The sequence below is a fragment of the Amycolatopsis sp. WAC 04169 genome, assembly GCF_003947535.1.
GTDB classification, from domain to species: domain Bacteria; phylum Actinomycetota; class Actinomycetes; order Mycobacteriales; family Pseudonocardiaceae; genus Amycolatopsis; species Amycolatopsis keratiniphila.
This window is the reverse complement of record NZ_QHJI01000008.1, coordinates 1-114,347: the sequence shown is the minus strand read 5'-3', so window position 1 is coordinate 114,347 and position 114,347 is coordinate 1. Positions and strand designations below refer to the sequence as shown.

Here is a 114,347-nt window from a genome sequence, read left to right as displayed (position 1 = left end):
GACCAGCTTTCTGTTCGCGATCTTGCTACTACGTGTTGTCTCCGGCCCCCGCGGTCGGGCGTGTCGGCCCGCGTCACGGTCTTGCGACCGGTAACTTCCCGTAGGGATTTTCCGTCGGATCCCGCGTGGGCGAAGCCTTCGGACCGGATGCCTGAGCACCCCGTCCGTGCCGCACGGCACACGGGACGGCCCGACGCCTGCCGGGCACGGTCTCCAAAGATACCCGGCCGCTTCCGGACCGGCCAAATCGGGGGGTCGATAACTATATCGTGCCGGGCGGCACGCCGCGGCCACCCTGATGGAACGGCGTTTCGGCCGCCTCTTATTCCTCTTCGGGCTTGGCGTGATCCGCCCGGCCCGGATGCGGGTCACGGGAAAGATCGATCAGCGGATGCACGGGAGCCCCCTCCGGCGCCGCGTGACTCCCCCGCCTGGGCTCCTCGGTGCTTTCCTGCTTCTCGGCGTCCACGACGCCCTCCCCTCGTTGGTGCTGATTCCGTACTTGTCGATCACTACTCGGCGAACCACGCTACCTATTCCCCTATCGGGTGAGCCGGATGGATCCGGGAACCACCCCGTCGCGTCGAACCGGTGAATGAGTCACGATGAGACTGGTCACAGCGCCGGCCCGGCCGTCGCACCGCACGATGGGGAGGCTCCATGTCCGCCGAGTTCGAGCAATTGGTCGCGCAATTCGACCAGTTCCAGTCGCAGCTCCGGAACGTCGACGATCGGCTCGCGAGTATCGGCGGCATGCAGGACGAGCTCAGCAGGATCGAGGCGACGGCGTCCTCTTCGGACCGTTCGGTGACCGTGGTCGCGGGGCCCGGTGGCGCGATCATGGACGTCAAGTTCACCGAAGACGCCCTTCGCCTGCGGCCGGACGCGCTTTCCGCGGCGCTGATGTCGACCATCCAGCAGGCCGTGGCCGAATCGGCCCGCAAGCAGGCGACGATCGTCGAAGAGCACATGGGCGACGACCTCAATCTGGTGGACCAGGTGCTGGAGACCCAGGCGGACCTGTTCGGCACCACCGTCGAGGAGATGCGCGCGCGGATGGACGAGGAGTCGCCGTCGCGGCCGGCCGGCGAGCAGCAGTCCGACGACTACTCCGAGCGTTCCGTCCTCAAATCCGCGGACGAGCCGCAGCGGCCGCAGCCCTCGCCGCCCCCGGCGTCGAGCGCCTCGGACGGCGACCGTTTCCTGAAGAACCTCTTCGACGACGACCACTGATCGCGTTTAGCGGGCTAAACGCGATCCGAGGCTCTGGGAACCGCAGGCGGGGCAGCCGGGTCCAAGGCGCCGATCACGACGAGCCGCATCGGAAGGTGCGCGAAGGGAGGGACCGCCGATGGCCGGAGGGCATGAGGTGGTGATCAGCGCGCTGCGCACCTACTCGGGCAAGCTCGGGCAGGACGTCCGGATCCCGAACGAGGTCGGACGGCTGACGCAGCAGTCCGACGTCGGCGACGAGTCATGGGGAGTCGTCGGCCTGTTCGTGAAGCACGAATACACGTCGATGCTCACCGATCTGCAGGATCTGCTGATCGAGATGTCCGCGGGACTGACCGCGGCCTCGGAGAAGCTCGGCAACGCCGCCACCGCCTACGAGCGGAACGAAGACGACAACGTCAAGGCGCTCAACGAAATCCTCAAGCTGCTGGAGCAGCCGGCGCAGTCGAGGACACCGAAGATGGGGCCGGCCAAGTAGCGAGGGGGACTGATCGTGGCCGATCAGAAGATCACCGGCGAACACACCAAGATCCAGATCAACGACTACAACCCGGACACCATCCGCACGGACAAGATGCTGACCTCGCTGCCCGGGCCGATCGGCAGTGGCTTCAGCACGTTCGACACCGTCAAGAAGGCGACCGCGGACGGGTTCCAGGCGAGCGACATCGGGACCATCGCGGCCAGCGGCGCCGGCTTCGTCAGCTCGTGCATGGGTGTCGCGGACATCGCCAGCGACCCGATCGGCTGGCTGGTCGGCCAGGGCCTCAGCTTCCTGATGAACGTGTGCCAGCCGATCCAGGACGCCATCCACATGGTGAGCGGCGACGGCCCGGCGCTGTCGAACGCGGCGGGCAACTTCAACAACATCGGTGTCTATCTGCAGGACTACAGCAAGAAGTTCGACGAAGACGCGAAGACGTCGCTGTCGCAGTGGACCGGTGACGCGGCGAACGCGGCGGGCGAGAAGCTGGCGAAGTTCGCGCAGGGCATCGACGGGATCGCCGCGCAGGCCGGAGACATCGCCCAGCTGCTGCAGATCTCCAGCATGGTGATGACGGTGATCGAGGAGTTCATCAAGGCGATCCTCACCGAGTTCATCACCTGGCTGATCATGATCTGGATCCCGGCGCTGGCCGCGGCCGTCCCGACCTGTGGCGGTTCGACGGCGACGGCGGGCGGGCTGACGGCCACCCGCGCGGTCTCCACCACGTCGAAGGTGCAGAAGTTCCTGAACAAGCTCCGCCAGCTGCTCGACAAGATCAAGCAGTTCCTGGGCAAGCTCAAGGAGTTCTTCGGCAAGTGGAAGGGCAACTACAAGGAGCTGATGGCCCACAACAAGTCCACCGCGCAGCTGGCGGCCGGGCCGGGCGCGTCCGCGTGGGGCAAGTTCGCCTCGAAGGACGGCGCCATGGGCGGCAGGCTCGCGGACGGTTTCGGTGAGCGGATGACGTCGGCCACGAAGAAGGCCGCGTTGAACACCGTCGGCCTCGGCAAGGCCACGAATCCGGACGGCAGCTGGAAGACGCCGGAGACGGGCCGCGAGAAGGGTGAGGTCGCGGCGGGTGTCGCCGGGAAGGCCGGCACGTACACGTCGGGCGGGATCAAGGCAGGCCAGTACGGTTCGGTGGGTGACGACGAACAGACTCCTGAGGAAGCCTCCGACAATCTGGACTTCTGAGCCGTGACCGCGTGGATCATCGCCATCGTCGCGGTGGCGTTGCCGGTCGTGCTCGCCGCCTGGTGGATCCTCGCCGGGGCGGCGAAGAAACGCGGGCTGGCCACGTTGGCGCGGGAGCGGGGCTGGGACTTCTACAGCGGTGCCCGGCTCGGTGCCGCGGGCGGGCGGCACGAGCAGCCCGTGACGGGCCGGGCGCCCGCCCCGTTGCGGCGGGCGGGCGAGTCGATCGACCAGGCGGTGGTCGGCACGCACCGGGGGAAGCCGTTCGGTGTCTACCGGTATCACCGGCCGGGTGCCGGGTTCCGCCAGGACGGCACCCGCGAGTCCGGTTCGCTGCGGACGGTCGTGCATGTCGAGACAGGCGCGGCCATGCCGGACTGCACGCTCTCGATCAGCGGATCCGAAGTGGACTGTTCGAATCCCGCGTTCGTCCCGCGTCCCGAGGTCCGTGACTGGCTGACGGCGAACGCGGGCCGGTGCCGCGAGTTCCATACGTCCGGGCGGACGGTGGCGGTGGTGCCGAAGACGCTGCCGAGCGGGAAGCAGCTGCTGCGCACCTTGGACTACCTGGCCGACGTCGCCGACCGGGCCCCGCTCACCGCCACCCCGCCGGATCGCGTTTAGCGGGCTAAACGCGATCCGGGACTTCCAGGGACTTCGCGAAGAAATGGTGGGCGAAGGGTTCGTCGTTGAAGCGCTCGACCTCTTCGTAGCCGAGGCGCGCGTATAGGGCCCTGGCCTCGACCAGGTCGCGACGGGTGTCGAGACGGATCAACGAGGCGCCGAGGCCGCGGGCGACGTCTTCGGCGGCGGCCACGAGCAGCGCGGCACCGCCCTTGCCGCGTTCGGACTTCCGCAGGAAGACGCGGGTGAGCTCGGTGATGTCGGGCGAGGCGATCCGCAGCCCGGCGCACCCGGCGAGCACCCCGTCGCGCCGCGCGAGGAGGAAGGCGCCGGTCGGCGGGGTCAGATCCCGGCTGTGGTTCTTCTCGAGCAGGTCGTCGAGCTCCTCTTCGGTGACCTGGCGCTCGTAGAAGCGGGACGCGATTTCGTCCAGGTACTCGCGCAGCAGCTGAGCGGCGTCGGGGTGATCGACGGGGGTGACTTCGAAGCTCCAGGTCATGGCTACATTCTGCCGACCCTGGCCACCGGTTTTCCCCCGCCTCCGGATCGCGATTAGGGGGCTAAACGCAGGTCAGGAGGGGGCAAGGCGGCCGGCGCAGGTGGCGACCTCGCCGGGGGCGGACTTCTCGGAGGCGACCACGGCGCCGCCCACGGCCACCCGGCATTCGACGGCACCCTCGCCCTGCCCCATCAGCTGGACGGTCGGCGGGGTGCCGGTGTTCTTCCACGTGAGCTCCTTGCGCCACGGCAGCGTCACCTGCAACTCCTGGTGCACGAGCCCCAGCCCGTTGGAGTCGTAGACCACGGTCGCGGTCCCCGTCCCGGCGAGCTCGTACGCGATCCGCCAGTCGTTCGACACCGGCTGCGGCTGCGCCTGGCTGAGCGTCCGCGTGATCGTGCGGTCCGGTCCGCGCGACGGCGCGGCCCCGGTCGGTTCGCCGACCACGGCCACGGTCTCGGCCTGCGGCTCCTCGCCGCCGTTGAGCAGCACCACACAGGTCGCGAGCGCGGCCACCACGATTCCCGCGATGGCGATGCGCCCGATCAGTTGTCTGTCGGCCATCGATCCTCCTCGCCGAAAGCGGCGGCGCGGCCCGTGAGCCGCGCCGCCACGGAAGTCAGGACGGCAGCAGCCGGCCGGGGACGCCGTTGAGCGACTGGATCAGCCCCAGCACCGGGACGCCGAGCGGCGCGAACGTCCAGATGTTGTTGAGATCGCTCGTGTCGGGCTCGTCGACGACCACGACATCGTTCGGGGCGTCCTGGGCGGCGAGCGCGGGAGCGGCCGAGCCGAGTGCGACGAGACCGGCGAGCGCGGCGCCGGTGACCGCGCGGACGAAGGTCTTCTTCATGAGATTCTCCTTTGCTGGTAACGGTTTTACGAAATGGGCGTGATGATCCCGTAGATCGGGGCGAGGACGTCGGTCGGCACGGGGACGGTCGGGCCGAGCAGACCGCCGAGGTCCAGCCCCGGGATCAGCCAGACCGCGGGGCCGCCGGTGGGCAGACCCGGCAGCGGGTCGGCCGAGGCGACGCCGCCGGCGAGTCCGGACAGGGCGCCCGCGACGGCGAGCGGCAGCAGCACACGGGCCGCGATTCGCTTCATTTCTTCTCCCATTCTTTTGGTGAAATCACCGCAGTACCGAACTGATCGGCACGATCGTTCCGTCGGGGATCCATTGCCCCGCGTAGTTCCGGTCGGCGATCATCCCGACGGCGTGCGGTTCGCCCGGGTACATCGGCATGGCGTTGACCTGTGCCGCCGCGAAGATCTGGACGTCCCCGTTGATCGACCGCCATTGGTCGCCCAGCCAGCTCCGGAACCCGCCGAGCGTGGGACTTTCGCCGCCGAAGGCGTTGCCCGCGGCGACGGCGAAGCTGACGGCGACCTGCTCACGCGGGTCGAACCTCAGCGGCACCGAAGAGCTCGCGACGGAGTTGACGATCGGCCCGTTCAGCAGCCAGGGCGCCAGGTACAGGCCGTATTGATGGGTCGGTTTGAGCCGCTGGGACTCGGCCGCGCGGGTCATCGCGGTGTAGCCGCCCGCCCAGCCGGACACGACGAGCAGCGCGGTGTTCGGCCCAGCCTCGGCCTGCACCGGCAGGCCGGATCGCGCGGCGGTCTCGCGGACCAGCTTCGCGGCGGCCACACCGCGCGGCGACGCGTCCTCGACGAGGGTGAGCGCGGAAGGCTTGCGCCCGGCGAGGAATTCGACGAGTTTGACGAGAGAACCGCTGTCCTCACCGGAAAGCGCGTCCGCGGGGCAGGACGTGAGGACTTCGCGGCGGTCGGCGATCAAGCCGCCCAGCGCGGCCGAAGCGCACTCGGGCGCGTCCGCGTCCTCGATGGCGAGGCCCGGCTCCTCCCCCGCGTCGACCTCGATCGTCGTCTTCTCCCCGCCGCGGCTGATGATCAGATCGCTGCGCCCCTTCGGCAGGTCGACCTCGGCCCAGGTGCCCTCGGCGCCGGGGCGCACGATGGCCTTGCCGAACAGGCCGCCTTCGAGCCCGGCGGACAGGCCTTCTCCCGCGCTGGCGGGGAAATGGACGAGGTTCTTGCCTGGCCGCTGCGGGCTCACCAGCACGGGGAACCGCTGCTCACCGAGGGCGGCGTCCGCGAGCAGCGCGACACCGGGAGTCGGCAGCTTAGGCGGTTCGGGAATGGCCGCGAGAGCGCTCCAGGCGACGAATCCGACCGCCACGGCCGCCGCGCCGAACCGATAGGCACGCGTGGATTCCTTGTCCGAGAAGAAGAAACCCGCGACGACGGTGGCGACGATCGGCAGCAGCGCGATCACCAGCAACGTCAGCCCGAAGAGCGTGCCGTAGATCCGGCGGTCGAACCCGAGCCCGGAGGAGAACAACTGCACCGCGCCCGCGACGACGAGAAGTCCGCCCAGTGTCAGGGAAAGCGGGCCGAGCCGGAAGTTCGTCTGGCGCCACTGCGCGGCAGGAACCCAGACGGAAAGGACGGTGACACCGAACCACAAGGCCGCGGCCGCGACGTAGACGGTGTCGATGGCGAATTCGACGCCTGTCCGCCCGAGCGACGTTTCGAGCACCACCAACGCGGCGAGCGCGAGCGAGGCCCAGCGGCCCGCCGACGGCCACCGGAGCAGGACGGGAATCGCCAGTGCGAGCACGAGATGCACGATCAGCGCGATGACGTTGACGTCGGTCGCGAAGGCGGAAACCGCGGCGAGCGCGGCGGAAATCCCGCCGAGGCCGGCGATGGTGAGACGAAGACGGCTGGGCAGTTCGCCCACCAGCGGGCGCAGGATCCCTGTGCCCGCGAGGAACGCGGTCGCCAGCAGCAGTCCGAGCCGGAGCAGGACGAGGGCGATGTCGGCTCCGGCCGAACCCGAGCTCGCCGGTATGACGTGGTGATCCATGGGGACCTTCTCCGAGCAGATCGGCGGAGCCGTGGGTGGCGGAGTGTGCCCGCCACCCACGACCTTCCGCGCCGAGCAGGGTTATTTGAGATCCGCGTCCGCCACGACGAACAGTTCGGAGTGCGGTTTGGCGTTGCCGAAGGACCCGTGCGGCCAGGTCTTCCGGTTGAAGTTGATCCCGACCTGTCCGGTGAACTCGTCCCGGAAGTTCCGGTCGACCGCGATCTTCCCGTCCTCGCCGAGGTTCAGCAGGTTGACCTTGTGGTCACCGTCCAAACCGGACCGTGCGACGAAGTAGTTCGACACCGCGAGGTGCTGCGGCTTGTCGGTTTCGTGGTAGTACCCGTCGTCACCGAGCACGAAGTTGTCGTACGCGCCCCAGTGCGGGCCGCCGCCGGGCGTGCCCGGGTTGATCGGCGCCGCGCCGACGACGGTCGGCAGATCGCCGCCACCGCCCTGCTGGGACTTCTCCTTGGTGTCGATCCGGCCCTTGATGTTCTCGACCTTGTCGCCGGCGGCGACCAGCTTCTGGATGTCGAGGACGTACACGCCACCGGTGGTGCCAGGGTCGTCCGGGCCGAGCGCGCCCTTGGAGCGTCCGGTGATCGCGCGGTAAAGGTACTTGTCGTCGGGGCTGGTCTGGATCCAGCCACCGTTCGAACCGCCGCCGTTGGAATCGTTGTTCGGGTGGATCGCCTTGTTCGCCGCGCCGTCGTCGAACACCTGGATCCAGTGCGGCTCCTTGGCGGTGATGTCCGGCGTGTAGAACACCGCGCCACCCTGCATGGTCTGGGCGAACGCGCCCTTGTGGCCGGGCAGGTTGGTCACCGTGGTCTCCATGACCGCGCGGCTTTCCGCGTGCAGCGGGTCCGCGGGATCGGCCCTCGGGCCGTCCGGCAGGTACGAGACCGCCTTGAGCTTCGGCTTGTTGCGGTCGGAGATGTCCCACGTGCGGACGGTCGGCCGCCGCAGATACGGCGACGGCTGCTTCACCGGGTCGAGGATGATGTTGCGCGGCTCGGCGTAATCGCTGGTGACCAGGGTGTTGAGGTCCTCGCGCGCCTGGATGCCGTGCGGGTTGGCGCAGGTGGGCTTGTCCAGCTGCGGGAGGTTGTCGCACAGCTTCTTGTTGTCGCCCTGCGGTGTGGCGGCCGGCGACTCGGAAAGCACCTGCGCGTTCTGGTCGAAGCGGACGACCTCACCGGGGCTGCCGGCGAAACCGTTGCCCACCACGGTGGAACCGTTGGCGTAGGTGTGCGGGCCGGGCACGACCGGCCCGCCCATGTACGTGCCGTACGCCGTGCCGTCCTTGAGCACCCAGTACGCGTCCGGCACGGAACCGCCGAGGGTCTGGGTCGGGAGGCTGACGCCCTTGAGCTTCAGCTGCGGCAACGCGGAGACGTCGAAGGCGTACGTCGCGGCGGCGAACAGCGCACCGGCGTAGATCGTGTCGCCCTTGTGCCACACGTACTGCATGTGGTGCGGCTCGTTCTCGACGAGCGGGCCGACGGTGGCGGTGTTGACGACCTTGCCGTACGTCGGCGAACCCTGCGTCGCGTCGATCACGGCGAGGAAGTCCGGACCGGGCAACGCGTTCTTGATCTTGTTCAACCCGCCGCCGAGCGAACCCGGCAGGTTCTTGATGTCCTTGACCAGGGTGTCGGCGATGTTCTCGTCACCGGCCCAGACCAGCAGCCATTTCTTGCGCTTGCCGTCCGCGCTCCGGGACGCCGCGACGTCCTTGGACACCAGATGGTTCTGGACCCAGTACTCCTTGCCGTCGGCCGCCTTCTTCGCGTCCTTGACGACCTGGACGTCGGCGTAGGCACTCGTCGAGGAGCCGGTATAGGTCACCGTGCCCGCGGCGAGCGCCGCCGCCAAGGCGCCTATCACCACTTTTCGCCACTTGGGCGAGCTGGATAGCATTCTTTCTCCCTGTTTTCGCTACCGAAGCGCCAGACAATCGGCACACCTCTCCCCTATTTCGCGCAGACGTCACCGCACGAATCGAAGGGGAAAGCAATCAACCGCCGGTTCGCACAGGGAACCGTTGCGGCACAGTGGAAAATGTCAGCGCGCGGGAACGAGCGCATCCGTTTCGGACACGCGAATCAGCCTGCGTCGCGACAAACCCGGAATAGGTCAGGAATCCATACACAGCGCGCTTGCTTGCTGCCGCAAGTCAACGTGCCGGCGCCACACCAAGGCGACTGGGGATTGCATGGGCGAAATACTCGTGTGAACCCGCCGGGGTGTCAATCTCGTGATCAAAGAATGAGACATGCCACGGCAGGGTGAATTTCCCACGATGCGGATGGCCCATTGGGCCGTACGGGTGGCGGTTTTCCGAGTAGTGGGAATTAGACCACTTGGCGGCACTACCGCAGGTCACAACGGACCAGTAGCCCGCCCGCGAACCCTCGTGGCGACGTTATGAGTTCGTTACTAATCTCGGGAACTTCGCCGCGTACCGACCTGCGCCCGCCCGCCTCGGATCGCGATTAGGGGGCTAAACGCAGGTCGGCGGCGGGGTCAGGCGGGGCCGCAGAGGGCCTGGTGCTTGAGGGCAGCCAGGGCGTCGTCGATGGGGTGCGTTCCTTCGGCGTCCGGCTTGCGCCACCGCACCAAGTTCATCCCGGCGGAGAACTGCCGTCCGCCGTCGGGGCTGGCCCAGGCCATCGTCATCGCTCCCCAGACCGTGCCGTCGTGACCCCAGAAGACGCCGTGCCCCGGTATCTCGGTCTTGTAGAGGCCGAGCCCGTAGTCGATCAGCCGCCCGTCCTGCGCGACGACCGGGACGAGGCGCTGCATCTCCGCCAGCGAGGACGGTCTGACGATCTCCCCGTCCATCAGCTTGCGGTAGAAGCGGTTGAGATCCTCGACGGTCGAGACCAGTCCGGCGCCCGCCATCACCCAGGACATGTTGTAGACGCTGTAGTCGCGCGGCGGATCGATGGCCCCGAACAGCGCCTCGTACATCCGCGAGTGCGGCTCCTCGATGTGCGGGCCGTCAGGGAAGCCGGTGTTCTTGAGGCCGGCGGGTTCGATGATGGCGCGGGCGATGTGCTCCTCCATCGGGACACCGGTCAGGTGCTCCAGCAGTTCTCCCAGGAGCAGGTAGTTCGTGTTGGAGTAGACGCCGGGAGTGCTGCCCGGCTCGCCGGTGGCGGGCGCGCCGACACCGATCGCGATCAGCTCGGCCGGGCAGAACTCCTGAAACCGGTTGTCGTCGAGGCTCTCGGGGGCGAGCTTCTGGAGCGACGGGAACGCGAAGGGCAGGTACTCGGCGAGGCCGCTGGTGTGGTTGAGCAGCATGCGGATCGTGATCGCCCGGCCCCGTTCGCCGGGGACCAGCAGCGGCAGGAAGTCGCCGATCGGCGCGTCGAGCTCGAGCCGCCCCGCCTCGACCTGCCGCAGCACCGCGGCCGAGACGAAGGTCTTGGTGATACTGCCGACGCGCTGCCGCATCCCGGCCTCGACGGGGCGGCCGGTTTCGAGGTCGGCGACCCCGGCTGCGCCGCGCCGGATCCGCTCACCCGCCCGCACCTCGGCGAACACCCCCGGCACCCCTGCCCGATGGACGTCGTCCAAGGCGGACCGCAGGTTCTTCGTGGCCGAGTTCTCTTCTGTCACAAGGGATTCCATATCGACCATCCTTTCGACCGGCGGACCCGCGATCGCCCGCCATCCGTCGCGCATCCAGGCGGATACCGCGCCGGTCGTCGGCGGCACCCCGGCCGGATCGCGATTAGGGGGCTAAACGCAGGTCGGGCCGGGCAAAGGGAAAGCCCCCGGTCTGGGATGGACCGGGGGCTTTCTCGGGGGTGGTGAGTCAGATGACGTCGGCACAGGCGCCGGCCAGCCCGAGCCGCCCTGCCCGTGCCCATTTCGGGTGACCGGAAACGGGAAGGGCCCCCGCCGGATCGGCGAGGGCCCTTCTCGTGGATTTCGCTTCGGTCAGCGGAAGTCGCGGCCGAAGTCGTAGTCGTCCAGCGGCACCGCGGCGCCCGGCGTGGAGCCGAACACGTCCGGGGTGTAGTAGCCGTCGTCGTAGGACGGGATCGCGTAAGCGGCGACCCGCGCCTCCTCGGTCGGCTGCACCTGGATGTTGCGGTACTTGTTGATCCCGGTACCGGCCGGGATCAGCTTACCGATGATCACGTTCTCCTTGAGGCCCACGAGCTTGTCCGAGCGGCCGTTGATGGCCGCGTCGGTCAGGACACGCGTGGTCTCCTGGAACGAGGCCGCCGACAGCCACGAGTCCGTGGTCAGCGAGGCCTTCGTGATCCCCATCAGCACCGGACGACCCGAGGCCGGCTCGCCGCCCTCGGCGACCGACGCGCGGTTCTTCGCCTCGAACTTGGTCCGCTCGGGCAGCTCGCCCGGCAGGAAGTCCGTGGCACCGGAGTCGATGATCGTCACGCGGCGCAGCATCTGCCGCACGATGACCTCGATGTGCTTGTCGTGGATCGACACACCCTGCGCCCGGTACACCTTCTGGACCTCGTCCACCAGGTGCATCTGCGCCTCGCGCGGCCCCATGACCCGCAGGACCTCGTGCGGGTCCGGCGTGCCTTCGAGCAGCTGCTGGCCGACCGCGACGCGGTCACCGTCGCCCAGCGGGCCGTTCGGGGTGTTCGCGAGCCGCTGACGCTTGGACAGCTTGTCGAAGACGATCTCTTCGCTGCCGTCGTCCGGGATCAGCGTGATCTTCCAGAACCGCTCGCTCTCCTCGATGCGCACGCGGCCATCGACGTCGGCGATCGGCGCCTTGCCCTTCGGGACCCGGGCCTCGAACAGCTCCTGGACACGGGGCAGACCGGTCGTGATGTCGTCACCGGCCACACCACCCTGGTGGAACGTACGCATCGTCAGCTGCGTACCCGGCTCACCGATCGACTGGGCCGCGACGATACCCACGGCCTCGCCGACGTCGACGAGCTGACCGGTCGCCATGGACCGGCCGTAGCAGGTGGCGCAGATACCGACGGCCGACTCGCAGGTCAGCACCGAACGCACCTTGACCTTGGAGATCCCGCTCGAGATGAGCTTGTCGATCGCCGGGTCACCGATGTCGTCACCGGCGTTGAGCACGACGTTGCCCTTGGCGTCGACCGCGTCGGTCGCCAGGTTCCGCGCGTACACGCTGGTCTCGACGTGCTGGTCGCGCAGGACCTTGCCGTCACCGATGTCCTCGCCGATCGGCATGTTGATACCGCGGGTGGTGCCACAGTCGATCTCGCGGACGATGACGTCCTGCGACACGTCCACCAGACGACGGGTCAGGTAACCCGAGTCGGCGGTACGGAGCGCCGTGTCCGCCAGACCCTTACGGGCACCGTGCGTCGCGATGAAGTACTCCGCCACCGACAGGCCTTCACGGAAGTTGGCCTTGATCGGACGCGGGATGTACTCACCCTTCGGGTTCGACACCAGACCACGCATACCGGCCAGCGACCGGACCTGCGTCATGTTGCCCGCCGCGCCCGACTTCACGATCATCGCGATCGGGTTGTCGTCCGGCAGCGCCGTCTCCATGATCTTGTGGACCTCTTCGGTGGCCTGCGTCCACACCTTGACGAGCTCGTTGTTGCGCTCGGCGTGCGACAGCTGACCACGCTGGTACCGCTTCTCGACCTGGTCGGCCTTGCCTTCGTACTCGTCCAGAATGGCCTTCTTGCCTGCCGGGACGAGCACGTCGGAGATGGCGACCGTGACACCCGAACGGGTCGCCCAGTAGAAACCGGCGTCCTTCAGGCGGTCCAGGGTCTGCGCGACCTGGGTCATCGAGTACCGCTCGGCGAGGTCGTTCACGATCGCGGCCTGACGCTTCTTCGGCATCGGCTCGTTGATGAACGGGTAGTCCGCCGGCAGCAGCTCGTTGAACAGCACGCGGCCCAGGGTGGTCTCGGCCAGCCACGCCTTGCCCGGCTCCCAGCCGTTCTCCGCGAGCCTCGCCTCGTCGGCCTTGGCGGGCTGACGGTCGGTGACGCGGATCTTGATCGGGGCGTGCAGGCTCAGCGCCTTGCGGTCGAACGCCATGATCGCCTCGGCGGGCGACGAGTACGCGTTGCCCGCGCCCTCGGCGTTCTCGTTCAACCGGGTCAGGTGGAACAGACCGGTCACCATGTCCAGACGCGGCATGGCGAGCGGACGGCCCGACGCCGGCGAAAGGATGTTGTTCGCCGACAGCATCAGGATGCGGGCCTCGGCCTGCGCCTCCGCGGACAGCGGGAGGTGCACGGCCATCTGGTCACCGTCGAAGTCCGCGTTGAACGCTTCACAGACCAGCGGGTGCAACTGGATGGCCTTGCCTTCGACCAGCTGCGGCTCGAAGGCCTGGATACCGAGGCGGTGCAGGGTCGGCGCACGGTTCAGCATCACCGGGTGGCCGGTGATGACCTCTTCGAGCACGTCCCACACCTGCGGACGCGACCGCTCCACCATCCGCTTGGCGGACTTGATGTTCTGCGCGTGGTTCAGGTCGACCAGCCGCTTCATGACGAACGGCTTGAACAGCTCGAGCGCCATGTCCTTCGGCAGACCGCACTGGTGCAGCTTCAGCTGCGGACCGACGATGATGACCGAACGGCCGGAGTAGTCGACACGCTTGCCGAGCAGGTTCTGACGGAACCGGCCCTGCTTGCCCTTGAGCAGGTCGGACAGCGACTTCAGCGGGCGGTTACCGGGACCGGTGACCGGGCGGCCGCGGCGGCCGTTGTCGAACAGCGCGTCGACGGCCTCCTGCAGCATCCGCTTCTCGTTGTTCACGATGATCTCGGGCGCGCCGAGGTCGATCAGCCGCTTCAACCGGTTGTTCCGGTTGATGACCCGGCGGTAGAGGTCGTTCAGGTCGGAGGTGGCGAAGCGGCCACCGTCGAGCTGGACCATCGGGCGCAGGTCCGGCGGGATCACCGGGACGGCGTCGAGCACCATGCCGCGCGGGTCGTTGCCGGTGGCCTGGAAGGCCGCGACGACCTTGAGCCGCTTCAGCGCGCGGAGCTTCTTCTGCCCCTTGCCGTTGCGGATGGTGTCGCGCAGGCTCTCGGCCTCCGCGGCGACGTCGAACTCGGTGGCCAGCTTCTGGATGGCCTCCGCGCCCATGCCGCCGGTGAAGTACTCGCCGTACCGGTCGACGAGCTCGCGGTAGAGCAGCTCGTCGGCGATCAGCTGGCGGGTGTCGAGCTTGGTGAAGGTCGTCCAGACCTCCTCGAGACGGTCCAGCTCGCGACCGGCGCGGTCACGCAGCTGACGCATCTCGCGCTCGCCGCCTTCCTTGACCTTGCGGCGGACGTCGGACTTGGCGCCCTCCGCCTCCAGCTCGGCCAGGTCGGCTTCCAGCTTCTGCGCCCGTGCCTCGATGTCCGCGTCGCGCTTGGTCTCGAGGTTCTTGCGCTCGACGCCGATCTCGTTCTCGAGGGTCGGCAGGTCGTTGTGCCGCAGCTCGGTGTTCACACCGGTGATCACGTAGGCCGCGAAGTAGATGATCTTCTCGAGGTCCTTCGGCGCCAGGTCGAGCAGGTAGCCCAGGCGGGAGGGAACACCCTTGAAGTACCAGATGTGGGTGACGGGAGCGGCCAGCTCGATGTGGCCCATCCGCTCACGGCGCACCTTGGCGCGGGTGACCTCGACGCCACAGCGCTCGCAGATGATGCCCTTGAAGCGGACCCGCTTGTACTTACCGCAGTAGCACTCCCAGTCCCGGGTCGGGCCGAAGATCTTCTCGCAGAAGAGGCCGTCCTTCTCGGGCTTGAGCGTCCGGTAGTTGATGGTCTCCGGCTTCTTCACCTCGCCGAAGGACCACTGACGAATGTCGTCGGCGGTGGCGAGGCCGATGCGGAGCTCATCGAAGAAGTTGACGTCCAGCACGTCTTTACATCCCCTTGGGGTTGATGCGACTAGAGGAGTTGGCGAGCGGAGGATGGACCACGGGAGGCGCTGTGTCTTGTGGGACACCCACACCCGGGCCCAGCCTCATCGCGGGTCAGTGCACGACGTCGTCCACCGAGGGCGACTCGTTGCGGGACAGGTTGATGCCGAGGTTGGCCGCGGCACGCTCGAGGTCCTCGTCGTCGGAGTCGCGCATCTCGATCGCGGCGCCGTCGCTGGACAGCACCTCGACGTTGAGACAGAGCGACTGGAGCTCCTTCAGGAGCACCTTGAACGACTCGGGGATACCCGGCTCGGGGATGTTCTCCCCCTTGACGATGGCCTCGTACACCTTGACGCGGCCGACCACGTCGTCCGACTTGATCGTCAGGAGCTCCTGCAGGGTGTATGCGGCGCCGTACGCCTGCATCGCCCAGCACTCCATCTCGCCGAACCGCTGGCCACCGAACTGCGCCTTACCACCCAGCGGCTGCTGCGTGATCATCGAGTACGGACCGGTGGACCGGGCGTGGATCTTGTCGTCGACCAGGTGGTGCAGCTTCAGGATGTACATGTAGCCGACGGAGACCGGGTACGGGTACGGCTCGCCGGAGCGGCCGTCCAGCAGGGTGGCCTTGCCGTTCTGCTTGACCATGCGCTCGCCGTCGCGGTTCGGCTTGGTCGCGCCGAGCAGCCCGGTGAGCTCCTCTTCCTTGGCGCCGTCGAACACCGGGGTCGCGGTGTTCGTGCCGGGGTCGACGTCGTAGAGCTCCTCGTTGAGGTTCTTCGCCCACTCCGGGTTGCCCTCGATCTTCCACCCCTGCGACGCCAGCCAGCCCAGGTGAAGCTCCAGGACCTGGCCGATGTTCATACGACGCGGGACACCGTGGGTGTTCAGGATGATGTCGACGGGCGTGCCGTCCTCCATGAACGGCATGTCCTCGGCGGGGAGGATCTTGCCGATGACACCCTTGTTCCCGTGGCGGCCGGCGAGCTTGTCGCCCGGCTGGATCTTCCGCTTCTGGGCCACGTAGACGCGGACCAGTTCGTTGACGCCCGGGGGCAGCTCGTCGTCGTCCTCGCGCGAGAACACGCGGATGCCGATGACCTTGCCGGTCTCGCCGTGCGGCACCTTCAGCGAGGTGTCGCGGACCTCGCGGGCCTTCTCACCGAAGATCGCGCGGAGCAGGCGCTCCTCCGGGGTCAGCTCGGTCTCGCCCTTGGGCGTGACCTTGCCGACCAGGATGTCGCCGTCGCGGACCTCGGCACCGATGCGGATGATGCCGCGCTCGTCGAGGTCGGCGAGGACCTCCTCGGAGACGTTCGGGATGTCCCGGGTGATCTCCTCGGCGCCCAGCTTGGTGTCGCGGGCGTCGATCTCGTGCTCCTCGATGTGGATCGACGTGAGCACGTCGTCCTGCACCAGGCGCTCGGAGAGGATGATCGCGTCCTCGTAGTTGTGGCCCTCCCACGGCATGACCGCGACGAGCAGGTTCTTGCCGAGCGCCATCTCACCGTTCTCGGTGGACGGGCCGTCGGCGATGACCTGACCCTGCTCGACCCGGTCGCCCTCGTTGACGATCGGGCGGTGGTTGAAGCAGGTGCCGTGGTTCGAGCGACGGAACTTGTACAGTCCGTAGCTCTTCCGCGTGCCGTCGTCGTGCATGATCGTGATCAGGTCGGCCGAGAGCTCCTCGACCACACCGGCCTGCTCGGCGACGAGCACGTCACCGGCGTCCACCGCGGCACGCAGCTCCACGCCGGTGCCGACCAGCGGGGCCGAGTTGCGCAGCAGCGGAACGGCCTGACGCTGCATGTTCGCGCCCATGAGCGCGCGGTTCGCGTCGTCGTGCTCGAGGAACGGGATCATCGCCGTCGCGACCGAGACCATCTGCCGCGGCGAGACGTCCATGTAGTCCACGTCCAGCGGGTCGATCAGCTCGACCTCGCCGCCCTTCTTACGGACCAGGACGCGGTCTTCGACGAAGGTGCCGTCGTCGTGGATCGGCGCGTTCGCCTGCGCCTTCACGTAACGGTCTTCCTCGTCCGCGGTGAGGTAGTCGACCTGGTCGGTGACGCGGCCCTCGACGACCTTGCGGTACGGGGTCTCGATGAAACCGAACGGGTTGACCCGCGCGTACGAGCAGAGCGAACCGATCAGGCCGATGTTCGGGCCTTCCGGCGTCTCGATCGGGCACATGCGGCCGTAGTGCGACGGGTGGACGTCCCGGACCTCCATGCCGGCGCGCTCACGCGACAGACCACCCGGGCCGAGGGCGGACAGACGACGCTTGTGCGTCAGCCCCGACAGCGGGTTGTTCTGGTCCATGAACTGCGACAGCTGCGAAGTACCGAAGAACTCCTTGATCGCCGCCACGACGGGACGGATGTTGATCAGGGTCTGCGGCGTGATCGCCTCGACGTCCTGGGTGGTCATCCGCTCGCGGACGACGCGCTCCATCCGGGACAGACCCACGCGGATCTGGTTCTGGATGAGCTCGCCGACGGTGCGGAGACGCCGGTTGCCGAAGTGGTCGATGTCGTCGGTCTCGACCGGGATGACCTGGTCGCCGACGGTCGCCTTGTCCTCGCCCGCGTGCAGGCGGACCAGGTACTCGATCGTCGAGACGATGTCCTCTTCGGTGAGCGTCCCGGTGTCGTACGGCGTGGTCAGGCCGAGCTTCTTGTTCAGCTTGTACCGGCCGACCTTGGCCAGGTCGTAGCGCTTCGGCTTGAAGAACAGGTTCTCCAGCAGCGTCTGCGCGCTCTCCTTGGTCGGCGGTTCGCCCGGGCGCAGCTTGCGGTAGATGTCGAGCAGCGCCTCGTCGGTGCCGGCGGTGTGGTCCTTCTCGAGGGTGGCGAGCAGCGTCTCGGAGAAGGAGAAACGCTCGCGGATCGCCTCGGTGGTCCAGCCGAGCGCCTTCAGCAGCACGGTGACCGGCTGGCGGCGCTTGCGGTCGATGCGGACGCCGACGGTGTCGCGCTTGTCGACGTCGAACTCCAGCCAGGCACCCCGGCTCGGGATGACGCGGACGTTGAAGACGTCCTTGTCGGTGGTCTTGTCGACGCTGGTGTCGAAGTACACACCCGGCGAACGGACCAGCTGCGACACGACGACACGCTCGGTGCCGTTGATGACGAAGGTGCCCTTGTCGGTCATCACCGGGAAGTCACCCATGAAGACCGTCTGGCTCTTGATCTCGCCGGTGTTGTTGTTCACGAACTCGGCGGTCACGAACAGCGGGGCCGCGTACGTCATGTCCTTGTCCTTGCACTCCTCGACGGAGGCCTTGACCTCGTCGAAGCGCGGGTCGGAGAAGGACAGCGACATGGATCCGGAGAAGTCTTCGATCGGCGAGATCTCGTTGAGGACCTCTTCCAGGCCGCCGACCGGGTTTTCTTCACCTTCTTCGACGCGGCGTTCGAACCACGCCTCGTCGCCGGTGAACCATTCAAAGGACCTGATCTGCACGTCGAGCAGGTTCGGGGTGCTGAGCGGCTCGCGAATCTTTGCGAAGGAGACCCGCTTGGGGGCTCCCGGGATTCCCGTGGACTCCGAGCGAGATACAGCCGAGGTGGTCGCAGCAGTGGCCTGGTTCGCGGGAGAGACTGCCAAGATGCGTCCTTCCGGGGACAATGAGCGGTGAGCAGCCGCGTCAGCAACAACTGATGCGGTCTGTCAAGGGTGCCGTGTGCCCACTATCCTAACTACCGGCTCCGGGCAGCCTGAAAGAGGGCAGCGCAAAGAAGCAGTCTAGCCCGAACGTCGCGGTCTGTCCAGGGGGCGCTCCCGATGGGGCCCAGCCTGCATCGCAACGTCTTCAGGTATGCCTCTCCTCGGCCTCCCCGGGCCGTCCCTCCCGCAAGGGCACCGCCGGTTCTCACCGTTGCCAGTAAGCGTGACCCCACAGGGGCTCTGAGTCAAGATGCCGCGCGGTGGTCCCGCCGGTTGGCGCAGCGTGGAAGTAGCCCTGCCCCTGGTGCTTCACAGGACGATCATCCTGGTTACCGCCCGGTACCCGCAGGTGACGGCGCCGGCGCACCGACCTGCGTTTAGCGGGCTAAACGCGATCCGACCGCCAGGGCTTCCCGGACGGTCACCGGGTCGGGCCAGGCGACCGGCGGGGCGCTCCGGGCGAACTCGGCCCGTGTGACCGTTGTGACCGGTGGGCCGTCTGGTGTGGCGCACAGGCACGGCGACGCACCTGCGTTTCGCGGGCTAATCGCGACGCGCGCCGGGCGGGCGCTGCCAGACTGGGGGCGTGAGCGAAACGTGGGAGCAGGACGCCGAGATGCCCCCGGTCCTCTTGCGGCCGGAAGCCGAGCTGCGGAAGGCCGCGGAGCAGAGCCCCCTTCTCGGCGAGGTCCGCGGCTACGTCGCCGGGTCGGACTCCGGCGATCCGCTGATCCCCCGGTGGGCGGAGGTGTCCGGGCTGGTCCGCGTCGTCGACGGCAAGCACGTGCCCGTCGAGGAGAACGCGACGCTCGTCGACGACGCTCTCCGGCTCTGGAAGCGGTTGTTTTCGACGCTCGGCGAGGCTGAGTCGCTCCGCCCCGGACTGGTCGCGACGATCTCACTCACGCTCTACCGGTCGGGTCCGGTCGCCGTGCCGGTCGATCTCCTTCTCGAAGCCGTCGAACTCGGGCAGGCACCGGACGAGCCGACGCGGTACGCGACAAGCGTCGCGCTGGATCTGCTGGAACGGCTCGGCGCGATCGAGAAGCGCACCGCGGACCCGGCCGGGCTCGCGCTGATCGCCGAGATCGCCGGGAAACCCGATCCCTCCCCGTTCCTCCTCAGCCTCACCCCGATCGCCGTGTGGGCGCTCAACAGGGAGCTCCGCGAGGCCGGAATGGCCGCACCGGTCATCGGCGAGGCGGCGGAAGAGAGTCTCGGCGAGCTGAGCCCGCGCCTCGCCAAGTCCGCACCGGGGATTATCGACGCGGAGCTGAAGGCCTGGGTGCGGCACCGGCCGCCTTCCGACGCGGCGGCGGAGGCGAGGGCGTTCCTTCACGCCGCGCGGCTCCCGGTGGAACGGCTTTTCGCCTTGATCGCGCTCGGGGAGATCGGCGAGATCGGCCTCGAGACCGCAGCGGGGGTCCGAGCCGAAGGCGGTCTGGCCGGCGCGGCCGCCGCGATGTGGCTGTCCGAACGGGGCGCGGTCGACCGGGAAACGATCACCCGTGACGAGGTCGTCCTCGGGATGGCCGACCATTACGCGGCGATGCACGCGCTCGGCGCGTTCGTCCATCAACTCGCCGACATGGACGACCGCTTCGACGTCGTGGACCTGCTGACGTCCTCCGGCCATCCGGACCGGCTCGAACTCCTGGACGTCGTCGGCACGGACCATCCGGACCGGAAGATGGCCAAGAAGGCGCGCACGGCGAGTTTCAAGCTCCGGTCGAGCGGCGTGCGGACGCGTCACGATTAGCCCGCTAAACGCAGGTCGGGGGCGGGAGCGCCGGGAAGCCGTGAGGGGCGCACGTCGCGGACCCAGATCGCGATTAGGGGGCTAAACGCAGGTCAGCGGGGCCGCAGGCGCGGATCGCGTTTAGCGGGCTAAACGCGATCCGGGCCGCGTCACTTCGAGGGGGCCGGGGAGGCCGGGGGTGAAGCGGGAGCCGACGAAGCGGTGGGGTTCGGCGGAGCGGCGTAGGTGTTCATCGCCGTGATCTTCCACTTGTCGCCCTGCAGCTCCGCGTTCAAGTGCAGCTGCGCGCTCCCGGCGGTGGTCTTGTTCGTGTCGGCCCGCGTCGAGCTCTGGTCGACGAACACCATCACGTCGGCCCGGTCGCCTTCCAGCCGGATGACCGCGCTCCGGGTGACCTTGCAGGTCACGACCATCTTCTGCTGCGGGGCCAGCCGCTTGACCTCGCCCATCAGCAGGTTGTACTTCGCCCGCACGTCGTCGTTGACCAGCAGATCGGCCGCCGCGGTCTCGGTCTTGGCGATGTTGTTGTAGTCGTACGAGAACAGCGCCTCGGTCGCCTTTGCGACCTGGTCCTTGACCTGCGCGGTCTTCGCCACGTCCAGCAACGCCGTGTTGTTCGTCGAGCTGGACACCTCGTCGGCCTGGATCTTGAAGAGCACCGCGGTCGCGGCCAGCAGCAGCCCGACGACCACCAGCGCGCCCGCCAGGATCAGCTGCCTGGAGCCCGCCTTCTTCTCGGGCTCCGAGGATTCGGCGACCTCGGCTTCGGCTTCGTCAAGGTCGTCTGGCTTCTCTTCGGCGGCCGCGCGGACCTTCGCACGCGGGCTCGGCTTCGCGACCACCTCCTCTTCTGACTCTTCCGAAGTTTCGGGAGCGTCAGGCTCTTCAGGAGCCTCGACCGCGGCCACCTCAGGCTCAGGCTCCTCGACGACCTCAGGCTCGGGTTCAGGCGAAGGCGCGGGACGCGGAGCCGGCCGCGGCGACGGACGGCGAACCGGCGTCGGCGTTTCGTCGACCTCGACCTCCGAGGTGGACACCTCGGGAGAAGAAGCGGGAGCGGGAGACGCACCGGGCCGTCGCAGGCCGGCCACCCGGGGGCGGCGCACCGGCGGAGTGCTGCGAGGGGGCTGGCGACGGGAGGGGGGCACTACGTGGCTCCGTTCTAGGTGACGCTCTTACTGACCGGCCGCGACGAGGGGCACGTTGTCGATCCCGGACAGCTTCCACTCATCGCCGACCCGGGTCATCGAGACCTCTAGGCGCAACGCCTTCGAGCTCGCCTTGTCGCCCTGGGTGACCTGCGTGGAGATGGCGGCGAGGAAGCTCGCCTTGCCCTCGTGGTCGTCGAGTTCCTCGACCGCGATGTCCTGGATGGTGGTCACGACCTTGGTCTTCGCGTCGCCGAGCGCCTTGCGGTAGGTCGGCTCCAGCTGGGCCAGCTGCTGGCTCATCTTCTCGTCGGAGACGGCCTTCTGCCTGTTGAAGAACTCGTCGAGGTTCTCGAAGTCGACCTCGGTGTACGCCTTGATCGCGGTGCCGCCCGCCTTGACCACCTCGTCCCGCGAGCGCGCCAGGTCGGCGTTGTCGTCCGACGCGGCCACGGCCCACATGACACCGAAGATCGCCGCGGCGAGGAAGGCGGCCAGCGCGAACGCCGCCGCCCCCAGTACCAGGGTCCGCGATCGAGAAGAACTCATGACACTCCAGAGTAGGTATACGGTCTCGGGCTCAGCCGGGCAGGCCCAGCAGCGTGCCGAGGGTGGGCAGGCTGACCCCGGGGCTCTGCAGGACGCTCGGCATGCCCTGCGCCGCGCGCAGGCTGGCCAGTTCCTCGGCCGAGCGGCCGGCGTTCGCCGCGACGTCGCCCTCCGACGGGATCTGCGGGACCCCGTTGTACGGCGCGTTCTGCGCACCGCGCACGTTGATCGGGCTGCCCTTCGGCTCGGCGCAGTACGCGTCGTCCTTCGGCGCGCGAGGCGTCGTGTCGGTGCCTTCGCGGTACTTGTCCAGGCCCATGTAGCCCTTGGTGCACGACGGCGGGTTGAACAGGTTGAGCGCGAGCCCCAAATGCGCGGTGCCGTCGTTGGCGACGGTGTTGGCGCCGGCGGCCAGCATCGGGTACGTCACCAGGCCCTGTTCGAGCCCATCGAGCCGGGTCACCAGCAGGTTCGACGTCGTGAGCAGGTTCGCCGTCAGCGCACCCAGCCCCGGCCCGGATTCGGCGAGCACCGAGCTGATCTGGTTCGCCACCTGCGGAGTGATCCCGATCAGCTTCCGGATGTCGGCGTCGGAGTTCTTCAGCGTGCCCGAGAGCTTGTTGAGGTCCGCGCTGAACGACTTCATGGAGCTCGACATCTCGTTCTGCGTTTCGAGGACCTGCCCGCCCTTTTCCAGCAGCTGGACCGTCTGCGGCAGGTACTCCTGCGCGGTCGTGGTGAAGCTCCGCGCGGTGTCGAGCAGCCGCTGCAGGTCCGGGCCGGTGCCGTTGAAGGCGTTGTACGACTCGTCGACGACCTTGCGCAGCGAGTCGGTCGGCACCGAGGCCGCGAGGCTGTCGAGGTCGCCGATGAGCTGCTCGGTCGGCACCGGCGTCTTGACCTTGTCGGCCGGGATGACCGAACCCGCGTTCAGGAACGGTCCCTTGTCGCTCTTGGGTTTCAGGTCGACGAACTGTTCGCCGACCGCCGACCGGTTCGCGACGACGGCGTCGAGATCGGCGGGCACCTGCGGGGCGTCCGGCGAGATGTTGAGGTCGGCTTCCAGCCCGGTCTTGGTCAGGCGCAGCTCGCCGACCCGCCCGATGTTGAAGCCGCGGTACGTGACCTCGGCGTTGGTGAAGATGCCGCCGGACTGCTTGAGCTGCAGCTTCACCGTGTAGCCCTCGTCGCCGAAGACCTGGCCGAGCCCGGCGAACCGGATCAGCGCGTACACGATGGCGACCACGGAGATGATCGCGAACGCGACCAGCTGGATCTTCGTCCTACGGACCAGCATCAGCCGGCACCTCCCGAAAGCACGCCGAAGATACCGGCGGGTCCGGTCTGTTGCGGCTGCCCGCCGCCCTGCGGCGCGCCGGCCTGGCTACCGGCGACACCGCCGACGCTGTCCGGGATCGGCAGCGGCGGATTCTCCCCCGGCCCCTCGGTGCCACCGGTCAGACCCGGCACCGGCACGACGTCCTTGAGCGGGTTCTCCCGGCTGCGGCCGAGGTTCTTGAGGATCTCGTTCAGGTTCAGGTCGATCTTCGCGAACAGGTTGAAGTAGTCGCCCTTGACGCCGTCGTAGGCGGCGTCGCTGAACGGGAAGGTCAACAGGATCTCCAGCGCCTTCGGCAGGTCCGCGCCCGCCTCGCCGAGTTTCTGCAGCGTCGGCTGCAGTGCCTTGAGGTCGGCGACGAGGTCTTCCTTGCTCTTGTTCACCGTGTCGACGGCGACACCGGAAAGGCGGTTGAGCGCGTTCAGCATCGTCACCAGCTGGCCGCGCTGCTGCTCCAGCACGCCGAGACCGGGGCCGAGGTTGTCGACCGCGCCGACCAGCTTGTCCTTCTGGCCGTTCAGCGTCAGCGAGAGCCGGTTCAGCCCGTCGAGCGCCCGTGTGATGTTCGCGGACTGCTTGTCGAGGTTCGTGACCAGCTCGTTGGTGTTGTTCAGCAGCGCCTTGAGCTCCGGCGAGCGGCCGGTGGTGGCGTTGTTGAGCTCCTTGGTGATGGTGTTGAGCTGTTCCACCCCGCCACCGTTGAGCAGCAGCGAAAGCGCGCCGAGCAGTTCTTCGACCTCGACGCTGCGGTTCGTGCGGGCCAGCGGGATCACCGCGTTGTCGGCCAGCTTGCCCTGTCCGTCGGGAGGGGCGGCCAGCTCGACGTACTTCTCGCCGAGGAGGCTCGACTGCTTGACGTTGGCGAGCGCGTTCGCCGGCAGCTTCACGTCGCCGTTGACCCGGAGGGTGACTTCGGCGTTCCAGCCGTCCTGGGTCAGGCCGATCGCTTCGACGCGGCCGATGGCGACCTCGTTGACCTTCACCCCGGCCTGCGGGGTCAGGTCGAGCACGTCGCGGAACTGCACCTTGACCGTGTACGGGTGGTCGCCGAGTTCGGCGCCACCGGGCAGCGGGACGTCGTAGATCCCGCTGAACCCGCAGCCGCTCAACGTCAGCGCCGTGACCGTGCCGACGGCCGCCAGAACCAAAGACTTCCTCATCACTTGGCCGCCGTTCCGTAGAGCTGCCCCGCGATCGGGAGCGGCAGCGGCGGCAGCTGGCCCGCCTGCGACGACTGGATCACCTGCGCGATCGACGGCAACGGCACCAGCCCGTCGACGAGCCCGGCGACGCCCTTGCACGCGTCGCCCAGCGCGTCTAGCGCGTCTGGGGTCTGCTTGAGCAGGTTGCATACCATCACCAGCGGCGGCTGGGTGAGCTCGTTGAGGTTGGCCCGTGCGTCGAGCGTGCCCGACGAGGCGTTGTAGGTGTTGACCAGGTTCCCGAGGCCGACCGGGGCGACGTCGAGGATCTCGGCGAGCGCGCCGCGCTGGTCGACGAGCACCTTGGTCACGCTCGCCAGCTTGTCCACATTGGACTTGAGCCGGTCGCGGTTCTTCTCGATGAACGCCTGCACCGCGGTGAGCGTGTCCGACAGCTGCTTCACCGTCGCCGAGAGGTTCTCCCGCTCCCCCGAGAGGAATCCGCTGACGTCGGCGAGCTGCCGTTCGAAGTCGCGGACCTGCTTGTCGCTGTTCACCAGCGTCTGCGAGAAGGAGCCGAGGTTCTCGACGGTCTTGAACAGGTCGTCCTTGTTGCCCGACAACGTGCCCGCGGCCTGGCCGAGTTTCGTGATCGTGTCGTGCAGCGCCTGCCCGTTGCCGTCGAAGTTCTTCGCGGCGGTGTCGAGCAGGTTCGACAGCGAACCGTTCTTGTTGGCACCGTTGGGCCCGAGCGACTTGCTGACCCGGGACAGGCTGGCGGCGAGCTCGTCGACCTCCAGCGGCACCTCGGTGCGGTCGAGCCCGATGACGGCGCCGTCGGCGATCCGCGGGCCACCCTTGTAGGCCGGGGCGAGCTGCACGTAGCGGTCGCTGACCAGCGACGGCGACACGATGATCGCCTTCGCGTCCGCGGGCACCGCCACCGAACGGTCGTATTCGAGTTCGACGCGGACCTGGTTGCCCATCGGCTGGATCTTGGTGACCGTGCCCATGTCCACGCCGAGCATGCGGACACTGTTGCCTTCGTAGAGGCCGACGGTGCCCGCGAAGTACGCGGTCACGTGGTTGCGGCCGGCGTCCTTGAGCGTCCACCACAGCGCGCCGGCGACGACCAGCGCGAGCACGATCGCGATGGTGAAGCCGCGCGCGAGGCTGGAACCGAGACGGGTACTCATTTCTCGTAGCACCCCTTGTCGTTGATCGGGCCGAACGACGGCAGGACCAGTCCGCAGATGTAGTTGTCGAACCAGCGGCCGTTGCCGATCGTGTTCGTGAACACCCGGATGAACGGCGCGAACCGCGCGATGCCCTGACCGAGGGCGTCCTGGTTGCGCTGGAGCATCGAGGTCAGCTGGTCGAGCTGGGTGAGCACCGGGTCGAGCTGCGCGTCGTTGTCGTCGACCAGGCCCTTGAGCTGGGTGGCGAGGTTGCGCGAGCCGTCCAGCAGCGCGGAGATCGCCTCCTTGCGCTTGGCCACCTCGCCGAGCAGCTTGTTGCCGTCGGCCAGCAGCTTCTGGAACTCGGCGTCGCGGTCGACGAGCGTCTGCGAGACCTGCCGCGTGTTCGCGAGCAGGCTCGCCAGCTGCGAGTCACGTTTGGCGATGGTGTCCGAGAGGCGGGAAAGGCCGGTCAGCGCGCCCTTCACGTCGGCCGGGGTGTCCGCGAAGGTCTCCGTGATGACGTCGAAGCTCTTCGCCAGCTGCGTCGTGTCGATGTCGTCGACGGTCTGCGAAAGGCCGCGGAAGGCGTCGAGGACGTCGAACGGCGACATCGTGCGCTCACGCGGGATGGTCGCGCTCGGGTCGAGCGTGCGCTGCCCCTGCGGGTCGAGCGCCAGGTACTTCTGGCCCAGCACGGTCTTGATCTTGATGGCCGCGCTGGTCTTGTCGCCCAGCCAGGCGTCCTTGACCTTGAACGAGATCCGGACCTTGTCGCCGTCGAGCTTGATCTGGGAGACCTTGCCGACCTTCACGCCGGCGACCCGGACGTCGTTGTCCTCCTGCAGGCCCGAAGCCTCGCTGAAATCGGCGGAGTACGTCGTGCCGCCGCCGATCACCGGCAGGTCTTCGGAGTTCAGCGCGGCGATGAAACCGAGCAGCAGCACCGAGATGCCGACCAGCGCGATCGGGATCGGATTGCGTTTCTGGAACGACTTCATGCCGTGCACCTCGCCCGGTTCACCGGCAGCAGCGGCAGGTTGATCGGCTCGTTGATCAGCGGAGGCAGGGCGACGGCTCCCGTCATCTCACAGGCGAAGAAGTTGAACCAGGAGCCATAGTCGGCGGTGCGGGTCAGCGCCGTCACCTTCTGCGGCAGGAACTGGATGAAGTGCTCGACGAGCGGCTGGTTGTCGTTGAGGTTCTTCGACAGCGTGCCGAGCGCGGCGATGTCCTGCTTGAGCGGCTCGCGGGCCTCGCCGAGCAGACCGGAGGTCGTCTTGGCCAGGGTGCCGAGCGAGTCGATGGCGTCGCCGATCGGCTCGCGGTCCGCGGCCAGCCCGGAGACCAGTTGCTGCAGCCTGACGATCAGGTCGTTCAGCTGCGGCGTGTGCGCGTTGACCGTGGTGAGCACCGAGTTCAGGTTGTCGATGACCTCGCCGATCACCTTGTCCTTGTCGGAGATCGTGGTGGCCAGCGACGCGGTGTGCTTCAGCAGGCTTTCGACCGTGCCGCCCTCGCCCTGCAGGACCTGGATGACCTCGTAGGACAGCTTGTTGATGTCGTCCGGGTTGAGCGCGGTGAACAGCGGCTTGAACCCGTTGAACAGCTGCGTCAGATCGAGCGCGGGCGTGGTGCGCTCCAGCGGGATGTTCCCGCCGGGCTCCAGGGTCTTGCCGGAGGAGTCGGTGCCCTGCCCGAGCGAGACGTAGCGCTGGCCGACCAGGTTCCGGAACTTGATCTGCGCGGTGACCCCGGCGGGCAGCTTGCGGCCGGCGTCCACCTCGAACTCGACCTCGGCCTGGCGCCGGTCGACGATGCGGACGTCCTTGACCTGTCCGACCCGGACACCGGCGATGCGGACGTCGTCGTTGGGCAGCAGCAGGGTGGCGTCGCTGAACCGCGCCTTGTAGGCGTTGGTGCTGGTGGTGTTCACGTTGGCGATGCTGATCCCGAGGATGGTCGTGAACAGCACGGTGACAACGATGAAGGCGCACAGCTTGAGCAGCGGAGCGAGCAATCCCCTCATTTGACGTGCACCTCCGCTCCCCGGTAGAGCGGGCCGACGAGCAGCGAGCCCCAGCCGGGCACGTCCGAGGCGGCCATGCCGACCTGCGGGGCGACCAGCTGCGCGAGGAAGTCCGATTCGGACGCGCTGTAGGAGGGGCTACCGCCGGGCGCTCCCCCGCCGTTGTAACCGCCGACGTTCGCGAAGCCGTTCGAAGGCGAAAGGCCGTCGTTCGCCGAGCGGGCCGGCGGCTTGACCGTGCTGCCGTCTTTGATCGGGCCGTCCGGCGGGTACTGCGGGAACGGGTCCGGGAACTGCTTCAGGTCGTAGCAGCGCGGGCCGCGTTTGTCCTCGAACCGCGGCTCGTCCTTGCCCGGCAGGTACGGCCCGCGGTTGACGGTGACCTCGATGGTCGCGTGCAGACCGGGCCGGTCGGTGCCCTTGCCGAGCGCCTTGTCGATCTTCGGCAGGTTGTCCGCCATCTGCCCGATCACGCAGGGGTACGACGGCGCGTACTTCGCCAGCAGCTCCGCCGTCGGGCGGGCGGTGTCGGCGAGCCGGATCAGGTTGTCGGCGTTGTTCTGGAGGAACGTCTGCAGATCGACCGAAGCCTGGGTGACGCTGCCGTAGAGGTTCGCCAGGTTCAGCTTCTGGTCCACCACGGTGCGGGTGGTGGTGCTCAGGTTGTCCAAGGTCTGCACCAGGTCCGGGGCGACGGCGTCGAGGTTGTCCGAAAACTTCGCGAGCTCTTTGAGGTTCTGCTGGAGCTTCGGCTCGTGCGGGTTCAGCTGCCCGACGTAGTCACCGAGCTGCGCGAGCGTGTCGCCGAGCTGGTCACCGCGGCCGTTGAGGGCGGTGGAGATCGCCGAAAGCGTGCTCGACAGCTTCTGCGGCTGGACGGCCTGCAAGACCGGCATCAGATGGGCGAAGGCCTGCTCCAGCTCGACCGCGCCGGACGTGCGGTCCTGGGTGATCACGTCGCCTTCCGCGATCGGCTTCTCCGACGGCGTGTCCGGGATCTCGAGGGAAACGAAACGCTCACCGAACAACGTCTTCGGCAGGAATCGCGCCGAAACGTTCTGCGGGATCAGTTTCGCCGACTCCGGATTCAGCGCGAGCGTGAGCTCGGCACCGTCCGGGGTCGCGGCGATGTCCTTGACCGAACCGACGATGAGCCCGCGGACCTTCACGTCGGACTGCTTCAGCAACTGGTTCCCGATGTTGCCCGACTGGAGCTTCACACTGACGACGGGCGTGAACGCCTTTTGGTACAGCGCGATGCTCAGCGCCACCCCGCCGATGAGCACGGCGACCAGAAGCAGGCCCAGCAGCCTGCGCCGGATTGTCGCGATCATCCTGCGATCCTCACCGTGACGTCGGTTCCCCAGATCGCGAAACCGATGAAGAAGTTCATGATGGACACCGTGACGATGCTCAGCCGGACCGCTTTACCGACGGCCACGCCGACACCGGCGGGGCCACCGGAGGCCCGGTATCCGAAATAGCAATGGGACAGGATGATCAAGACGCTGAACAACAGCACCTTGATGAACGAATACAACACATCCTGTGGTGGCAGGAACAGGTCGAAATAATGGTCGTAGGTACCCGCTGACTGGTTGTAGATGTAGATAACGACCAACCGCGACGCGAGATACGAACTCAGCAGGCCGATGACGTACAGCGGGATGACCGCGACGAAACCGGCGATGATCCGGGTGGTCACCAGGTACGGCAGGCTCGGCACGCCCATGACCTCGAGCGCGTCGATCTCCTCGGAGATCCGCATCGCGCCCAGCTGGGCGGTGAACCCGGCGCCGACGGTCGCCGAAAGCGCGAGGCCGGCGACCAGCGGGGCGATCTCGCGGGTGTTGAAGAACGCGGTCAGGAAGCCGGTGAAGGCCGAGGTGCCGATCGAGTTCAGCGCCGAGTAGCCCTGGAGACCGACGAGGACACCGGTGAACAGGGTCAGGCCGACCATCACGCCGACCGTGCCGCCGATGACGGCGAGCGAGCCGGAACCGAAGCTCACTTCGGCGAGCAGCCGCAGGACTTCTTTCATGTAGCGGCGAAGCGTCCTCGGCGTCCATAGCAACGCGCGGCCGTAGAACGACATCTGGTCACCGAGGTTGTCCAGAGTCTGCAAAGGACGGTTGGCGACCCGCTTGGCGCCCTGGAGAAAGGTCATGCGTCAGTCCAGCTTTCCGGGCACGATCTGCAGGTAGATCAGCGTGATCACGAAGTTCACCACGAACAGCATGAGGAACGTGATGACGACCGACTGGTTCACCGCGTCGCCGACGCCCTTCGGGCCGCCGGACGGGTTCAGTCCCCGGTAGGAGGCGACGACCGCGGCGATGAAGCCGAAGATCAGCGCCTTCAGCTCGCCGACCCAGAGGTCCGGCAGCTGGGCCAGCGCGGAGAAGCTCGCCAGGTACGCACCCGGCGTCCCGCCCTGGAGGACGACGTTGAAGAAGTACCCGCCGAGCACGCCGATGACGCTGACCATGCCGTTCAGCAGGAGCGCCACCAGCATCATCGCGAGCACACGCGGCACGATCAGCCGCTGCACCGCGGAGACGCCGAGCACCTCCATGGCGTCGATCTCCTCGCGGATGGTCCGCGCACCGATGTCGGCGCAGACCGCGCTACCGCCGGCGCCCGCGACCAGCAGCGCGGTGACCAGCGGGCTGGCCTGCTGCACGGTGGCCAGCACCGACCCGGCGCCCGTGTAGGACTGGGCGCCGAGCTGGCGGGCGAGTGAACCGAACTGCAGCGAGATGACCGCGCCGAACGGGATCGCGACGAGCGCGGTCGGCAGGATCGTGACGCTCGCGATGAACCAGGCCTGCTGGATGAACTCCCGCAACTGGAACGGGCGCTGGAAAATGCCACGAACGATGTCGAGGCCGAGAGCGAACAGGTTCCCGGTCTCGCGCAACATGCCGATCCCGGGGATCTTCGCCGATGAAGCGGAAGAGCTCACGCGCCACCTGACCCCGGATCTTGTGGCCGCAAGCGGTGGTTGCCGGCTCTCCCGGGGTGCGGGATGTGGGCGACCTGGTCGTCGGGCAGCTGGCCCTGGTGGTGGTTCGGGATCGAGCTCTCGGCGGGCGCCGACCGGTGGCCGGCGGTCGCGAGGCGCTGCGGGCGGACGCCGTAGCGCTGCTGCTCCTCCGGGGAGAGCGACTCGATGATGCTCTGCTGTGCCTCGGGCGGCAGGCCGTGCAGGATCTGCATGACGCGGTCCTTGCGGCGGACCGCGCCCATCCGGGTCGGCACGCCGGGCGTCGGCTGCATCTGCGGCGGCACCCCGCTGACGTCCTCGACACCGCCCGCGTGGTGACCGGCCTCGAACATCGCGCGCTCCGCGGCGAGCTGGGCCGAGTCCTTCTCCTCGCTCATGCCGATGGGGCCGTCCATCTTGCCGTTGAGGAACTGCTTGACGACCGGCTCCTCGCTGGTCAGCAACACCTCGCGCGGGCCGAACATGACCAGTTCCTTGCGGAAGAGCATGCCCAGGTTGTCCGGGACGGTGCGGGCGAGGTTGATGTTGTGCGTGACGATCAGGAACGTCGCGTCGATCTGCGCGTTGACGTCGAGGAAGAGCTGGGAGATGTAGGTGGTGCGGACCGGGTCGAGACCGGAGTCCGGCTCGTCGACCAGGATGATCTGGGGGTCCAGCACCAGGGCGCGGGCGAGACCGGCGCGTTTGCGCATACCACCGGAGATCTCGCCGGGCAGCTTCTTGTCGGCGCCGTTGAGACCGGTCATCTCGAGCTTCTCGAGCACGATCCGGCGGACCTCGGTCTCCGACTTCTTCGTGTGCTCCCGCAGGGGGAAGGCCACGTTGTCGTAGAGGTTCATCGAGCCGAACAGCGCGCCGTCCTGGAAAAGGACGCCGAAGAGCTTGCGCACCTCGTAGAGCTGGTGTTCGGAGCACGTCACGATGTCGACGCCGTTGATCATGCAGCGGCCGCGGTCCGGTTTGAGCAGACCGATCATCGACTTCAAGAAGACGGACTTACCGGTTCCGGACGGACCGAGCATCGCCGAAACCTCGCCCGGAGGCAGGGTCAGCGTGACGTCCCGCCAGATGGCCTGCTTACCGAAGGACTTGGAAAGACCTTCGATGACCACCTCGGCACCCATCGCACCTCCAGGAGCTGTTCCGCGTCGTCGCGCACTGCCTTCCCGTGCCACTGGCCCGAGAGGACGCATGCGTTCGCGCAGCGATACCCGCGTCAACCAGGTGCAACGAGCTGAGTGCGAACAGGTTACTCACCAGTTTTCTTTTCTGGCCAGACCCGCGGGTAACTTTTCGCACAGCCCGCCGCCTGCCCGTGCACCGCTTGCAGCACCGTAGTGCACGTCACTCCGGTGCGCAGATCCACGACCTGCCCCGGCCCAGGCCGGATCGCGATTAGGGGGCTAAACGCAGGTCAGCCCCCACGCCACCCTCCTCCCGCACCGGATCGCGTTTCGCGGGCTAAACGCGATCCGGCGTCCTGGACGCGCCAAAATGCTTAGCCTTGCTACGCGTCGCGATTAGGGGGCTAAACGCAGGTCGGGGCCGCGGGCTGGAGACAGCGAAGGGCGGGCACCCGTGTGGATGCCCGCCCCTTCGACGGTGCTGCGGTAGGCGCTGACGCGCCCGAGATCACTTGATGGCGATCTTGGCGCCCGCGGCCTCGAGCTTCTCCTTGGCGGCCTCAGCGGCCTCCTTGTCGACCTTCTCCAGGAGGGCCTTGGGAGCGGCCTCGACCAGCTCCTTGGCCTCCTTCAGGCCCAGACCCGAGACGACCTCACGGACGACCTTGATGACCTGGATCTTCTTGTCACCGGCGGACTCGAGGACGACGTCGAACTCGTCCTGCTCCTCGGCGGCCGCGGCCGGGGCGGCACCCGGGGCGGCGGCGACGACGGCAGCCGCGGCGGCCGCGGTCACGTCGAAGGTGGTCTCGAATTCCTTCACGAACTCGGACAGCTCAAGAAGGGTGAGCTCCTTGAAGGCGTCGATCAGCTCGGCGGTGCTCAGCTTCGCCATGGTGGCTTTCCTCTCTGAAACGAACTAAAAGTTCGGGGGTGGGGGTGTTCAGCTCTCGGCGGGTGCTTCGGCTGCTTCGGTACCGGCGTTGCGCTGCTTCTCCTCCAGCGCGGCAGCCAGGCGAGCGACCTGGGACGCCGGCGCCTGGAACAGCGCGGCGGCCTGGGACAGCTTCGCCTTGAACGCGCCCGCCGCCTTGGCGAGCAGGACCTCACGGCTGTCGAGATCGGCGATCTTGGTGATCTCGTCCACGGACAGCGTCTTGCCGTCCATGTAGCCGCCCTTGATCACAAGCGCGTTGTTGTCCTTCGCGAAGTCGCGAAGCGCCTTCGCGGCGTCAACAGCTTCACCTTCGACGAAGGCGATCGCGGTCGGGCCGACGAACAGGTCCTCGAGACCCTCGATGCCGGCGTCCGTGGCGGCACGCTTGACGAGGGTGTTCTTCGCGACCCGGTACTTGGCATTGGTGCCGAGAGCGCGGCGCAGCTGGGACAGCTGGGACACGGAGAGGCCGGTGTACTGGGTAACGACTGTGGCCGAGCTGCTGCGGAAGCTCTCCGCGATCTCGGCGACGGCCGCCTCCTTGTCGGGCTTCGCCATGGTCGCCTCCTCTCTTGGCTAGTGGTCCACTGGCCTTGAGAGCCCTGAAACGACGAAACGCCCCGGCGCAGACAGGCGCGGGGCGTCAGGGCACACGACGACGTGCGTCGTGGGCGAGCCTCGTTCCTCCTGCGCGGGTCGCCCGCCCTAGCGGGGCCTTCGTTCTCCAGGCCGTATGACCAGGAGAAGACCAGCGGTCTTCGGTAGAACCTTGACAAGAGTACGTGACCCTCTTCCGCCCTCCGCACGGCCCCCCTGTCAGATCGCGTTTAGCGGGCTAAACGCGACCGGCGGAGTGCGCCGGGGGCCTCGCGAGGCATCATGGTGACGTGGCGGAGCAGCGTGATGACGGAAAGCCGGGCAGTGAGCCCGGCACGGACATCGAGCCCAAGGCGGGAGGTCAGCCCGCGCCCCGGCTGGATGAGGAGCAACTGCGCCAGTTCCAGCAGTTTCAGCAGTTCCAGGACTATCTGAAGTTCACCGAGGCGCAGCAGCAGGGCCTCGTGCCGTCACAGACCACGCAGCCCGCGACCCAGTACTACGGAGGACAGCCGCCGGCGCCTCCGGGACCGCCGCCCGGCGAGCTCGTGCCTGCCCCTCGCCCGCGCATGCCGCGTTGGCTGCGGCGCCTGGGCGGGAAGCTCCTCGCCTGGATCATCGTGATCTTGCTGATCTGCATCGGCGCGACCATCGCCTACCGGCAGATCTTCCCCAGCGACGCCGGGGAGGACACGGCGACGTTCGTCCAGGGCGGCGGCGGCAAGCACCGCACCAACCAGGTGCTGTCGACCAACCCGTGGGAGGCCGTGCGGGCCATCTACGACACGATCGGCAAGCCGTACCCGCCCGCCACCCGCGTCGAAAAGGTCTGCCTGTCGATGAGCGAACAGGCGCAGGCCCAGTTCGCCCGCGACCTCGGCTATCCGGACTGCGCGACCGCCGTCCCGGCGCTGAACGCCAAGGTCACCGACATCACGCCGTACATCTACGCGGTTCGCCCGATGTCGAGCGTGGTCCCGCGGCAGAACCTGACGATCCACTCGTGCTGGTACAACATCCGCGGCGGCCCTCTGCTGGGCAGCTTCACCTTGCAGGAAGTCGAGATGGGTCAGTGGCTGATCACCGGGCACGCGAACTCTCCCACCCCCTGCCCTGCCCCGCCCACCGGCAACTGACCTGCGCGTCTTCACCCCCGGATCGCGATTAGGGGGCTAAACGCAGGTCGGCCGCAGATCGCGTTTAGCCCGCGAAACGCAAGTGCGCACGCCGGATCGCGATTAGCCCGCGAAACGCAGGTCGCGTCAGAGGTCGTGCGCGGTCAGGAAGCCGGTAAGGGCGGAGCCGAAGGCGGGGTGCATGACGGCGGCCATGTGATCACCGGGGACGCGGACGAGGCGGGCGCCGGCGATGGCGGCGGCAAGGCGTTCGGGTTCCGCGGCCAGCGGGTCGGTGTCCCCGGCGAGGATCAGGGTCGGCACCGCGATCGCCGTCAGGTCCAGTTTCGGATTCGCCGTACCGCGGGCGACGGCCGCCAGCGCGATCCGGTCCGCCCGCAACGCGTCGGCCAGCGCCCGGAAAGGCGCCGAAGACGGCGGGAGCGTCGAAGGGTCCGAAGCGAGCAGAGCCTCGCTGATCGCCTCAGGCGTGACGATGCGGGTGTCGACGCCGCCGAAGTCGACGATCCCCGACCCGACCCCGCCGATCGCGAGGCACCGGATCCGCGGGTCCGCGGCCACCGCCCCGAGCGCGATCATCGCGCCCATCGAGTAGCCGACCATCGACACCTCGTCGAGGTCCAGCGTGTCCAGCAGCGCCGACACGTCGCGCACCATCGCGTCGTCGCCGTAGCTCGCCTCGTCGTGCGGTTTCGCCGACCGCCCGTGGCCGCGCGCGTCCAGGCTGATCACGGTCAGCCCCGCGTCCTGGAGCGTGTCGACGACGCCGGGAGCGATCCAGTTGGCGTTCGTGTCCGCGGCGAAACCGTGCTGCAGCAGTACCGGACGCCCACCGCCTTCCCAGACGGTGTAGCTCAGCTGAAGCCCGTCGAACGACGCGAAGGTAGGCATGCCCTCCAGCAAACACGAAAAAGGGGCGGCCCCGCCGTAGCGGGACCGCCCCCTTCTCAGTGATGTCTAACTCAGACTCACGCGTCCTCGGTGAGGAGGTTGCGGGTGCGGGCCGGGTCGACCGGGACACCCGGGCCCATCGTCGTGGAGATCGTGACCTTCTTCAGGTAGCGACCCTTCGCCGACGACGGCTTGGCACGCAGGATCTCGTCCAGCGCGGCCGCGTAGTTCTCCACCAGCTTCTCGGTGTCGAACGAGGCCTTGCCGATGACGAAGTGCAGGTTGGCCTGCTTGTCCACGCGGAAGTTGATCTTACCGCCCTTGATGTCCGAGACGGCCTTCGCGACCGCGGGGGTCACGGTGCCGGTCTTCGGGTTCGGCATCAGGCCACGCGGGCCGAGGATGCGGGCGATACGGCCGACCTTCGCCATCTGGTCCGGCGTCGCGATCGCGGCGTCGAACTCGAGCCAGCCACCCTGGATGCGCTCGATCAGTTCGTCGGTGCCGACCACGTCCGCGCCGGCGGCCTCGGCCTCGGCGGCCTTGTCACCAACGGCGAAAACAATGACGCGGGCGGTCTTACCGGTGCCGTGCGGCAGGTTCACGGTGCCGCGGACCATCTGGTCGGCCTTCCGAGGGTCGACACCGAGGCGCATGGCGACCTCAACGGTGGCGTCCATCTTCTTGGAAGAGGTCTCCTTGGCCAGCTTCGCGGCCTCGAGCGGGGCGTAGAGCCGCTCGCGGTCCACCAGCTCAAGAGCCTGACGGTAGGCCTTGCTGTGCTTGGGCATTGCTTCTGTCCTTAACTCTTCAACGGATCAGTGTGGTGTTGGAGCCAGCACTGGCTCTCCCACGGTGGTGCGGGGTGGAACTCAGTCGACGACCGTGATGCCCATCGAGCGGGCGGTGCCGGCGATGATCTTCGCGGCCTGGTCGATGTCGTGCGCGTTCAGGTCGGATTCCTTGGTCTTCGCGATGTCGCGGACCTGGTCCCAGGTGACCTTGGCGACCTTGGTCTTGTGCGGCTCGCCGGAACCCTTCTCCACGCCCGCGGCCTTCAGCAGCAGCTTCGCGGCCGGCGGCGTCTTGAGCTTGAAGTCGAACGTGCGGTCTTCGTACACGGAGATCTCGACCGGGACGACGTCCCCGCGCTGCGACTCGGTCGCGGCGTTGTAGGCCTTGCAGAACTCCATGATGTTGACGCCGTGCTGACCCAGCGCGGGGCCGACCGGCGGCGCGGGGTTGGCCGCACCCGCCTTGATCTGCAGCTTGATGATCGCCGCAAGCTTCTTCTTCTTGGGTGGCATTTCGTTTGTTCCTTCTTACTGACTTGAGTCCCCCGCACACCTGCCAGTACGCGGGGACTGCCGGCCGTCTGGCGGCCGTCAGATCTTGGAGACCTGGTTGAACGACAGCTCGACCGGGGTCTCCCGGCCGAAGATCGACACCAGGACCTTCAGCTTCTGTCCGTCCACGTTGACCTCGGAGATCGTCGCGGGCAGCGTCGCGAACGGGCCGTCCATGACGGTGACCGACTCGCCGACCTCGAAGTCCACCTCGACCGCGGGGGCACCCAGCGGCGACTCGGTGGCGGCGGCCTCACCCTTGCCGGGCTTGGCGGGGGCGGCCGTCTCGACCTTGGGCGCGAGGAACTTGAGCACCTCGTCCACGGTCAGCGGCGACGGACGCGACGTGGCGCCGACGAACCCGGTGACACCCGGCGTGTTGCGCACCGCGCTCCACGAGGCGTCGTTCAGGTCCATGCGGACCAGGATGTAGCCGGGCAGCACCTTGCGCTGCACCTGCTTGCGCTGGCCGTTCTTGATCTCGGTGACCTCTTCGGTCGGGACCTCGATCTGGAAGATGTAGTCCTCGACGTCCAGCGTCTGGGTCCGGGTCTCGAGGTTGGTCTTCACCTTGTTCTCGTAACCCGCGTACGAGTGCACGACGTACCACTCACCGGGAGCGGCGTTGAGTTCCGCGCGCAGTTTGGCGACCGGGTCGACGTCCTCGTCGGCCTCGGGCTCGGCGGCGGTGTCGTCGTCCTCGGTGTCGTCGGTCTCGACGGACGCCTCGTCGGCCTCCGCGACATCTCCGGCTTCGTCGACCTCGTCGCCTGCGGCGGGCACCTCGACGGAGTCCAGGTGCTCGGACTGCTCGTCGCCGAGTGCCGCGTGCACCTGCTCGTCGGAAAGCTCGGTCAGCTCATGACCGGCTGCTGTGCCGTTCTCGGAGGTCACGTTCCGTCCTCTCAGTTGATCGGTTGCCGTGGCGCAGGCCACCGTGCGATGCCCTCAAGCACCGCGAACGGCTGCCTCAGCTGCCGAAGACGGCACCGACGACCTCTTTGAAGGCCAGGTCGAGGCCGCTCACCAGCGCCACCATGAACACCACGAAGACCAGCACCACCGCGGTGTAGGTGACCATCTGCTTGCGGTTCGGCCAGATGACCTTGCGCAGCTCGGCCCAGACCTCACGGATGAAGCGCATGAGCCGGGCGAAGATCGACGCCTGCTTCGGCTTGCGGTCGCGCTTCGGGGTCGCCGTGCCTTTGGCGTCCTTGGACTTCTCGGTCTTGTCCCCGGCCTTCGCCTTGCCGGCGGGGCGGGTCTTGTCGTCCGACTTGGCGTCGGCCTTACCGGACGGGCGCGCGGACGCACGGCGCTCACGCCGGGCAGCGGCGGTCACCGGGCGGGACTGCTCGTCGGGCTTCTGCCCGGCGCCGTCCTGCGCCTTCTCACCGCTGGCGTCGCTGTCGCTCACGACCACTCCTCCGCCTTCACCAGTTCGCTTACGCAGGGGTGACAGGACTTGAACCTGCAACCTGCGGTTTTGGAGACCGCTGCTCTGCCAATTGAGCTACACCCCTTTGGAGCCCCGATGCTCTGGAGCTCCCGAGGACGCATTCCATCGTCCCCACCGCCGTGGCGGGGATGACCGTAGTGCGTTCCGAGACCAGAAGTCTACGGCAACCCCCGAACAGCTTCGCAACCGCGCCCCTCAAAGCGGCGCGGAGCAGCCTTCCGCGGGGAAACTCCCCCACGGCCGACCCCATGATCGTGCCACGATGTCGCCATGAGCGCTCCCGCACCCTCGCCTTCGCCCGCCGCTCGCGTTTCGGCCCGCATCGGCGGCATCACGCCGTCGGCCACGCTGGCCGTCGACGCGAAGGCCCGGGAGCTCAAGGCGCAGGGTCGTCCGGTGATCGGGTTCGGCGCGGGGCAGCCGGACTTCCCCACCCCGGCCAACGTGCTCGAAGCCGCCGAAGCGGCGGTCCGCGACAAGGTCAATCACGGCTACACCGCCGCGGGCGGGCTGCCGGAGCTGCGCGAGGCGATCGCGGCGAAGACCGTCCGCGACTCCGGGTTCGAGGTCGATCCCGGGCGCGTCCTGGTGACCAACGGCGGCAAGCAGGCGGTCTACTCGGCGTTCGCGACGCTGCTCGACCCCGGCGACGAGGTGTTGCTGCCGGCGCCGTACTGGACGACGTACCCGGAGTCGATCGCCCTGGCCGGCGGCGTCCCGGTGCAGGTCACGGCGGACGAGACGACGGGCTACCTGGTCACCGTCGAGCAACTCGAAGCCGCCAGGACGCCGCGCACGAAGGTGTTGCTGTTCGTGTCGCCGTCGAACCCGACCGGCGCGGTGTACCCGCGTGAGCAGGTCGAGACGATCGGGCGCTGGGCGCACGAAAACAACCTCTGGGTGATCACCGACGAGATCTACGAGCACCTGGTCTACGAGGGCGCCGAAGCGCCCTCGATGCCGGTCTTGGTCCCGGAGCTCGCCGACCGGACCATCGTCCTCAACGGGGTCGCGAAGACGTACTCGATGACCGGCTGGCGGGTGGGCTGGCTGCTCGGTCCGCAGGACGTCGTCAAGGCGGCGACGGCGTACCAGTCCCACTTGTGCGGCAACGTTTCGAACGTCGCACAGCGCGCGGCGCTGGCGGCGGTGAGCGGACCACTCGACGCCGTTTTCGCGATGCGCGAAGCATTCGACGCACGGCGAAAGAAGGCGCTGTCGCTGCTTTCCGAGATCCCGGGAGTCGAGACTCCGGTGCCACTCGGCGCTTTCTACGTCTATCCGTCGGTGAAAGCCTTGCTGGGCAAGGAGATCCGTGGTGAACGTTCGGCGGACACGGTGGCGCTGGCGGATCTGATCCTGCGTGAGGCCGAGGTCGCCGTGGTGCCCGGCGAGGCGTTCGGGACGCCGGGGTATTTCCGGATTTCCTATGCGCTGGACGAAAACGATCTCGCCGAAGGGATCACCAGGATGGGCCGTCTGCTCGCGGAAGCACGGTGACCGTGGTGCGCTTGGGAATCGCTCTTCCGCAGTACGGTCCCCTCGCGTCGATGGACGCCGTCACCGGCTTCGCCGCGGCGGCCGAGGAGCTCGGGTACGAGTCCCTGTGGGTCGGGGATCGGGTGCTGGCGCCGGTCTCTCCGTCGGACTTCTACCCCGGCGGCACACCGGAACGGCCGTACCCGCCCGAGTTCGTCACCTTCGCCGATCCGCTGATCCTGCTGACCGTCGCCGCGAGCGTCACGAACAAGGTCCGGCTGGGCACCAGCACGCTCACCGGGACGGTGTATCCGGCCGTGGTGCTCGCCAGGATGCTCACTTCACTGGATCAGGTCAGCGGTGGCCGTCTGGACGTCGGGCTGGGCATCGGCTGGCTCCGCGACGAGTACACGGCGACGGGCACGCCCTGGAAGGGGCGCGGCGGGCAACTGGAGGAGCTTCTCGACGTCCTCCGGAAGTTCTGGACCGGCGATCCGGTCGAACACGAAGGAGAACGCTGGCGGATCCCGGCGTCGAAGGTGGGGCTGCGACCGGCGCAGAGCCCGCATCCGCCGGTGTTGCTGGGCGGACTGTCCCCGGTGGCCCTGGATCGCGTCGGCCGTCGCGCGGACGGCTGGCTTCCGGCGGGACTTCCCGCGCCGTATCTGGCGAAGCTCTGGGAGACCGTGGTGGCCGCGGCCGAGAAGGCGGGCCGCGACCCCGGCGAGCTGCGACGGGTACTGCGGATCAACCCGAAACCGGGAACTGACCTCAAGGACGTCGCGGCGCAGCTGGAGGCGGCCGCCGAAACCGGGATCGCCGAGGCCTTCGTCGACCCGCATTACCTCGCGCGGGACGTCACGCACGCCCTCGATCTCGCCGCCGAACTGCGCGACCTGCTCCCGAACGGCTGAAGGCCCTCCCCGTTCGCCGGGAAGGGCCTTCAGAAGGTCAGGATTGGCCGTCGGCGAGCTGGACGAGCGCGTGGGCCTTCGCGGCGTACTTCCAGTTGCCGAGGTCCCGGATGGTCTTGATCTTGAGCTCGGCGAGGAGTTCGTCGTGCTTCTTGGTCAGGCCTTCGAGCGCGGACGGCGGCGCGTCCAGCAGCTCGCTGATCCCCTTGTCCTCCCACGCCTTGTCCACCAGCTTGTTCAAGTTCAGGCTCACGTGATTTCGCCTTTCCTCGGGGCAGGTACGGGCACCACCCTGAACGTGATCCACGTCTCAGGCAACCGGAGATCACCCGTTCACGCGTCGTTCACCGACGACCGGACCGATGACAAACGTGACCCAGGTCGCGTACAACGAACGGGTGACGCAGCGGAGAACGGGCGGCGGCTGCCTCTTCCTGGTGATCGTGCTGTCCGTCCTGGGGATCGCCTACCACCTTTGGGATCGTGGAACGGCGGTGACACCGGCGGGCGTCACCACTTCGGACGGCACGGGCCGGTACGTGGCGCTGGGCGACTCCTACACGGCCTCGCCGGGCACCGGGCGGCCCGCGGGCGCGCCGGCGGGCTGCGATCGCTCGGACAACAACTACCCGAGCCTGCTCGCCGCGAAGCTGCGTCCGGCCGAGTTCGTCGACGTCAGCTGCGGCGGCGCCACGACCGAGCACCTCACCGGCGAGCAGAAGACCCGCGACGGCACGAACGCTCCCCAGCTCGACGCCGTCGACGGCGACACGACGCTGGTGACCGTCGGTATCGGCGGCAATGACGTGGGCTTCGCCGGCTTCGCGAGCCAGTGCGCGACGCAGGTGCAGACCGCTTCGCCCTGTAAGACCCAGCTGACCGCGGGCGGACGCGACCAGCTCGCCGAACGGATCACCGCCGCGGCGGACCGGCTCGGTGGAATCCTGGACCAGATCCGCGCGAAGGCCCCTTCGGCGCGCATCGTGGTCGTGGGGTACCCGACAGTGCTTCCGGACGACGACGGCGGTTGCTGGCCCGTCCTGCCGGTCGGTGCGGGGGACGTGGCCTACTTCCGGGACTCGCTGAAACGACTGAACACGGCATTGCAGGACACGGCGAAGGCGCACGAAGCGGGCTTCGCCGACATGTCGACCGCGAGCAAGGGGCGGGACATGTGCAGCGCAGCGAACCGGCGCTGGGTCGAAGGCCCCACTCCGTCGGTGCCCGCGGCACCGCTGCACCCGAACGCCCGGGGTGCGCAAGGGATGGCGGAGGTCCTCGAGAAGCTGCTCAAGCTCGCGTAGAGCAAGGGACCTTTGCTACCACTTACTTAGGCACGCTAAGCGAGTGGTAGCAAAGGTCCCTTGCTCCCCCGGACGTCAGTTGCGGACGACCGCCTGCGCCTTGCCCAGGACGGCCTTGCCCTCGAACTTGGCGGTGATGTCGACGCGGGCGGTGCCGTCGTCGTTGACCACGGCGACCTTCCCGGTGAACTCGATCGTCGCCGCGCCCTCGTTCGGCACGACCACGGGGCGCGTGAAGCGCGCGAAGTAGTCGACGAGGCGGCCGGGGTCGCCGAGCCAGTCGGTGACGAGCCGCGCCCCGAGCGCCATGGTCAGCATCCCGTGCGCGATGACGTCGGGAAGGCCGACCTCCTTGGCGAAGGCCTCGTTCCAGTGGATGGGGTTGAAGTCCAGCGACGCGCCGGCGTAGCGCACCAGCTGGTCACGGGTGACGTCGATGGTCAGCGGCGTCAGTTCTTCCCCGACGGTGAACGTGCTCACGCGTCCTCCCCTCGGACCACGAGCTGGGCGTTCGTGGTGGCGATCAGGCCGCCGTCGGCGCCGGAGATCTCGGCGCGCAGGTTGATGAAGTCGTTCCCGGCGCGGGCCATGATGTTGTCGATATGCGTGGTGAGCGACAGGACGTCGCCCGCGTGCACCGGCCGCGTGTAGGTGAACCGCTGATCGCCGTGGACCATCCGCGAGTAGTCGAGCCCCAGCTCGGGGTCCGAGACGATCGCGTTGATCGAGGCGAGGTTGATGATCGTCAGGAACGTCGGCGGCGCGATGACGTCGGGGTAGCCGGCCGCCTTCGCCGCTTCGGGGTAGCGGTAGAGCGGGTTCGCGTCGCCGAGCGCGTCGGCGAACTCCCGGATCTTCTCGCGACTCACTTCATAGGTACTGGTCGGCGGGTACACCCGCCCGGTGAACGACTGGTCCAAGGCCACCCGAGCAGGCTACCGAACCCGAAAAATACCCGAAGCCGCCCTGGTGACCAGGGCGGCTTCGGGTAAGACAGGTAGAACCGCTAGACGCTCAGCGGGTCTCTTTGTGAGTCCGGTGCGTACCGCAGTTCGGGCAGAACTTCTTCATCTCCAGGCGATCCGGGTTGTTGCGCCGGTTCTTCTTGGTGATGTAGTTGCGGTGCTTGCACTCCTCACACGCGAGCGTGATCTTCGGTCGCACGTCAGTGGCAGCCACAGCATTTCCTTCTCTACTAGGCCTGGGATACCCAGGATTACCGCGTAGCGGTGGCCGGACTTGAACCGGCGACACAGCGATTATGAGCCGCTTGCTCTGCCAGCTGAGCTACACCGCCTTACATGAACCTGGCCGCGACACGCTTGCGTGACGCGGCTGAGGTTCTGAGCCCCTTTACGGAATCGAACCGTAGACCTTTTCCTTACCATGGAAACGCTCTGCCGACTGAGCTAAAGGGGCCTTGCCTCTCGCGAGGACTTGGAAAGATTAGCAAGTCCTCGCGGGCGGCTGAAACAGGGGGGTACGTTACCGCAAAACCTCAGGTCAACAGGGTCAGGACGGTCTCGGAGTGGCGTCCGGGCGAACGCGCCGTCCGAGCCTGGAGCCACGCCTCGAGGCGGTCCTCGGGCAGCGGGCGCGAGATGAGGTAGCCCTGCGCGACGTCACAGCCCATCGCTTCGAGCTGATCCCGCGCGACGTCCTCCTCGACGCCCTCCGCCACGACCGTGAGGCCGAGCGAATGGCCCAGCTCGACGATGGAGCGCACGACCGCGAGGTCGCCGAGGTCGGTGCCCATGCCGAGGACGAAGCTCTTGTCGATCTTGACCTGGTCGACCGGGAGCTGCCGCAGGTACGCCAGCGACGAATAGCCGGTGCCGAAGTCGTCGACGGCGAGCACGATGCCCAGCGAGTGCAACTCCCGCAGGATCGGCAGCGCCTTCTGCGGGTCGGACATCACACCGGACTCGGTCAGCTCGAAGGTGAGCAGCTCGGGCGGGATGCCGAAACGGTCGAGTTCGCGGGCGACCTTCGTCGGGAAGTCCTCGTCGGCCAGGTTCCGCACGGACAGGTTCACCGCGGCGGAGATGCGCAGGCCCTCGTCGAGCCATTTGCGCACGCGCTTCAACGACTCTTCGAGCACGAACGACGTCAGGACGCCGATGAGGCCGGCCGCTTCGATCGCCGGGACGAACTCGTCCGGGCCCAGCCTGCCGAACTCCGGGTGCACCCAGCGGACGAGCGCCTCGACACCTTGGATCTGCCGGTTCGGCAAGGTGATCTTCGGCTGGTAGTGGACGCTCAGCTGGCCTTCTTCGAGCGACTGCCGGAACTGCGTGACCATCTGGAACCGGCGCATGAAGATCTGGCCCATGCTGGCCATGTAGCCGCGGACCTCTTCGCCGTCCTTGGTCGCGCGGACGGCGACGTCGGCGCGCTGCAGGAGCCCGTCGACGTCGACCTGGTCGTCGTCTTCCGCCGACGAAGTGGCGTAGCCGATCATCGCGTTGGCTTCGACGGAGAGCCGGTCCACCGGGTACGGGGCGACGAGTTCCGCGCGAAGCAGCTCCGCGGCGGCCTGGGCGCGTTCCGGCGCGCAGCCGACGAGGAGCGCCGCGAACGACGCGCCTTCGAGCCTGGCGAGCGGGACGTCGGGGCCGAGCGCGTCGCGGATCCGGCGGCCCGCGGCGATGACCATCCGGTCCGCCCACACGTAGCCGAGGGCGTCGCTGACGGTGGAGAAGACGTCCAGATCGACGCGGAGCACGACCGCGTCGACCTGTTCCCGCAACGGTTCCTTGGCGACCTGGCGGAAGCCCGGCCGGTTGAGCAGGCCGGTCAGCGGGTCGTGGTACGCGTCGTGGCGCAGGGTCGCGAGCAGGCGCCGGTTGTCCAGCGACGTCGCGAGGTGGCTGGCCATCGTGCCGAGCAACTGGACGTCGTACTTGCCGAACCCACGCCAGCGGCTCAGCCGGTCGTGCGCTTCGACGACGCCGAGGAGCTGGTTCGCGCTGCGCAGCGGGACGACCAGCGCCTCCTGCGCGCCGCGATCGAGCAACGCGGAGCGGACGTCGGGATTGGCTTCGGTGATCCGGAAGTGGCGGACGTGCGCGCCGGGCAGGCGCAGCAGCGGGTCGTCGGCGGCCGGGTCGACCGGCGGCAGTTCGTCGCCCGCGACGACCATCCGCATGGTGTCCTTCGGCTCCAGCCGAAGCCTCAGCACGACGCGGCCGGCGGCGAGCTGGTCCTTGATGCGTTCGGCGATGGTCGCCCATTCGCGGACGTCCACGCCGCCGACGAGTTCGTCCGCGCGCCCGGCGGGCCGTGCGGCGGCCTGCTGACCGGAGCGCGCGACCATCAGGCTGACGTCGGACAGCGCTTCCATGTCGCGCTGCTCGCGCAGTAGATCGGAGTACGCCCAGTACAGCGCGGTGAGGCCGAGGAAGACGGCGAGCACGAGCGGCCAGGCCTTCGGCGTCCCGGAAATGACCAAATATCCGGAAAGACCGACCGAAGCGTTGACGAAGCCGACGACGAGGATGCGGCCGGTCAGCCGGATCGCGGTGCTCACCCGCATGCGACGGCGCAGCACGCGGACGGCGGCGAGCGCGAGCAGCGTGCTGACCAGCGGCGCGGTCAAAGTCCCGGCCAGCGCGGCGATCCAGGTCATGTCGTGGGCACCGGAGGCCTGTTTCACCAGTCCTGCCACGGCGAACGCGCCGGTGATCTCCAGCAGGAACGCGCCGGCGTTGTAGAGCACGCGGCCGGCGACCTTGCGGGCCAGCAGTGTTCCGATCCCCGCCGCGAGATGCGCGGCGAGCACGACTTCGAAGGGAGCGACGAAGAATCCGATGACCAGCGGGATCTCGGTGAACGATATCGTCCACGAGATGCCGCTGCGGACGTCGACGTTGATGCCGAGCTGTTCGGCGAGCAGGAACGCGAGGGCGAGGATCGGCCCGATCCACAGCAGATCGTCCGAGGCCTCGAAGTCCAGCCAGAGGCTGACCGCGGCCGCGGCGGCGATGCCCATGGTGAGTACCGCGAAGGTGTAGACGCGGAACCGTCGCTCGTCGGTACGAGCCTCCGTAACGGCGCCTCCCTTGCCCGCAGCCGCCTGTGCGGCGCTCCCGGGCCTGCCGTTCGTGTCCGGCATCCGACCTTCCTTCCCGGCTGCCCAACCGGTCTTGTCCTACCGCGACCTCGGGGACGAGGGCAATACAGTACCCCGGAGGGCGTACCCAAGTCCCATTCGAGACAGTATGAGATCACCCCAGGGTTAACAATGGGCGCGTCGCGCTGACCTGCGTGGACCAAGGGGTGAAATGGGAGCGTTATTCGCGTTCCTTCCGACTACCGGAAGTCACCTGGCGCCACGCTCCGGCCAATCTCGTGAAGTTCCCGGCGGACCCGTCAGTAGGGGCTTGAATAGCCCTATGAATAGCCACGCCATCGCCGCCGGGCACGCCGAGCGGCTCGCCACCGTGGACGCCCTGCTCCCCGAAATGCCTGCACTGGAGCCTGCCGAGGGCTCCGTGTCACTCTCCGCGACGGCAGGCGACTCGGCCGCCGCCGGATTGTCGGTACGGACCGAGGCGGGTCCCGATTCTGTTGACTCTCCGTGGCGGGCCCTCGTCGAACATCGCCTCGAAGCCCGCCTCACCGGTCCCCGCCCGGAAGCGGCCCTCGACGCATTACTCACCCGATGGGATGAACATCTGAAGACCGTGGCCCCACCTGGGGATGTCGAGACGGCGGCGACCGTGGTGCGGCCGAGCCGGGACTCCCCCGGCTCGGCCGAATTGCTGCGCCGCGGCTTCGCGCCGGTGCTGGTGATCGCGGTCCGCCCGGCCGACCGGCTCGCCGTGACCGGGCCGCCCGCCACTCCCGGCGTGCACATCCGGCCCGCCGAAGCGGATGATCTCGAAACCGCCGTCGGACTCGAACTGGAATTGCAGCGTTATGACGCGCAGTTCGGTTCTGTCACTTTGCGCGAGGGCGCGGAGGAAACGATCACGGCGGACCTGTCGAAACAGTTGGGCCGGGAAAATCCGACGTTGTGGATCGCCGAGCTGTACGGCCGTCCGCTGGGCATGGTGCGGGTGCAGTTCCCCGGCGACACGGCATGGATCCGCGGCCGGGTCGCGGCCGAGAAGGTCGGCTACCTGTCTTCGTTGGCGGTGGCGGAACAGGCGCGGTCGAGCGGCGTGGGGACGGCGCTCGCCGCGCACGCCCACCAGGTCTTCGACGAATGCGGCGCCGACGCCGTGCTGCTGCACCACGCGCTGGCCAACCCGCGCTCGACGCCGTTCTGGTACGCGCAGGGCTACCGGCCGCTCTGGACGTACTGGCAGCGGCGACCGGCGGTCCCATGATCCGGATAGGCTCGGTTCCGTGACGAGGGACGATGACACGGCCCCGGTGGCACCGACCGGGGTCGACACCGAAAAGCCGTCCGCGGCGAGGATCTACGACTGGTTCCTCGGGGGGACCCACAACTGGGCGGTCGACCGCGAGTTCGCCCGCGCGCTGGAAAAGCAGTGGCGCTGGGTCAAACCGGGCGCGCGGCACAACCGCGAGTTCATGAACCGCGTCGTGCGCGCCGCGCTGGACGCGGGGATCCGGCAGTTCATCGATCTGGGTTCCGGTGTCCCGACAGCCGGGAACGTGCACGAGATCGTGCAGGAGGAACTGGAGCCGGGCGATACGGCGAAGGTCGTGTACGTCGACTACGAGCCGGTGGCGGTGGCGCACGCGGAGCTGATCCTCGAACGCCACGAGGCGACCGACTGGGCGGGGATCGTCCAGGCGGACATGCGGCGGCCGAAGGACGTCCTGCGGCATCCGGAGACGCTGCGGCTGATCGATTTCGACCGGCCGGTGTGCCTGATGATGATGGCCGTCCTGCATTTCGCCGGCCCGCACGACGATCCGCCCGCGCTGGTCGCGACGTACCGGAACGCGCTCGCGCCGGGCAGCTGGCTGGGGCTGTCGCACATGAGCTTCGGCGGCCAGACCGGCGTGGACGCCGACGGGCTGCACTGGATGGTCGAGCAGTACCGGAAGACGAGCAACCCGGTGTGGATGCGGGACCGCGAAGAGATCGAGCCGCTCTTCGGGGACTGGCCGTTGCTGGAGCCCGGCGTCGTCCACCTGCCCGACTGGCGGCCGGTGCGGGAGCTGCGGCGGGACGAGGAAGGTGCCCGGCCGTTCGCCTGGTGCGGTGTCGCCGTCCACCCGTGACATCCGACCTTTCGCCGGTTCGCGTCGCGTTTAGCGGGCTAAAGGCGACGCGTTCCGGACGAAGGTCGGAGGACTGGATGATCGCTGACGGCGAACGCGCGGAGGAAACAAACGGGTCGATCGGAGAGTTGAGCTAGGCAGACTCAACTAACCGAGGAGTGCACAGATGACCGACAACCGCCTCCTGCCCGTCCTCCCGCTCGATGACGACGTCGTGCTGCCGGGCATGATCGTCCCGCTCGACCTCGCCGACCCGGAGACGCGCGCCGCGGTGGAGTCCGCCCAGGCCAACACGCCTGCCCAGGCTTCCTTCCCGGGGATCCGGTCCAGCGCCGCCACCAAGGCCGAGGTGCTGATCGTCCCCCGTGTCCACGGCGAATACGCCGAGCTCGGCACCATCGCGACCGTCGAGCGCATCGGGCGCGTGCCCGGCGGCAAGACCGCGGTGCTGTTGCGCGGCACCCGGCGCGCCGTCGTCGGCCGCATCGCCGACGGCCCCGGCGCCGCCCGCTGGGTCCACGCCGAGGTCGCGACCGAGACCACCGACGACAACTCCGCGAAGCTCGCGTCCGAGTACAAGAGCGTCGTCCTCGCGATCCTCCAGCAACGCGGCGGCTGGCAGATGATCGACGCCGTCCAGGAGGTCGAGGACCCGTCCGCGCTCGCCGACCTCGCGGGCAACTCGTCGTACCTGAACACCGAGCAGAAACTCGAACTGCTCACCGCGCTCGACGTTTCGGCCCGGCTGGAGAAGGCCCTCGAATGGAGCCGCGAGCAGCTGGCCGAACTCGAGGTCACCGACACCATCCGCAAGGACGTCCAAGAGGGCATGGAGAAGCAGCAGAAGGAGTTCCTGCTGCGCCGCCAGCTCGAAGCGATCCGCAAGGAGCTGGGCGAGCTCGACGGCACGGCCAACGACGACGACTACCGCGCCCGCGTCGAGGCCGCCGAGCTGCCGGACGCGGTCAAGAAGGCCGCACTGTCCGAAGTGGACAAACTGGAGCGCACCTCCGACCAGTCCCCCGAGGGTGGCTGGATCCGCACCTGGCTGGACACGGTCCTCGAACTGCCGTGGAACGAGCGCACCACCGACGTCCACGACATCGCCGCGGCGCGCGACATCCTCGACGCGGACCACGCCGGCCTCGAAGACGTGAAGGAACGCATCATCGAGTACCTGGCCGTGCGCAAGCGTCGCGCGGAGTCGGGTCTCGGCCCGGTCGGCGGCCGTCGTTCGGGCGCGGTGCTGGCGCTCGCCGGTCCTCCCGGGGTCGGCAAGACGTCGCTCGGCGAGTCCGTGGCGAAGGCGATGGGCCGCAAGTTCGTCCGCGTCGCGCTCGGCGGCATCCGTGACGAGGCGGAGATCCGCGGTCACCGCCGCACCTACGTCGGCGCGCTGCCCGGCCGGATCGTCCGTGCCATCAAGGAAGCGGGCTCGATGAACCCGGTCGTGCTGCTCGACGAGATCGACAAGGTCGGCGCCGACTACCGGGGCGACCCGACGGCCGCGCTGCTGGAGGTGCTGGACCCGGAGCAGAACCACACGTTCCGCGACCACTACCTCGAGGTCGAGCTGGACCTGTCCGACGTCGTGTTCCTCGCGACGGCGAACGCGCTCGAAACCATCCCCGGCCCGCTGCTGGACCGGATGGAGCTGGTCACCCTCGACGGCTACACCGAGCACGAGAAGGTCACCATCGCCCGCGACCACCTGCTTCCCCGCGAGCTGGAGCGCGCCGGTCTCGGCAAGGACGACGTCACGCTGACCGACGGCGCCTTCAGCCGCATCGCCGCCGAGTACACGCGAGAGGCCGGGGTGCGCAACGCGAACCGGACCATCGCGAAGGTGCTGCGGAAGGTGGCGACCAAGGTCGCGCTGGACGAGGTCGCGCTGCCGCTGACGATCGACGCAGACGGGCTGGAGACCTACCTCGGCCGGCCCCGGCACCTGCCGGAGTCTTCGCTGCCCGCGTCGACCCAGCGCACGTCGACCCCGGGCGTGGCCACCGGGCTGGCGGTGACCGGCGCCGGCGGTGACGTCCTCTACATCGAGGCGTCACTGGCGGATCCGGAGTCCGGCTCCACCGGGCTTCAGCTGACCGGCCAACTGGGCGAAGTGATGAAGGAGTCGGTGCAGATCGCGTTGTCGTACCTGCGTTCGCACGGCGCGGAGCTGGAACTCCCGGTCGGCGATCTGAAGGACCGCGGCATCCACGTGCACGTCCCCGCGGGCGCGGTGCCGAAGGACGGGCCGAGCGCCGGCATCACGATGACGACCGCGCTGGCGTCCCTGCTTTCGGGCCGGGTCGTGAAGTCGGACGTCGCGATGACCGGTGAGGTGTCGCTGACCGGGCGTGTGCTGCCGATCGGCGGGGTCAAGCAGAAGCTGCTGGCCGCGCACCGGGCCGGGATGAAGACGGTGATCATCCCGCAGCGCAACGAGCCCGATCTGGACGACGTCCCGGCCGAAGTGCTGGCACAGCTGGACGTCCACGCCGTGGCGAACGTCCGCGACGTGCTGGACATCGCGCTGGCCCCGGCGACGGCTCCGGTCGCCCAAGCGGCGTAACGGCGCGAGGCCGAAGCCCCGGATCCCCTTGTGGGTCCGGGGCTTTCGGCTTCCGGGATCCGGACGAACCCGGACATTGACTCGCCTTAAACCCCCTATCACGTTTTGATAACGTAGATTGCGTGCCACCCAGCCGGGGTGCGTGATCCTTGAGAGGGCAAGGTCATGAGTCAAGGAATTCTTTCCCCGTTGCGGCCGAGGCGCAGGTGCGTTTCGGCCGGTCAGATCGTCTGTCTCAGCATTCTCACCGGATTCACCGCGGCGCTGACCTTCGCCGGCACCAGCGCCACGATCGCCGCGGGGATCGCCATCGCCCTGTTCGGCGCCGTTCTCCGCCAACCCGCGCCCGCCAAGGCACCCCGATGAACACGGAAGCGGAGTTCATGGCGCGACTGCGCGAACTCCGCGACCGCAGCGGCCTCAGCATCCGCGCGCTGGCCGCCGCGACCGGCTGGTCCCGCAGCACCTTGGCCGACCTGCTGGCCCGGAACACCTTGCCCGGCAACGAAAACCAGATGCGAGTCCTGTTGCGCGCCCTGCTCCGCACGGTCCCCGGCGAGCTCGGGGCCGACGAATATCTCGCCGACTGGCGTCACCTGATCGGACGTCGCCACCACCGCAATGGGGGTTGCGCACCGCTCGACCGGATACTCGTCGCACTGGAAATCGCCGCACAGCGCGGCGGGGCCGAAGCGCCGGGCCTTCGCAAAGCGAAAGAAATAGTGCTGCACGAAGGTTCCCTACGAAAGTTCCCTCCTCGCGGTGAATACGCCGCGAATTCACCTGGATGTCCCGTTCCGCCCGTACTCTCCGACCCGCTCCATCCCGCACCACCACATCAGCGGATGTCTCGGAGGCACGAGTGAAGCGACGGAATTTCCTGCGCGCGGCCGTGGTCGGCGCCGGTGTCACGGCGTTCGGAAACAGGCTCTCGGGAGCGGCTCTCGCCGCGCCCGCCCAGAACGGACCCAGCCCCTACGGCGCGCTCCAGGCGGCCGACGCGAACGGGATCCAGCTGCCGGCGGGATTCACCAGCCGCGTCATCGCGAGGTCCGGCCAGAAGGTCGCGAGCACCGGGTACACCTGGCACAACGCCCCGGACGGCGGCGCGGTGTTCGCCGACGGCAGCGGCTGGATCTACGTGTCGAATTCGGAGATCACCCCCGGCGGCGGCGCGAGCGCGGTGAAATTCGACGCGAGCGGGAACATCACCGGCGCCCACCGCATCCTGGCGAACACCCGCCAGAACTGTGCGGGCGGCAAGACTCCTTGGAACACCTGGCTTTCCTGTGAAGAGATCGACCTCGGGTTCGTCTACGAATGCCAGCCGAACGGCCCGGCCACGGCCGCCGTCCAGCGGCCCGCGATGGGGAAGTTCAAGCACGAGGCCGCGGCGGCCGACCCGGTGCGCAAGGTCGTCTACCTGACCGAAGACACCTCGGACGGCTGCTTCTACCGCTTCGTCCCGACCACCTGGGGCAATCTCTCCGCCGGGACGTTGCAGGTGCTCAAGGCGGGCACGGCGACCTCGGGCAGCTTCACCTGGGCGAACGTTCCCGACCCCGACGGCTCCCCCACCGCCACCCGCAACCAGGTGTCCGGCGCGAAGCGGTTCAACGGCGGCGAAGGACTGCACTACGCCAACGACACCGCGTGGTTCACCACCAAGGGTGACAACCGCGTCTGGCAGCTGAACCTGACCAACAACACCTACGAGCTGGCCTACGACGACTCGCTGGTCAGCCCCGGCTCGGCCCCGCTGACCGGCGTCGACAACGTCACCGGGACCTCGTCGGGTGACCTGTACGTCGCCGAAGACGGCGGCAACATGGAGATCTGCATCATCACGCCGAACGACATCGTGGCCCCCTTCCTGCGGATCAACGGCCAGAGCTCGTCGGAGATCTGCGGCCCCGCCTTCACCCCGGCGGGCAACCGGCTGTACTTCTCTTCCCAGCGTGGCACCTCCGGTTCGTCCTCGGGCGGGATCACCTACGAGGTGACCGGCCCCTTCCGGGCCTGAGACCGGCGTGCGGGGGCGCCTGCGGCCGGCGCCCCCGCACGGCTCAGGCGTCGATACGAGACTTCTCGCGGACACGGCTCACCACGAAGAGGATCAGGGCGACCGCGACGGCGGCGATCACGAAGTACTGGAAGAACCCGGCGTATTCCTCGACCAGATGCCAGCTCTCCCCCAGGCCGTAGCCCGCCAGGACGAAGCCCGTGTTCCAGATCAAGCTGCCCAGTGTGGTCAGGGCGAGGAACCGCCAGAACGGCATGCGTTCGATCCCGGCGGGCAGGGAGATGAGGCTGCGGAAGATCGGCACCATCCTGCCGAAGAACACCGCCTTGGAGCCGTGTTTCCGGAACCATGCCTCGGTCTTGTCGAAGTCGGACGTCTTGACCAGCGGGATCTTCGCCATCCAGCGGCGTGTGCGGTCGCGGCCCAGCAGCAGGCCGAGGTAGTACACGATGATCGCGCCCACCACCGAGCCGAACGTAGTCCACACCAGCGCCTCCACCAGCGTGAACGTGCCCTGACTGGCGGAGAACCCGGCGAGTGGGAGCACCAGTTCGCTGGGGATCGGCGGGAACAGGTTGTCCAGGCCGACGATGATCGCGGCGCCCGGACCACCCAGCGCGTCCATCAGCGACACCGCCCAGCCGGCGAGCCCTCCCATCGGTTCACTGGCGGATTGGGCGAGGAGGAGGTTCATGGCGGCCTTTCGTGGTCGTCTGCGGATGTCAACGAACGTACGAATCGCCCGGGTTCCGCACACTGTGGTGAAGCGGCACAAATCACTGCGGTAAACCGCAGTACCGATCTCCGGCTACCCCGCTAACCTGGCGTTATGCCTGTTCCGGCAGCGATGCGCCGCTATCTGCGCAAAGCACTCCGCGGCACACTCGGCCTGGCGATCGGCGCCATGACCGCTGCCGCGGAGGCCTTCTACGTGCTCTTCGGCACGCTCGCGCTCGCGGTTCCCGCGCTGCGGCAGCCGGTCTTCGCCGGTGCGCGCGTACTGTCCGAAGTGGAACGGCGACGACTGGAGAAATACTTCGGCGAAGAGAACGCCACGAACTACACCGATCGCCGTGCGATGGCCTATCTCGTCCCCCGGTCCGTCATCGGGCTGCTCTGCGCCGCGATCTTCATCCTGATCCTGCTGGGCGCCGGATCCGCGGTGATCATCGCCGCTCAGCTCTTCGAGGGTCAGTCGCCCGGCGGAGGAGCACCGGCCGACTGGTACGACCCGGTCACCACCGTCCTCTTCGGCGGGTTGCTTGTTTTCCTTTCCCTGCAAGGGCTGATCGGAGCCGCGACGCTGGACGCCAGGCTGGCGAAGCGTTTTTTCGGCCCCAGCAAAAGCGAACAGTTGCGCCGGCGGCTCTCCGAACTCACGACCAGCCGGGCGGAAGTGGTCGAGGCGGTCAACGGTGAGCGCCGCCGGATCGAACGTGACCTGCACGACGGCGTCCAGCAGCGGCTCGTCGCGCTCGGGATGCTGCTCGGCCGGGCCCGTCGCGCGACCGACCCGGAGCGTGCGTCGGAACTGCTCCGGCAAGCGCACGAGGAATCACAGCGCGCACTCGTGGATCTGCGTGAGGTCTCCTGGCGGGTGTATCCGATCGCGCTGGACGCGGACGGGCTGCATCCCGCGTTGGAGGCGCTCGCGGAACGCTCGGGTATCCCGGTCCACCTACGGGTCGGCCTGCCGGAACGGCCACCGGCGGCGATCGAGACCGTCGTCTACTTCGTCGCTTCGGAGGCGGTCACCAATACGATCAAGCACGCCGCGGCGACGCGGATCGACATCGACGTGGAGCGGGACGGGGACAGGGTGCGGGTACGGATCACCGATGACGGCGCGGGCGGGGCACGTGAGTCGGGCGGCGGGCTTTCCGGCCTCGCGATGCGCGTCGCGGCGGCGGACGGGCGGTTCACGGTGGACAGTCCGCTCGGCGGCCCGACCGTGGTGACCGCGGTGCTGCCGTGCGAGTGATCCTCGCGGAGGACTCGACCCTCCTGCGCGAAGGGCTGGTCCGGCTGCTGGTCGAAGAGGGACACGAGGTCGTGGCGTCGGTCGGCGACGGTGAAGCGCTCCTCTCGACGACGGCCGCCTACCGGCCGGACGTGATCGTCACGGACGTCCGGATGCCGCCGACCCACACCGACGAGGGGCTTCGCGCGGCGCTCGAGATCCGGAAACGCTGGCCGGAGATCGGGGTGCTGGTGCTCTCGCAGTACGTCGAGAAGCGCTACGCCGCCGAGCTGATCACCGGCGACGGTGAACGCGTCGGCTATCTCCTGAAGGACAGGGTCGCCCAGGTGGGCGAATTCCTGGACGCGCTCGACCGGGTGGCCGCGGGCGGTGCGGCGTTCGATCCGGAGGTGGTGCGGCGGTTGCTCGCGCGGACCACGCACACCGATCCGCTCGCGAAGCTGACCGTCCGCGAGCGTGAAGTGCTGGAGAAAATGGCGCAGGGCCACACGAATCCCGGGATCGCCGAGTCGTTGTTCATCTCGCTGAGCGCTGTCGAGAAGCACGCGAACGCCCTCTTCGACAAGCTCGAACTGGCCAACACCGCCGGGTACAGCCGTCGCGTCCTGGCCATCCTGCGCTACCTCGGGTCCTGACGCCGGGTTGACAGGCAAGTGACGACTTGCCTATAACTGAGTCGTGGACGGCGACCTGTTCAAGGCGATCGGCGACGCGACGCGGCGCACCATCCTGGACGAGCTGACCGAAAAGGACGGTCAGACCCTGTTCGAGATCTGCGGCAGGCTGACCATGAAGCACGGCTTGACCTCGTCACGGCAGGCCATCTCGCAGCATCTCGCGATGCTCGAACAAGCGGGCCTGGTGCGCACCCGGCGACAGGGCCGCTACAAGTTCCACCACATCGACACGGGCCCGCTGCGGTCGATCGTCGAGCGGTGGCCCATCGACCGAGAGGAACCGAACCCGTGATCCGGATCAACATCACCAGCGTCTTCGTCGACGACCAGGCCAAGGCCCTCGACTTCTACACCGGAAAACTGGGCTTCATCAAGAAAACCGACGTGCCCGCCGGGGAAGCCCGCTGGCTCACCGTGGTCTCCCCGGCCAACCCCGACGGCGTCGAACTGCTGCTGGAACCGGACGGGCACCCCGCGGCGAAGCCGTTCAAGAAGGCCCTGGCCGACGACGGCATCCCGTTCACCCAGTTCGCCGTCGACGACGTGTACGCCGAGGTCGAACGGCTCAAGGGACTCGGCGTCGAATTCACCCAGGACCCCGTCGACATGGGGCCCGTGGTCACCGCGGTCTTCGACGACACCTGCGGCAACCTGATCCAGCTCGCCACGATGAAGTAGACCCGGCAGGGCAAAGCGGGGCTTGGTCCACAGTGGACCAAGCCCCGCTTTGACGTTTCCCTACTGCTGCACCCATTCCACGAGTTCCACGGGCACACCGTTCGGGTCGGTGACCATGAAGAGACGCTCTCCCCACGGTTCTTCCCGCAGCGGCAACGTGATCTCGACACCTTCTTCGCGCAGGCGCTTCTCCTCGGCCTCGAGGTTCTCGACCGTGAAGGCCACGATCACGCCGGAGGCGCGCTGCTGCCGAAGGTTCTCCGGCAAGACCTCGATCCCCGCCTGAAGCAGGACGATGGTCACCTTCGCGGTTTCGTGCCCGAGGGAGACGAAACCCTCCGCGGCCATCTGCTCGGTGAAGCCGAAGTGCTCGGTGAAGAAACGGCTGGACGCGGCGACGTCGTCGACGGTCAGCGAGATGGTGGAGGCAAGGACGTTCATGGGCTATCCCCTTCGGCCGGCGATGAGTTTTCGGACGAGCTGGGCGGTCAGTACGACCGGCGGCGCGGGACGCCGATCGAGCGGCGCGCCGGCATCGAGCGACCGGGGAACGGCTGCTGATGACGGCGGTCGTTCCGGCGGGCCTGGGCGCGGTTGATGCCTTCGTTGCCTTGGGGGATTCGAGCGGTCAAGGAGCCTCTTCTCTCGCGGTCGGTAGTACGGACGTAAGTTTACACCCGGACTACCGGAAGTCAAGGGTATTTTTACGACGGTGGTAAACTTCGCTCATGACCAGCGCGGATGTGGGCCTTCGGGAGCTCAAGAAGCAGGAGACACGGCAGCTGATCTCCGACCAGGCGACGCTCCTCTTCATCGAGAAGGGCTTCGAGGAGACGACGATCGCCGAGATCGCCGCTGCGGCGAGAGTCGCGAAGAAGACCGTCACCAACTACTTCGCGCGCAAAGAGGACCTGGCGCTCGACCAGCACGAGGAGTTCACGAACGGGCTGGCGAACGCCGTCCGTGACCGGAAGCCGGGTGAGTCGGCGCTGGCCGCGCTACGGCGCACCTTCCTGGACGCGGTCGCGGCGCACTCCCCTGTGATCGGTTTCACCGGGCCGGTCTTCGCGAAAATGGTGCTGGAGAGCCCGACTCTGACCGCGCGACTGCGTGAACTGCACGAACTGCGCGAAGCGGCGCTCGCCGAACTTCTCGCGACCGAGACCGGAGCCGACGCGGACGACGTCACCCCGGTCATGGCCGCCGCCGAGCTCAACGCGATCGACCGTGTCCTGTTTCGCGAGGTCCTCCGGCGTTCCCACGCCGGCGAGATCAACGACGAGATCGCCGAAGCGCTGGCGAAGGCGACACAGCGGGCTTTCGAGCTGCTGGAGCCCGCCTTCGGCGACTACGCGATCCGCGAATAGCCCCTGGGATTTGTCGGGGGTAACCGCTAGGTTTCGCTCCATGTCTGAGGGGACCTTGCTCGACGTCGTCTACTGCGAAGGCTGGGACCCGGTCACCCGAGCGCTGATCGGACGGTTCTCCCCCGGCGTCGCGCGGGAACGCGATGCCGCCGGGGAGCAGTACGCCGTCGCGCTGGTGCGCCCCGGCACCGAAGTGCCGCAAATGCTCATCGAAATCGCTTGGAAGCACCACTTCGCCCGCTCAGCGCACTTCGACGAGCGGAGCAGGCGCCGCGGGTTGTTCGAGTTCCGCGTGCTCGAAGACGGCGCGCTGTTCCTCGTGAGGGTCGATCAGTGGACCTACCATTTCGACGATCAGGAGGAGTTCGACGAGCGGAACGCCGGTCGGGTCGAGTTGTCCTTCGGCCCCGAAGGTGAGGGCTGGGTGAACAAGGCTCCTCGTGGCTACGGCGGCGGTTCCAGCAGCGGTCGCGTGCGAAAGCCGGTGTCGGAGCTGAGGATGCCGAAGCCCGCCTTCGGCGACTGGGAGCCATTCACGAATACGAAGCAGCTGACCCTCCGGACGCCGGAGACGCCGGTCACCGATCCACCACTTCCGGCCGAAGAACGCCCTTGGCGGCCCTCCGTTCCCTTGCGCCCCTTCGGTATCGACGAAATGTTCACGGCGGGCACGCGCTTTTCCCTGAGCGACGGCCATGGCGTCGGCGAGATCGAGCTCCGGGATGCCGGGAAACTCCGCATGCCCAGCGGCAGGCTCGTCGCGGCGGATCCGGCCTTCCTGGATTCGGACGCCGCCCACTTCACGGTCACCGTGCCTCCCGGCGAGTACCAGGTGGCGATCTCGGTGATCCGGTTCGTCGGCGAACCGGCCCATGAACGGGTCGTGGCCGCCAAACTCGTCGTGGCCGACGTCCCCGTCGTCACCTGGGAAGCGGCGCTCTGGCATGGGCAGAACGCGCTTTTCCTCGGTGACGGGGAGTTCTACGGCTACGGCGTGGACAGCGGCACCGGCTGCTTCACCGACGCCGACGCCCTCCCCGAGGAGATGGACGACGACCTCCTGGAGAAATTCGAGGAGGTGGACCCGCATATCGACGTCACCCCGGACGGAGCCGGCGGCAACATCATCGCGTTCACCACCGGCTGGGGAGACGGCAGCTATCCGACCTGGATCGGCCGGGCGGCCGACGGCACGCCGGTCTGCTTCGTCACCGACATGCTGATCCTGAACCGTGCCCGGATTCTCACGCCCTGAGGGGGATCATGGCGCCATGACCTTCACCGGAGAAGAGATCGCGTACCTGCGCTCGCAACCGTTGGCCCGCTTCGCGACCCTGTCGGAGGACGGTGAACAGCCCGACGTCGTCCCGCTGGCGTTCGAGTTCGACGGAACGCACTTCTGGGTGGGCGGTGCGGGCGCGTCGGTCCTCGCGACCCGGAAGTTCCGCAATATCCAAGCAGGACAACGCAAAGTCGCCTTGCTCGTCGACGATCTCGTCTCGCTCGATCCGTTCATCGCCCGCGGTATCCGGGTCTACGGAGAGGCTGCCGACCCGATCGAACGGATCGGGATCGTCGGCCCGGGCATCTACTCGCGCGTGACGCCGAAGGTGTCGTGGAGCTGGAACATGGCGGGCGAGCCCGCGGGCGAGGCTTGGTATCCGTCGAGGCGAGCGGTTCACGGCGACACGTAGAGGAGCATGTCCTTCAGGACGCCGCCGATCTCATGATGGGCGGGCAGGAGTCCTTCGCAGCGGAAGCCCGCTTTCTCGGCCGCGCGCAGGGAACAGCGCTCTGGCGAGATCGAATAACCCAAGATCCCGATGCCTTCGGAGAGCTTTCGCAGCCAGAGTCCGATCGTGCCGACGGCGGCTCCGTCCGCGACGATCACGAAGGGATAGCCCCGCCCCTCCGCCCGGCCGCTCTGCTGCCGCCGCACCCATTCCTCGGCTTGCCGCCTGGTCGGATGCGCGGGCAGGCTGCCGATGAGCGGGATGTAGGGGTCTTCGCCGAGTTCGAGGGCGAGCCGGACATCGGCTTCGGTGAACTCGCGGAGAACGACGGATCCGTGGGCGGGCGGCTCGGTCATCGTTCCATTCTTGTCGGTGGCCGACGGTACGGTCGGGTCCATGCGGAAGCTGATCGTCACCGAGAACTGCACGATCGACGGCGTGATCGAGCTGGCGGGCGACTGGTTCAGCCCGGGCGACACCGATCCGGACGTGGACCAGTCCGACGTTCTGGCCACGCTCCAGGAGCAACGTGAGAATGCCGACGCGTTCCTGCTCGGACGCGTCACCTTCGAGGACATGCGCGGGTACTGGCCGCACCAAACCGAAGACACGACAGGCATTTCCGCTTACCTCAACACCGTGAACAAGTACGTCGTCTCGAGCACGCTCACGGAGCCGGAGTGGGAGAACACCACGGTGCTCTCCGGCGGGCTGCGCTCGGAGATCGAGAATCTGAAGGCCGCCGAAGGCAAGGACATCGCGACCACGGGCAGCATCTCGCTGGTGCGATCGCTCATCGCCGAGGGGCTCGTCGACGAGTACCGGCTGTTCGTCTATCCCGTCGTGGTCGGCGAAGGCCGTCGGCTGTTCGACGGCGCCACCGGTGTCCCGAAGCTTCGGCTGGTGGAGGAGAAGGCGTTCGCTTCGGGCGTCGTGCTGCTGCGCTACCGCGCGGCGAACTGACGCTTCACCGGGTCGGGCGGCGGGAATTCCCTGCTCACCCGTCGCTCGGTAATGTCGTGCTCCGGTTCGGCGACGGGAGAACGGCGGAGGTGGCGCATGGTCGACGCGTCGAAGTTCACGGCCGCGGTGTTCCGTCGCGCATCGGAACGGCCTGACGTCCCGCCGCGGCTTGCCCGGGCGGCGACCTGCGTCCGGGAAGGCAAATTCACCTGGGAGGAGGTCGCGACAGGGAATTGCGAGCACCCGCTCGCACAGGCGCTGTTCGCGCCCAGAGCCCAGGAGAAGCTGTGGCCGTTGCTGGCCGAGGTCGCCGCGGAGCTCGAATCGGAGCCTCCACCGGCCGAACCCCGGCGCGCGCGACGACCGCCGGCGACGGACGACGACTTCAGCGAGTACACCTACCTCGAAGACCTGGCCGAACCGAACACACGTCCCGCATGGCCGCAAAGGCGAGGTCACGGCCGATGAGCGCCCCACGTGAGAAAACAGGATGAGGAGCGCACGGTCCCGCGCGTAGCGTCGGCGGCCGTGATCAGTGAGACGGACACAGGAGACGAGGCTTCGGACGGCTGGTTCCCCGAGAGCGTGGCCGCGCACTACGACGATCCCGGTGGGGCGAACGCGCCCGAAGTGGTGACGCCCGCGGTGGACGCCCTCGAAGATCTGGCCGACGGCCCGGTGCTCGAGTTCGCCGTCGGGACCGGACGGATCGCGATCCCGCTGGCCGCGCGTGGCGTGCCGGTGAGCGGTATCGAACTGAGCCGGGCGATGGCGGCGCGGATCGCGGACAAGCCGGGCGGAGCCGCGGTCGACGTCACGATCGGAGACATGACCGAAACGCGGGTGGACGGCGAATTCTCGTTGGTCTTCCTGGTGTTCAACACGATCGGCAACGTGACCACCCAGGACGGGCAGGTCGACGTCTTCCGGAACGCGGCGGCGCACCTGCGGCCGGGCGGGCGGTTCCTCGTCGAGGTCGGCCTGCCCGCGCTGCGCCGCCTGCCACCCGGACAGGACATCGTCCCGTTCGCGATGGCGCCCGGTTACGTCGGCTTCGACCAGTACGACGTGGTCACGCAGGAGTTCACGTCGAACCACGTCACCGTGGCACCGGATGGACAGGGGCGGTTCCGCCGCATCCCCTTCCGGTACGTCTGGCCCGCCGAACTGGACCTCATGGCCCGCATCGCCGGGATGCGCCTGAAGCACCGTTGGGCGGACTGGGACCGATCGGAGTTCACCGCCGAGAGCACCAAACACGTGTCGGTCTGGGAGCGCGATTCGTGACGATGATGGCCGCGCTGACGGCGAGCAGCGGCAGTGCCCACAGCGTCGTCGTGAGGTAGCCGTTCCGGGAGGGGAGCAACGTTCCGTCCGGAGTGGCAGCGGCGAGGAGAAGGCCGGCTAGACCGCTGCCGACGGCCATCCCGATGCTGCGGGCGATCTGGTTGATCGAGAGCACGCTGGCCGTTTCCCCTTGGGGCACACCGGCTAGAACGAGTTTCGGCATCACCGCGAAGACACCTCCGACGGCGAAACCGAGCAGGGCGATCGCGACGAGGACGAGAAGGAACGACCGGTTGCCGACGGCGAACAGCAGGGCGCTCGCCACGGCGATCACGACCGAGAACGCGTACGTCCACCGTTCGGTGAGGCGTGCGATGAGCCGCGGGATCGCTTTCCCCGCAACGAATCCGAGCAGTGAGAACGGGATCAGCGCCGCACCCGCGGCGACTCCGGGAAGCGCGAAGCCGTACTGGGCGCCGGCGGGCGTCTGCACATAACGCGTGAACAAGCTGAACAGCAGGTACAAACCCGCTCCGGCCACGAGAATCGCCAAGTTCGCACGGAGGATGGCGCTCTGGCCGAGTAACCGAAGGTTCACCAGCGGCGCCTTCGTGCGCATCTCGACGAACGCCCACCCGCCCAGGACCGCGGCGGAACCGGCTAGAACACCAGCGCCCAGCCACGCGGTCGTCCAGATCGACGGCTCGGCGATGACCAGGAGGAGGCCGAGCGTGCCGAGAGCGAGAAGCAGCGTGCCGGGGAGGTCGATCCGAGGGAACTCGCCGGGCGCCTCGGCGGGGAGGAACCGCCAGGCGATGACGAACGCGACAGCGGACAGGAGGAAGCCGAATCCATAAGCGACACGGAGTCCCGCGAGCTGGTCGAGCAGGCTGACCACCGGGTAGCCGACGCCGATACCGACCGTCGACGCGACCGAAAGCGCGGCGATCGTCGATGTCGCGCGCTCAGGCGGCAGGTGTGCGCGGGCGACGCTCATCAACAGCGCCCCGGCCGCGACCCCGAGCCCTTGCAGGCCGCGTCCGATCAACAGCGCCGCGTACGGCAGCGGGAGCACGGTCAGCAGCCCGCACGTCATGACCAGGCCCAGGGTGACCAGGATCGTGGCGCGGCGATACGGGCCGCTGCCGAGCCTGCCCAGCACCGGGCCCGCGATCGCGCCGCTGAACAGCGTCACCGTCAAGGTCCACTGCGCGGCGTCCAGCGAGACGTGCATGCCCGTGGCGACCGGAGTGATCAGGGGCGCCCCGACGCTGCCGATCACCGCGCCGGCCAGCGCCGTGCACACCAGCGCGGGGCTCAGCCGCCCGTCGTGCCGCACGGGGACACTCATCGGTTCGTCCCGGTGGTGATGTGGGTGAACAGCCCAGGCTGGATCCGGGTGCGGACGCCCTCGGCCCACGCGGCGTCGACCTGCTCGACGTCCATCGCTGCGCCGGTGTTCAGCAGCATCCCGAAGGCGAGGAAGGTCTTCACGGTCACCGGGTCGAGCCCGGTGCCGTTCTCGGCCGTGCCCCACAACCGCGCGAAACACGACCGCACCGCGTCCCGCACCTCCGGATCGCCACACGCGGCGAAGCCCTGAAGCTGCAACAACAAGCCGGTCCGGTCGGCCAGCAGGTCGTAGTACTGCGCGCCCATCGCCGAGAGCGCGTCCAGACCGGTCTTCCCGTCGCCCGCGTCCCGCATCGCGTCGCTGAGCCGCTCGAACGCGGCCTGGACCAGCTCCAGGAACAGGGCCTTCTTCGTCCCGAACATCCGGAAGACGTACGCCTGCGTGATCCCCGCCGTCTTCGCGATCGCTTCCGTCGACGCGCCGTGCAGCCCGTGTTCCGCGAACTCCTGCGCGGCGATGGCCAGCACCTGGGCACGTCGCTCGGGTCCGTTCATCCGTCCAGCCATCCCTCTAAGTTACTGGTTACTAACCACTAACTAAAGGTGGGCGGCGCAACAAACAGAGCGGCCCCGTGACTGGGTCACGGGGCCGCCCTGGTGTGGCGAGTGAGGGATTCGAACCCCCGAAGGCAGTGCCGTCTGATTTACAGTCAGATCCCTTTGGCCGCTCGGGCAACTCGCCGTGGCCGGGTGTCCCCGGCCGAGACGAAAGAATACCCAATGCCGTGGCGGGCCGGTCAACCGGGTTCCACAGGGCTAGGGTGGAAGCTCCTGACAAGCGAGTACGAGGTGTGAGAACACGTGGCGGATCCCTCTTTCGACGTGGTGAGCAAGGTCGATCGCCAGGAGGTGGACAACGCCCTGAACCAGGCCAGCAAGGAACTCGGTACGCGGTTCGACTTCCGGGGTACCGGGACCAAGATCGACTGGTCCGGTGAGGAGGCGATCGCGATCGAGTCCGAGACCGAGGAGCGGGCGCTGGCGGCGGTCGAGGTGTTCAAGGAGAAGCTGATCAAGCGCGGCATCTCCCTGAAGGCCTTCGAGGCGGGCGAGCCGGCGCTGTCCGGCAAGATCTACAAGATCGGCGGCAAGATCCTGCAGGGGATCGCGTCGGACAAGGCGAAGCAGATCGCCAAGTTCATCCGTGACGAAGGCCCCAAGGGCGTCCAGGCGCAGATCCAGGGCGACCAGCTGCGGGTGTCCGGCAAGAAGAAGGACCAGCTGCAGGACGTGATCGCCTTGCTGAAGGGCAAGGACTTCGAGATCGCGCTGCAGTTCACGAACTACCGCTGAGCACGGCGACGACGAGGCCACCTTCCGCCGGAAGGTGGCCTTCGTCATGTCTACGAGGCGGTGACCGTCCAGGTCCCGTCGCCTTCCACCGACACGAAGGCCGGACCGGCCACCGGCACGCTGCCCTTGTAGTCGCCGAGCTGGTTCACGGGGAGTTCCGAGTAGTCGCCGCTGTGCACCCACACCGCCGTGCGGCCGCTGTTCTTGGTGGTGACGGCGACCGACGTAACGCCATCGGGTGCGGCGAACACCGCTTCGCTCTTGCCGGACAGGGGCTTGCCCGGCGTGAGCACGGGCAAACCGCTTTCGTCGGTGATGGTCAGCGTCCAGGCGGCGTTGGCCTTGACGGTGAACGTCTTCGCCTGACGGCCGGGCATGTCGTTGATCCACTGCGTGCCCTTGTACGGGCCGATGTCGTTGACGATCAGCTCGTTCTCCGTGTTGACCGCGACGTGCCCGGAACACTTCGGACAGTCGAAGGTCACAAAGCCGATGCGCGACGGCCAGGTCATCGGGACCGACGCGTTCCCCTTCCCCGAATGCTTCTCCTCCGGTTGCGGGCCGGGCTTCGGAGTGGTGGTCGGGGTGGGGGTCGTCGACGGTGAGCGCAGCCCTTCCGGAGCGGCCGCCCGCGGGACGACGCGGCCCAGAGCCGACGGCGAGCAGGCCACCAGGCCCGCGGTCAGCAGCACGGCACTCGCGGCCGCGCACAAGCGCCTGATCACGTGTTTCCCCCTAGTCGAACCCGTCATCCGATCTTCGCCCGCCGATAGCCCAGCGTTACCGGTCCACCCGGCCGAGCGATTCAGGCCACTCGGACGTGGGTTTCCGCCGCAACGCCTCCTCGGGAGCCCGAAAGGGACAAAAGCCCGTGTTGTAATCCGGCGATCGCGTTCGAGGAAGGTCACGATGAGACGCCGTTCCAGCTCCGCACTCGCCTTCGCGCTGTCACTCACGGTGATCGCGTCCCTGTTCACGTCCGCGCAGGCCGCGGAGCGCCAACAGCTCGTGCCCGGCTATGGCTCGTACCCCCGGCTCATCCGCCTGGAGCATTCCTCGATCGGCCGTGGCCGCATCCTCGCGTCGCTGACCAGCGAAGACGCGAGCGGCAAGTTCACCCCGATCATGGAGAGCACCGACGAGGGCCAGACCTTCCACAAGATCGGCGAGGTCCGCGACCGCGACGGTCGCCGCGGTATGTGCTGCGGAACGCTGTACGAACTGCCGCAGCGGGTCGGCAGGCTGCGCGCGGGCACCCTGCTGTGGGCCGCGAGCTACCGGCAGGACGCCGGTCCGCAACGGCGGATCGGCATCAGGATCTGGTACAGCCGCGACGCCGGCCGCTCGTGGGCCTTCCTGTCCGAGGCCGCCCGTTCGCACAACCACGACGGCATCTGGGAGCCGGAGTTCGTCGTCGACGCGGGCGGCACGCTGTGGCTGCACTACGCCGACGAGACCGAGGCGCCGCAGTTCGCGCAGGTGATGAACCGGATCGCCTCCACCGACGGGGTGAACTGGGGCACCAAGCAGCGCACGATGGCCATCCCGCCGCATCGGGTGCGGCCCGGGATGCCGATCATCCGCCGCCTCCCCGACGGCCGGTACTACCTGGCCTACGAGATCTGCAATTACCGCGACCGCTACTGCGACCCGTACTTCAAGATCTCCTCCGACGGCGCCAACTGGGGCGATCCCCTCGATCCCGGCACGCGCGTCACCACCGCCAGCGGCAACTACTTCCAGCACGCGCAGACGATCACGCTGTTCCCCGGCGGGCCGAACGGCGTGCGGCTGGTGATGGTCGGGCAGATCTACACCAACGCCGCCGGCGTGCCGCAGCCCAAGAACGGCCAGGTCCTGCTGGCCAACGACAACTTCGGCGCCGGGCACTGGTACGAGCTGCCCGCGCCGGTGCACATCGTCGGGATCCACAACAACTTCTGCCCCAACTACAGCTCGACGCTGCTGCCGGTCGACGGCGGCAAGAACGTGTTGCAGATCTCCACCGAGTACAACCTCGGCTGCAAGGCGTATTTCGCGAAGGGTCCGGCGTTCTGAGCACCCGGTAGTGTGAGGTCCCGAGCGATCGGTTACGAAGCGGGGGCATCGCATGAAGGGCATCGTGCTGGCGGGGGGCAGTGGGACGCGTCTGCATCCCATCACCCAGGCGATATCGAAACAGCTGCTACCGGTCTACGACAAACCGATGATCTACTACCCGATCTCGGTGCTGATGTTCGCCGGGATCCGCGAGATCCTGATCATCTCGACCCCCGTCGACCTGCCGCATTTCCGGCGGCTGCTCGGCGACGGCAGCCAGTTCGGGCTCAGCTTCAGCTACGCCGAGCAGGCCGCCCCGAACGGGCTGGCCGAGGCGTTCGTCATCGGCGCGAACTTCGTCGGCGACGACGACGTCGCGCTCGTGCTCGGCGACAACATCTTCTACGGCCAGGGCTTCTCCAGCAGGCTGCAGGCCGCGGCGACCGCGCTCGACGGCTGTGTGCTGTTCGGTTACCCGGTCAAGGACCCGCAGCGGTACGGCGTCGGGGAGATCGACGCCGACGGCAAGCTCCTCTCCATCGAGGAGAAGCCCGCGAAGCCGAAGTCGAACAAGGCCATCACCGGCCTGTACTTCTACGACAACCAGGTCGTCGAGATCGCCCGTGACCTCAAGCCCTCTCCGCGCGGCGAGCTGGAGATCACGGACGTCAACCTCACCTACCTGCGGCAGGACCGTGCCACCCTGATCGACCTCGGCCGCGGGTTCGCCTGGCTCGACACCGGAACGCACGACTCGCTGCTGGAGGCGGGCCAGTTCGTGCAGGTCCTCGAACACCGGACGGGGGTCCGGATCGCCTGCCTCGAAGAAGTCGCGCTGCGTATGGGCTTCATCGACGCGGAGCAGTGCTTCGCGCTCGGGGCGAAGCTGGCGAAGTCCGGCTACGGCGAATATCTGATGAACGTCGCGCGCACCCAGGGTGCTACCGGCTGAACAGGTGTTCCCGCAGGGTGTCGCCGGTGTAGTCGGTGCGGAAGACACCCCGTTCCTGAAGCCGCGGGACGACCTCGTCGACGAACGCGTCCAGCCCGCCCGGGGTCAGATGCGGCACCAGCACGAAGCCGTCGGCGGCGTCGCTCTGGACGTACTCGTCGATCGATTCCGCGATCTGCCGGGCGGTGCCGACGAACTGCTGGCGCGCGGTCACCTCGATGACCAGTTCGCGGATGGAGAGCTTCTTCTCCTCCGCGATCGCCCGCCATTTCGCGGCCACGGCCAGCGGATCCTTCTCGTGCCGGACCCGGCCCCAGGTCAGCGGTTCGGCGTCGGGGTCCGGGTCGATCTCGGGGAGCGGGCCATCGGCGTCGTAGGCGGAGAGGTCGCGGCTCCAGACCTGTTCGAGGAACTGGATCGCGGTCGCCGGGCGCACCTGCTGATAGCGGATCTCGCGGGCCTGCTCGTGCGCGTCCTCCTCGGTGTCGCCGAGGACGAAGGTCGCGGCGGGCATGATCAGCAGCTCGCCGGGCTCGCGGCCGTAGGCGGGCAGCCGTCGCTTGACGTCGGCGAAGAACTCCTTGCCGCTCTCCAGCGAACCGTGGCGGCTGAAGATGACGTCGGCGGTCTTCGCGGCGAACTCCCTGCCCTCGTCGGAATCCCCGGCCTGGATGACGATCGGCTGGCCCTGCGGGGTCCTCGGGACGGTGAACTCGCCGCGGATGTCGAACTGCGGTCCACTGTGGACAAATTGGCCGATGCCGCGGGCGAAGACGCCGTTCTCCTTGTCCCCCACCAGCGCGTCGGGGGCCCAGCTGTCCCATAGCTCACGCACGGTGGCGAGGAACTCCTCGGCGCGGCGATAGCGGTCTTCGCGTTTCAGGAAGCCGCCACGGCGGAAGTTCTGGCCCGTCCACGCGTCCGGTGACGTGACGACGTTCCACGCGGCGCGGCCGCCGGAGAGGTGGTCGATGCTCGCGACCTGGCGCGCGACCTCGTACGGCTCGTTGAAGGTGGACGACAGCGTGCCCGCGAGGCCGAGCCGGGTGGTGACCGCGGAGAGCGCGGCCAGCACGGTGGTGGTGTTCGGCCGCCCGACGACGTCGGAGTCGAGGATCTTGCCCGCGTGTTCGCGCAGGCGCAGGCCCTCGGCGAGGAACAGGAAGTCGAATTTGCCCCGCTCAGCCGTGCGCGCGAGATGCTCGAAGGACGAAAAGTCGATTTGGCTACCCGAACGCGGGTCGCTCCACACGGTCGTGTTGTTGACGCCGGGGAAGTGCGCGGCGAGTTTGACCTGTTTGGGCATTTGTCACGCCTCCGCGTACTGGTTGGCGGCGACCCCGAGGCCGAGGTGGTCGCGCAGGGTGGCGCCGGTGTAGGACTGCCGGAACACACCCGCGGCCTGGAGGGCGGGCACGGTCTCGGCGGTGAATAGCGCCAGGTCGTCGGGCAGGACCGCGGGCCGGATGTGGAAGCCGTCGAGACCGTTGGACGCCGCGAGGCGGGGCAGCTCCGTGGCGAGGTCGGCGGGAGTTCCGGTGAAGCTCGGGCCCGGCGGGAAGGGCGCGTAGGCCTCCAGCGCCCGGCGGCGGTCGATGGCCGCCTGCTCGGTCTCGGCGAGCACGATCGACAGGCCGGCGAGGAGTTTCGCGTCCGGGAAGCGCTCACGGGCGCCGCGGATCTCGTCGACCAGGACGACGTCGGCGCCGTGCGCGTACGGCGAGTCGCCGTACACCGCGACGACGGGGTGGCCCTGCGGCGGGCGCGGCGTGATCGAAGGTCCCTTGACGCTGAAGAAGCGGCCTTCGAAGTCGACGTAGTGCAGCTTCTCGCGGTCGATGAAGCGGCCGGTCGGCTCGTCGCGGATGATCGCGCCGTCCTCCCAGCTGTCCCAGAGGCGGGCGATGACGTCGACGACGTCTGCGTTCTCCGCTTCGGCGTCCACCTCGGACGGGAGGGTGCGCCTGCCGAAGTGCGCGACCTCGGCCTCGGTGCGCGAAGGGACCGCGAGGACGCCGGCGCGGCCGCGGCTCGCGAAGTCGAGCGAAGCGACGGCCGTCGAGATGTGGAACGGCTCGGTGTGCGTGGTGGTGACCGTGGGAACGAGGCCGATTCCGCTGGTCACGGGGGCGATTGCGGCGAAGGTGAGGAGCGCGTCGAGCCGGCCTCGGACGACCTCTTCGCCGCCGGGCTGGAGCGCGAGGGTGTCGTCGAGGGTGACGAAGTCGAGCGAAGCCGCTTCGGCGAGCTTCGCGTGGGCGAGGTAGTGGGCGGCGGTGAACAACGCGGACGGGCGGACGTCGGAGACCCGCCAGGCGGCCGGATGCTGCCCGGCCCCGTCGAGCGCGACCCCGAGGTGCAACTGCTGTGCGGAACCCATGCCCCGGGGAACTCGCGCCCCTCCCCCTCGATTCCCGCTCCCACGAGGTGAGACTCCCGGCCCGACCTGCGTTTCGCGGGCTAATCGCGATCCCGGGGGGCACTTGCGTTTCGCGGGCTAATCGCGATCTGGGCGGGAGCGATCGCGATTAGCCCGCGAAACGCGATCCGGAGGGCGCGTCGCCTTTAGCGGGCTAAACGCGATCCCGGGGGCCCACCTGCGTTTCGCGGGCTAAACGCGATCCGGGAGGTCAGAAGGGGCGGCGCGCCATGTCTTCCAGGCGCCGGATGCGTTCGGCCATGGGCGGATGGGTCGAGAAGAGCTTCGAGAGGCCTTCGCCCGGACGGAACGGATTCGCGATCATGAGGTGCGACTGCGAGACCAGCTTCGGCTCCGGCACGAGCGGCGCCGCGCGCGTCCCGCTGTCGAGTTTCCGCAGGGCGGACGCCAGCCCGAGCGGGTCGCCGGTGAGTTCCGCGCCCGACGCGTCGGCCTGGAACTCCCGCGAGCGGCTCACCCCGAGCTTCACGACGGCGGCCGCGATCGGCCCGATCAGCACCAGGAGCAGCCCGACCAGCGGACTGTCGCCGTCCTCGCGGTTGTTGCCGCCGAAGAGGCTGGTGAACATCGCGATGTTGGCGATCACGCTGATCACGCTCGCCAGCGCGCCCGCGACGCACGAGATCAGGATGTCGCGGTTGTAGACATGGGACAGTTCGTGCCCGAGCACCGCGCGCAGTTCGCGTTCGTCCAGCAGGTCGAGGATGCCGGTGGTGCAGCACACCGCCGCGTGCCGGGGGCTGCGGCCGGTGGCGAAGGCGTTCGGGGCCACGGTGGGACTGATGTAGAGCCGCGGCATCGGTTGCCGCGCCGTGGTCGCCAGCTCCCGCACGATCCGGTACATCGCCGGCTGCTCGGCCTCGGACACCGGCCGCGCGCGCATGGCCCGCAGCGCCAGCTTGTCGGAGTTGAAGTAGGCGTACGCGTTGACGCCGAGCGCTACCACCAGGCCGATGACCAGCGCGCCCCGCCCGAAGAAACCGCTGATCCCGACGATGAGCGCGGACAGCAGGCCGAGCAGGACGACGGTCTTCAGCCCGTTCTGGTGCTTGTGCACGGCGTCCTGCTCCTTTCTTTCTCAAGGGTGGGGGTTACTCATCGGAAACAACGCGATCGGGGGACGCGAAGTTCCTTCGCGTGCTCGGAACGCGGGTTATCGTCGAAGCCCGAACGATCATCGGGAGGCGCCTGTGCGAGGACCCGAACTGAGCCGCCGAGCCCTGCTCACGCTGGCCGCGGCCGGCGCCTCCGCGGTCGCCTTCGCGCCGGCCGCGAGAGCCGAGAAAGTCCTTCTCGTCGAGGTCGGAGGCGCCCCGGAGGCGGTCGCGGTGAATTCCGTCACCGGCTTCGCCTACCTCTCGGACCCGTCCACCGGCACGATCGTCGTCCTCGACTCGCGGTCCGGCACGGTCGGTGACGTGATCCCGGTCGGCGGCGAGCCCGCCGGGCTGGCCGTGGACACGGTGACCAACCGGGTCTTCGTGGCGAATCCGCCCGCCGGGACCGTCCTGGTCCTGGACGGGCGGACCAACGACGTCGTCAGCGTGGTGCCCGCCGGTCCCGGAGCGTCCAGTGTCGACGTCGACGAGCAGGCGAACCGCATCTACGCGGTCAGTGCGCTCACCGGGACGCTCGCCGTCATCGACGGCGTGAGCTGCCGCCTGCTGGACCTGGTCCCGGGCCCGACGCGGGGGTTGTCGTCGACGGCGGTCGACAGTGGACGCAAGCTCGCGTATTGCACCAGCACGGCCACCGACTCGCTGGAGATCTTCGACATCGGCGCCGGCCGGTTCACCGGCGGGATCCCGGTCGGCAAATCGCCCACCGGCGTCGCCGTGCACAGCGCGTCCGGCACGGTGTTCGTCGCGAATTCGGCCATCCATCATCTGTCCATCGTGGACACGGCCGCACGCAAGGAAAAGGCGACCGTGCTGCTGCGCTCGGAGTCTTCGGCGCTCGCGGTCCACGAGGGATCGAACACCGTTTACGCCAACGGCGGCCCCAACGGCATCGCCAGGATCGACGGCAGGACGAGCCTGCTCACCGGCGACCTGTCGCTCGGCGTGAACCCCGGCGCGGTCGCGATCGACCAGCGCACCAGGACGGTGTACGTGACGGATCCCTTACGCGGCAGGGTTTCCCTGATCAGGGACTTCTGACGTCGGAACAGGCATGATGGCGGAGTGAGCGAGTACGCATTGCGTGGCGGGCTGCAACCCGACGTCTCGGCGGTCACCGCCGTCCTGAGCCATCACGGGGTCGAAGGGCCGGACGGTCAGGCGCCCAGTGAGGCGCTGGTCTTCGCCGCGTCCGGCGGGATCGGGGCGGGCTACATCCTGTGGGACTTCGCCCACGAGACGATGTCGACGATCGTGTTCGGCTTCCGCGCGCGGTGGCAGTATCCGCAGGAATGGCTCAAGTCCACAGTGGACCGTCTCGGGCTCGCCGTCGACCTCCACACCACCGGCGGCAAACGTGCCGCCGCGAAACGGCTCTCCGCGAATCTCGAAGCCGGACGGCCGTCGATCGTCCTCCCCGACCGCGAGTCGCTCGGCTACTGGCGGCTGCCGCCGGAGCTGTCCGGCGGTGGCGGCCACTTCGTCGTCGCGTACGGCGAAGAGGACGGCCGGGTGCTGGTCGACGACCGGAACCTCGCCCGGCTGACGGTCGACCGGAAGACGTTCGACGCCGCGCGGGGCCGGGTCGGCTCGTACAAGAACCTGCTCGCGACGATCGAGCCCGGCGAGGTCCCCGACTGGCGGGCGGCCGTGCGCGGCGGGCTGACGGACTGTGCGCGGAGACTCTCGGAGCCGTCGAAGTCGTTCTCGCTGCCCGCCTGGGGGCGGTGGGCGAAGGCGATGACCGACGAACGTGACCCCAAGGGCTGGCCGCGCGCGTTCGGTGAGCGGCGCGGGCTCGTCGGCGCGCTGTTGAACGTCTGGGAGAGCGTCACTCCGGCGGGGATGGAGGGTGGGCATCTGCGCGGGCTGTTCGCCGACGCGCTCACCGAGGCGGCCGCCCTGCTCGAACTCCCGGCGCTGGCCGAACAGGCGTCGACCTGGCGCGGGATCGCCGAACGCTGGGCGGAGCTGGCCGAGGTGGCCGTTCCGGCGTCGAACGCCGAATTCGCCTGGATGCGCGGGCTCATCAGCGCGGTTTCCGCAGGTGTCCGCGAGGGCGACGCGGGGCAGGAGGCCGCCGCGGCCGCCGGTGACGAGATGTGGAAACTGCGTACGCATTACAACGACGAAACGCCGTTCACCGACGTCGAAGCCCGTGAGCTTTTCAGCACGATGGGCACCCTGCTCCGGGACATCCACACCGCCGAGACCGCGGCGATCCGCGAACTCTCCGAAGCCCTGATGGAGTGAACCGGGCCGGTGTCCGTTGCGCCGCGCGGCCGGAACACCACGCGATCGTTCAAGATCCACTTCGTGCACGCACATCCGCTGGGGACGACCAGTGCGCGTCCCGCTCCCGAGATCCACCTTCACCGCCATCGCCTGCGTGTCGCCGACCTGGACCATCTCGGTCACGTCGGGAATGTGCGGTTGCTCGACTACTTCCAGGAAGCACAGGTCGCGATGCTCGACCCGCGGCGGGAGCATCTCTTCCAGGCCAAGGGACCGGCGTATCTCATCGCGAAGCACAACGTCAGCTACCTGCGCAGGCTGACCTTCCGCGACAGCCCGGTCGAGGTGGAGACCGTGGTCGGCCGGATCGGGACCTGCGACGTCGTGGTGAACAGCAGGCTGCGCGACGAACGGGCCGTCTACGCGCGCTGCCGCACCATCTGGGTCGCGTGTGTCCTGCCCGAAGGCAGTACGCGAAGACTCGGCGACGAGGAACGCGAACGGTTGACGCGGTTCAGTGGGGCGATCGACGAGAGCTCCTGAATCAGTTTTTAACCGTTTATGCTCCATTTCCCGCATCGCCGGAAAACGGCTGGGCCGTTCAGCGGCTGATCATCACACTTTTCGGCCGGTACCTTCGGAAGACCTCTCCCCTGCAGAGCTCCCCGGAGGTATTTCATGCCACGGTCGAAGTCTGTCCGCTTTCTCGCGCCCTTGGTCGGCGCGATGCTACTGACGAGCGGGGTGGCCGTCGCCGCCCCGGCCGCCGAAGATCCTCAATTCATCCGCCTGGCCAGCAGGACCTTCGATCCACTCAGCCAGCGTACGGCCGCCAGCCAGGACTGGAAGGGCGCCTACCTGCTCCAGGTCCGGAGTGCGCTGACCGACGAACAGCGTGGGCGATTGCGTTCGCTCGGCGTGCGGATCGGGACCTACATTCCCGATTTCGCCTATGTGGTGCGGCTGAAGCAGGAGAACCGTGAATCGGTCGCGAAATTGAATTTCGTCCGCTGGCTCGGCGAATACCGGGCGGACGACAAGGTGGAGATCTCGCTGGCCGCGACGAGCGGCTACCTGGTGACGCTGGTCGAAGCGGACGCGCGGGACCAGCGCGCGGTGGCCGAACGGATCCTGCGGCTTGGCGGCAACATAGAGGCGATCTCGCAGAGCGGGCAGCACATCGTGGCGAAGCTCGGCCCCGGCCAGGCCGCCACCGTCGCGCAGGGGGCCGAGGTGCTCGCGGTCGGCGCGATCACCGCGCCGGAGACCGACATGGCCAACGCCAGGGAGAGCAGCGGCGCGAACTACATCGAAAGCGTCGGCGGCTACCGCGGCCAGGGCGTGCGCGGCGAGGTGATGGACGGCGGACTGCGCGTCACGCACCAGGAGTTCAAGGCGCGGCCGACGGTGATGCACGGGTCGAACTCCACCAGCACCAGCCACGGGACGTCCACGTACGGCCAGATCTTCGCGTCGGGTGTGAGCGCGCCGCAGCGGGGGCTGCTGCCCGAGGCGCAGGGGATCTTCGCCACCTACAACAAGCCGGACCGCTACGCCCATACCAAGGAACTGGTCGACCCGGCGGGCAAGTACCGCGCGGTGTTCCAGAGCAACAGCTGGGGTGGCGGGCTGACCACGGCCTACAACTCGGTCTCCGCCGAGCTCGACAAGATCGTCTTCGATCACGACCTGCTGATCTGCCAGTCGCAGAGCAACGCGGGCACCCAGCAGTCGCGGCCGCAGGCCTGGTCGAAGAACGTGCTCTCGGTCGGCGGGCAGTACCACTACAACACGCTGGGCCGCACCGACGACAAGTGGAATGGCGGCGCCAGCATCGGCCCGGCCGCCGACGGCCGGATCAAACCGGAGCTGTCGAACTACTACGACCGGATCGACACCACGTCGTCCGGCAGTGACACCTCGTACACGACGTCGTTCGGCGGCACGAGCGGCGCGACCCCGATCACCTGCGGAAACGCCGGGCTGCTGTTCCAGATGTGGGCCGACGGCGTGTTCGACGGCGGCCCCGGCAAGGGCCGCGACGTCTTCGCGAGCCGCCCGCACGCCGCGACCGCGAAGGCGCTGCTGATCAACGGGGCCGACCAGTTCGCCTTCAGCGGCACCTCGCACGACATGACCCGGACGCATCAGGGCTGGGGCACCGCGAACGTGCGGTACCTGCACGAACAGGCCAAGGCGAACGGGTGGAAGCTGCCGGTGCTGGTGAACGAGACCGACCTGCTGGGCACCGGGCAGTCGAAGAAGTACACGGTCGCGGTGAACGGGACCAAGCAGTTCAAGGCCACGCTGGCCTACACCGACCCGGCCGGCTCGCCGAGCGCGTCGGTCGCCAGGGTCAACGACCTGACACTGAAGGTCACCGCGCCGAACGGCACCGTCTACTACGGCAACAACGGGCTGAAGGCGGGCAACTTCTCGACCGCGGGCGGGTCGCCGAACACCGTCGACACGGTGGAGAACGTCATCCTCGAGAAGCCGGCCGCCGGTACGTGGACGGTGGAGGTCGTGGCGACCCAGGTGAACGCCGACGGTCACCCGGAGACGTCGGCGACCGATGCGGACTACGCGCTGGTGGTTTCCTGACGGTTCGACGGCCGGATCGCGTTTAGCCCGCTAAACGCGAAGTGGCCGGTGAGGTGGGTTCCGTGAAGCGCGTGAAGGCCCCCTTCCCTCGGCTGAGTCGAGGGAAGGGGGCCTTCACGCGCGTCTGGGCTGGGGCGGAGGGCCGGATCGCGTTTAGCGGGCTAAACGCGATCCGGTCCGGGGGCGCTGGCGAGTCGCGTTTAGCCCGCGGAACGCGATCGGGCGGGGTTGCCCGCGCCCGGATGGCGGAGACGTCTGCGCCGATGGCCGAGACGCCAGGTTTCGGTTGTGAGACGGAAGCGTGAGACCCCTGGAAGGCATGTAACGAGGCGACCCGAGGTGCCGACGTCTGGGATACGTGACGCGAGCCAAGGAGCCTCTCGATGACCACCTGCCGTCTCTGCGGCTCGGCCCATCTCGCCAGTGTCGTCGACCTCGGGGCGACGCCGCCGTGCGAACGATTCCTGACCGCGGAACAGCTGCAGGAACCGGAGCCGACGTACCCTCTGCACCTGCGGGTCTGCACCGAATGCTGGCTGGCCCAGATCCCGCCGCTGATCACCCCGGAAGAGACTTTCACCGAATACGCGTACTTCTCGTCGTATTCCGCCTCCTGGGTCGAACACGCCAAGACGTTCGTCGACGGCGCCGTCGAGCGGCTGGGACTCGACGAGTCCTCGTTCGTCGTCGAGGTCGCCAGCAACGACGGCTATCTCCTCAAACACGTTGTGGCACAGCGAATCCGCTGTCTCGGCGTGGAACCTTCGGTGAACGTGGGCCAAGCCGCGCGTGACGCCGGGGTGCCGACGAAGACCGCCTTCCTGGGTCCCGAAACCGGACGCGAGGTCCGCGACGAGCACGGTCCCGCCGACCTCGTCGTGGCGAACAACGTTTACGCGCACATTCCGGACATCATCGGGTTCACGCACGGGCTCCGCGCCCTGGTCGCCGACGACGGCTGGGTCAGCATCGAGGTCCAGCACCTGCTGACGCTGATCCAGGAGAACCAGTACGACACGATCTACCACGAGCACTTCCAGTACTACACGGTGGAATCCGCGCGCCGGGCCCTCGCGCGCGGCGGATTGTCCGTTGTGGACGTCGAACTCCTGCCCACCCACGGCGGTTCGATCCGGCTGTGGGCGCGCCCGGACGCCGTCGCCGGTGAGCCGAGCGAGCGGATGATGCAGGTCCTGGACGCCGAAAAGGCGGCCGGACTGCACGAAATGTCCGGCTACACCGAATTCTCCGAGCGGGTCACCAAGGTCCGGCTCGAGCTGAACAAGTTCCTCACCGACGCCGCGCTCGAAGGCAAGACCGTCGTCGGTTACGGCGCCCCGGGCAAGGGCAACACGCTGCTGAACCACTGCGGCATCCGCCCGGACGTGCTGCGGTACACCGTCGACCGCAATCCGTACAAGCACGGCCGGTTCACCCCCGGCACCCGGATCCCGATCCTGCCGCCGGAGCGCATCGAAGCGGACCGGCCCGATTACGTGCTCGTCCTTCCGTGGAACCTCCGGAAGGAACTGACCGCCCAATTGTCCTTTGTGGACGAATGGGGCGGGAAACTGGTCTTCCCCATCCCACACCTGGAAATCGTCGAGGTGAAGTCGTGAAGGTAGTCCTCTTCTGCGGCGGCTACGGCATGCGGATGCGCAACGGTGACGCGTCCGACGTGCCCAAGCCGATGGCCATGGTCGGCCCCAGACCCCTGATCTGGCACGTGATGCGGTACTACGCGCATTTCGGGCACACCGAGTTCATCCTCTGTCTCGGCTACGGCGCGCACCACATCAAGGAGTTCTTCCTCAACTACCAGGAGACCACCTCCAACGATTTCGTCCTGCGGAACGGCAAGGCGGAACTGCTGTCGACCGACATCGCGGACTGGTCGATCACCTTCGTGCAGACCGGTCTCGAATCGGCCATCGGCGAGCGGCTGCGCCGGGTGCGCCCGTACCTCGAAGGCGACGAGATGTTCCTCGCCAACTACGCCGACGTCCTCACCGACGCGCCCTTGCCGGAGATGATCGAGCGGTTCACGGAATCCGACGCCGGCGCCTCGATGATGGTCGTGCCGCCGCAGTCGTCCTTCCACTGCGTCGAAATGGGCGAGGACGGCCGCATCGGCGCGCTGACCCCGGTCAGCGAGATGCCGCTGTGGGAGAACGGCGGGTACTTCGTGCTGCGCCAGGAGATCTTCGACCACATCCCCGAGGGCGGCGACCTGGTGGCCGACGGCTGCGGCGAGCTCGCCAAACGGGGCAAGCTGCTCGCGTACCCGTACCGCGGGTTCTGGAAGCCGACCGACACCGTCAAGGAACGCGTCCAGCTGGACGACGCGTACGCGCACGGAGACCGTCCGTGGGCACGCTGGGAACGCGAAGCGGCGAGCACGGCGTGATCGAGCTCGGCACCGGCGGCGTCCAGCGGATCGTCGCGCTCGGCGCGCACTGTGACGACATCGCCATCGGGGCGGGCGGCACCCTGCTGACGATCTGCGCCGCCAACCCGGGTGTCCGGGTGGACGCGCTCGTCCTTTCCGGCGGCGGCACCGAACGGGAGACCGAGGAGCGCGCCGCGCTCGCGGCCTTCTGCCCGGGCGCCGACGTCGAGGTCACCGTGCTGAAACTGCCCGACGGCCGGCTCCCCGCGCATTGGGAAGAGGCCAAGAACGGGCTGGAGGAGTTGCGCCGCCGCACCGACCCGGACCTCGTTCTCTCCCCGCGCACGGCGGACGCGCATCAGGACCACCGCGGCCTGGCGAAGCTGGTGCCGACGGTGTTCCGCACCCATCTCCAGCTGGAGTACGAGATCGTGAAATGGGACGGCGACCTCGGCAAACCCACCGCGTACGTCCCGCTGCCCGCCGAACTCGCCGAAGAGAAGGTCCGGCTGCTTCAGGAGCATTACGCCTCCCAGCGGCACCGGCCCTGGTACGACCGGGAAGCCTTCCTCGGCCTCGCCCGCATTCGCGGCATCGAATGCGGGCAGCGCTATGCCGAGGCCTTCGACCTCAAGAAACTGACGCTCGACCTCACTCCGAAAGGCTGAAAGCCATGCGTGTGCTGCTGACCGGGCACAAGGGTTACCTGGGCACGGTGATGGCCCCGGTGCTGGCCGCCGAAGGCCACGAGGTGATCGGCCTCGACTCCGGTCTCTACGACACCTGCGTCCTGGGCCCGAAGCCCGAAGATCCCGAAGGTTTCGAGGTCGACCTTCGTGACGTCACGGCCGAGCACGTGGCCGGGGTGGACGCGGTGATCCACCTGGGCGCGCTGTCCAACGATCCGCTCGGTTCGCTGGCGCCGGAGCTGACCTACGACATCAACCACCACGCTTCGGTCAAGCTCGCGAAGCTGGCCAAGGACGCCGGGGTCAAGCGGTACCTGTACGCCTCGACGTGCTCCGTCTACGGCGCTTCGGGCGGCGACGGCCTGGTCGACGAGGACGCGCCGCTGCGCCCGGTGACGCCGTACGCCGAGTCGAAGGTGCGGGTGGAGGACGACGTCCAGGAGCTCGCCGACGACGACTTCAGCCCGGTGTACATGCGCAACGCCACCGCGTTCGGGTTCTCGCCCCGGCTGCGCGGCGACATCGTGCTCAACAACCTGACCGCGCACGCGCATCTCTCCGGTGAGGTGCTGGTGCTCTCCGACGGCACGCCTTGGCGGCCGCTGGTGCACGCCAAGGACATCGCGCGCGCGTTCGCCGCGGCGCTGGTGGCGCCGAAGGAGGCCGTACACGGCAAGGCGTTCAACATCGGCACCGAACGCAACAACGTGACCGTCGCCGAGATCGCCGAAGAGGTCGTCGAGGCCGTTCCCGGCTCGACGCTGCGGATCACCGGCGAGGCGGGTGCGGACCCGCGGTCGTACCGGGTCGACTTCTCCCGGTTCCGCGCGGCGATCCCGGGCTTCGACTGCGACTGGTCGGTCAAGGACGGCGCGCTCGAACTGATCGAGGCCTACAAGACCCACGGCCTCACCGAACACAGCTTCCAGCGCCTGTTCACCCGGCTCGCGCGGCTTCAGGACCGCACCGCCGCCGGCGAACTCGACGACACCCTGCGGCGTCGCTGATGTCGAACAGGGACCTGGAGACGGGCGCCGACCTGCGAAGGCTGGTCGAGCGCCTGTATCCGCTGTGCCGCAGCATCACCGGCGACGGCGTCCGCCGCACGCTGGAGATCGTCGGCGAGCACGTCCCGCTGGAGATCCACGAGGTCCCCACCGGCACCCGGGTACTGGACTGGACGGTGCCGCAGGAATGGAACATCCGCGACGCGTACATCAAGGACGCCACCGGCCGCCGCGTGGTCGACTTCCAGGAGTCGAACCTGCACGTCGTCGGCTACAGCGTCCCGGTGTCGCGGAAGATGCCGCTCAGCGAGCTGCGCGAACACCTGCACACCCTGCCCGACCAGCCGTCCTGGGTGCCGTACCGGACCAGCTACTACGCGCCGACCTGGGGTTTCTGCCTGGCACAGGAAACGCTCGACGCGATGCCGGACGGTGAGTACGAGGTCCGCATCGACTCCACGCTGGCCGACGGGAGCCTCACCTACGCCGAGCATGTCGTGCCGGGCGAGGTCACCGACGAGGTGATCATCTCCTGCCACACCTGCCATCCGTCGCTGGCGAACGACAACGTCGCCGGGATCGCGATCGCCGCCGCGTTCGCGCGGACGCTGGTCAAGCCCCACTACACGTACCGGTTCCTGTTCATGCCCGGCACGATCGGCGCCATCACCTGGCTCGCGCGCAACAACGACCGCGTCGGCCGGATCAAGGCGGGGCTCGTGCTGGCGTGTGCCGGCGACCCGGGATCGTTGACCTACAAGCGAAGCCGCCGGGGCGACGCCGAAATCGACCACGTGCTCGCGTACGTCCTCGCCGACCGCGCGCACAAGATCGTCGACTTCTCGCCGTACGGCTACGACGAGCGCCAGTTCTGCTCCCCCGGCTTCAACCTCGGCGTCGGCTCGCTGACGAGGACGCCGTATGCGGGTTATCCCGAGTACCACACCTCGGCCGACAACCTCGATTTCGTGTCCACGGAGGCCATGGAGGAAACCCTTCAGACCTTGAAGGACACCTTCGCCGTCCTCGACCGCAACCGCGGCTACGTCAACCTCAGCCCCTACGGCGAGCCGCAACTCGGCAAGCGCGGGCTGTACGACTCGCTCGGCGGGCGAAGCGACGCCAAACAAGCCCAGATGGCCATGCTCTGGGTGCTCAACCTCTCGGACGGCGAGCACAGCCTGCTCGACGTCGCCGAGCGGTCCGGGCTGCCGTTCGATTCCGTCGTCGCCGCCGCTCGGGCGCTGCACGACGCCGGATTGCTCAAGGATTAGAGGCCCCATGCGATCACTTCTGCGTTCCCAAGCCGTCCGGGCCATGGCCGGACGGCTCAGCTGGGGCCTCGGCGACCAGGCCGTTTCCAGCATCACCAACTTCGTGGTCGGTCTGTTCGTGGCGCGCTCGCTCGGCACGTTCGCCTTCGGCATGTTCAGCCTCGCTTGGGTCAGCTACGGCGTGGTGCTCAACCTTTCGCGCGGGCTGACGACGGATCCGCTCATGGTGCGGTTCTCCGGGGTGTCCACCGAATCCTGGCGGACCGCGACCGCCAAGGCGACCGGGACGGCGCTCTCCACGGGTGTCGTCGCCGGTGCCGTCAGTGTGGTCGCCGGTCTCGTGGTGGGCGGTCCCGTCGGCGGCGCGTTCGTCGCGCTCGGCTTCGTCATCCCGACGTTGCTGTTGCAGGACGCCTGGCGGTTCACCTTCTTCGCCGCGGGGCACGGGAAGAAGGCGTTCGTCAACGACGTCGTCTGGGGTGTCGCGCTGATCCCGGCGCTGTTCATCGCGCACCAGTGGTTCGACACGGTCGTCGCGTTCATCCTGGCGTGGGGCCTGTCCGGGGCGGTCGCCGCCGGCTACGGCTGCCTGCAGGCCGGGGTCCGCCCGGATCCGCGCGGGACGCTCGACTGGCTCAAGCACCACCGCGACCTCGGCACCCGCTACCTGATCGAAAACGTCAGCAACAGCGGCTCCACCCAGCTTCGGATGTACGGGCTCGGCGCGATCGCCGGGCTCACGAGCGTCGGCGCGGTCCGCGGCGCCGAACTGCTGCTCGGACCGTTCTTCGCGCTTCTGATGGGACTTTCCCTGGTCACCGTGGCGGAAGGCGCGCGGGTGCTCCAACGGGCCCCGCATCGCCTCCGCCACTTCTGCGCCGTGCTCGGCGCGGGCCAGGCGGCCGCGGCCCTGCTCTGGGGTCTCGCCTTGCTTCTGGTACCCCACGACGCCGGCCGGTTCGTCCTCGGCGACGTGTGGGATCCCGCCTCCGAACTGATCCTCCCGGTGACCATCGGTATCGCCGCGGCGGGTTTCAACACCGGGGCGGCCGCCGGATTGCGTGCGCTCGGCGCTGCGAAAAGGAGCCTTCGCGCCCAGCTGATCAACTCGGCCGGCTATGTCGGCTTCGGGCTCATCGGCGCCTTCTTGGCCGGGGCGTCCGGATCCGCTTGGGGGGTCGCCTTGGCGATCACCAGCGGGTCCGCGGTGTGGTGGCTTCAGCTCCACTCCGCTCTCAAAGAGCATCTGACTTCGGAGAAGGAAGAAATGAGGACGTCATGAGCACCGCTCCTCGGCTGAGCATCGGGCTCCCGGTCTACAACGGCGAGGACTACCTCGCCGAATCGCTGGACGCACTCCTCGGCCAAAGCTACGAGAACTTCGAGCTGATCATCTCGGACAACGCGTCCTCGGACCGCACCGAAGAGATCAGCCGCGAGTACGCGAAGCTGGACTCCCGTGTCCGGTATGTGCGCCAGCCGGTGAACATCGGCTGCGCGCCCAACCACAACTACTGTGTCGACGTCGCCCGCGGCGAACTGTTCAAATGGGCGTCCGACGACGACCTCTACGCCCGTGACCTGCTGGAACGCTGTATCGAGGCACTCGACGAGCACCCCGAGTTCGTCCTCTCGCACTCGTGGACGGCGATGATCGACGAGAAGGCCGTCGTCACGCAGGCACTGGAGTACCCGCTCAACACGGTCTCGCCGCACGCCGCGGAACGCTTCCGCAGCACGCTGTTCGCGCCCGGCGGGGACGACGACGGCGCGGTCATCCGCACCGAGGTGCTGCGCCGGGTCGCGCCGCTGGACAGCTACCACCACGCCGACCGCACGATCATCTCGGAACTGGCCCTGCACGGCCCGTTCCACCAGGTGCCCGACTGGCTGTACTTCCGGCGCGACCACCCCGGCCGCTCCGAACACGAGCACCCGACCGTGCGCAGGCGCGCCACCAACCTCGACCCGAAGCGCGCCGACAAACTGCGCCACCCGATGGTCCGGCTGCTCGGCGAATACGTGCTCGGCTACGTCAAGGCGATCCGCAACGCGCCGATCTCCGGTGCGGAGAAGCGCGAATGCTTCCGCTACCTGCGGCAATGGATGCTGAACCGGGCGGGGAACCCGGCCATGGGACGGATGCCCGTCCAGGCCGAGGCCGAACTCGGCCCGCGTGAAGTGTCCGTGGCCTCGGTCGTCGCCGGCCAGGAGGGACGAGTCCCTTGACCTCGCCCGTGAGAATCGGGCTGTTCGGGCTCCTCGGATCGGGAAACCTCGGCAACGACGGTTCCTTCGAGGCGGTTCTCGGGTATTTGCGCGCGGAGCATCCGGGCGCCGCGCTCAGCGTGATGTGCGGCGGTCCGGAACTCGTCGCGTCGCGCTACGGACTCGAAACGACCGCGTTGAACTGGTACGAGGGCGAGTACCGAACGGCATCGGGACCGCTGTCCATCGCCGCGAAGGGCTTCGGGAAACTCGTCGACATCTTCCGCACGGTGGCGTGGGTGCGGCGTCAGGACGTGGTGATCGTGCCGGGGATGGGTGTCCTCGAATCCACCCTTCCCCTGCGTCCATGGGGATTCCCCTACGCGCTGCTGCTGCTTTCGGTGTCCGGCCGCCTGGTCGGCACCAAGGTGGCCCTGGTGAGCGTCGGCGCCAGCGTGAGCACGCACCGGGTCACCCGGTCCGTGATCGGCTGGGCCGCGCGGCTCGCGACGTTCCGGTCCTATCGGGACGAACCGTCGCGAGACGCGATGCGTGCGATGGGCGTCGACGTCGCGAACGACCGCGTCTACCCCGACCTCGCCTTCGCCCTGCCCGCGCTTTCCGAGCCGGTGCTGCCCCGATCCGTCGGGGTCGGGGTGATGGCGTACCACGGCGGGAACGACGACCGACACCGCGCCGCCGAGATCTACGAGTCCTATGTGGACAAGATGACCCGGTTCGTCGCCGGGCTGATCGCCGACGGCCGCCCGGTCCGGCTGTTCATCGGCGACCGGGCCGACGCGCAGGTGGTCGACGAGATCATGCGGGAACTGGAATCCCCGCTGCTCGCCGCCGCCGACACGGCCACGTTGGACGAGGTGATGCGGGCGATGTCGGCGGTCGAGACCGTCGTCGCCACCCGGTATCACAACGTCCTGTGCGCGCTGAAACTGGCGAAACCGACGTTGTCCATCGGGTACGCCCGCAAGAACGAAGTCCTGATGACCACGCTGGGACTCGGGGAGTTCTGCCAGTCCGCCAGGGAGATCGACTTCGACGCGCTGGTGCGCCAGTTCGCCGAACTCGAGTCAAGGGCGGGCGAACTCACCGAGATCGTCGCGAAACGAAGCGCGGAGCAGGCGCGACTGCTGGACGAGCAGTTCGCCGCGCTGTCGGCCGCCTTCCTGCCGATGGGAGTCCGATGAAGGTGATCCCCGTGCCCGCGATCGCGGGCGCGTACCTGTTCGAGCCGACGCCGCACGCCGACGAACGCGGCTTCTTCAGCCGCACCTTCGACGCCGACGTCGTCCGCTCGGCCGGGATCGACCCGGACGGTTTCGTCCAGGACAGCGTTTCCCGTTCCCGCAAGGGAGTGCTGCGCGGGATGCACCTCCGTTCGGGGCTCGGCGAGGCGAAGCTGGTCCGGTGCTCGTGGGGCGCCGTCTTCGACGTCGTCGTCGACCTGAGGCCGGATTCGCCGACGTACCTCGGCAAGGAGACGTTCGAACTCTCCGGGGAGACGCAGGTGTCGCTGTACATCCCGGCCGGATGCGCGCACGGGTTCCAGGCGCTCACCGAGTACGCCGACGTCTCCTACCGGATCGACCGCGCGCACGACCCGGCCGAGGACGTCGCGATCGCCCACGACGACCCCGAACTGGCGATCCCGTGGCCGCTTCCGGTGGCGCTCATGTCGGATCGGGACCGAGCCGCGCTCCCGCTTTCCGCGGTACTACAGAACACGAGGTGAGAGCATGACCCGTCAGCTGCCCAAGTCCATGCGGGCCAACGAGCGCCTCCACGCGATGATCCCCGGCGGGGCGCACACCTACGCCAAGGGTGACGACCAGTATCCGGAGAATCTGGCACCGGTCATCTCGCACGGGCTCGGCGCGCATGTCTGGGACGTCGACGGGAACGAATACATCGAGTACGGCTCGGGGCTGCGCGCGGTCAGCCTCGGGCACGTGCACCCGCGGGTGAGCGAAGCCGCCCACCGCGAGATCGACCGGGGCGCCAACTTCGCCCGTCCGTCCATTGTGGAGGAACGGGCGGCGGCGAAGTTCCTCGAAACCGTGCCGACCGCCGAGATGGTCAAATTCGCCAAGAACGGCTCGGACGCCACCACGGCCGCGGTCAAACTCGCCAGGGCGGCCACCGGCAGGCCGCTGGTGGCGATCTGCCGCGACCACGCGTTCTTCTCCATCGACGACTGGTTCATCGGCACCACCGCGATGTCGGCGGGCATCCCGGACGGGATCACCGATCTCACCGTGTCGTTCCCCTATGGCGACCTCCCGGCGACGGAACGGCTGCTGCGGGAGCACGCGGGCCGGATCGCCTGCCTGATCCTGGAGGCGTCGACCCAGCTCGAACCGCCCGCCGGCTACCTCGTCGGCCTGCGGGAACTCGCCGACCGGTACGGCTGCGTGCTGATCTTCGACGAGATGATCACCGGTTTCCGCTGGTCGGAGGCGGGCGCGCAGGGGCTCTACGGGGTCACGCCGGATCTCTCGACGTTCGGCAAGGCGCTCGGCAACGGGTTCGCCGTCTCGGCGCTGGCCGGCAAGCGCGAGCTGATGGAACTCGGCGGGCTGCGCACCGGCGAGGACCGCGTCTTCCTGCTGTCGACCACGCACGGCGCCGAGACGCATTCGCTGGCCGCCGCGATCGCGGTCATGGAGACCTACACCGAAGAAGGCATCGCCGCGCGGCTGCACGCGATCGGCGACCGGCTCGCCGCCGGGGTCCGCGAAGTCGCGGCCTCGGCCGGGGTCGGGGAACACGTCGTCGTGCGCGGCCGGGCGAGCAACCTCGTCTTCGCCACGCTCGACGCCGGGAAGAACCCGTCGCAGGACTACCGAACGTTGTTCCTGCGGCAACTGGTCACGGGCGGGGTCCTCGGGCCGTCGTTCGTGGTCAGCAGCGCGTTGTCCGAAGAAGACATCGACCGGACGGTCGAAGTGGTCTCGCAGGCCTGCCTCGTGTACCGCAAAGCGCTCGACGCGGATGATCCGGCACCGTGGCTGGGTGGCCGTCCGGTGAAGCCGGTATTTCGGAGAAGGGTATGAGTTCAGGGATCGCATATCGCTCGACCGGCACACGGGTGTTCTGCACCGCGTTGTCCGTACTACTGCTCCAGGTCGCCGTTGAGAACACAGCGGTGGCGTCCGAAGAGCCGACTCGAGGGGTGTGCGGCACGACCGTCGGCGTCCCTTCCGCCCCGGAAGGCGCCCAGGTCGTCGATCCAGGCACCGATCTGACCGACAAGACCCGGTTCAGCCCGCCGGGGACCACGTTCTGGCTGTCGCCGGGCGAGCACACGCTGAGTTCCGACCAGTTCGGCCAGGTGATGCCGAAGGACGGCAACGTCTACCTCGGCGCGCCCGGCGCCGTGCTCAACGGACGCGGGATCAACCGCGCGGCCTTCACCACGCCGGCCAAGGACGTGGTGATCCGCGGGCTGACCATCCGCGGTTTCGTCGCCGAACGCGACCAGGGCGTGGTCAACCACGACTCCGGCGAACGCTGGACCATCGAAGGCAACGTCATCGAGGACAACGACGGGGCCGGGATGATGACCGGATCCGGCCAGCGGGTGATCGGGAACTGCCTGCGGAACAACGGGCAGTACGGCATCAACGCCTACCGCTTCGGCGGCGGGCTGACCGGTCTGGTGATCGAAGGCAACGAGATCACCGGCAACAACACCGACGATTGGGAGACGAAGATCCCGGGCTGCGGTTGCAGCGGCGGGGCGAAGTTCTGGGCCGTGAACGGCGCCGACGTCACCGGCAACTGGGTCCACCACAACCACGGTGTCGGGCTCTGGGCCGACACGAACAACAACGATTTCCTCATCCAGGACAATCTGATCGAGGACAACGCGTCCGAAGGCCTGTTCTACGAGATCTCCTACAACCTGGAGCTGATCGGGAACACCTTCAACCGGAACGCGCTGGTGCAGGGCCGGAAACGGGCCGCCAAGGGCGACAACTTCCCGGTCGCCGCCGTGTACCTCAGCGAGTCCGGCGGTGAACCGAGGCTACCCGCCCGGACCAGCCGGATCGACATCCGGGGCAACATGTTCTCCGACAACTGGTCGGGGATCACGCTGTGGGAGAACGCCGACCGGTTCTGCAACAGCCCGGCCAACACGTCGACGCTCTCGTGCACGGAACTGGTCTCTCCGACGTCCACCTGCTCCGCCCCGGGCATCGCGACCGAACCGCTGTACGGCGACTGCCGCTGGAAGACACAACGCGTTTCGGTGCACGAGAACACCTTCGAGTTCGACTCGGCGATGGAAGGCTGCCTGGGCCTGTGCGGGCGGATGGCGGTGCTCTCGAACTACGGGACCTTCCCGTCCTGGTCGCCGTACCGGGGCGCCGTGATCTCGGAGGCGATCACCTTCCGGCAGGAGAACCGGTGGTACGACAACCAGTACTACGGGCCGTGGACGTTCGTCGCCCACGACACCTCACGGCGGCTGACCGCGGCGCAGTGGCAGGCGGCGCCCTATCTGCAGGACACCTGCAGCGGCTTCGGAGAGCCGGTGACCTGCTGAAGGTTCACCTGTAAGTGTCCATCTGGGACCGTCCATACTGGCTTACCGTTTTCAGTATGCCCGCGTTCCTCGTTGTCCTGCTGTTGCTCGCGACAGGAGTCGTCCCGGCCTCGGCGGCTCCTGTCGCGGCCTGCGCCGCGGGCCCGGTCAGCCCCGGGAAACCGGACGGTGCCGTGGTCGTCTCCCCGGGAACGGACCTTTCCGCGAAAACACGCGAACTCCCGGCCGGCACGACGTTCTGGCTGACCGAAGGCAAGCACACGCTGGGCCCGGACGAGTTCGGGCAGATCATCCCCAAGGACGGCAACGCCTACCTCGGCGCCCCCGGTGCCGTGCTGGACGGTGGCGGCGTCAACCGCTACGCGTTCACCCAGCAGGCTCGCGACGTCGTCATCCAAGGCCTCACGATCCGCGGTTTCGCCGCGCCACGCGATCAGGGCGTGGTGAACCACGACTCGGGGGAACACTGGACCATCGAGGGCAACACGATCGAGGACAACCGCGGTGCCGCGATGATGGCGGGACCGCGTCAGCAGGTCATCCGGAACTGCTTGCGGAACAACGGCCAGTACGGCATCAACGCTTATCGGGCCGGCGACGGGATCACCGGGCTGCTCGTCGAGGGCAACGAGATCACCGGCAACAACACCGACGACTGGGAAACGAAGGAACCCGGCTGCGGCTGCACCGGCGGCGCGAAATTCTGGGCGGTGAACGGCGCCGACATCCGCGGCAACTGGGTCCACCACAACCACGGCGCCGGGCTGTGGGCGGACACGAACAACAACGACTTCCTCATCGAAGACAACCTGATCGAGGACAACGCGTCCGAAGGCCTGTTCTACGAGATCTCCTACAACGTCGTGGTCCGCGGGAACACCTTCCGGCGGAACATGCTCGTGCAGGGCCGGGCTTTCGCTGCCCGGGGCGACGATTTCCCGGTCGGGACGGTGTACATCTCGGAGTCCGGCGGTGAACCGCGGGTGCGGGCCCGGACTTCGCTGGTGGAGATCGTCGACAACGTCTTCGAGGACAACTGGTCCGGAATCACCCTGTGGGAGAACGCGGACCGCTTCTGCAACAGCCCGGCGAACACGTCCTCCGGTTCTTGCACGCTTCTCGTTCCCTCAGTTTCTTCGTGTTCCGCGCCGGGCATTTCGTCGCGTCCGCTGTATGACGACTGCCGGTGGAAGACGCAGCGGGTTTCGATCCACGGGAACAAGTTCTCCCACGGATCTTCCTGCTCGGGATATTGCGGGCGGATGGCGCTTTTGGCGAACTTCGGGACTTATCCGGAGTGGTCGCCTTATCGGGGTTCTTCCGTTTCGGACGCGGTGACGTTCCGGCAGGAGAACCGGTGGTATGACAACGCTTATTCGGGCGAGTGGCGGTTCGTGGTTCATGACACTTCGCGGACTGTGGGGGTTTCGGGGTGGCAAGGGGCTCCTTACTCGCAGGATGCCTGTAGTTCTTTTGGTGACGGTGGGTGCTGAAGGGTTTGGGGCGCGCGAGCGTGAGCGGGGAAGATTTTGGCCGTTGAGCGGCCGAAATCTTCCCCACTCGACCGAATTTCGGCATGACAGGTCCGTTCATGCACCTTTTCGAGCACTCTTGTCGGTGCCGAGGTCCATGGTGGTCGAGTGCACCGAGGAAACTGGAAGAACAGTCCCCTTCTGACCGATGGCCCGCGAGTCCTTCGCGTGGCGGAGCTCGAAGCCGCCGGCGTGCCGGCACGGACCATTACCCGCCGATGCGGTCCCGGCGGATCTTGGCAACGGCTGTTGCCCGGGATCGTGCTGCTCCACAGTGGAGAACCCACCGATGAACAGCGTCTCCAGGGCGCCCTGCTCCACGGGCGCGAAGGCTCGAGCCTGACTGGTATCTGGGCACTTCGCCGCCACGGTTTGGAGCGATTGCCCTCACCACGGGACGTCCACATTCTGATACCCCACGATCGGCGAGTCACCACGACGGGGTTCGTTCACGTCGAACGAACCCGGCACCTGCCGCGTCCCTACCTCCGCGGCGACCTCCCCGTCGCCCCCGTCCCCCGAGCCGTCATCGACGCCGCCCGAAGACTCACCGACGAAGACGAGATCCAGGCGATGATGGCCGAGTCCGTTCAACGTCGCTTCTGCACCACCGGAATGCTCACCCACGAACTCGACCAAGCGGGAAGAACCGGAACCGCGCTCCCCAGACGAGCCCTGGCCCCGCTGCTCGCCGGAGCGAGATCCGTCGCCGAGGCCGACGCTTGGCGGCTCTGGCGAAGATCCGGCCTCCCACCGGGGCATTGGAACGTCCCCATCTTCGACGCGGACGGGAACTACATCGCCACCCCGGACTTCTGGTGCGACGCATGCGCTTTCGCCTGGGAGATCGATTCCTACCGTCACCACGCCGACCTCACCGGTCATCGCGCCACCGTCGCACGCAACGCGCGTTATGTCGCCGCGGGGATCGTCGTGCTCCAGACGTTGCCGTCCCGCCTGCGCGCCGAGCCGGCGCAGGTCGAGCGCGAGCTGTTGGCCGCGTTCCGGACGGCGCAGGCGCGGCCGCGGCCGAACGTCAAGTTGGTCGCGTAGAGCGCCGCTTCTGGGCTACCTCGCCCACAGCGCGACAGCGATCCTCCGCAAACTCGACGGGCTCCCCGAAGCAGACCTCCGGCGGTCGACCGTGCCATCCGGGTGGACGCCGCTCGGACGTCGACTTCTCGTGGCCGGGCACGGCCGAACAGGAATGGCTCATCACGCCGGACGACACCACCGCCGGGATCCTCGCCTTCTTCCATGGCGAACGGGAGAACTGCGCCCGGTTGGCGGCTGTCACCCCCTTGGACGCCCTCGCCGCACGGGCGACGCGCCGCAGCGGCGTCGAGGAGCACCCGACCCTCGCGTGGGTCCTCTTCCATCTCGCGCAGAGCTTCGCCCGGCACGCGGGTCACGTCGACGTCGGCCGGGAACTGTTCGACGGCTTCACCGGGAAGTGAGCCGGTCCACCGCCCACCCCACCACCGGCACCACCGCGACAGCGACCCCGAACCCCCCGAAGGTGTCCGTCGGATAGTGCGCCCCCAGCGCCACCTCGGCCCACCCCATCGCGAGCCCCGCGAAAGCGACCAGCCCCACCAGCACCGAAGCCCCACCGACAGGCCCGAGGCCGCGCACGTCGATCACCAGCAGCCCCACGACGGTCGCGACGGTCACCGCGAAGGCCGTGTGCCCACTCGGGTACGAGAGGAATTCGCCGTGGATCAGCCTGCCGACCAGGGGTTTCAGTCCGGTGGTCAGCGCCACCGTCACGCCGCTCGCCGCCACCATGAGGATCGCGATCCGCTGCCGCCGGTGCCGCAGGCACAGCCAGCCGAACAGGGCGATCACCACGATCGCGCCCACCGGTTCGCCCGCGAAGTCGATGACGGTCGCCAGGTACCAGAGCGGGCCTTCGACGCGGTCGACTACGGGGAGTACGAGGGCGTCCAGTCCGGCGGTATGCGAGGTCCCGGCGTAGCGCAGGCCGAGGACGAGGGCGACGACCAAACCGAAGGCGCCCAGGGTCCAGAGCGGGATTCGCGCCTGCGGCGGGATCGCGGGCGGGCCGGTGATCACGCGTCGATCGCGGCCTGGTAGCCGCCGACGAGCCGTTCGAGGCCGACCTTCGGCGTGAACTCCTGCTCGTACACCAGCCGCGCCGCCCAGCCCATCTCCTGGTTCCGTTCGGCGTCGCCGACGATCTCCCGCAGGCGGGCCGCGAGCGACTCGGGGTCCCCGGGTTCGTGCAGCAGACCGGTGACGCCGTCTTCGACGAGTTCGCGGAAGGCACCGTGGGCCGCGGCGACGGTGGGGACGCCGGCGGCCATCGCTTCGACCACGACCAGCCCGAACGCCTCCAGCCATTCCGACGGGGCGATGACGGCGTTCGAGCGGACGATCAGCTCTTGACACTCCACTTTGGACTGAAGGCCGACGTAGCGGACATCGTCGCGGCCGTGGGCCCAGCGCGCGACCTCGTCCTGCATCGGGCCGGTGCCGGCGATCACCAGCGGCGGCAGCGGGCCACCCGCCGCGACGAGCCGATCCCAGGCCTTCATCAGCAGGCCGATGCCCTTTTCCTCGGTGATCCGGCCGAGGAACAGCAGGTGCTCCCCCGCTCCCTTACGCGTCTTGCCCGGATCGGTGACGAAGTTGTACTTCACCGCGAGCCGGTCGGCGGGCAACCAGGCGGCGATCAGGATCTCGCGTTGCGCCCGCGAGATGCAGAAGAACTTCGACACACCGGACCACCAGCGCTTGCGGTTCAGAACCATGCTCGCCGCCATCGGCACGGTGGCGAGCCCCGACTCGCGGTAGCACCCGTGCCGCACCGCCGGGACCGGCTTGCGTCCCACGCAGTCGGTGCAGATGTAGCCCTCGCGGTACAGCGTGCCGGGCGGGCAGATCAGCGTGTAGTTGTGCACGGTCGCGACCGTCGGCACCCCGGCGTCCGCGCACGCGGCCAGCACCGACGGCGAAAGCAGCGGGAACGTGTTGTGGATGTGGACGACGTCCGGCCGATCGTCGGCGAGGCGCCGGGCCAGTTCCGCGCGCACGGCCCGGTTCCACGGCACCTGCAGCGGGACGACGGCCTTGCGCGGCAGCGACATTTCCGCGATGTCGTCGCTACGCCGCTCGAACAGGCTCACCTCGTGCCCGGCCTCGGCGAGCAGCGCGGTCTCCTGGTCGACGACGTTGTTTTCGCCGCTCGGCTGCTCGGATCGGTACCGGTTGTGGATCACGAGGACCTTCACACGGACTCCTTGGAAAGCTCAGGGTCGGCTCGTACCAGCAGCGACGCGGCCAAGGCCAGGTGCAGCAGGTACGGCGACGCGTCGCCGAGGCCCGCCTCGGTGTAGGAGGCGGAAAGACAGTAGGTGATCAGGAAGATCGCACAGGCCCTGGCGGGCGACGGCGGCCGCAGCACCGCGACCACGATCAGCACCAGCAGGAACGCGGCCACGATCGCGATCCCGACATAGCCCTGCTCGTGGTAGACGGCGAGCCAGCTGCTGTCGATCGGGAGCCCGTCGTAGGACTTGTCGGTCAGCCCGACGCCGAACAGGTACTCGAGCGTCGTCCGCGGCGCGTCGAGCAGCGCGTCCCACACCTTCGCGCGGCCGGTGAGACTGGAGAAGTTCTCCTCCGACTGACCGCGCAGGAACCAGGTCTGCAGCAGCCCGCTCAGCGCCACCGCGCAGAACACCCCGACGAGCACCAGCCCGGTGAACACTTTGCGCGCGCGGGCGCTGGACATCCACTGCGACATCAGCGCCACCACGGTCCCGGCCACCAGGCCGAGCATGGCGGTGCGGGTGTGGGTCAGCAGCAGGATCGCGAACGACGGCACGATGACCACCAGCGCGTTCCGCCGCTCCAGTTTCCCGCCGAGCCACAGCAGCGTCGTGAGACCGATGACGATGGCCGCGTACTGGCCGACCTGCGGCGGCGTCAGCGGCCAGAGCGTGCCGGTGAGCCGTCCGCCGTATTCGAACGGCAGCGCGTTGCCCGGGCCCAGCGCGAGCCCGATGACCACCGTCACCAGCACCACGCCGTAGGCCCGGATATGCGTGCGGACGAGGTCGAGACCGCCGTTCCACCAGCGGGTCAACAACCACAGCGTGCTGATGAACAGCGCGAACCGGAAGCAGCGGAACAGCGCGCCGAAGCCGCCTTCCAGGTTCAGGCTCGCGACCACGCTCAGCACCAGCAGCACCGTGAGCAGGAAGAGATAGGCGCTCGGCCGGATCCGCAGCCGGGCGTTCAGCGCGAGCGCGATCACGAACGCGGCGCCCAGCGCGCCCATGGTGATCAGCTGGCTGACCGACCTCGGCAGCGGGATGACCGTCTTCGCCCCGGTCGAGCCCAGGGTGTTGATGATCAGCAGCGTCCAGGCGATGCCGACCGCCTTCGGGGTGCCGCGGATCGCCGCCGGACGGACCGCGGGTTCGAGCATGTCAGCCACCTCCCGCACGCGTCAGTTTGCTGCCCTGGTCCTGTTTGTAGGGCGCGCCCTGCCATTCGCCGAAGCCGAGCACGCGGCTCGGCTCGAACGCGACGAAGTTCCACGGCCCGGAGTAGACGTTGTCGTAAAGCCGGTTGCCCTGCTGGAACGTGATCGCCTGCTGCACGACCTCGCCCTTGTACGGCGACCAGTCCGGGTACGTGCCGAAGTTCGCGAGCATCGCCATCCGCGCGCAGCTCTCCTCGCAGCCCGCGACGGCCGGGTCGAGGACGAACCGGTTGTGGTGGATCTCCACGCGCTGGGTCTTCCACCGGCAGTCGGCGTTCAGGCCGCCCGACGCGATCGCCGGCTGCGCGCATTTCGCCTGGTCCGGCACCAGCCGGGTGCAGGAGCCGGACGACGTGTTGGCCGGGCTGTTGCAGAACCGGTCGGAGTTCTCCCACAGGGTGACGCCGTTCCAGTTGTTCTCGAACGTGTTCCCGGAGATCTCCAGTTTGTCCGTCCGCGCCTTCACCCTCGGCTCGCCGCCGGATTCGGACACGTAGATCGACGCCACCGGGAAGCTGTCGCCGCGGTCGATGTAGCGCTTGCCGTCCACCCAGTTGTTGCGGCGGATGGTGTTGCCGGTGATCACGGCGTTGTAGCTGGTCTCGTACATCAGCGCCGAGCCGTCGTTGTTCTCGATGACGTTGGCCTCGATGCGGAAGTCGTTGTTGTTCGTGTCGGCCCACAAGCCGACGCCGCGGTTGTCGTGCACCCAGTTTCCGGTGATGTCGGCACCGTCGACCGACCAGAACTTGACCCCGCCCGAGCAGCCGCAGCCGTCGATCTTGGCTTCCCAGTCGCCGGTGTTGTTGCCGGTGATCTCGTTGCCCTCGACGACGAGGCCGGTGATCCTGTTGTGCTGCGCGTAGGCGTTCATCCCGTACTGCCCGTTGCGCCGCAGGCAGTTCCCGCGGACCTGCTGCCGCGCGCCCGCCATCAGCGCCGCGCCGTCGTTGTCCTGGACGGTGCTCTGCTCGATGACCCAGCCGTCGGCCGAGTCGTGGTTGACCACGCCTTCGTCGTGCGGCGCGGCGAAACCCTGGACGGTCAGGTTACGGATCTTGACGTCGGCGGAGTTGCCGGAGAAGGCGTACTGGTTGATCTTCCGGCCGTCGAGGATCGCCTTCGGGCCGCCGATGTAGACGTTGCCCTGCTTCGGGTTGACCTGGTCGTAGCGGTCGTCGCCGAGCCGGTGCGTGCCCGGTGCCAGCCAGAACGTCGTCCCGGCCGGGTTCGAGCGGGTCTTCGTGGCGAGATCGCCCGGCACCGCGGGGTCGATCTTCACCGCCCCCGCCGGCGCTTCGGCCGGCCCCTCCGGCAGCTTGTCGCACACCTGCGCGACGGAACCGGACGGCTGTTTGCCCGGATCCGGTCCCGGTTCGTCGGCCGGGGCCGTGCAGGCGGTGAGCGTCAACGAGCCGAGCAGCACCAGAAGCGCTGCCCGGCGAAGGCGGTGCGGTCGTGCGATCACAATGGTGGATCCTCGTTACCCGATTCGAAGGTGAGCACGCTGGTGAACGTGGCCCCGTCGGCGGCGGTTCCGCCGCCGAGCAGGGTCCACGCGGGCTCGCGGCGGCCGAAACCCGCCGAGTACCAGCCCATCGGCGGCGTGGTTTCGCCGCGATGCGCCGACCAGGTGAGCTCCGGTGGGAGCTCGAACGAAGCCGTCCTGTCCTGGCCGTCGGCCGTCCACGACAGGACGGCCCTGCTCCCGGTCAAGGCGACCTCGACGGCGGGTCCGAGGTGGAACGCGAGACGGCAGTGCCGTGCCTCGCCGCCGCGGACCTCGTCGAGAATCGTCAGTTCGGTGCCGTCAAGTTCCACCGAACGCTGGTGCACCGACGGCGCGTAGCCGTCGTGTTCCGCGCTCCAGCGCGACGGCGTCCCCGCCGCGATCACCGTGGTGACCGCGTGTTTCGTCCACAGGAACGGCCCGCCGGATACGGACTGGTCGGTGCGGGAGAGTTCGAGCGTGTTGTGCCCGGCCGTGGACCGGAAGTACGACCGCCACTTCGGTTCGCCGTGGTAGCAGTAGGTTCCGGGGTCGGCGAGGATGTCGACGCCGTCGTGCCGGACCTCCACCGAGAGCGCGTCCGCGTGCGCGTGGGCGGCGATGGACAGGAAGCCGTGCGGCCCGCCGTCACACCGGCACCAGAGGTCGCCGTCGCGCAGGATGGTCATCCCGGCGTCGGCGAAGTCGTCCCGCCGTCGCGCCGGACGCCGGGCGCCGACCTGGATGTCCTTGGCCAGCGCGGAGAAGAGCTGGGTGCGGACGTCCCCGCCCGGCGTCTCCGGCCACCAGTCCAACCGTCCGAAAAGGACGGATCCGGTGTCGATCAGCGACGCCCAGCGGCTGGTCTCGTCGCCGTCGACGATCAGCCCAAAGCCGTCGTCCGCGTCGCCCTGCCGCGGCGGCCGCAACCGATTGTCCACAATGGACGCGAGCGCGTCGGTCATCCGGAGCAGGACGAGCCAGGTCGACTCGGGCACCGCGACCCCGGCGGCCTTCGCCTCCAGCGCTCCGGCGAGCCCCAATTCCAGGACGAGCCCGTGGTACTCGGTGGCGAGTTCCTGGTTCAGACCGGAGTCGAAGGTGTTGTGCCGCAACATCTTGTCCAGCGACGCCAGCGCCGCGTCCCGCCACTGGCCGGACTCGGGGAACCAGGCGAACGCGCAGGCCGCGGCGAGCTGCCCGGCGTCCTCCGCGATCACGTGGTTGTTCGCCGACGAACCCCGGCTCGGGAACGCGGCCAGCCAGCGCTGGTGGTGCCAGATCTGGTTGAGCGCCACGGGGTTGTCCTCGAACAGCGCCGGGGCCTGTGCCCAGCCGTCGAGCAGCCGCCGCACCCACACCCACGACAGCAGCCGGATGCCGAGCTCGATCCCGCTGACCCAGTGCACGCCGCGCATCGGCGGGTTGGCCGTCCACCACGAACCGAGGTGCGCGGCCACGCGTTCGGCGTACCGGTCCTCCCCGGTCAGGGCGTACGCGGCGGCCAGCACGGTGAGGTGCTGATGCCGCGACGGCTCCCAGATCTGCTTGATGTCGCCGACGGTCTCCTCGCTGCGGTACGGGATGTCGAAGGAGTACACATCGGACGGCGCCCGGCGGCCGGTCTTCGGGTCGTATGACCAGTCCGGATCGGCGAGGTCGTCCCGCTCGACGCCGAAGTACTCGGCGCGCCCGTCCATCAGCCGGTCGGCGGTGACGAGCAGATCCTTCACCGCTTCGCCCGAGACGGCGGCGAGGACGTCCTCGCCGGGCACCGTCGCGAACCGGCGGTCCGGCAGCCAGACCGCCTTCTCCCCCGCGACCCCGCGCCACTGGCGTTTGCGCACGACGTCGGTGACCCGGCCCGCGATCTCGGCGGGCCCCATCCTCGACAGTCTTCGCAGGTACCAGGACAGATCCATCAGCCCAGCCCCTCCTTGGCGTTGATCCGCACCACGGAACCGGTTTCGAGGCTGCGGTTGACCGCGAGCGTGGCCAGCGTCGTCGAAACGAGCGACTCGACGGAAACCGGCATCGAGACGCCGGTCGTCAGCGCGTTGACGAACGCTTCGAGCTCGGCGGCCTGGCCCTTGTCCCGGCCCTTGGGGATGCTGGAGCTCGCCCACTTCTTGCGGCCGAACACCGACGCGCGCGCGAAGTCGTCGAACTTCAGCACCTTGCCGTCGGCGGTGACGTCGATCGTCTCCTTGGGGAACGCCGAAGAACCGCTGGTGGTGTACGCGATCGACGCGGTCGAGCCGTCCGGGTAGCGCAGCAGGATCTGCAGGTCCTGGTGGCCGGGGGTCGCGGTGGCGTACACCGACACCGGGTCGGAGCCGAGCAGCCAGCTGACCGTGTCGATGAAGTGGCCACCCTCGCCCGCGAACCGCGAACCCTCGCTTTCGACCTGGTTGTACCAGCTGCCGGCGTCGAGCTGTCCGGCGTTGACCAGGTACCGCACGGAGGCCGGCCCGATCCGCGGTCCGAAGTGGAGCACCGACTCGTTCAGCAGCGGCGCGAACCGGCGGTTGAACCCGACCTGCAGCCGGTCGTTGCCGGATTCCTCGATCGCGCCGAGCACGATCTCCAGTTCCTTCTCCGACAACGCGAGCGGCTTCTCCACGAAGACCGCCTTGCCCGCGAGCAGCGCGCGCCTGGTCAGCTCGGCGTGCGAGCTGTGCCTGGTCACGACGAACACGGCGTCGATCGAGTCGTCTTCGAGCATCGTGTCGAGATCGGTGGTGGCGCGGGCGAAGCCGAACTTGCGCTTGGCGTTCGCCCCCGAGAGCGCGGAGGTGGTGACGACCTCGGTGAGATCGACGCCCTCCATCTCCGCGAGATGCGGCAGGAGCATCGAGGACGCGTAGTTGCCCGCGCCGACGAACGCGACCCGCACGCCGCCGCCCTTGGGCACCGCCCGGACCGACGCGGTCTTCGGCATCGCGACCTCGGCGACCTGCTCGGTGGCCGCGACGGCGCGCTTCTCGTACTCGAACAGCACCGCGACGGCCTTGAGCTCGCCCTCGTTCAGCTTCCGGTACGTCTCCACCGCGTCGGAGAACGCCGAGACGTGCGAGATCAGTGGCTCGACGTCGAGACGGCCGCTGCCCATCAGGTCGACGACGCATTCGAGGTTGCGGCGCTCGGTCCAGCGGACCTGGCCGATCGGATAGTCGCGGCCTTCGAGTTCGTACTCCGGGTCGTAGCGGCCGGGGCCGTACGAGCGGGAGAACCGGACGTCGAGTTCCTTTTCGTAGTAGGCGTTCCACGGCAGGTTCAGCGAGCATTTGCCGATGTCGATCACGCGGCCGCGGTCGCGGGCCAGCTTCGCGGCCAGCTCCACCGGCTCGTTCGTGCTGCCGCCCGCGGCGAGGTACACCTGGTCGACGCCGTGCCCGGAGCTGATCTCCGCGACCGCCGTGTCGACGACGCCGGATGCCGGGTCACCGCACTTCAGGGCGCCGAGCCGTTCGGCCAGCGCGCACCGGGACGGGTCCGGGTCGACGCCGACCACGCGGACCCCGGAGGCGACCAGCAGCTGCACGACCAGCTGGCCGATCAGGCCGAGCCCGATGACCAGCGCGATGTCGCCGATCTGCGGTTCGCCCTGGCGGACACCCTGCATCGCGATCGAGCCGACCGTGCCGAACGCGGCGTGCCGCGGGTCGACGCCGTCCGGCACCTTGGTGTACAGGTTCTTGGGCACCCAGTTCAGTTCCGCGTGCAGCGCGTGCTCGTTCCCCGCGCACGCCACGTAATCCCCGACGGCGACGTCGTCGATGCCCGCGCCGACCTCTTCGACCACGCCGCACAGCGAATACCCCAGCGGCGTGTACGAGTCGAGCTTGTTCATCGCCTTGCGGTAAGTGGCGCCGAGCCCGTTCGTGGCGACGCTCTGCATCACCTTCGCGACCTGATCCGGCCGGGCCTTCGCCTTGCCCACCAGCGAAAGGCTCGCCTCGGACACCTTCATCATCTCGGTGCCGGTGGAGATCAGCGAATAGGCGGTGCGGACCAGCACACCCCCCGGTTTGCACGCGGGCACTTCGACGTCGAGGAGCGCCAGCTCCCCGCTCTTGTAGTTCTGCACTACCTGCTTCACGTCGCTCCTCAGCGATCAGGGGGTCCGGGCCGAAACGGCGCCGCGGTACCAGTACTCGAGGGTCAAGATGTGCCAGAGATGCTTGGACCGGTCCTGCTGCCCGGACGCGTCTTCGTCCACGAGCTTCCGCAGGGCCTCCCGGCGGAGGAACCCGGCCTTCACCAATTCACCTTCGTTCGTCACCTCGCGCACCAGAGGCGCGAGGTCGCGGCTCATCCAAGCCCGCAGCGGCGCGCTGAACAGCCCCTTCGGCCGATGCACGATCTCGGCGGGGAGGATGGACAGCGCCGCTTCCTTGAGCGCCATCTTCCCTTGGCGCTTCACGATCTTCTTGTCCCCGGGGATCCGGAACGCGGCCTTCACGACCTCGATGTCGACGAACGGCGTCCGCACCTCGGTGGAGGCGGCCATGCTCGACCGGTCGGTGTAGGCGAGGTTGAGCCCGGGCAGGAAGAGCCGCGAATCGGCGAGGCACATGCGGTTCACGAAATCCGACAACGTGTTGTCGTGATAGGTGTCCGCGTGTTCGGTGATCACATCGTCGACGGCGCCCGCGAGATCCGGGTTCAGCAGGCCGGCGAGTTCGGCCTGGTCGTACATCGTGTAGCTGCGCCGGAACGCGGTCTCCTCGGGCAGCTCCGCGAACGAGAGGAACCGCTTGGCGAACCGGACCGAACGGAACCCGCGCTTCGAGGTCGCCACCGGCAGTCTGTCCACAAGGGACTCGACGGGCCGCCGCACGAGACCGGGAACCCGCTGGTACCGGACGGCGATCTTGTTCGCGAGATGCTTGCGGTACCCGGCGAACAGCTCGTCGGCGCCCATCCCCGAGAGCATCACCTTGACGCCGGCCTCACGGGCGGCGGTGCAGATCAGGTAGCTGTTGATCGCCGCCGGATCGCCGATCGGCTCGTCGAGGTGGTAGGTCATCCTCGGCAGCAGGTCGAGCACCTGCGGCGCGATCTCGATCTCGTGCAGGTCGACGCCGAACTTCGCGGCGACCTTCTTCGCGTACATCAGGTCGTCGGGCATGGCCTCGAACTTCGCGTCCTCGGCACGGAAACCGATGGTGTACGCGGAGATCCCCGGCCGCTCGCGCGCGGCGAGCGCGGTCAGGTAGCTGGAGTCGAGCCCGCCGGAGAGGAACGTCGCGACCGGCACGTCGGCGATCAGGTGCTTGCGCGTGGAGTCTTCGATGACGGCGTTGAGGTCGAACTCGCCTTCATAAGCGGCGCCCTCTTCGGCGACCTGGCGCAGCGACCAGAAGGTGCCGCGTTCGACGTCGCCGTTCGGCCGGAACCGCGCCCAGCTGCCCGGCGGCAGCTTCTCGGCCTCGCGGAACGCGCACCGGCCGTCCGGGACCCAGTAGTAGAGCAGGGACGCGACGAGCGCGGTGTCGTCGACGGTCAGCGAGCCGCCCAGTTCGGCCGCCAGCGCCTTCAGCTCGGACGCGAACGCGACCCCCTTGCCGCGGCGCACCAGGAAGAGCGGCTTGATACCCAGCTGGTCGCGGACCAGCACCAGCTCACCGGAACGCTCGTCGAAGACGCCGAACGCGAACATGCCGCGCAGCCGGTGCAGGCCCTCGGTGCCCCACTTCCGCCAGGCTTCCAGCAGGACCTCGGTGTCGGACGTGCCCCGGAAGCGCACACCGGCGGCTTCGAGTTCCTTCCGCAGCTCCGGCGCGTTGTACAGCTCGCCGTTGTAGGTCAGCGCGAGCCCGTCCTTGACCATCGGCTGCGCGCCGGTCTCGGTCAGGTCGACGATCGACAGCCGTCGGTGTCCTAAATGGACTTCTCCGTGGTCGTACCTGCCGGAACCGTCGGGGCCCCGGTGGGCGAGTGTCTTGGTGAGCCGATCGGTGAGCGGTCCCCCGTCCGGCCAGAAGTAGGCCCCTGCGATGCCGCACATCTGCTCTCTCCCCCTACAAGGCTTCGGCGTTATCCGGTGACACAGGCGCGAATCGTTTGGTCGGCGCATCGGCGTTGTCGTCGGCGCGTTTGTACGGGGTCGGATGCCGCCGCGCGCTCTTCTTCTCCCGCGGGAACATCTCGACCGGCTTCACCACCGGCCGCGGCTCCCGTCGTTCCGGCGGGGCCGTGCGCTCCGGCACGGCACCGGCGCGACCGCGCAACGCGGTGTGCAGGCCGTCCCACAGCGTCCCGTCGGTGTGGTCGCGCGGATCCGGGTCCACCACCACGACGCCGATGATCGGGATCCGCCGGTCCGCCAGCTGACGGGCGACGGTGTGCAGCCATTCGGTGTTCGCGTGCCCGGCGCGCACGACGAGGATCGTTTCCCTGCCTAGGAATTCGAGGTCGGTCCACGCCGTACCCGGCTCGACGGAGCCGACGCCGATACGCCGTTCGTTCGCGGCCATCGGGACGTCGCCGCGGTCCAGCACCTGGACCGGGCCCTGGCCTGCCAGCTCGCGGAGGTCCGTCTTCGGCAGGTCGTCGACGAGCGACACCGGCCCCTTCTCGGCCAGTTCGCGCGCCATGTCGACGGCGAGCGCGGCGGTGATCTGACGGGCGCCGAGGTCGAGCAGCGACACCGAACCGCGCTCCTGCCGGGCCGCTCGGACGAGGGTCGCCGCGACCCGCTGCCGCCGGGTCGCCGCGCGCGAGCGGCGCAGGAACCGGGGCGGCTTCGGCAACTGCGCGATCACGGAGGCGCCGAGATGCTGCGAGATCTCGCGGCGCAGCACCGGCCGGTCCTTCACCACGCTCGTGACGGCCGCGAGCCCCAGCCCGGCGAGCAACCCCAGCGCGAAGCCGATCCCGGCGTTAGTGGCGAGGGTCTTGAGCAGTGAATGCGGCAGGATCCGCGGCGCGTCCACGATCTGCGTCCCGGCGGCGACCTTCGGCGTGCCGATACCCGCCTCCTGCGCGCGGCCGTCGTAGTCGGAGATCTTGGACGTCAGCTCCGCGCGGCGCGAGTACAGCCGCTCCAGCTGGGCGGGATTGGCGTTGCGGCCCTTGGCCTCTTCGGTGACGATCGACGCTTCGATCGGGGTGAGCTCGTTCTGGGCCTGGTTGCGCTGGTCGAGCAGCGCCTTCTGCTGCGCCGCCGCGGCCGCCTGGTTGCGGCCGATGTACTCACCGATGAAGGCGTCCGAAATCGCCTGCGCGCGGGCCAGCGCCTCGTCCTTGGTCTTGCCCTTGACCGTCAGCTGGAGCACGTTGTTCGTCAGGCCGAGCCCCTCGTAATCCTTGAGGAACTCCTCCGGCGCCTGCGTGCTGTTCAGCTTCTTGAGCGCCTCGCCCGCCGTCTTCGTCGTCTGGAGCACGGCGACGTCGGTACGCATCAGCGTTCCGCTGTCGGTCGGCGAATCGTCGGGGTGGATCACGAGGATCTGCGCGACCGCGGTGGGCGGCGACGGCAGGAGCATCGCGACCAGCCCGCCGGCGATCAACCCCAGCAGGGCGGTCGCGAGCCACATCCGGCGTCGTCTCCGTATCGAGACGACCAGCCGTTGCAGATCGATGAGCGGTTCTGACTTCGCTTTTTCGGCGCTGGTCACGCGGTACCTGCCAGTGCTTCGTGGTCGGACGGGGTGGGCGTGCCGGGCCGGGTGCGGGCCGGCCGGACCGGCCGGATCAGCACGGTGCCCACCATGGCGAGACCGGCGTCGGCGACGGCTTCGGCGATCCCGACCAGCTCCCACGCGGACCGGGAGCCGAGGCTCGTCACGACGAGGACCCCGTCCGCGTCGGTGTCCGCGACGACGGGCCGTGCCGGGGACACCGTCACGACGGTGAACCACCGGCCGGCGAGCGCGGCGAGCCGTTCGGCGGCCGCCCGCCCGGCGTGATCGCCGTCGGCGGAGACCACGAGCAGCCGCCGGTGCGGCAGCCGGGAGATCAGCCGCCGGTACAGGACGTCGGAGTCGATCTCGTCCGCGAAGACGTCGACCCGCGGGACGTTCCACGGCCTGTCGTCACGGAGGAGCTTGGCCCGCAACGTGGTGGCCGGGGGCGCCTGCTCGACCGCGTCGAAGGTCGCCAGCACCGGTCCGCCGATCGCCGCGGCGATCTCCTCCTCGTCCCGCAGCCGGCGGTCGGTGCGGGCGGTGAAGAGGTGACCGAACAGGCCGATGAGGAAGAACAGCGCCGCGCCGCCGAGGGCGAGCTGCGGAAGAGTGGGCGCCGCCGCCGAGGACGGCAGTTCGGCCGAGCCGAGGACGACCATGTTGCCGAGGCCGCTGGCGGTGTCGGCCGCGTTCAAACTGGACATCGCCGACTCGATCGACGAGCGCAGGCCCTGCAGTTCGGTGCGGAGTTGGACGCTCTCGACGGTCGTCTTGCCTTCGTTGACCTTCGCGGAGAGTTCGCTGATGCGCTGGTTCGTCTGCTGGACCTGCTGGCGCAGCGTCTCGCGGCGTTCCTGCGCCAGCTGGACCGCCGCGTCGCCGGAACCGGCGATGATCTGCGTCGAGTACTTCACGAACTCGCCCGCGATCTGGTCGGCCATCCGCTGCGTCTGTTCGGCGGTGTCACCGGTGGCCTCGATGGTGATGACATTGCCCTGTGCGACCGACGTGGCCACCCTGTCCCGCAACTCGGCGCCGGACATCCCGTCGCCGAGGCCGGCGGCCGCCCGGTCGAGCACGACCGAGCTGGTCGCCACCTCGGCCTGGGTGAGCAGCTCGTCCGCCTCGCGCGGGCCCTGAAGAAGGACACTGGACGTCGTCCGATAGCCGGGCGAAAGGATCACCGACGATCCCGCGCCGATCAGGGCGCCGAGCACGGCGAGGACCACCAAGGTCCGCCATCGCCCGCGCAAGACCTGTCCGATCATGGACAGGCGCACCGTGTCGTCAGTCAAAGCCGGGGTCTCCCATCGGTGCGTGCGGGTGCAGCATCAATCCCGTCGGAGCGACCGCGATGTTGGTTACAGGATTGCCCGAGTCTTGTTCAAAACGCGACCGGGATGTCGATCACCGGACCGCGGCCGCGTAGGCCGCGAGCAGGGCTTTCTGAGAGTTCTCCCACGAGAGCGGACCGGCAACGCGCGCCCGGCCCAGCTCACCCATCTCGGCCCGCTGTTCCGGCGAGTCGAGCAGATGCGCGATCAGCTTCGCGAACTCCGGCTCGTCGTTCGCCGGCGCGTACAGCGCGGCCTCCCCGGCCGAAACGCGGGCCTCCCGCAGTTCGAAGGAGACGATCGGACGGCTCATCGCCATGTACTCCATGATCTTGTTCATGGTCGACACGTCGTTGAGCGGGTTCAGCGGATCCGGCGACAGGCAGACGTCGGCCGAGGACAGGTAGCGCAGCAGATCCTCGTCGGAGATCCGGCCGGTGAACTCGACCTGGTCGTCGAGCTTCAGTTCCTTGGACAACGCCACCATGGCGTCGAAGGCGTCACCGGAACCGATGAACACGGCATGCCAGTCGTCACGGCCGACCTCGTCACGCAGCGAAGCCAGCGCGCGCAACGCGTAGTCGACGCCGTCCTGCGGACCCATCACGCCGAGGTACGCGAGCAGATGCGGCTTGCCCTTCTTCAGCTCGGGCTCGGCCGGGACCATGTGGAACCGCTCGACCACGGGCGCGCTGCGCACGACGAAGACGTCGTCCGGCGACTTGCCGCCGCGCTTCACGGCGACGTCCTTGTAGCTCTCGTTGGTCGCGATGACGACGTCGGCCGTCTTGTAGGTGCGGCGCTCCAGCGCGCAGACCGCGCGGTACAGGAAGTCCTCCCCGCGGTGGAAGCGCGAGAGGTACAGCTCGGGACAGAGGTCGTGCTGGTCGAAAATGAACTTCGCGCCCTGCCGCTTGAGGTACAGCGCGACCAGGAACAGCAGGTCCGGCGGGTTGCAGGCGTGCACCACGTCGACCTTGCCGACCTTGCGGGCGAGCCGGAGCGTGTGCCACAGCGCGGAGCCGTACTCCTGGACGTACCCGGCCGGGCCACCGGTGGCGGCCTTCAGCGGGTATCGCAGGATGTGGACGCCGTCGATGGTGACCTCGGCTTCGGTGTCCCGTTTCGTCCCTTGTGGACAGATGACGTGGACTTCCCAGCCGGCGTCGCGAAGGGTCTGGCACTCCTGCCAGACGCGGCGATCGAAGGGGACGGAAAGGTTCTCGACGAGGATGAGAGCTTTACCAGGCAAGACCGACATATCCCTCTTCAGCCCGGCGCTCGGCGGCGTCGGGTACGCGGACGAGATCGATGATGGTGCGGCCGCCGCCGGCCGGGAGCGCCGCGAGGACCTCCGGGTCGGAGGAGCCGATGAGGCAGACCTCGGCGTGGTCGACGACCTCGTCGATGGAGCCGGCCAGCAGCTGGCCGAGATGCGGCAGCCTGCCCTCGATGTACTCGCGGTTCGCGCCCATCAGTCGCGAAAGGCTGACGTTGGCGTCGTAGATGCGGAGGTCGTAACCCTTGCCGAGCAGCCGCTCCGCGAGCTCGACGAGCGGGCTCTCGCGGAGGTCGTCGGTGCCGGGCTTGAACGACAGACCGAACAGGCCGATCTTGCGTTTTCCGGTGCGCGCCACCAGATCGAAGGCGCGCTGGAGGTGTTCGTCGTTGGAGGGCAGCACGTGCGAGAGGATCGGCACGGCGACGTCCGCGCGGTGCGCGGCGTAGACCAGGCCGCGCAGATCCTTGGGGAGGCACGAGCCGCCGAAGGCGAACCCGGGGCGAAGGTAGGCGGGGCTGATGTTGAGCTTGCGGTCGGCGAGGAAGACGTCGATCACCTGGTGCGAGTCGAGCCCCAGCGCGCGGCAGATCGCGCCGAGCTCGTTCGCGAAGCCGATCTTGAGCCCGTGGAAGGAGTTGTCGGCGTACTTCGTCATCTCGGCGACCGGGATCGCGACGCGGAAGACCTCGCCGGGCAGCCCTTCGTACAGCGCCGCGACGACGTCGCCGCTGGCCGGGTCGAGTTCGCCGATGACGGTCTTGGGCGGGTCGAAGAAGTCCTTGACGCTGCTCCCCTCGCGCAGGAACTCGGGGTTCACCGCGACGCCGAAGTCGACACCGGCGGTGCGGCCGGACGACTTCTCGAGGATGGGGACGAGCAGGTCCAGGCAGGTGCCGGGGAGCATGGTGCTGCGGAAGACGACGGTGTGCCGTTCGGTCTTGTCTCGGAGCGCTTCGCCGATCTCCTCGGCGACGCGCTCCAGGAACGCCGTCGACAGGCTGCCGTTCGGCGCGGACGGGGTACCGACACAGATCAGGGAGACTTCGCTGTCCGCGATCGCCTGTCTCACGTCGGTGGTCGCTCTCAGCTTGCCCGCAGCGACCACCTCCGCGGTCAGTTCCCCGATCCGTTCCTCGACCACCGGCGCCTTGCCGCTGGAGACGAGTTCGATCTTCACCGGGTTCACGTCGACCCCGACGACCTCGTGCCCGCGTCCGGCCAGGCACGCCGCCGACACGCAACCGACGTAACCGAGCCCGAAGACACTGATCTTCATGACGAATTCCTCCAGCCGCATTCCGCTGCCCGTTGGTCGGCGGTGGGACCGGGTTCGTTACCGGTGTCCGTCGTTCGCCTGCTTTTGGCGGAATGCCTGTGCGGCAAGGGAATTACTCATCGTTCGAAGGGCGCGAAACGCTACAGGGCGCGCGTAAGGGTTTCGTCTCGATCCGCACGAGACCCGTAAACACGGTTGAGACGCCTTTGAGGTTGCCCGGCGTTGTCACCGGAATGTTCCGCTCTGGCCGCCTGGATGTTCCGGACTTTAGGTTCGCTTCGTCAACGATCGCCTGGGGACGTCCGTGAGGGACGGGTGCTCGTCGGGCGGGACTGGGGGAACACCATGCGAAGAAAGTCGCTGCGCGCGATCGGCGCGTTGACCGTGGCCTTCACGGTCACCGGGCTGATGACCGCCGTGCCCGCGTACGCCGCCACCGGCCCGAACATCAAAGTGACGGCCAAGGCCCAGGAGGGACGCTGGCTCCCGGGCGACGCCATCCCGATCGAGGTGACGGTCGCCAACATCGGTGACACGACGGCGAATCAGGTCAAGGGATACGGCGACCGGGAGTCCGGCGCCTATTTCGCCATCGAGGAAGCCTCTTGGGGCGACCTCCGATCCACGGACGGCGCCACCTACGCGCCGGGCGAGAGCAGGACGTACACGCTCAAGGGCAGCGTGTACACCCTCACCGAGGGAAACCCGGTGCTCGTCATCGACGTGAGCGGTCCGGGAGAGGCCGACTACTCGGACAACCGGAGCCGGACCACCGTCGGACTGCTTTCACCCGACACCACCGACCGAGTCGCCGGGGTCCTCTACGGCGACCGCAATGAGGACGGCAAGCTCTCGCCCGGGGAAGGACTCGCCGGCGCCGAAGCTCGATTGATCGGTCCGGGTATGTCGGAGTACCTCGTAGCGGTCACCGACGCCGAAGGCCGATTCGCTTTCGATGCCGTACCGGTCGGCCCCAACATCTCTTGGCATTTCGAGAAGCTTCCGGACGGCTGGGTGACCGGATACCCACCGAGCCTGAGGGTGGACGGCAGCGGGCAGAACACCGCGCTCGAAGGCAGAGCGATCCGTCCGCTGACGGATGCGCTGAGCGCGAAGATCACGCTCGACAAGACGAGCTACGCGGTGGGCGAGACCGCGACGGCGACGGTGACGCTCACGAACGCCGGCACTCGCGAAGTCAGCGGTCTGTACGCGGGATGCGACCCGGGCGGCTTCGAGCGGGGCCTGGAGGTCCCGGCGGCCCAGTGGGGTGCGTTCAGTTACGTGAACAAGGCGGGCAAGGTCGCCCCTGGGCAAAGCGTGGTCTTGAAGGTCACCGGCACGGTGCCCGCGAAAGCGGGCGCCTACGGTCAGACCGGGCTCGACTGCTGGTTCGACAACGACAACTCCTTGAGTTCCGGGCCGTATGCCTACGAGAACGCGAAGGTGCCGGGTAAACGGGCCGACTCCCGCGGCCGGATCTGGACCGACAAGAACGGCAACGGTCAGTGGGACTCCGGCGAGCAGGTGCCGAACGTGACCGTCACTTTGACCACCGACGGCGGGAAACTCGTGTCGCTCGCGAGGACTGGCGCCGACGGCTGGGTGACCTTCCCGAACGTCGCGGTCGGTGTCTACCAGTTGCGGGCGATCGCGCCGTGGCGGGCGGGCGGCGACACCGATGTGTACGTCATCGCCCCGCCCTACGGGTTCGGCGACTGGCACCAGCAAGTAGTCCGGCGCTGAACGAAGAACGGCCCCGGGCGCGAAAGCTCCCGGGGCCGTTCGATTTCCGTCAGCCCTGAACGAACTTCGCCGCCAGCCCCTCCCCAACGGAAGTCGCCTTCCCGTGGTTCTCGATGGGCGAGACCTTCGAGTTCTTGAAGCAGATGTACGTAACGCCCGAGTCGACGCCGCCGTTCTTCGGGTCCGGGTTGATGCCAAGCGCCTTCGCTGTCGCGTAGGACGCCTCGCCGATGATGTTCTTCGGGCCGGTGTCGCCGATGACGGTGTAGAGCACCTTGTCGTTGTAGATCACCGCGCACGAACCGGCGCCCTTGAGGCCGGCCTTCTCGAAGTTCCACGTGCTGCTGATGCTCGGCACGACGATGTAGGGCGTCTCGTCGGCGACCAGCGCCTTGCCGTCGGAGCGCGGGTACGCGGTGCCGTCCTGGAACCACGGGTCGGTGTTCTTGTTGCACCGCGCGGTCGGCTGCCCGTCGCAGTCGACGTCCATGTCGGCCTTCCAGAACACGGCGCTACCCGCGTCGCAGACCGCGATCGTCCGGCCGGTCTCCTCGTCGGTCTTGTACTTGCCGTTCGAGACCTGTTTGCAGCTGGTGGTCTTCGCCAGCAGCTGCTGCGCGGTCGGGCCCGCCTGCACCGAAGCCGCGGCAGTCGCCGCGGGGGCCAGTCCGGCGGCCACCACCATCGCCGAGAACAGGAGCAGTTTCCGCATACCGAGCACCCCTTAGTTAATAAAGCTTCTTTATCGAGGGTGCTCAGAATGCCTTCGCCGACGGTTCGGCTCAAGGGTTATTTTCCCACTGTACAAGGAAAATCGGTCAAAAGCGGGCAAGCCTGGCGACCCGCGCCATGATCCGTCCCGCTCGACGGTACAGACCTTCCCGGTTACCGAGCACGCTGTCGATCCATTCCTGATCGACGTCGTGCCGGACCTCGGTACGCGGCCGCAGCCAGCTGTCGCGCGACACCGCTCCGCCTTCGTGCGTGTAGACCCGCGTCGCGCCGGAACGCCGGAGCCTGCTGAGCACCCGCCGGTCGTAGGCGCCGAACGGCGGCGCGTACGCGCGCACGGGTTTCCCGCTCAGGTCCGCGAGCAGTTTCGGCGCGACTTCGAGTTCGCGCCGGGCGTGCCTGCCGTCGAGCCGCCGCCAGTCGCGGTGCTCCCAGCCGTGCGAACCGATCGACATGCCCGCTTCGACCAGTGCGCGAAGACCGTCGGCGTCGAGGAAGCCCCGCTGCCCGATCCGGCCGGCGAGGGGGAAGAACTCGGCCGTGAGATCGCGCTCCACCAATCTGGGGAGCGCGATCTCGACGTCCGAGGAGTTGCCGTCGTCGAAGGTGAGCCCGACGTCTTCACGTCCGGCCACCGCGTCGAGCACCCGCTCGAACTGCTCGACGGTCACCCATGTTTCGTCTTCACCCGGATCCAGCGCGCGCACGGGTTTGCCCACGCCGCCGATCGCCAGGATCACCATCCGCGCCTCATTCGGGACCGAGTATGTTTCCCGATTAATCGCGTTGGCGAATGGAGTAGTTACATGATCTCGCAAGGTGTCCACTAATGGATTACTTGCGGATCTCCAGGGTGCAGCACTTCGGGCCGCCGCCCGCCTTCCGGAGCTCGGAAATGTCCAGGAAGACGACCTCGTAGCCGCGTTCGGTCAGCCGCGCCGCCAACCCGGTCGCCTCGACCGGCAGGACTACGTTGCGGCCGTCGGACACCCCGTTCAGGCCGAAACACTCCGCGTCGGCCCGGTCCGCGATTACCGCGTCGGGGAACATCCGCTCCAGCACCTTCCGCGACCCGGCCGAGAAGGCCTCCGGGTAGTAGGCGATCTGGGCGGACGTGGTGTCGGTCGCCTCGGCGAGCACGAACAGCGCGGTGTCGAGGTGGTAGTAGCTCGGGTCGATCAGCCGCAGCGAGACCACCGGGACGCCGAGGACCTCCTGCGCCTCGGCGTGCGCGGCCGGGTCGGTGCGGAAGCCGGTGCCGGCGAGCAGGACCTTGCCGGTCCAGGCGAAGTCGCCTTCGGCTTCGTTGATCTTCTCGGGCATGGTGATGTCGCGATAGCCGTGCTCGACGAACCAGCGGCGGAAGTGCTCGGCCTCGGCGGTGCGCTGCGGGGCGCGGAACCGCGAGCCGAGGACCCGGCCGTCGACGACCGTGCCGGAGTTCGCGGCGAACACCATGTCGGGCAGGCCGGGCTGGGCGTCGATCTCCTCGACGGTGTGGCCGAGGCGTCGGTAGGTGTCGCGGAGTTCGGTCCATTGCGCCATCGCGGCGTCGACGCTGACCGGGACCGACGGGTCCATCCACGGGTTGATGACGTAATCCACCGCGAAGTACCGCGGCGGGCACATGAGGTAGCGGCGCGTCGTGGGTACACGGGGCTGCTGCTCCAGTTCCGGCATACCCGAAGGGTAAGGGTTACCTAATTCCGCAATCAATCGCTGTTCGCTGCGCACATACCTGCTAAACATTGCGTGTGAACACCATCGACCAGCGAATCGTTTCGTGCCTGATGGCCAATGCGAGGTCCAGCTACGCCGACATCGGCAAAGTCGTCGGCCTGTCCGCGCCCGCGGTGAAACGCCGGGTCGACCGGCTGCTCGAAACCGGGGTCCTGCGCGGGTTCACCGCGGTGGTCGACCCCGAGGCGCTGGGCTGGGGCACCGAGGCCTTCGTCGAGATGACCTGCAACGGCAACATCACCCCGGCCCGGATCCGCGCCCGGCTGGAGCCGCTTCCCGAGGTCGTCGCGGCCTACACGGTGTCCGGCGCGGCCGACGCGATCGTCCATCTGCGCGCTTCGGACATCCATCACCTGGAGACCGCCCTGGAACGGCTCCGCGGGCTGGAGATCGTCGACCGCACGGTCTCCACCGTCGTCCTGTCCAGGCTGCTGGAGCGCCCGCCGACGCCCGAAGCGTGACACCCTCGACCGCGTGACCGATCAGATCCGCTCCAGCCATGACGGCGGCGTCGCCGTGCTCACCATCGACGCGCCCGCGACCCGCAACGCATTGACCCTCGACCTGTCCGCGCAACTGGCCGAGGCCGTCTCGCGCGCCGAAGCCGACGAGAGTGTCCACGCCTTGGTCGTCACGGGCGCGCCACCGGCGTTCTGCGCGGGCGCCGACCTGGACACGCTCGCCGGCGCCCGGGAGGACGGGCTCCGCGCGATCTATGACGGCTTTCTCTCGGTGGCGCGGTGTTCCCTGCCGACGATCGCCGCGGTCGGCGGGGCCGCCGTGGGCGCCGGACTGAACCTCGCGCTCGCCGCGGACGTCCGCATCGTGGGACCGAAGGCGAAGTTCGTGGCCAGATTTCTCGATCTCGGCATCCATCCCGGCGGCGGGATGACGTGGATGATCCAGCGGCTCGTCGGCCCGCAGAAGGCCGCGGCGATGACACTCTTCGGTGAGGTCGTCGGCGCCGAAGCCGCTGTCGAAACCGGGCTCGCGCTCCGGCTCGTCGAAGGAGATCTGGTCGAGGCCGCCCGTGAACTGGCGAAACCCGCCGTCGGCGCTCCGCGAGACGTGCTCCTGGCGACGAAGCGCACGCTTCGGCACACCGCCACGCTGACCGACCATTCGGCCGCCGTCGACGCCGAGATCGAACCTCAGGTGGCGTCACTCACCGCGCCCGCGTTCACCGAACGGCTGGCGAGGTTGCGGGCCTCACTGTCCAACTGCTGACCGTTCCTCGACTGGACTTCACTACGCTTGAAGGAGATACGGCTCACAATCGAGCCGAATCGCTGACCGTTACCATCAGTAACAGATAAACCGGATAATCCCCGCTCAGCGACGAGCTCAGGACACTTGAGAAGTAGGTCCGGCCCGTTTCTACGGCAACCTGGGAAGTGTGCCGAGGGCTAACCTCGGGACATGGACCTGTGACCTGGCCGACATCGCCGGGCGAGGCACGCCGATCCCCGGCACGGCCGGGGACGACGCACGTCGGGAGAGAGGGAATCCCTGACCTATGAGCACGAGCGCGAACGGCAACGGCTCCTTGTCGGCCGTGCGGCCGACCGAGGTCGCCAAGCTGGACCGGGTGGTCATCCGGTTCGCCGGCGACTCCGGTGACGGCATGCAGCTGACCGGCGACAGGTTCACCTCGGAAGCGGCCGCCTTCGGCAACGACCTGTCGACCATGCCGAACTTCCCCGCGGAGATCCGCGCGCCACAGGGCACCATCCCGGGCGTCTCGAGCTTCCAGGTGCACTTCGCCGACTACGACATCCTCACCCCCGGCGACCGGCCGGACGTCCTGGTCGCGATGAACCCCGCCGCGCTGAAGGCGAACCTCGCCGACGTCCCGGCAGGCGGGACGATCATCCTCAACACCGACGAGTTCTCCAAGCGGAACCTGGTCAAGGTCGGCTTCGAGAACGACCCCCTCGACGACGACACCCTTTCGGCCTATCAGGTCCACCGGGTCGCCATGTCGACGTTGACCAGGGGCGCGCTCGAAGAGACCGGACTGTCCAAAAAGGACGCCGAACGCGCGAAGAACATGTTCGCGCTCGGTCTGCTCTCCTGGATGTACCACCGGCCGACCGAAGGCACGGAACGGTTCCTGCGTGAGAAGTTCGCCAAGAAGGCCGACATCGCCGAGGCCAACATCCTGGCCTTCCGCGCAGGCTGGAACTACGGCGAGACGACGGAGTCGTTCGCGACGACGTACGAGGTCGCGCCCGCGAAGCTGAACCAGGGCACGTACCGCCAGATCACCGGGAACACCGCGCTGGCGTACGGGCTGGTCGCCGCCGGGCAGCAGTCCGGCCTGCAGATCCTGCTCGGCACGTACCCGATCACCCCGGCGTCGGACATCCTCCACGAGCTGTCCAAGCACAAGAACTACGGAATCCTCACCTTCCAGGCCGAGGACGAGATCGCCGGTATCGGCGCGGCGCTCGGCGCCTCCTACGGCGGCGCGCTGGGCGTCACCTCGACGTCCGGGCCCGGGGTCGCGCTGAAGTCCGAGGCCATCGGCCTCGCGGTGATGACCGAACTGCCGCTGGTCGTCGTCGACGTCCAGCGCGGCGGCCCGTCGACCGGCCTGCCGACCAAGACCGAGCAGGCCGACCTGCTGCAGGCGATGTTCGGCCGCAACGGCGAATCCCCGGTGCCGATCGTCGCGCCGCTGTCCCCCGCGGACTGTTTCGACGCGGCGCTGGAGGCCACCCGGATAGCGCTGAAGTACCGCACGCCGGTGTTCCTGCTCTCGGACGGCGCGATCGCGAACGGCTCCGAGCCGTGGCTGATCCCGGACGTCGAGGATCTGCCGGATCTGCGCGTGGAATTCGCCACCGAGCCGAATGCCGAGGACGGTTCCGGGGAATTCTGGCCGTATGTACGCGACCCCGAGACCCTCGCCCGCGAGTGGGCGCTGCCGGGCGCCGCCGGTCTGCAACACCGCATCGGCGGGCTGGAGAAGGCCGACAAGACCGGCCACATCTCCTACGACCCGGACAACCACGACAGGATGGTGCGGCTGCGCCAGGCCAAGATCGACGGCATCGACGTCCCGGACCTCGTCGTCGACGATCCGAGCGGCGGCAAGGCACGAGTGCTGGCACTCGGCTGGGGCTCGTCCTACGGGCCGATCGGCGCCGCGTGCCGCCGCGTCCGCAAGGACGGCATGCCGATCGCGCAGGCGCATCTGCGCCACCTCAACCCGTTCCCCGGCAACCTCGGTGACGTACTCCGTTCGTACGACACCGTCGTCGTCCCGGAAATGAACCTCGGCCAGCTTTCGATGCTCTTGAGGGCCAAGTATCTCGTCGACGTGAAGTCGTACACGAAGGTCGCCGGGCTGCCCTTCAAGGCCGAAGAGCTGCAAGGCGTCTTCACGGAGATCATCACCAGTACGGAGGGGGCGAAGTGACCGCGATCGACCTGGGGATCCCCACCCTCGGCGGCTTGGACCTTGTGCCGACCGAGACCGAACCGCAGAAGGCGAAGGACTACAAGTCGGACCAGGAGGTCCGCTGGTGTCCCGGCTGCGGTGA

General features: G+C 68.2%; 107 protein-coding genes, 4 tRNA genes and 1 pseudogene. 51 read left to right on the top strand and 61 right to left on the bottom strand.

The window, feature by feature from the left end:
* Positions 1 to 322 precede the first annotated feature (322 nt).
* Positions 323 to 469, bottom strand: coding sequence for a hypothetical protein (locus DMC61_RS41460; protein WP_016331086.1), 147 nt, complete (start codon positions 467 to 469; stop codon positions 323 to 325).
* 191 nt (positions 470 to 660) lie between these two features.
* Between DMC61_RS41460 and DMC61_RS22735 the strand changes: the two genes are divergently transcribed.
* From DMC61_RS22735 to DMC61_RS22720, 4 genes are all read left to right on the top strand, one after another.
* Entirely contained in the window at positions 661 to 1,233 is a 573-nt protein-coding gene (locus DMC61_RS22735; RefSeq protein ID WP_125691136.1) for a YbaB/EbfC family nucleoid-associated protein, read from the top strand.
* A 118-nt stretch (positions 1,234 to 1,351) separates the two neighbouring features.
* Positions 1,352 to 1,711, top strand: coding sequence for a hypothetical protein (locus DMC61_RS22730; protein WP_063274334.1), 360 nt, complete (start codon positions 1,352 to 1,354; stop codon positions 1,709 to 1,711).
* Positions 1,712 to 1,726: 15 nt separating this feature from the next.
* Complete coding sequence (locus tag DMC61_RS22725) at positions 1,727 to 2,914, top strand: hypothetical protein (RefSeq protein ID WP_125691134.1); 1,188 nt, start codon at positions 1,727 to 1,729, stop codon at positions 2,912 to 2,914.
* 3 nt (positions 2,915 to 2,917) lie between these two features.
* Positions 2,918 to 3,538 (top strand): hypothetical protein, encoded by a 621-nt coding sequence (locus DMC61_RS22720; protein ID WP_125691132.1) that lies wholly within the window; start codon positions 2,918 to 2,920, stop codon positions 3,536 to 3,538.
* Between the two features lie 4 nt (positions 3,539 to 3,542).
* On the opposite strand, the gene DMC61_RS22715 is transcribed toward DMC61_RS22720, so the two are convergent.
* From DMC61_RS22715 to DMC61_RS22675, 9 genes are all read right to left on the bottom strand, one after another.
* Positions 3,543 to 4,037 (bottom strand): GNAT family N-acetyltransferase, encoded by a 495-nt coding sequence (locus tag DMC61_RS22715; RefSeq protein WP_016331081.1) that lies wholly within the window; start codon positions 4,035 to 4,037, stop codon positions 3,543 to 3,545.
* Positions 4,038 to 4,109: 72 nt separating this feature from the next.
* Positions 4,110 to 4,601 (bottom strand): hypothetical protein, encoded by a 492-nt coding sequence (locus DMC61_RS22710; protein WP_125691130.1) that lies wholly within the window; start codon positions 4,599 to 4,601, stop codon positions 4,110 to 4,112.
* 55 nt (positions 4,602 to 4,656) lie between these two features.
* Positions 4,657 to 4,890, bottom strand: a complete 234-nt coding sequence (locus tag DMC61_RS22705; protein ID WP_125691128.1) for a hypothetical protein — start codon at positions 4,888 to 4,890, stop codon at positions 4,657 to 4,659.
* Positions 4,891 to 4,916: 26 nt separating this feature from the next.
* On the bottom strand, positions 4,917 to 5,144 hold the full coding sequence (locus tag DMC61_RS22700; RefSeq protein ID WP_072028942.1) for a hypothetical protein: 228 nt from the start codon (positions 5,142 to 5,144) through the stop codon (positions 4,917 to 4,919).
* A 25-nt stretch (positions 5,145 to 5,169) separates the two neighbouring features.
* Complete coding sequence (locus tag DMC61_RS22695; protein ID WP_125691126.1) at positions 5,170 to 6,930, bottom strand: hypothetical protein; 1,761 nt, start codon at positions 6,928 to 6,930, stop codon at positions 5,170 to 5,172.
* An 81-nt stretch (positions 6,931 to 7,011) separates the two neighbouring features.
* The gene (locus DMC61_RS22690) at positions 7,012 to 8,856 is read right to left on the bottom strand and encodes a selenium-binding family protein (protein WP_233594916.1); all 1,845 of its coding nucleotides are present in this window, start codon (positions 8,854 to 8,856) and stop codon (positions 7,012 to 7,014) included.
* A gap of 606 nt (positions 8,857 to 9,462) precedes the next feature.
* Positions 9,463 to 10,563, bottom strand: a complete 1,101-nt coding sequence (locus DMC61_RS22685; RefSeq protein WP_233594915.1) for a serine hydrolase — start codon at positions 10,561 to 10,563, stop codon at positions 9,463 to 9,465.
* Positions 10,564 to 10,887: 324 nt separating this feature from the next.
* Positions 10,888 to 14,799, bottom strand: a complete 3,912-nt coding sequence (locus DMC61_RS22680) for a DNA-directed RNA polymerase subunit beta' (protein ID WP_016331074.1) — start codon at positions 14,797 to 14,799, stop codon at positions 10,888 to 10,890.
* Positions 14,800 to 14,914: 115 nt separating this feature from the next.
* Positions 14,915 to 18,415 (bottom strand): DNA-directed RNA polymerase subunit beta, encoded by a 3,501-nt coding sequence (locus DMC61_RS22675; protein WP_037332717.1) that lies wholly within the window; start codon positions 18,413 to 18,415, stop codon positions 14,915 to 14,917.
* A 646-nt stretch (positions 18,416 to 19,061) separates the two neighbouring features.
* On the opposite strand from DMC61_RS22675, the gene DMC61_RS22670 reads away from it, so the two are divergent.
* Positions 19,062 to 20,234 (top strand): hypothetical protein, encoded by a 1,173-nt coding sequence (locus DMC61_RS22670; RefSeq protein ID WP_233594914.1) that lies wholly within the window; start codon positions 19,062 to 19,064, stop codon positions 20,232 to 20,234.
* 149 nt (positions 20,235 to 20,383) lie between these two features.
* Here the strand turns inward: DMC61_RS22670 and DMC61_RS22665 are convergent, their stop codons facing one another.
* The 13 genes from DMC61_RS22665 to rplJ all read right to left on the bottom strand — a co-directional run bounded on the left by DMC61_RS22665 (position 20,384) and on the right by rplJ (position 33,245).
* A complete protein-coding gene (locus DMC61_RS22665; RefSeq protein ID WP_370456429.1) occupies positions 20,384 to 21,325 on the bottom strand; it encodes a hypothetical protein in 942 nt (313 codons plus the stop codon).
* 84 nt (positions 21,326 to 21,409) lie between these two features.
* On the bottom strand, positions 21,410 to 21,931 hold the full coding sequence (locus tag DMC61_RS22660) for a hypothetical protein (protein ID WP_063274324.1): 522 nt from the start codon (positions 21,929 to 21,931) through the stop codon (positions 21,410 to 21,412).
* A 31-nt stretch (positions 21,932 to 21,962) separates the two neighbouring features.
* Positions 21,963 to 23,228 (bottom strand): MlaD family protein, encoded by a 1,266-nt coding sequence (locus DMC61_RS22655; RefSeq protein WP_072028946.1) that lies wholly within the window; start codon positions 23,226 to 23,228, stop codon positions 21,963 to 21,965.
* Positions 23,228 to 24,430: an MCE family protein gene (locus DMC61_RS22650; RefSeq protein ID WP_125691122.1), complete on the bottom strand. Its 1,203-nt coding sequence runs from the start codon at positions 24,428 to 24,430 to the stop codon at positions 23,228 to 23,230. Before DMC61_RS22650 ends, DMC61_RS22655 begins: the two co-directional genes overlap by 1 nt.
* The gene (locus DMC61_RS22645) at positions 24,430 to 25,608 is read right to left on the bottom strand and encodes an MCE family protein (protein ID WP_125691120.1); all 1,179 of its coding nucleotides are present in this window, start codon (positions 25,606 to 25,608) and stop codon (positions 24,430 to 24,432) included. Before DMC61_RS22645 ends, DMC61_RS22650 begins: the two co-directional genes overlap by 1 nt.
* Complete coding sequence (locus tag DMC61_RS22640; RefSeq protein ID WP_125691118.1) at positions 25,605 to 26,591, bottom strand: MCE family protein; 987 nt, start codon at positions 26,589 to 26,591, stop codon at positions 25,605 to 25,607. The genes DMC61_RS22645 and DMC61_RS22640 overlap by 4 nt, the downstream gene beginning before the upstream one ends.
* Positions 26,588 to 27,619: an MCE family protein gene (locus DMC61_RS22635; RefSeq protein ID WP_016331065.1), complete on the bottom strand. Its 1,032-nt coding sequence runs from the start codon at positions 27,617 to 27,619 to the stop codon at positions 26,588 to 26,590. Before DMC61_RS22635 ends, DMC61_RS22640 begins: the two co-directional genes overlap by 4 nt.
* Positions 27,616 to 28,953, bottom strand: coding sequence for an MCE family protein (locus tag DMC61_RS22630; RefSeq protein WP_125691116.1), 1,338 nt, complete (start codon positions 28,951 to 28,953; stop codon positions 27,616 to 27,618). The genes DMC61_RS22635 and DMC61_RS22630 overlap by 4 nt, the downstream gene beginning before the upstream one ends.
* Positions 28,950 to 29,786 (bottom strand): ABC transporter permease, encoded by an 837-nt coding sequence (locus tag DMC61_RS22625; RefSeq protein WP_016331063.1) that lies wholly within the window; start codon positions 29,784 to 29,786, stop codon positions 28,950 to 28,952. The genes DMC61_RS22630 and DMC61_RS22625 overlap by 4 nt, the downstream gene beginning before the upstream one ends.
* Before the next feature lie 3 nt (positions 29,787 to 29,789).
* Positions 29,790 to 30,542 (bottom strand): ABC transporter permease, encoded by a 753-nt coding sequence (locus tag DMC61_RS22620; protein WP_020633292.1) that lies wholly within the window; start codon positions 30,540 to 30,542, stop codon positions 29,790 to 29,792.
* Positions 30,543 to 30,580: 38 nt separating this feature from the next.
* The gene (locus DMC61_RS22615) at positions 30,581 to 31,750 is read right to left on the bottom strand and encodes an ABC transporter ATP-binding protein (RefSeq protein ID WP_125691114.1); all 1,170 of its coding nucleotides are present in this window, start codon (positions 31,748 to 31,750) and stop codon (positions 30,581 to 30,583) included.
* 508 nt (positions 31,751 to 32,258) lie between these two features.
* Positions 32,259 to 32,645 (bottom strand): 50S ribosomal protein L7/L12, encoded by a 387-nt coding sequence (gene rplL, locus DMC61_RS22610; RefSeq protein ID WP_125691112.1) that lies wholly within the window; start codon positions 32,643 to 32,645, stop codon positions 32,259 to 32,261.
* Positions 32,646 to 32,693: 48 nt separating this feature from the next.
* The gene (gene rplJ, locus DMC61_RS22605; RefSeq protein WP_034304192.1) at positions 32,694 to 33,245 is read right to left on the bottom strand and encodes a 50S ribosomal protein L10; all 552 of its coding nucleotides are present in this window, start codon (positions 33,243 to 33,245) and stop codon (positions 32,694 to 32,696) included.
* Between the two features lie 329 nt (positions 33,246 to 33,574).
* Between rplJ and DMC61_RS22600 the strand changes: the two genes are divergently transcribed.
* The gene (locus DMC61_RS22600; RefSeq protein WP_125691110.1) at positions 33,575 to 34,420 is read left to right on the top strand and encodes a hypothetical protein; all 846 of its coding nucleotides are present in this window, start codon (positions 33,575 to 33,577) and stop codon (positions 34,418 to 34,420) included.
* 126 nt (positions 34,421 to 34,546) lie between these two features.
* On the opposite strand, the gene DMC61_RS22595 is transcribed toward DMC61_RS22600, so the two are convergent.
* From DMC61_RS22595 to DMC61_RS22570, 6 genes are all read right to left on the bottom strand, one after another.
* On the bottom strand, positions 34,547 to 35,311 hold the full coding sequence (locus DMC61_RS22595) for an alpha/beta fold hydrolase (RefSeq protein WP_125691108.1): 765 nt from the start codon (positions 35,309 to 35,311) through the stop codon (positions 34,547 to 34,549).
* Between the two features lie 77 nt (positions 35,312 to 35,388).
* Positions 35,389 to 36,102, bottom strand: coding sequence for a 50S ribosomal protein L1 (gene rplA / locus DMC61_RS22590; RefSeq protein WP_016331057.1), 714 nt, complete (start codon positions 36,100 to 36,102; stop codon positions 35,389 to 35,391).
* A gap of 81 nt (positions 36,103 to 36,183) precedes the next feature.
* The gene (gene rplK, locus DMC61_RS22585; protein ID WP_005152062.1) at positions 36,184 to 36,618 is read right to left on the bottom strand and encodes a 50S ribosomal protein L11; all 435 of its coding nucleotides are present in this window, start codon (positions 36,616 to 36,618) and stop codon (positions 36,184 to 36,186) included.
* A 78-nt stretch (positions 36,619 to 36,696) separates the two neighbouring features.
* Positions 36,697 to 37,551, bottom strand: coding sequence for a transcription termination/antitermination protein NusG (gene nusG, locus DMC61_RS22580; protein ID WP_016331056.1), 855 nt, complete (start codon positions 37,549 to 37,551; stop codon positions 36,697 to 36,699).
* 76 nt (positions 37,552 to 37,627) lie between these two features.
* Positions 37,628 to 38,080: a preprotein translocase subunit SecE gene (gene secE / locus DMC61_RS22575; RefSeq protein ID WP_007031001.1), complete on the bottom strand. Its 453-nt coding sequence runs from the start codon at positions 38,078 to 38,080 to the stop codon at positions 37,628 to 37,630.
* Positions 38,081 to 38,107: 27 nt separating this feature from the next.
* Positions 38,108 to 38,180, bottom strand: a tRNA-Trp gene (locus DMC61_RS22570).
* Between the two features lie 206 nt (positions 38,181 to 38,386).
* On the opposite strand from DMC61_RS22570, the gene DMC61_RS22565 reads away from it, so the two are divergent.
* Together DMC61_RS22565 and DMC61_RS22560 are read left to right on the top strand one after the other, a co-directional pair.
* On the top strand, positions 38,387 to 39,616 hold the full coding sequence (locus tag DMC61_RS22565) for a pyridoxal phosphate-dependent aminotransferase (RefSeq protein WP_125691107.1): 1,230 nt from the start codon (positions 38,387 to 38,389) through the stop codon (positions 39,614 to 39,616).
* Entirely contained in the window at positions 39,613 to 40,509 is an 897-nt protein-coding gene (locus DMC61_RS22560; RefSeq protein WP_125691105.1) for a TIGR03619 family F420-dependent LLM class oxidoreductase, read from the top strand. The genes DMC61_RS22565 and DMC61_RS22560 overlap by 4 nt, the downstream gene beginning before the upstream one ends.
* Before the next feature lie 37 nt (positions 40,510 to 40,546).
* On the opposite strand, the gene DMC61_RS22555 is transcribed toward DMC61_RS22560, so the two are convergent.
* A complete protein-coding gene (locus DMC61_RS22555) occupies positions 40,547 to 40,762 on the bottom strand; it encodes a hypothetical protein (RefSeq protein ID WP_063274312.1) in 216 nt (71 codons plus the stop codon).
* Between the two features lie 118 nt (positions 40,763 to 40,880).
* Here DMC61_RS22555 and DMC61_RS22550 point away from each other — a divergent pair, with 118 nt between their 5' ends.
* Entirely contained in the window at positions 40,881 to 41,813 is a 933-nt protein-coding gene (locus tag DMC61_RS22550) for an SGNH/GDSL hydrolase family protein (protein WP_125691685.1), read from the top strand.
* Between the two features lie 75 nt (positions 41,814 to 41,888).
* Here the strand turns inward: DMC61_RS22550 and DMC61_RS22545 are convergent, their stop codons facing one another.
* From DMC61_RS22545 to DMC61_RS22520, 6 genes are all read right to left on the bottom strand, one after another.
* On the bottom strand, positions 41,889 to 42,293 hold the full coding sequence (locus tag DMC61_RS22545; protein WP_016331051.1) for a MaoC family dehydratase: 405 nt from the start codon (positions 42,291 to 42,293) through the stop codon (positions 41,889 to 41,891).
* Positions 42,290 to 42,739, bottom strand: coding sequence for a MaoC family dehydratase N-terminal domain-containing protein (locus DMC61_RS22540; RefSeq protein WP_125691103.1), 450 nt, complete (start codon positions 42,737 to 42,739; stop codon positions 42,290 to 42,292). The genes DMC61_RS22545 and DMC61_RS22540 overlap by 4 nt, the downstream gene beginning before the upstream one ends.
* A gap of 88 nt (positions 42,740 to 42,827) precedes the next feature.
* Entirely contained in the window at positions 42,828 to 42,992 is a 165-nt protein-coding gene (rpmG, locus tag DMC61_RS22535; protein ID WP_005152047.1) for a 50S ribosomal protein L33, read from the bottom strand.
* Positions 42,993 to 43,037: 45 nt separating this feature from the next.
* A tRNA-Met gene (locus DMC61_RS22530) sits at positions 43,038 to 43,110 on the bottom strand.
* A gap of 49 nt (positions 43,111 to 43,159) precedes the next feature.
* Positions 43,160 to 43,232: transfer RNA gene (locus DMC61_RS22525), tRNA-Thr, on the bottom strand.
* Positions 43,233 to 43,311: 79 nt separating this feature from the next.
* Positions 43,312 to 45,927: a bifunctional diguanylate cyclase/phosphodiesterase gene (locus DMC61_RS22520; protein ID WP_125691101.1), complete on the bottom strand. Its 2,616-nt coding sequence runs from the start codon at positions 45,925 to 45,927 to the stop codon at positions 43,312 to 43,314.
* A 280-nt stretch (positions 45,928 to 46,207) separates the two neighbouring features.
* Here DMC61_RS22520 and DMC61_RS22515 point away from each other — a divergent pair, with 280 nt between their 5' ends.
* From DMC61_RS22515 to DMC61_RS22490, 6 genes are all read left to right on the top strand, one after another.
* Entirely contained in the window at positions 46,208 to 47,146 is a 939-nt protein-coding gene (locus tag DMC61_RS22515; RefSeq protein ID WP_125691099.1) for a GNAT family N-acetyltransferase, read from the top strand.
* A 19-nt stretch (positions 47,147 to 47,165) separates the two neighbouring features.
* Entirely contained in the window at positions 47,166 to 48,014 is an 849-nt protein-coding gene (locus tag DMC61_RS22510; protein ID WP_043847879.1) for an SAM-dependent methyltransferase, read from the top strand.
* A gap of 166 nt (positions 48,015 to 48,180) precedes the next feature.
* Positions 48,181 to 50,583 carry an endopeptidase La gene (lon, locus tag DMC61_RS22505; protein ID WP_063274307.1) on the top strand — a complete coding sequence of 801 codons (2,403 nt, stop codon included), beginning with the start codon at positions 48,181 to 48,183 and terminating at the stop codon, positions 50,581 to 50,583.
* 165 nt (positions 50,584 to 50,748) lie between these two features.
* Entirely contained in the window at positions 50,749 to 50,949 is a 201-nt protein-coding gene (locus DMC61_RS42145; RefSeq protein ID WP_076153467.1) for a hypothetical protein, read from the top strand.
* Positions 50,946 to 51,449: a helix-turn-helix transcriptional regulator gene (locus DMC61_RS42140; protein ID WP_125691097.1), complete on the top strand. Its 504-nt coding sequence runs from the start codon at positions 50,946 to 50,948 to the stop codon at positions 51,447 to 51,449. The genes DMC61_RS42145 and DMC61_RS42140 overlap by 4 nt, the downstream gene beginning before the upstream one ends.
* Positions 51,446 to 52,606, top strand: a complete 1,161-nt coding sequence (locus DMC61_RS22490) for an alkaline phosphatase PhoX (protein ID WP_063274305.1) — start codon at positions 51,446 to 51,448, stop codon at positions 52,604 to 52,606. The genes DMC61_RS42140 and DMC61_RS22490 overlap by 4 nt, the downstream gene beginning before the upstream one ends.
* Positions 52,607 to 52,649: 43 nt before the next feature.
* Here the strand turns inward: DMC61_RS22490 and DMC61_RS22485 are convergent, their stop codons facing one another.
* On the bottom strand, positions 52,650 to 53,300 hold the full coding sequence (locus tag DMC61_RS22485) for a DedA family protein (protein ID WP_125691096.1): 651 nt from the start codon (positions 53,298 to 53,300) through the stop codon (positions 52,650 to 52,652).
* 153 nt (positions 53,301 to 53,453) lie between these two features.
* Between DMC61_RS22485 and DMC61_RS22480 the strand changes: the two genes are divergently transcribed.
* From DMC61_RS22480 to DMC61_RS22465, 4 genes are read left to right on the top strand one after another with little or no spacing between them, the layout of a single operon-like run.
* Complete coding sequence (locus DMC61_RS22480) at positions 53,454 to 54,587, top strand: sensor histidine kinase (RefSeq protein ID WP_125691683.1); 1,134 nt, start codon at positions 53,454 to 53,456, stop codon at positions 54,585 to 54,587.
* Entirely contained in the window at positions 54,578 to 55,222 is a 645-nt protein-coding gene (locus DMC61_RS22475; protein WP_125691094.1) for a response regulator transcription factor, read from the top strand. Before DMC61_RS22480 ends, DMC61_RS22475 begins: the two co-directional genes overlap by 10 nt.
* Before the next feature lie 43 nt (positions 55,223 to 55,265).
* The gene (locus DMC61_RS22470; protein ID WP_063274301.1) at positions 55,266 to 55,556 is read left to right on the top strand and encodes a helix-turn-helix transcriptional regulator; all 291 of its coding nucleotides are present in this window, start codon (positions 55,266 to 55,268) and stop codon (positions 55,554 to 55,556) included.
* Complete coding sequence (locus DMC61_RS22465; RefSeq protein ID WP_125691092.1) at positions 55,553 to 55,942, top strand: VOC family protein; 390 nt, start codon at positions 55,553 to 55,555, stop codon at positions 55,940 to 55,942. The genes DMC61_RS22470 and DMC61_RS22465 overlap by 4 nt, the downstream gene beginning before the upstream one ends.
* A 60-nt stretch (positions 55,943 to 56,002) precedes the next feature.
* Here DMC61_RS22465 and DMC61_RS22460 read toward each other — a convergent pair whose 3' ends face one another.
* Both DMC61_RS22460 and DMC61_RS41195 read right to left on the bottom strand, forming a co-directional pair.
* Complete coding sequence (locus DMC61_RS22460; RefSeq protein ID WP_125691090.1) at positions 56,003 to 56,383, bottom strand: VOC family protein; 381 nt, start codon at positions 56,381 to 56,383, stop codon at positions 56,003 to 56,005.
* A 47-nt stretch (positions 56,384 to 56,430) separates the two neighbouring features.
* On the bottom strand, positions 56,431 to 56,574 hold the full coding sequence (locus tag DMC61_RS41195; RefSeq protein WP_158634130.1) for a hypothetical protein: 144 nt from the start codon (positions 56,572 to 56,574) through the stop codon (positions 56,431 to 56,433).
* 96 nt (positions 56,575 to 56,670) lie between these two features.
* On the opposite strand from DMC61_RS41195, the gene DMC61_RS22455 reads away from it, so the two are divergent.
* From DMC61_RS22455 to DMC61_RS22445, 3 genes are read left to right on the top strand one after another with little or no spacing between them, the layout of a single operon-like run.
* A complete protein-coding gene (locus tag DMC61_RS22455; protein WP_125691088.1) occupies positions 56,671 to 57,309 on the top strand; it encodes a TetR/AcrR family transcriptional regulator in 639 nt (212 codons plus the stop codon).
* Between the two features lie 40 nt (positions 57,310 to 57,349).
* A complete protein-coding gene (locus DMC61_RS22450; protein WP_125691086.1) occupies positions 57,350 to 58,564 on the top strand; it encodes a DUF4241 domain-containing protein in 1,215 nt (404 codons plus the stop codon).
* A gap of 16 nt (positions 58,565 to 58,580) precedes the next feature.
* Complete coding sequence (locus tag DMC61_RS22445; protein ID WP_125691084.1) at positions 58,581 to 59,003, top strand: PPOX class F420-dependent oxidoreductase; 423 nt, start codon at positions 58,581 to 58,583, stop codon at positions 59,001 to 59,003.
* On the opposite strand, the gene DMC61_RS22440 is transcribed toward DMC61_RS22445, so the two are convergent.
* A complete protein-coding gene (locus DMC61_RS22440) occupies positions 58,988 to 59,398 on the bottom strand; it encodes a GNAT family N-acetyltransferase (protein ID WP_233594912.1) in 411 nt (136 codons plus the stop codon). The two genes, DMC61_RS22445 and DMC61_RS22440, sit on opposite strands and share 16 nt — an antisense overlap.
* 40 nt (positions 59,399 to 59,438) lie before the next feature.
* Between DMC61_RS22440 and DMC61_RS22435 the strand changes: the two genes are divergently transcribed.
* The 3 genes from DMC61_RS22435 (at position 59,439) to DMC61_RS22425 (ending at position 61,292) form a co-directional block, all read left to right on the top strand.
* A complete protein-coding gene (locus DMC61_RS22435; protein ID WP_125691080.1) occupies positions 59,439 to 60,005 on the top strand; it encodes a dihydrofolate reductase family protein in 567 nt (188 codons plus the stop codon).
* A gap of 96 nt (positions 60,006 to 60,101) precedes the next feature.
* On the top strand, positions 60,102 to 60,473 hold the full coding sequence (locus DMC61_RS22430; protein WP_125691079.1) for a hypothetical protein: 372 nt from the start codon (positions 60,102 to 60,104) through the stop codon (positions 60,471 to 60,473).
* Positions 60,474 to 60,533: 60 nt separating this feature from the next.
* Positions 60,534 to 61,292, top strand: coding sequence for a class I SAM-dependent methyltransferase (locus DMC61_RS22425; RefSeq protein WP_125691077.1), 759 nt, complete (start codon positions 60,534 to 60,536; stop codon positions 61,290 to 61,292).
* Here DMC61_RS22425 and DMC61_RS22420 read toward each other — a convergent pair.
* From DMC61_RS22420 to DMC61_RS22410, 3 genes are all read right to left on the bottom strand, one after another.
* Positions 61,243 to 62,643, bottom strand: coding sequence for an MFS transporter (locus tag DMC61_RS22420; protein WP_125691075.1), 1,401 nt, complete (start codon positions 62,641 to 62,643; stop codon positions 61,243 to 61,245). The two genes, DMC61_RS22425 and DMC61_RS22420, sit on opposite strands and share 50 nt — an antisense overlap.
* Complete coding sequence (locus DMC61_RS22415) at positions 62,640 to 63,212, bottom strand: TetR/AcrR family transcriptional regulator (protein ID WP_233594911.1); 573 nt, start codon at positions 63,210 to 63,212, stop codon at positions 62,640 to 62,642. The genes DMC61_RS22420 and DMC61_RS22415 overlap by 4 nt, the downstream gene beginning before the upstream one ends.
* A 93-nt stretch (positions 63,213 to 63,305) precedes the next feature.
* Positions 63,306 to 63,387, bottom strand: a tRNA-Tyr gene (locus DMC61_RS22410).
* Positions 63,388 to 63,506: 119 nt separating this feature from the next.
* On the opposite strand from DMC61_RS22410, the gene DMC61_RS22405 reads away from it, so the two are divergent.
* Positions 63,507 to 63,998, top strand: a complete 492-nt coding sequence (locus DMC61_RS22405) for a YajQ family cyclic di-GMP-binding protein (RefSeq protein ID WP_016331028.1) — start codon at positions 63,507 to 63,509, stop codon at positions 63,996 to 63,998.
* Between the two features lie 50 nt (positions 63,999 to 64,048).
* Here DMC61_RS22405 and DMC61_RS22400 read toward each other — a convergent pair whose 3' ends face one another.
* Positions 64,049 to 64,723 carry a hypothetical protein gene (locus DMC61_RS22400; protein WP_125691073.1) on the bottom strand — a complete coding sequence of 225 codons (675 nt, stop codon included), beginning with the start codon at positions 64,721 to 64,723 and terminating at the stop codon, positions 64,049 to 64,051.
* Positions 64,724 to 64,907: 184 nt separating this feature from the next.
* Between DMC61_RS22400 and DMC61_RS22395 the strand changes: the two genes are divergently transcribed.
* Together DMC61_RS22395 and rfbA are read left to right on the top strand one after the other, a co-directional pair.
* Positions 64,908 to 66,056 (top strand): sialidase family protein, encoded by a 1,149-nt coding sequence (locus tag DMC61_RS22395; protein ID WP_125691071.1) that lies wholly within the window; start codon positions 64,908 to 64,910, stop codon positions 66,054 to 66,056.
* Between the two features lie 52 nt (positions 66,057 to 66,108).
* Positions 66,109 to 66,990 carry a glucose-1-phosphate thymidylyltransferase RfbA gene (rfbA, locus tag DMC61_RS22390; RefSeq protein ID WP_125691069.1) on the top strand — a complete coding sequence of 294 codons (882 nt, stop codon included), beginning with the start codon at positions 66,109 to 66,111 and terminating at the stop codon, positions 66,988 to 66,990.
* Here the strand turns inward: rfbA and DMC61_RS22385 are convergent.
* The 3 genes from DMC61_RS22385 to htpX form a co-directional block, all read right to left on the bottom strand.
* On the bottom strand, positions 66,980 to 68,296 hold the full coding sequence (locus DMC61_RS22385) for an NtaA/DmoA family FMN-dependent monooxygenase (RefSeq protein ID WP_125691067.1): 1,317 nt from the start codon (positions 68,294 to 68,296) through the stop codon (positions 66,980 to 66,982). The two genes, rfbA and DMC61_RS22385, sit on opposite strands and share 11 nt — an antisense overlap.
* A gap of 3 nt (positions 68,297 to 68,299) precedes the next feature.
* On the bottom strand, positions 68,300 to 69,370 hold the full coding sequence (locus DMC61_RS22380) for an LLM class flavin-dependent oxidoreductase (protein WP_125691065.1): 1,071 nt from the start codon (positions 69,368 to 69,370) through the stop codon (positions 68,300 to 68,302).
* A gap of 250 nt (positions 69,371 to 69,620) precedes the next feature.
* Positions 69,621 to 70,487: a zinc metalloprotease HtpX gene (gene htpX, locus DMC61_RS22375; protein WP_125691063.1), complete on the bottom strand. Its 867-nt coding sequence runs from the start codon at positions 70,485 to 70,487 to the stop codon at positions 69,621 to 69,623.
* Positions 70,488 to 70,620: 133 nt separating this feature from the next.
* On the opposite strand from htpX, the gene DMC61_RS22370 reads away from it, so the two are divergent.
* The 18 genes from DMC61_RS22370 to DMC61_RS41730 all read left to right on the top strand — a co-directional run bounded on the left by DMC61_RS22370 (position 70,621) and on the right by DMC61_RS41730 (position 90,510).
* Positions 70,621 to 71,589 carry a YncE family protein gene (locus DMC61_RS22370; protein WP_125691061.1) on the top strand — a complete coding sequence of 323 codons (969 nt, stop codon included), beginning with the start codon at positions 70,621 to 70,623 and terminating at the stop codon, positions 71,587 to 71,589.
* A gap of 24 nt (positions 71,590 to 71,613) precedes the next feature.
* Positions 71,614 to 72,801: a BtrH N-terminal domain-containing protein gene (locus DMC61_RS22365; protein ID WP_125691059.1), complete on the top strand. Its 1,188-nt coding sequence runs from the start codon at positions 71,614 to 71,616 to the stop codon at positions 72,799 to 72,801.
* Between the two features lie 9 nt (positions 72,802 to 72,810).
* A complete protein-coding gene (locus DMC61_RS22360; RefSeq protein ID WP_063276956.1) occupies positions 72,811 to 73,326 on the top strand; it encodes a thioesterase family protein in 516 nt (171 codons plus the stop codon).
* 135 nt (positions 73,327 to 73,461) lie between these two features.
* Positions 73,462 to 75,387 carry a S8 family serine peptidase gene (locus DMC61_RS22355; protein ID WP_125691057.1) on the top strand — a complete coding sequence of 642 codons (1,926 nt, stop codon included), beginning with the start codon at positions 73,462 to 73,464 and terminating at the stop codon, positions 75,385 to 75,387.
* A gap of 383 nt (positions 75,388 to 75,770) precedes the next feature.
* On the top strand, positions 75,771 to 77,006 hold the full coding sequence (locus DMC61_RS22350) for a class I SAM-dependent methyltransferase (RefSeq protein WP_125691055.1): 1,236 nt from the start codon (positions 75,771 to 75,773) through the stop codon (positions 77,004 to 77,006).
* Positions 77,003 to 77,794 (top strand): sugar phosphate nucleotidyltransferase, encoded by a 792-nt coding sequence (locus DMC61_RS22345; protein WP_016331016.1) that lies wholly within the window; start codon positions 77,003 to 77,005, stop codon positions 77,792 to 77,794. The genes DMC61_RS22350 and DMC61_RS22345 overlap by 4 nt, the downstream gene beginning before the upstream one ends.
* Positions 77,791 to 78,444 carry a PIG-L deacetylase family protein gene (locus tag DMC61_RS22340; protein WP_043848538.1) on the top strand — a complete coding sequence of 218 codons (654 nt, stop codon included), beginning with the start codon at positions 77,791 to 77,793 and terminating at the stop codon, positions 78,442 to 78,444. The genes DMC61_RS22345 and DMC61_RS22340 overlap by 4 nt, the downstream gene beginning before the upstream one ends.
* A gap of 5 nt (positions 78,445 to 78,449) precedes the next feature.
* Positions 78,450 to 79,472 (top strand): NAD(P)-dependent oxidoreductase, encoded by a 1,023-nt coding sequence (locus tag DMC61_RS22335; protein WP_125691053.1) that lies wholly within the window; start codon positions 78,450 to 78,452, stop codon positions 79,470 to 79,472.
* Entirely contained in the window at positions 79,472 to 80,746 is a 1,275-nt protein-coding gene (locus tag DMC61_RS22330) for a DUF4910 domain-containing protein (RefSeq protein ID WP_125691051.1), read from the top strand. Before DMC61_RS22335 ends, DMC61_RS22330 begins: the two co-directional genes overlap by 1 nt.
* A 7-nt stretch (positions 80,747 to 80,753) precedes the next feature.
* The gene (locus DMC61_RS22325; protein ID WP_125691049.1) at positions 80,754 to 82,028 is read left to right on the top strand and encodes a hypothetical protein; all 1,275 of its coding nucleotides are present in this window, start codon (positions 80,754 to 80,756) and stop codon (positions 82,026 to 82,028) included.
* Positions 82,025 to 82,975 (top strand): glycosyltransferase family 2 protein, encoded by a 951-nt coding sequence (locus DMC61_RS22320; RefSeq protein ID WP_072028994.1) that lies wholly within the window; start codon positions 82,025 to 82,027, stop codon positions 82,973 to 82,975. Before DMC61_RS22325 ends, DMC61_RS22320 begins: the two co-directional genes overlap by 4 nt.
* Entirely contained in the window at positions 82,972 to 84,159 is a 1,188-nt protein-coding gene (locus tag DMC61_RS22315) for a polysaccharide pyruvyl transferase family protein (RefSeq protein WP_125691047.1), read from the top strand. Before DMC61_RS22320 ends, DMC61_RS22315 begins: the two co-directional genes overlap by 4 nt.
* Complete coding sequence (locus tag DMC61_RS22310; RefSeq protein WP_125691045.1) at positions 84,156 to 84,704, top strand: dTDP-4-dehydrorhamnose 3,5-epimerase family protein; 549 nt, start codon at positions 84,156 to 84,158, stop codon at positions 84,702 to 84,704. Before DMC61_RS22315 ends, DMC61_RS22310 begins: the two co-directional genes overlap by 4 nt.
* 4 nt (positions 84,705 to 84,708) lie before the next feature.
* Entirely contained in the window at positions 84,709 to 86,025 is a 1,317-nt protein-coding gene (locus DMC61_RS22305; protein ID WP_125691043.1) for a glutamate-1-semialdehyde 2,1-aminomutase, read from the top strand.
* Positions 86,022 to 87,521: a right-handed parallel beta-helix repeat-containing protein gene (locus DMC61_RS22300; RefSeq protein ID WP_370456425.1), complete on the top strand. Its 1,500-nt coding sequence runs from the start codon at positions 86,022 to 86,024 to the stop codon at positions 87,519 to 87,521. Before DMC61_RS22305 ends, DMC61_RS22300 begins: the two co-directional genes overlap by 4 nt.
* 56 nt (positions 87,522 to 87,577) lie before the next feature.
* The gene (locus DMC61_RS22295) at positions 87,578 to 89,014 is read left to right on the top strand and encodes a right-handed parallel beta-helix repeat-containing protein (protein ID WP_125691041.1); all 1,437 of its coding nucleotides are present in this window, start codon (positions 87,578 to 87,580) and stop codon (positions 89,012 to 89,014) included.
* Between the two features lie 207 nt (positions 89,015 to 89,221).
* The gene (locus DMC61_RS41735) at positions 89,222 to 90,106 is read left to right on the top strand and encodes a hypothetical protein (RefSeq protein WP_233594910.1); all 885 of its coding nucleotides are present in this window, start codon (positions 89,222 to 89,224) and stop codon (positions 90,104 to 90,106) included.
* Positions 90,107 to 90,267: 161 nt separating this feature from the next.
* A complete protein-coding gene (locus DMC61_RS41730) occupies positions 90,268 to 90,510 on the top strand; it encodes a DUF664 domain-containing protein (protein WP_233594936.1) in 243 nt (80 codons plus the stop codon).
* On the opposite strand, the gene DMC61_RS22280 is transcribed toward DMC61_RS41730, so the two are convergent.
* From DMC61_RS22280 to DMC61_RS22230, 11 genes are all read right to left on the bottom strand, one after another.
* Positions 90,497 to 91,129 carry a phosphatase PAP2 family protein gene (locus DMC61_RS22280; protein WP_125691039.1) on the bottom strand — a complete coding sequence of 211 codons (633 nt, stop codon included), beginning with the start codon at positions 91,127 to 91,129 and terminating at the stop codon, positions 90,497 to 90,499. The two genes, DMC61_RS41730 and DMC61_RS22280, sit on opposite strands and share 14 nt — an antisense overlap.
* The gene (locus DMC61_RS22275) at positions 91,126 to 92,307 is read right to left on the bottom strand and encodes a glycosyltransferase family 4 protein (RefSeq protein WP_125691037.1); all 1,182 of its coding nucleotides are present in this window, start codon (positions 92,305 to 92,307) and stop codon (positions 91,126 to 91,128) included. The genes DMC61_RS22280 and DMC61_RS22275 overlap by 4 nt, the downstream gene beginning before the upstream one ends.
* Positions 92,304 to 93,509: an O-antigen ligase gene (locus DMC61_RS22270; RefSeq protein ID WP_125691035.1), complete on the bottom strand. Its 1,206-nt coding sequence runs from the start codon at positions 93,507 to 93,509 to the stop codon at positions 92,304 to 92,306. Before DMC61_RS22270 ends, DMC61_RS22275 begins: the two co-directional genes overlap by 4 nt.
* A 1-nt stretch (position 93,510) precedes the next feature.
* The gene (locus DMC61_RS22265) at positions 93,511 to 95,034 is read right to left on the bottom strand and encodes a right-handed parallel beta-helix repeat-containing protein (RefSeq protein ID WP_125691033.1); all 1,524 of its coding nucleotides are present in this window, start codon (positions 95,032 to 95,034) and stop codon (positions 93,511 to 93,513) included.
* Entirely contained in the window at positions 95,031 to 96,977 is a 1,947-nt protein-coding gene (locus tag DMC61_RS22260; RefSeq protein WP_125691031.1) for an alginate lyase family protein, read from the bottom strand. The genes DMC61_RS22265 and DMC61_RS22260 overlap by 4 nt, the downstream gene beginning before the upstream one ends.
* The gene (locus DMC61_RS22255; RefSeq protein ID WP_125691029.1) at positions 96,977 to 99,157 is read right to left on the bottom strand and encodes a bi-domain-containing oxidoreductase; all 2,181 of its coding nucleotides are present in this window, start codon (positions 99,155 to 99,157) and stop codon (positions 96,977 to 96,979) included. The genes DMC61_RS22260 and DMC61_RS22255 overlap by 1 nt, the downstream gene beginning before the upstream one ends.
* A 15-nt stretch (positions 99,158 to 99,172) precedes the next feature.
* Positions 99,173 to 101,068, bottom strand: coding sequence for an asparagine synthase (glutamine-hydrolyzing) (gene asnB, locus DMC61_RS22250; RefSeq protein WP_125691027.1), 1,896 nt, complete (start codon positions 101,066 to 101,068; stop codon positions 99,173 to 99,175).
* 13 nt (positions 101,069 to 101,081) lie between these two features.
* Positions 101,082 to 102,680 carry a Wzz/FepE/Etk N-terminal domain-containing protein gene (locus tag DMC61_RS22245; RefSeq protein ID WP_125691025.1) on the bottom strand — a complete coding sequence of 533 codons (1,599 nt, stop codon included), beginning with the start codon at positions 102,678 to 102,680 and terminating at the stop codon, positions 101,082 to 101,084.
* Positions 102,677 to 103,957, bottom strand: coding sequence for an exopolysaccharide biosynthesis protein (locus DMC61_RS22240; RefSeq protein WP_125691023.1), 1,281 nt, complete (start codon positions 103,955 to 103,957; stop codon positions 102,677 to 102,679). The genes DMC61_RS22245 and DMC61_RS22240 overlap by 4 nt, the downstream gene beginning before the upstream one ends.
* 139 nt (positions 103,958 to 104,096) lie before the next feature.
* Complete coding sequence (locus DMC61_RS22235; protein ID WP_125691021.1) at positions 104,097 to 105,284, bottom strand: glycosyltransferase family 4 protein; 1,188 nt, start codon at positions 105,282 to 105,284, stop codon at positions 104,097 to 104,099.
* On the bottom strand, positions 105,265 to 106,581 hold the full coding sequence (locus DMC61_RS22230) for a nucleotide sugar dehydrogenase (RefSeq protein ID WP_072031146.1): 1,317 nt from the start codon (positions 106,579 to 106,581) through the stop codon (positions 105,265 to 105,267). The genes DMC61_RS22235 and DMC61_RS22230 overlap by 20 nt, the downstream gene beginning before the upstream one ends.
* A gap of 345 nt (positions 106,582 to 106,926) precedes the next feature.
* Between DMC61_RS22230 and DMC61_RS22225 the strand changes: the two genes are divergently transcribed.
* The gene (locus DMC61_RS22225; RefSeq protein ID WP_125691019.1) at positions 106,927 to 108,327 is read left to right on the top strand and encodes an SdrD B-like domain-containing protein; all 1,401 of its coding nucleotides are present in this window, start codon (positions 106,927 to 106,929) and stop codon (positions 108,325 to 108,327) included.
* Positions 108,328 to 108,376: 49 nt separating this feature from the next.
* Here DMC61_RS22225 and DMC61_RS22220 read toward each other — a convergent pair whose 3' ends face one another.
* The 3 genes from DMC61_RS22220 to ddaH form a co-directional block, all read right to left on the bottom strand.
* Positions 108,377 to 109,039, bottom strand: a complete 663-nt coding sequence (locus tag DMC61_RS22220) for a glycoside hydrolase family 75 protein (RefSeq protein ID WP_016330991.1) — start codon at positions 109,037 to 109,039, stop codon at positions 108,377 to 108,379.
* 106 nt (positions 109,040 to 109,145) lie between these two features.
* Positions 109,146 to 109,802, bottom strand: coding sequence for a polysaccharide deacetylase family protein (locus DMC61_RS22215; protein WP_125691017.1), 657 nt, complete (start codon positions 109,800 to 109,802; stop codon positions 109,146 to 109,148).
* 91 nt (positions 109,803 to 109,893) lie between these two features.
* On the bottom strand, positions 109,894 to 110,739 hold the full coding sequence (gene ddaH / locus DMC61_RS22210; RefSeq protein WP_172843537.1) for a dimethylargininase: 846 nt from the start codon (positions 110,737 to 110,739) through the stop codon (positions 109,894 to 109,896).
* Positions 110,740 to 110,813: 74 nt separating this feature from the next.
* Here ddaH and DMC61_RS22205 point away from each other — a divergent pair, with 74 nt between their 5' ends.
* From DMC61_RS22205 to DMC61_RS22190, 4 genes and pseudogenes are all read left to right on the top strand, one after another.
* Positions 110,814 to 111,260, top strand: a complete 447-nt coding sequence (locus DMC61_RS22205; RefSeq protein WP_005151923.1) for an Lrp/AsnC family transcriptional regulator — start codon at positions 110,814 to 110,816, stop codon at positions 111,258 to 111,260.
* A 13-nt stretch (positions 111,261 to 111,273) separates the two neighbouring features.
* Positions 111,274 to 112,026: an enoyl-CoA hydratase gene (locus DMC61_RS22200; protein ID WP_125691015.1), complete on the top strand. Its 753-nt coding sequence runs from the start codon at positions 111,274 to 111,276 to the stop codon at positions 112,024 to 112,026.
* 289 nt (positions 112,027 to 112,315) lie between these two features.
* Entirely contained in the window at positions 112,316 to 114,223 is a 1,908-nt protein-coding gene (locus tag DMC61_RS22195) for a 2-oxoacid:acceptor oxidoreductase subunit alpha (RefSeq protein WP_125691013.1), read from the top strand.
* Positions 114,220 to 114,347 (top strand): annotated as a pseudogene (locus DMC61_RS22190) (2-oxoacid:ferredoxin oxidoreductase subunit beta); the annotation flags it as partial. The gene DMC61_RS22195 and the pseudogene DMC61_RS22190, both read left to right, overlap by 4 nt.

Coding starts and splice junctions, on each gene's coding strand:
- DMC61_RS22730 (WP_063274334.1), top strand. CDS start 1,352: ATGGCCGGAGGGCATGAGGTGGTGATCAGCGCGCTGCGCACCTACTCG.
- DMC61_RS22240 (WP_125691023.1), bottom strand. CDS start 103,957: ATGATCGGACAGGTCTTGCGCGGGCGATGGCGGACCTTGGTGGTCCTC.
- DMC61_RS22225 (WP_125691019.1), top strand. CDS start 106,927: ATGCGAAGAAAGTCGCTGCGCGCGATCGGCGCGTTGACCGTGGCCTTC.
- DMC61_RS22625 (WP_016331063.1), bottom strand. CDS start 29,786: ATGACCTTTCTCCAGGGCGCCAAGCGGGTCGCCAACCGTCCTTTGCAG.
- rfbA (WP_125691069.1), top strand. CDS start 66,109: ATGAAGGGCATCGTGCTGGCGGGGGGCAGTGGGACGCGTCTGCATCCC.
- DMC61_RS22325 (WP_125691049.1), top strand. CDS start 80,754: ATGCGATCACTTCTGCGTTCCCAAGCCGTCCGGGCCATGGCCGGACGG.
- DMC61_RS22620 (WP_020633292.1), bottom strand. CDS start 30,542: ATGTTGCGCGAGACCGGGAACCTGTTCGCTCTCGGCCTCGACATCGTT.
- DMC61_RS22415 (WP_233594911.1), bottom strand. CDS start 63,212: ATGGCTGGACGGATGAACGGACCCGAGCGACGTGCCCAGGTGCTGGCC.
- DMC61_RS22350 (WP_125691055.1), top strand. CDS start 75,771: ATGACCACCTGCCGTCTCTGCGGCTCGGCCCATCTCGCCAGTGTCGTC.
- DMC61_RS22355 (WP_125691057.1), top strand. CDS start 73,462: ATGCCACGGTCGAAGTCTGTCCGCTTTCTCGCGCCCTTGGTCGGCGCG.
- DMC61_RS22595 (WP_125691108.1), bottom strand. CDS start 35,311: ATGCCTACCTTCGCGTCGTTCGACGGGCTTCAGCTGAGCTACACCGTC.
- DMC61_RS22455 (WP_125691088.1), top strand. CDS start 56,671: ATGACCAGCGCGGATGTGGGCCTTCGGGAGCTCAAGAAGCAGGAGACA.
- DMC61_RS22430 (WP_125691079.1), top strand. CDS start 60,102: ATGGTCGACGCGTCGAAGTTCACGGCCGCGGTGTTCCGTCGCGCATCG.
- DMC61_RS22645 (WP_125691120.1), bottom strand. CDS start 25,608: ATGAGTACCCGTCTCGGTTCCAGCCTCGCGCGCGGCTTCACCATCGCG.
- rplA (WP_016331057.1), bottom strand. CDS start 36,102: ATGCCCAAGCACAGCAAGGCCTACCGTCAGGCTCTTGAGCTGGTGGAC.
- DMC61_RS22295 (WP_125691041.1), top strand. CDS start 87,578: ATGCCCGCGTTCCTCGTTGTCCTGCTGTTGCTCGCGACAGGAGTCGTC.
- lon (WP_063274307.1), top strand. CDS start 48,181: ATGACCGACAACCGCCTCCTGCCCGTCCTCCCGCTCGATGACGACGTC.
- DMC61_RS22615 (WP_125691114.1), bottom strand. CDS start 31,750: ATGGGTGCCGAGGTGGTCATCGAAGGTCTTTCCAAGTCCTTCGGTAAG.
- DMC61_RS22420 (WP_125691075.1), bottom strand. CDS start 62,643: ATGAGTGTCCCCGTGCGGCACGACGGGCGGCTGAGCCCCGCGCTGGTG.
- DMC61_RS22335 (WP_125691053.1), top strand. CDS start 78,450: ATGCGTGTGCTGCTGACCGGGCACAAGGGTTACCTGGGCACGGTGATG.
- DMC61_RS22305 (WP_125691043.1), top strand. CDS start 84,709: ATGACCCGTCAGCTGCCCAAGTCCATGCGGGCCAACGAGCGCCTCCAC.
- DMC61_RS22630 (WP_125691116.1), bottom strand. CDS start 28,953: ATGATCGCGACAATCCGGCGCAGGCTGCTGGGCCTGCTTCTGGTCGCC.
- ddaH (WP_172843537.1), bottom strand. CDS start 110,739: ATGCCGGAACTGGAGCAGCAGCCCCGTGTACCCACGACGCGCCGCTAC.
- DMC61_RS22395 (WP_125691071.1), top strand. CDS start 64,908: ATGAGACGCCGTTCCAGCTCCGCACTCGCCTTCGCGCTGTCACTCACG.
- DMC61_RS22480 (WP_125691683.1), top strand. CDS start 53,454: ATGCGCCGCTATCTGCGCAAAGCACTCCGCGGCACACTCGGCCTGGCG.
- DMC61_RS22320 (WP_072028994.1), top strand. CDS start 82,025: ATGAGCACCGCTCCTCGGCTGAGCATCGGGCTCCCGGTCTACAACGGC.
- DMC61_RS22710 (WP_125691130.1), bottom strand. CDS start 4,601: ATGGCCGACAGACAACTGATCGGGCGCATCGCCATCGCGGGAATCGTG.
- DMC61_RS22695 (WP_125691126.1), bottom strand. CDS start 6,930: ATGGATCACCACGTCATACCGGCGAGCTCGGGTTCGGCCGGAGCCGAC.
- DMC61_RS22635 (WP_016331065.1), bottom strand. CDS start 27,619: ATGAGGGGATTGCTCGCTCCGCTGCTCAAGCTGTGCGCCTTCATCGTT.
- DMC61_RS22300 (WP_370456425.1), top strand. CDS start 86,022: ATGAGTTCAGGGATCGCATATCGCTCGACCGGCACACGGGTGTTCTGC.
- DMC61_RS22650 (WP_125691122.1), bottom strand. CDS start 24,430: ATGAGGAAGTCTTTGGTTCTGGCGGCCGTCGGCACGGTCACGGCGCTG.
- DMC61_RS22440 (WP_233594912.1), bottom strand. CDS start 59,398: ATGACCGAGCCGCCCGCCCACGGATCCGTCGTTCTCCGCGAGTTCACC.
- DMC61_RS22220 (WP_016330991.1), bottom strand. CDS start 109,039: ATGCGGAAACTGCTCCTGTTCTCGGCGATGGTGGTGGCCGCCGGACTG.
- DMC61_RS22450 (WP_125691086.1), top strand. CDS start 57,350: ATGTCTGAGGGGACCTTGCTCGACGTCGTCTACTGCGAAGGCTGGGAC.
- DMC61_RS22330 (WP_125691051.1), top strand. CDS start 79,472: ATGTCGAACAGGGACCTGGAGACGGGCGCCGACCTGCGAAGGCTGGTC.
- DMC61_RS22260 (WP_125691031.1), bottom strand. CDS start 96,977: ATGGATCTGTCCTGGTACCTGCGAAGACTGTCGAGGATGGGGCCCGCC.
- DMC61_RS22655 (WP_072028946.1), bottom strand. CDS start 23,228: ATGCTGGTCCGTAGGACGAAGATCCAGCTGGTCGCGTTCGCGATCATC.
- DMC61_RS22520 (WP_125691101.1), bottom strand. CDS start 45,927: ATGCCGGACACGAACGGCAGGCCCGGGAGCGCCGCACAGGCGGCTGCG.
- DMC61_RS22640 (WP_125691118.1), bottom strand. CDS start 26,591: ATGAAGTCGTTCCAGAAACGCAATCCGATCCCGATCGCGCTGGTCGGC.
- DMC61_RS22235 (WP_125691021.1), bottom strand. CDS start 105,284: ATGTCGGTCTTGCCTGGTAAAGCTCTCATCCTCGTCGAGAACCTTTCC.
- DMC61_RS22310 (WP_125691045.1), top strand. CDS start 84,156: ATGAAGGTGATCCCCGTGCCCGCGATCGCGGGCGCGTACCTGTTCGAG.
- DMC61_RS22715 (WP_016331081.1), bottom strand. CDS start 4,037: ATGACCTGGAGCTTCGAAGTCACCCCCGTCGATCACCCCGACGCCGCT.
- DMC61_RS22705 (WP_125691128.1), bottom strand. CDS start 4,890: ATGAAGAAGACCTTCGTCCGCGCGGTCACCGGCGCCGCGCTCGCCGGT.
- DMC61_RS42145 (WP_076153467.1), top strand. CDS start 50,749: ATGAGTCAAGGAATTCTTTCCCCGTTGCGGCCGAGGCGCAGGTGCGTT.
- rplJ (WP_034304192.1), bottom strand. CDS start 33,245: ATGGCGAAGCCCGACAAGGAGGCGGCCGTCGCCGAGATCGCGGAGAGC.
- DMC61_RS42140 (WP_125691097.1), top strand. CDS start 50,946: ATGAACACGGAAGCGGAGTTCATGGCGCGACTGCGCGAACTCCGCGAC.
- DMC61_RS22735 (WP_125691136.1), top strand. CDS start 661: ATGTCCGCCGAGTTCGAGCAATTGGTCGCGCAATTCGACCAGTTCCAG.
- DMC61_RS22660 (WP_063274324.1), bottom strand. CDS start 21,931: ATGAGTTCTTCTCGATCGCGGACCCTGGTACTGGGGGCGGCGGCGTTC.
- DMC61_RS22515 (WP_125691099.1), top strand. CDS start 46,208: ATGAATAGCCACGCCATCGCCGCCGGGCACGCCGAGCGGCTCGCCACC.
- DMC61_RS22270 (WP_125691035.1), bottom strand. CDS start 93,509: ATGCTCGAACCCGCGGTCCGTCCGGCGGCGATCCGCGGCACCCCGAAG.
- asnB (WP_125691027.1), bottom strand. CDS start 101,068: ATGTGCGGCATCGCAGGGGCCTACTTCTGGCCGGACGGGGGACCGCTC.
- DMC61_RS22690 (WP_233594916.1), bottom strand. CDS start 8,856: ATGCTATCCAGCTCGCCCAAGTGGCGAAAAGTGGTGATAGGCGCCTTG.
- rplK (WP_005152062.1), bottom strand. CDS start 36,618: ATGCCACCCAAGAAGAAGAAGCTTGCGGCGATCATCAAGCTGCAGATC.
- DMC61_RS22565 (WP_125691107.1), top strand. CDS start 38,387: ATGAGCGCTCCCGCACCCTCGCCTTCGCCCGCCGCTCGCGTTTCGGCC.
- DMC61_RS22485 (WP_125691096.1), bottom strand. CDS start 53,300: ATGAACCTCCTCCTCGCCCAATCCGCCAGTGAACCGATGGGAGGGCTC.
- DMC61_RS22195 (WP_125691013.1), top strand. CDS start 112,316: ATGAGCACGAGCGCGAACGGCAACGGCTCCTTGTCGGCCGTGCGGCCG.
- DMC61_RS22380 (WP_125691065.1), bottom strand. CDS start 69,370: ATGGGTTCCGCACAGCAGTTGCACCTCGGGGTCGCGCTCGACGGGGCC.
- DMC61_RS22700 (WP_072028942.1), bottom strand. CDS start 5,144: ATGAAGCGAATCGCGGCCCGTGTGCTGCTGCCGCTCGCCGTCGCGGGC.
- DMC61_RS22435 (WP_125691080.1), top strand. CDS start 59,439: ATGCGGAAGCTGATCGTCACCGAGAACTGCACGATCGACGGCGTGATC.
- DMC61_RS22385 (WP_125691067.1), bottom strand. CDS start 68,296: ATGCCCAAACAGGTCAAACTCGCCGCGCACTTCCCCGGCGTCAACAAC.
- DMC61_RS22460 (WP_125691090.1), bottom strand. CDS start 56,383: ATGAACGTCCTTGCCTCCACCATCTCGCTGACCGTCGACGACGTCGCC.
- DMC61_RS22445 (WP_125691084.1), top strand. CDS start 58,581: ATGACCTTCACCGGAGAAGAGATCGCGTACCTGCGCTCGCAACCGTTG.
- rplL (WP_125691112.1), bottom strand. CDS start 32,645: ATGGCGAAGCTGAGCACCGCCGAGCTGATCGACGCCTTCAAGGAGCTC.
- DMC61_RS22215 (WP_125691017.1), bottom strand. CDS start 109,802: ATGGTGATCCTGGCGATCGGCGGCGTGGGCAAACCCGTGCGCGCGCTG.
- DMC61_RS22230 (WP_072031146.1), bottom strand. CDS start 106,581: ATGAAGATCAGTGTCTTCGGGCTCGGTTACGTCGGTTGCGTGTCGGCG.